The sequence below is a fragment of the Streptomyces yokosukanensis genome (assembly GCF_001514035.1).
GTDB lineage: Bacteria > Actinomycetota > Actinomycetes > Streptomycetales > Streptomycetaceae > Streptomyces > Streptomyces yokosukanensis.
Genome location: NZ_KQ948220.1, coordinates 55329 through 167363 on the forward strand (window position 1 = coordinate 55329; position 112035 = coordinate 167363).

The 112035-nt window shown below is 73.3% G+C and carries 109 protein-coding genes and 2 pseudogenes (2 of these 111 running past the window's edge); 55 read left to right on the forward strand and 56 right to left on the reverse strand.

Features of this window, described 5'->3' with window-relative positions; genetic code table 11:
* A protein-coding gene (locus AQI95_RS32245) for a glyceraldehyde-3-phosphate dehydrogenase (protein ID WP_067132031.1) crosses the window boundary here: on the reverse strand, positions 1 to 16 show its beginning. It extends 1430 nt beyond the left edge of the window; the window shows 16 of its 1446 coding nt (coding positions 1-16); it begins with the start codon at positions 14 to 16; its stop codon lies off the left edge, out of view.
* Positions 17 to 181: 165 nt separating this feature from the next.
* On the opposite strand from AQI95_RS32245, the gene AQI95_RS32250 reads away from it, so the two are divergent.
* The 3 genes from AQI95_RS32250 (at position 182) to AQI95_RS32260 (ending at position 3586) form a co-directional block, all read left to right on the forward strand.
* Positions 182 to 1408 (forward strand): hypothetical protein, encoded by a 1227-nt coding sequence (locus tag AQI95_RS32250; protein ID WP_067132033.1) that lies wholly within the window; start codon positions 182 to 184, stop codon positions 1406 to 1408.
* Positions 1409 to 1583: 175 nt separating this feature from the next.
* Positions 1584 to 2411 (forward strand): PP2C family protein-serine/threonine phosphatase, encoded by an 828-nt coding sequence (locus tag AQI95_RS32255; RefSeq protein WP_067132036.1) that lies wholly within the window; start codon positions 1584 to 1586, stop codon positions 2409 to 2411.
* 152 nt (positions 2412 to 2563) lie between these two features.
* On the forward strand, positions 2564 to 3586 hold the full coding sequence (locus AQI95_RS32260) for an MASE1 domain-containing protein (protein WP_067132039.1): 1023 nt from the start codon (positions 2564 to 2566) through the stop codon (positions 3584 to 3586).
* Positions 3587 to 3613: 27 nt separating this feature from the next.
* Here the strand turns inward: AQI95_RS32260 and AQI95_RS32265 are convergent, their stop codons facing one another.
* On the reverse strand, positions 3614 to 4189 hold the full coding sequence (locus tag AQI95_RS32265) for a TetR/AcrR family transcriptional regulator (RefSeq protein ID WP_067132042.1): 576 nt from the start codon (positions 4187 to 4189) through the stop codon (positions 3614 to 3616).
* Between the two features lie 157 nt (positions 4190 to 4346).
* Here AQI95_RS32265 and AQI95_RS32270 point away from each other — a divergent pair, with 157 nt between their 5' ends.
* Positions 4347 to 5246, forward strand: coding sequence for an MBL fold metallo-hydrolase (locus AQI95_RS32270; protein WP_067132045.1), 900 nt, complete (start codon positions 4347 to 4349; stop codon positions 5244 to 5246).
* 32 nt (positions 5247 to 5278) lie between these two features.
* On the opposite strand, the gene AQI95_RS32275 is transcribed toward AQI95_RS32270, so the two are convergent.
* Positions 5279 to 6796, reverse strand: a complete 1518-nt coding sequence (locus AQI95_RS32275; RefSeq protein ID WP_067132048.1) for an MFS transporter — start codon at positions 6794 to 6796, stop codon at positions 5279 to 5281.
* A 239-nt stretch (positions 6797 to 7035) separates the two neighbouring features.
* Here AQI95_RS32275 and AQI95_RS32280 point away from each other — a divergent pair, with 239 nt between their 5' ends.
* The 4 genes from AQI95_RS32280 to AQI95_RS32295 all read left to right on the forward strand — a co-directional run bounded on the left by AQI95_RS32280 (position 7036) and on the right by AQI95_RS32295 (position 10555).
* Positions 7036 to 7632: a DUF4232 domain-containing protein gene (locus tag AQI95_RS32280; protein ID WP_067132051.1), complete on the forward strand. Its 597-nt coding sequence runs from the start codon at positions 7036 to 7038 to the stop codon at positions 7630 to 7632.
* Positions 7633 to 7767: 135 nt separating this feature from the next.
* Positions 7768 to 8190, forward strand: coding sequence for a MarR family winged helix-turn-helix transcriptional regulator (locus AQI95_RS32285; protein WP_067132053.1), 423 nt, complete (start codon positions 7768 to 7770; stop codon positions 8188 to 8190).
* A gap of 152 nt (positions 8191 to 8342) precedes the next feature.
* Entirely contained in the window at positions 8343 to 10010 is a 1668-nt protein-coding gene (locus AQI95_RS32290; protein WP_244188921.1) for an MFS transporter, read from the forward strand.
* On the forward strand, positions 9986 to 10555 hold the full coding sequence (locus AQI95_RS32295) for a cysteine hydrolase family protein (RefSeq protein ID WP_067132056.1): 570 nt from the start codon (positions 9986 to 9988) through the stop codon (positions 10553 to 10555). Before AQI95_RS32290 ends, AQI95_RS32295 begins: the two co-directional genes overlap by 25 nt.
* A 118-nt stretch (positions 10556 to 10673) precedes the next feature.
* Here AQI95_RS32295 and AQI95_RS32300 read toward each other — a convergent pair whose 3' ends face one another.
* From AQI95_RS32300 to mgrA, 5 genes are all read right to left on the reverse strand, one after another.
* Positions 10674 to 11297 (reverse strand): DedA family protein, encoded by a 624-nt coding sequence (locus AQI95_RS32300; RefSeq protein ID WP_067132059.1) that lies wholly within the window; start codon positions 11295 to 11297, stop codon positions 10674 to 10676.
* Positions 11298 to 11351: 54 nt separating this feature from the next.
* Positions 11352 to 12605, reverse strand: coding sequence for a cation:proton antiporter (locus AQI95_RS32305; protein WP_067132433.1), 1254 nt, complete (start codon positions 12603 to 12605; stop codon positions 11352 to 11354).
* 5 nt (positions 12606 to 12610) lie between these two features.
* Positions 12611 to 13096: a cation:proton antiporter regulatory subunit gene (locus tag AQI95_RS32310; protein WP_067132063.1), complete on the reverse strand. Its 486-nt coding sequence runs from the start codon at positions 13094 to 13096 to the stop codon at positions 12611 to 12613.
* 114 nt (positions 13097 to 13210) lie between these two features.
* Positions 13211 to 13390 (reverse strand): hypothetical protein, encoded by a 180-nt coding sequence (locus AQI95_RS32315; protein WP_067132066.1) that lies wholly within the window; start codon positions 13388 to 13390, stop codon positions 13211 to 13213.
* 150 nt (positions 13391 to 13540) lie between these two features.
* Positions 13541 to 14584, reverse strand: a complete 1044-nt coding sequence (gene mgrA / locus AQI95_RS32320) for an L-glyceraldehyde 3-phosphate reductase (protein ID WP_067132069.1) — start codon at positions 14582 to 14584, stop codon at positions 13541 to 13543.
* A gap of 283 nt (positions 14585 to 14867) precedes the next feature.
* Between mgrA and AQI95_RS32325 the strand changes: the two genes are divergently transcribed.
* Together AQI95_RS32325 and pgm are read left to right on the forward strand one after the other, a co-directional pair.
* Entirely contained in the window at positions 14868 to 15716 is an 849-nt protein-coding gene (locus tag AQI95_RS32325) for a chitosanase (RefSeq protein ID WP_067132073.1), read from the forward strand.
* Between the two features lie 444 nt (positions 15717 to 16160).
* The gene (pgm, locus tag AQI95_RS32330; protein WP_067132076.1) at positions 16161 to 17801 is read left to right on the forward strand and encodes a phosphoglucomutase (alpha-D-glucose-1,6-bisphosphate-dependent); all 1641 of its coding nucleotides are present in this window, start codon (positions 16161 to 16163) and stop codon (positions 17799 to 17801) included.
* Positions 17802 to 17869: 68 nt separating this feature from the next.
* Here pgm and AQI95_RS32335 read toward each other — a convergent pair whose 3' ends face one another.
* Positions 17870 to 18787 (reverse strand): SGNH/GDSL hydrolase family protein, encoded by a 918-nt coding sequence (locus AQI95_RS32335; protein ID WP_067132079.1) that lies wholly within the window; start codon positions 18785 to 18787, stop codon positions 17870 to 17872.
* Positions 18788 to 19101: 314 nt separating this feature from the next.
* Between AQI95_RS32335 and AQI95_RS49240 the strand changes: the two genes are divergently transcribed.
* From AQI95_RS49240 to AQI95_RS32390, 12 genes are all read left to right on the forward strand, one after another.
* Entirely contained in the window at positions 19102 to 20571 is a 1470-nt protein-coding gene (locus AQI95_RS49240) for a hypothetical protein (protein ID WP_244188915.1), read from the forward strand.
* A gap of 421 nt (positions 20572 to 20992) precedes the next feature.
* Positions 20993 to 21520, forward strand: a complete 528-nt coding sequence (locus tag AQI95_RS32340) for a hypothetical protein (RefSeq protein ID WP_067132082.1) — start codon at positions 20993 to 20995, stop codon at positions 21518 to 21520.
* A gap of 399 nt (positions 21521 to 21919) precedes the next feature.
* Complete coding sequence (locus AQI95_RS32345; RefSeq protein WP_067132085.1) at positions 21920 to 24067, forward strand: hypothetical protein; 2148 nt, start codon at positions 21920 to 21922, stop codon at positions 24065 to 24067.
* A 119-nt stretch (positions 24068 to 24186) separates the two neighbouring features.
* Positions 24187 to 25683: a GT4 family glycosyltransferase PelF gene (pelF, locus tag AQI95_RS32350; protein WP_067132088.1), complete on the forward strand. Its 1497-nt coding sequence runs from the start codon at positions 24187 to 24189 to the stop codon at positions 25681 to 25683.
* Positions 25680 to 27050, forward strand: a complete 1371-nt coding sequence (locus AQI95_RS32355; RefSeq protein WP_067132091.1) for a hypothetical protein — start codon at positions 25680 to 25682, stop codon at positions 27048 to 27050. The genes pelF and AQI95_RS32355 overlap by 4 nt, the downstream gene beginning before the upstream one ends.
* 30 nt (positions 27051 to 27080) lie before the next feature.
* Positions 27081 to 28082 carry a GDP-mannose 4,6-dehydratase gene (locus tag AQI95_RS32360; protein WP_067132094.1) on the forward strand — a complete coding sequence of 334 codons (1002 nt, stop codon included), beginning with the start codon at positions 27081 to 27083 and terminating at the stop codon, positions 28080 to 28082.
* A 39-nt stretch (positions 28083 to 28121) separates the two neighbouring features.
* A complete protein-coding gene (locus AQI95_RS32365; protein WP_067132097.1) occupies positions 28122 to 28835 on the forward strand; it encodes a nucleotidyltransferase family protein in 714 nt (237 codons plus the stop codon).
* A gap of 7 nt (positions 28836 to 28842) precedes the next feature.
* Positions 28843 to 29742 carry an NAD-dependent epimerase/dehydratase family protein gene (locus AQI95_RS32370; RefSeq protein ID WP_067132100.1) on the forward strand — a complete coding sequence of 300 codons (900 nt, stop codon included), beginning with the start codon at positions 28843 to 28845 and terminating at the stop codon, positions 29740 to 29742.
* Positions 29739 to 30401 carry a spherulation-specific family 4 protein gene (locus tag AQI95_RS32375; protein ID WP_067132436.1) on the forward strand — a complete coding sequence of 221 codons (663 nt, stop codon included), beginning with the start codon at positions 29739 to 29741 and terminating at the stop codon, positions 30399 to 30401. Before AQI95_RS32370 ends, AQI95_RS32375 begins: the two co-directional genes overlap by 4 nt.
* Before the next feature lie 64 nt (positions 30402 to 30465).
* Positions 30466 to 31122, forward strand: a complete 657-nt coding sequence (locus AQI95_RS32380) for a maltokinase N-terminal cap-like domain-containing protein (protein ID WP_067132103.1) — start codon at positions 30466 to 30468, stop codon at positions 31120 to 31122.
* Between the two features lie 294 nt (positions 31123 to 31416).
* Positions 31417 to 33273 (forward strand): M1 family aminopeptidase, encoded by a 1857-nt coding sequence (locus AQI95_RS32385; protein WP_067132107.1) that lies wholly within the window; start codon positions 31417 to 31419, stop codon positions 33271 to 33273.
* Between the two features lie 156 nt (positions 33274 to 33429).
* Positions 33430 to 34266: a lysozyme gene (locus AQI95_RS32390; RefSeq protein ID WP_067132109.1), complete on the forward strand. Its 837-nt coding sequence runs from the start codon at positions 33430 to 33432 to the stop codon at positions 34264 to 34266.
* A 102-nt stretch (positions 34267 to 34368) separates the two neighbouring features.
* Here the strand turns inward: AQI95_RS32390 and AQI95_RS32395 are convergent, their stop codons facing one another.
* The 3 genes from AQI95_RS32395 to AQI95_RS32405 all read right to left on the reverse strand — a co-directional run bounded on the left by AQI95_RS32395 (position 34369) and on the right by AQI95_RS32405 (position 37975).
* Complete coding sequence (locus AQI95_RS32395) at positions 34369 to 34797, reverse strand: DUF6234 family protein (protein ID WP_067132439.1); 429 nt, start codon at positions 34795 to 34797, stop codon at positions 34369 to 34371.
* Between the two features lie 103 nt (positions 34798 to 34900).
* Positions 34901 to 36160 carry an MFS transporter gene (locus tag AQI95_RS32400; protein ID WP_067132112.1) on the reverse strand — a complete coding sequence of 420 codons (1260 nt, stop codon included), beginning with the start codon at positions 36158 to 36160 and terminating at the stop codon, positions 34901 to 34903.
* An 873-nt stretch (positions 36161 to 37033) separates the two neighbouring features.
* On the reverse strand, positions 37034 to 37975 hold the full coding sequence (locus AQI95_RS32405; RefSeq protein WP_067132115.1) for an alpha/beta hydrolase: 942 nt from the start codon (positions 37973 to 37975) through the stop codon (positions 37034 to 37036).
* Positions 37976 to 38078: 103 nt separating this feature from the next.
* Here AQI95_RS32405 and AQI95_RS32410 point away from each other — a divergent pair, with 103 nt between their 5' ends.
* Positions 38079 to 38369 (forward strand): hypothetical protein, encoded by a 291-nt coding sequence (locus AQI95_RS32410; protein WP_067132118.1) that lies wholly within the window; start codon positions 38079 to 38081, stop codon positions 38367 to 38369.
* A gap of 268 nt (positions 38370 to 38637) precedes the next feature.
* Positions 38638 to 39189, forward strand: coding sequence for a hypothetical protein (locus AQI95_RS32415; protein WP_067132121.1), 552 nt, complete (start codon positions 38638 to 38640; stop codon positions 39187 to 39189).
* A gap of 422 nt (positions 39190 to 39611) precedes the next feature.
* On the opposite strand, the gene AQI95_RS32420 is transcribed toward AQI95_RS32415, so the two are convergent.
* Positions 39612 to 40784 (reverse strand): AI-2E family transporter, encoded by a 1173-nt coding sequence (locus tag AQI95_RS32420; protein ID WP_208614325.1) that lies wholly within the window; start codon positions 40782 to 40784, stop codon positions 39612 to 39614.
* 228 nt (positions 40785 to 41012) lie between these two features.
* Here AQI95_RS32420 and AQI95_RS32425 point away from each other — a divergent pair, with 228 nt between their 5' ends.
* The 7 genes from AQI95_RS32425 (at position 41013) to hypE (ending at position 48932) form a co-directional block, all read left to right on the forward strand.
* Positions 41013 to 42722, forward strand: coding sequence for a hydrogenase maturation protein (locus tag AQI95_RS32425; protein ID WP_067132126.1), 1710 nt, complete (start codon positions 41013 to 41015; stop codon positions 42720 to 42722).
* Entirely contained in the window at positions 42719 to 43285 is a 567-nt protein-coding gene (locus AQI95_RS32430; protein ID WP_067132129.1) for a hydrogenase maturation protease, read from the forward strand. The genes AQI95_RS32425 and AQI95_RS32430 overlap by 4 nt, the downstream gene beginning before the upstream one ends.
* A 74-nt stretch (positions 43286 to 43359) precedes the next feature.
* Positions 43360 to 44082 carry a hydrogenase nickel incorporation protein HypB gene (gene hypB, locus AQI95_RS32435; protein ID WP_067132132.1) on the forward strand — a complete coding sequence of 241 codons (723 nt, stop codon included), beginning with the start codon at positions 43360 to 43362 and terminating at the stop codon, positions 44080 to 44082.
* On the forward strand, positions 44079 to 46430 hold the full coding sequence (gene hypF, locus AQI95_RS32440; protein WP_067132135.1) for a carbamoyltransferase HypF: 2352 nt from the start codon (positions 44079 to 44081) through the stop codon (positions 46428 to 46430). Before hypB ends, hypF begins: the two co-directional genes overlap by 4 nt.
* 3 nt (positions 46431 to 46433) lie before the next feature.
* Positions 46434 to 46724, forward strand: coding sequence for a HypC/HybG/HupF family hydrogenase formation chaperone (locus tag AQI95_RS32445; RefSeq protein ID WP_067132140.1), 291 nt, complete (start codon positions 46434 to 46436; stop codon positions 46722 to 46724).
* A complete protein-coding gene (gene hypD / locus AQI95_RS32450; protein ID WP_067132147.1) occupies positions 46721 to 47866 on the forward strand; it encodes a hydrogenase formation protein HypD in 1146 nt (381 codons plus the stop codon). The genes AQI95_RS32445 and hypD overlap by 4 nt, the downstream gene beginning before the upstream one ends.
* Positions 47859 to 48932, forward strand: coding sequence for a hydrogenase expression/formation protein HypE (gene hypE / locus AQI95_RS32455; protein ID WP_067132150.1), 1074 nt, complete (start codon positions 47859 to 47861; stop codon positions 48930 to 48932). Before hypD ends, hypE begins: the two co-directional genes overlap by 8 nt.
* 36 nt (positions 48933 to 48968) lie before the next feature.
* Here hypE and hypA read toward each other — a convergent pair whose 3' ends face one another.
* The 8 genes from hypA to AQI95_RS32490 all read right to left on the reverse strand — a co-directional run bounded on the left by hypA (position 48969) and on the right by AQI95_RS32490 (position 55337).
* Positions 48969 to 49310 (reverse strand): hydrogenase maturation nickel metallochaperone HypA, encoded by a 342-nt coding sequence (gene hypA, locus AQI95_RS32460; protein ID WP_067132152.1) that lies wholly within the window; start codon positions 49308 to 49310, stop codon positions 48969 to 48971.
* Between the two features lie 7 nt (positions 49311 to 49317).
* A complete protein-coding gene (locus AQI95_RS48105) occupies positions 49318 to 49467 on the reverse strand; it encodes a hypothetical protein (protein WP_167361976.1) in 150 nt (49 codons plus the stop codon).
* Between the two features lie 58 nt (positions 49468 to 49525).
* A complete protein-coding gene (locus AQI95_RS32465) occupies positions 49526 to 49732 on the reverse strand; it encodes a hypothetical protein (protein ID WP_067132155.1) in 207 nt (68 codons plus the stop codon).
* 20 nt (positions 49733 to 49752) lie between these two features.
* The gene (locus AQI95_RS32470; RefSeq protein ID WP_067132157.1) at positions 49753 to 50343 is read right to left on the reverse strand and encodes a DUF5947 family protein; all 591 of its coding nucleotides are present in this window, start codon (positions 50341 to 50343) and stop codon (positions 49753 to 49755) included.
* A complete protein-coding gene (locus AQI95_RS32475; protein WP_067132160.1) occupies positions 50340 to 50903 on the reverse strand; it encodes a NifU family protein in 564 nt (187 codons plus the stop codon). Before AQI95_RS32475 ends, AQI95_RS32470 begins: the two co-directional genes overlap by 4 nt.
* Positions 50896 to 52689 carry a nickel-dependent hydrogenase large subunit gene (locus AQI95_RS32480; protein ID WP_067132162.1) on the reverse strand — a complete coding sequence of 598 codons (1794 nt, stop codon included), beginning with the start codon at positions 52687 to 52689 and terminating at the stop codon, positions 50896 to 50898. The genes AQI95_RS32475 and AQI95_RS32480 overlap by 8 nt, the downstream gene beginning before the upstream one ends.
* A gap of 63 nt (positions 52690 to 52752) precedes the next feature.
* Entirely contained in the window at positions 52753 to 53820 is a 1068-nt protein-coding gene (locus AQI95_RS32485) for an NADH-quinone oxidoreductase subunit B family protein (protein WP_067132165.1), read from the reverse strand.
* A complete protein-coding gene (locus AQI95_RS32490) occupies positions 53817 to 55337 on the reverse strand; it encodes a hypothetical protein (protein ID WP_244188916.1) in 1521 nt (506 codons plus the stop codon). The genes AQI95_RS32485 and AQI95_RS32490 overlap by 4 nt, the downstream gene beginning before the upstream one ends.
* A gap of 241 nt (positions 55338 to 55578) precedes the next feature.
* On the opposite strand from AQI95_RS32490, the gene AQI95_RS32495 reads away from it, so the two are divergent.
* Positions 55579 to 55809 (forward strand): antitoxin, encoded by a 231-nt coding sequence (locus AQI95_RS32495; RefSeq protein WP_067132168.1) that lies wholly within the window; start codon positions 55579 to 55581, stop codon positions 55807 to 55809.
* Between the two features lie 93 nt (positions 55810 to 55902).
* Here the strand turns inward: AQI95_RS32495 and AQI95_RS32500 are convergent, their stop codons facing one another.
* Together AQI95_RS32500 and AQI95_RS32505 are read right to left on the reverse strand one after the other, a co-directional pair.
* Complete coding sequence (locus AQI95_RS32500) at positions 55903 to 57108, reverse strand: PP2C family protein-serine/threonine phosphatase (protein WP_079071594.1); 1206 nt, start codon at positions 57106 to 57108, stop codon at positions 55903 to 55905.
* Positions 57105 to 58205 (reverse strand): FUSC family protein, encoded by a 1101-nt coding sequence (locus AQI95_RS32505; RefSeq protein ID WP_067132172.1) that lies wholly within the window; start codon positions 58203 to 58205, stop codon positions 57105 to 57107. Before AQI95_RS32505 ends, AQI95_RS32500 begins: the two co-directional genes overlap by 4 nt.
* A 376-nt stretch (positions 58206 to 58581) precedes the next feature.
* Here AQI95_RS32505 and AQI95_RS32510 point away from each other — a divergent pair, with 376 nt between their 5' ends.
* Positions 58582 to 60387, forward strand: a complete 1806-nt coding sequence (locus AQI95_RS32510; RefSeq protein ID WP_067132175.1) for an alkaline phosphatase family protein — start codon at positions 58582 to 58584, stop codon at positions 60385 to 60387.
* A gap of 196 nt (positions 60388 to 60583) precedes the next feature.
* On the opposite strand, the gene AQI95_RS32515 is transcribed toward AQI95_RS32510, so the two are convergent.
* Entirely contained in the window at positions 60584 to 61276 is a 693-nt protein-coding gene (locus AQI95_RS32515; RefSeq protein WP_067132178.1) for a response regulator, read from the reverse strand.
* Complete coding sequence (locus AQI95_RS32520) at positions 61273 to 62496, reverse strand: sensor histidine kinase (RefSeq protein ID WP_067132181.1); 1224 nt, start codon at positions 62494 to 62496, stop codon at positions 61273 to 61275. The genes AQI95_RS32515 and AQI95_RS32520 overlap by 4 nt, the downstream gene beginning before the upstream one ends.
* 137 nt (positions 62497 to 62633) lie before the next feature.
* On the opposite strand from AQI95_RS32520, the gene AQI95_RS32525 reads away from it, so the two are divergent.
* Positions 62634 to 64181, forward strand: a complete 1548-nt coding sequence (locus AQI95_RS32525; RefSeq protein WP_079071596.1) for a nitrilase-related carbon-nitrogen hydrolase — start codon at positions 62634 to 62636, stop codon at positions 64179 to 64181.
* 16 nt (positions 64182 to 64197) lie between these two features.
* On the opposite strand, the gene AQI95_RS32530 is transcribed toward AQI95_RS32525, so the two are convergent.
* The gene (locus AQI95_RS32530; RefSeq protein ID WP_067132185.1) at positions 64198 to 65010 is read right to left on the reverse strand and encodes a serine hydrolase; all 813 of its coding nucleotides are present in this window, start codon (positions 65008 to 65010) and stop codon (positions 64198 to 64200) included.
* Between the two features lie 203 nt (positions 65011 to 65213).
* Between AQI95_RS32530 and AQI95_RS32535 the strand changes: the two genes are divergently transcribed.
* The gene (locus tag AQI95_RS32535) at positions 65214 to 66254 is read left to right on the forward strand and encodes a permease (RefSeq protein WP_208614322.1); all 1041 of its coding nucleotides are present in this window, start codon (positions 65214 to 65216) and stop codon (positions 66252 to 66254) included.
* Positions 66251 to 67063 carry a TIGR03943 family putative permease subunit gene (locus AQI95_RS32540; RefSeq protein WP_067132188.1) on the forward strand — a complete coding sequence of 271 codons (813 nt, stop codon included), beginning with the start codon at positions 66251 to 66253 and terminating at the stop codon, positions 67061 to 67063. The genes AQI95_RS32535 and AQI95_RS32540 overlap by 4 nt, the downstream gene beginning before the upstream one ends.
* Here the strand turns inward: AQI95_RS32540 and AQI95_RS32545 are convergent.
* Positions 67050 to 67532: a pyridoxamine 5'-phosphate oxidase family protein gene (locus tag AQI95_RS32545; protein ID WP_067132191.1), complete on the reverse strand. Its 483-nt coding sequence runs from the start codon at positions 67530 to 67532 to the stop codon at positions 67050 to 67052. The two genes, AQI95_RS32540 and AQI95_RS32545, sit on opposite strands and share 14 nt — an antisense overlap.
* Positions 67533 to 67976: 444 nt before the next feature.
* Between AQI95_RS32545 and AQI95_RS32550 the strand changes: the two genes are divergently transcribed.
* Both AQI95_RS32550 and AQI95_RS32555 read left to right on the forward strand, forming a co-directional pair.
* Entirely contained in the window at positions 67977 to 68579 is a 603-nt protein-coding gene (locus AQI95_RS32550) for an Rv1733c family protein (protein WP_067132194.1), read from the forward strand.
* Between the two features lie 307 nt (positions 68580 to 68886).
* A complete protein-coding gene (locus AQI95_RS32555; RefSeq protein ID WP_079071598.1) occupies positions 68887 to 70197 on the forward strand; it encodes an LPXTG cell wall anchor domain-containing protein in 1311 nt (436 codons plus the stop codon).
* A gap of 24 nt (positions 70198 to 70221) precedes the next feature.
* On the opposite strand, the gene AQI95_RS32560 is transcribed toward AQI95_RS32555, so the two are convergent.
* Positions 70222 to 71223, reverse strand: a complete 1002-nt coding sequence (locus AQI95_RS32560; RefSeq protein ID WP_067132199.1) for an LLM class flavin-dependent oxidoreductase — start codon at positions 71221 to 71223, stop codon at positions 70222 to 70224.
* Between the two features lie 85 nt (positions 71224 to 71308).
* Between AQI95_RS32560 and AQI95_RS32565 the strand changes: the two genes are divergently transcribed.
* Positions 71309 to 72097 carry a helix-turn-helix domain-containing protein gene (locus tag AQI95_RS32565; protein ID WP_067132202.1) on the forward strand — a complete coding sequence of 263 codons (789 nt, stop codon included), beginning with the start codon at positions 71309 to 71311 and terminating at the stop codon, positions 72095 to 72097.
* Here AQI95_RS32565 and AQI95_RS32570 read toward each other — a convergent pair.
* Positions 72057 to 73013, reverse strand: a complete 957-nt coding sequence (locus tag AQI95_RS32570) for a M56 family metallopeptidase (protein WP_067132205.1) — start codon at positions 73011 to 73013, stop codon at positions 72057 to 72059. The genes AQI95_RS32565 and AQI95_RS32570 overlap by 41 nt on opposite strands.
* 6 nt (positions 73014 to 73019) lie before the next feature.
* On the reverse strand, positions 73020 to 73403 hold the full coding sequence (locus AQI95_RS32575; RefSeq protein ID WP_067132208.1) for a BlaI/MecI/CopY family transcriptional regulator: 384 nt from the start codon (positions 73401 to 73403) through the stop codon (positions 73020 to 73022).
* 206 nt (positions 73404 to 73609) lie between these two features.
* Between AQI95_RS32575 and AQI95_RS32580 the strand changes: the two genes are divergently transcribed.
* Positions 73610 to 74185: a TerD family protein gene (locus AQI95_RS32580; RefSeq protein ID WP_067132211.1), complete on the forward strand. Its 576-nt coding sequence runs from the start codon at positions 73610 to 73612 to the stop codon at positions 74183 to 74185.
* Positions 74186 to 74227: 42 nt separating this feature from the next.
* The gene (locus AQI95_RS32585) at positions 74228 to 74812 is read left to right on the forward strand and encodes a TerD family protein (RefSeq protein ID WP_067132214.1); all 585 of its coding nucleotides are present in this window, start codon (positions 74228 to 74230) and stop codon (positions 74810 to 74812) included.
* Between the two features lie 22 nt (positions 74813 to 74834).
* On the opposite strand, the gene AQI95_RS32590 is transcribed toward AQI95_RS32585, so the two are convergent.
* Positions 74835 to 75101 (reverse strand): GlsB/YeaQ/YmgE family stress response membrane protein, encoded by a 267-nt coding sequence (locus AQI95_RS32590; protein WP_067132217.1) that lies wholly within the window; start codon positions 75099 to 75101, stop codon positions 74835 to 74837.
* Positions 75102 to 75344: 243 nt separating this feature from the next.
* On the opposite strand from AQI95_RS32590, the pseudogene AQI95_RS50200 reads away from it, so the two are divergent.
* The 4 genes and pseudogenes from AQI95_RS50200 to tatA all read left to right on the forward strand — a co-directional run.
* A pseudogene (locus tag AQI95_RS50200) lies at positions 75345 to 75902 on the forward strand (TerD family protein); the annotation flags it as partial.
* A 729-nt stretch (positions 75903 to 76631) separates the two neighbouring features.
* The gene (locus tag AQI95_RS32600; RefSeq protein ID WP_067132223.1) at positions 76632 to 76994 is read left to right on the forward strand and encodes an ArsR/SmtB family transcription factor; all 363 of its coding nucleotides are present in this window, start codon (positions 76632 to 76634) and stop codon (positions 76992 to 76994) included.
* A 246-nt stretch (positions 76995 to 77240) separates the two neighbouring features.
* The gene (locus tag AQI95_RS32605; RefSeq protein WP_244188917.1) at positions 77241 to 78947 is read left to right on the forward strand and encodes an LCP family protein; all 1707 of its coding nucleotides are present in this window, start codon (positions 77241 to 77243) and stop codon (positions 78945 to 78947) included.
* A 71-nt stretch (positions 78948 to 79018) separates the two neighbouring features.
* Positions 79019 to 79249 carry a Sec-independent protein translocase subunit TatA gene (gene tatA / locus AQI95_RS32610; protein WP_067132449.1) on the forward strand — a complete coding sequence of 77 codons (231 nt, stop codon included), beginning with the start codon at positions 79019 to 79021 and terminating at the stop codon, positions 79247 to 79249.
* Positions 79250 to 79286: 37 nt separating this feature from the next.
* Here the strand turns inward: tatA and AQI95_RS32615 are convergent, their stop codons facing one another.
* Complete coding sequence (locus tag AQI95_RS32615) at positions 79287 to 79520, reverse strand: hypothetical protein (RefSeq protein WP_244188918.1); 234 nt, start codon at positions 79518 to 79520, stop codon at positions 79287 to 79289.
* Between the two features lie 131 nt (positions 79521 to 79651).
* Positions 79652 to 80521, reverse strand: a complete 870-nt coding sequence (locus AQI95_RS32620; protein ID WP_067132230.1) for a class II glutamine amidotransferase — start codon at positions 80519 to 80521, stop codon at positions 79652 to 79654.
* Between the two features lie 248 nt (positions 80522 to 80769).
* Between AQI95_RS32620 and AQI95_RS45350 the strand changes: the two genes are divergently transcribed.
* From AQI95_RS45350 to AQI95_RS50415, 3 genes and pseudogenes are all read left to right on the forward strand, one after another.
* Positions 80770 to 80982, forward strand: coding sequence for a substrate-binding domain-containing protein (locus AQI95_RS45350; RefSeq protein ID WP_482255591.1), 213 nt, complete (start codon positions 80770 to 80772; stop codon positions 80980 to 80982).
* A gap of 2 nt (positions 80983 to 80984) precedes the next feature.
* A pseudogene (locus tag AQI95_RS32625) lies at positions 80985 to 81362 on the forward strand (iron chelate uptake ABC transporter family permease subunit); the annotation flags it as partial.
* A gap of 314 nt (positions 81363 to 81676) precedes the next feature.
* Positions 81677 to 82402, forward strand: a complete 726-nt coding sequence (locus AQI95_RS50415; RefSeq protein WP_425264934.1) for an L-tyrosine/L-tryptophan isonitrile synthase family protein — start codon at positions 81677 to 81679, stop codon at positions 82400 to 82402.
* Here AQI95_RS50415 and AQI95_RS32635 read toward each other — a convergent pair.
* Positions 82285 to 83286 carry an epimerase gene (locus tag AQI95_RS32635; protein ID WP_067132233.1) on the reverse strand — a complete coding sequence of 334 codons (1002 nt, stop codon included), beginning with the start codon at positions 83284 to 83286 and terminating at the stop codon, positions 82285 to 82287. The two genes, AQI95_RS50415 and AQI95_RS32635, sit on opposite strands and share 118 nt — an antisense overlap.
* A 218-nt stretch (positions 83287 to 83504) precedes the next feature.
* Here AQI95_RS32635 and AQI95_RS32640 point away from each other — a divergent pair, with 218 nt between their 5' ends.
* The gene (locus tag AQI95_RS32640; protein ID WP_425264935.1) at positions 83505 to 84185 is read left to right on the forward strand and encodes a class I SAM-dependent methyltransferase; all 681 of its coding nucleotides are present in this window, start codon (positions 83505 to 83507) and stop codon (positions 84183 to 84185) included.
* A gap of 24 nt (positions 84186 to 84209) precedes the next feature.
* Here the strand turns inward: AQI95_RS32640 and AQI95_RS32645 are convergent, their stop codons facing one another.
* Positions 84210 to 85376 (reverse strand): PucR family transcriptional regulator, encoded by a 1167-nt coding sequence (locus tag AQI95_RS32645; RefSeq protein WP_244188919.1) that lies wholly within the window; start codon positions 85374 to 85376, stop codon positions 84210 to 84212.
* 158 nt (positions 85377 to 85534) lie between these two features.
* Here AQI95_RS32645 and AQI95_RS32650 point away from each other — a divergent pair, with 158 nt between their 5' ends.
* Positions 85535 to 87028: a long-chain-fatty-acid--CoA ligase gene (locus AQI95_RS32650; RefSeq protein WP_067132240.1), complete on the forward strand. Its 1494-nt coding sequence runs from the start codon at positions 85535 to 85537 to the stop codon at positions 87026 to 87028.
* A gap of 68 nt (positions 87029 to 87096) precedes the next feature.
* On the opposite strand, the gene AQI95_RS50205 is transcribed toward AQI95_RS32650, so the two are convergent.
* From AQI95_RS50205 to AQI95_RS32665, 3 genes are all read right to left on the reverse strand, one after another.
* On the reverse strand, positions 87097 to 87495 hold the full coding sequence (locus AQI95_RS50205; RefSeq protein ID WP_341849487.1) for a hypothetical protein: 399 nt from the start codon (positions 87493 to 87495) through the stop codon (positions 87097 to 87099).
* Positions 87492 to 88589: a TolB family protein gene (locus AQI95_RS32660; RefSeq protein ID WP_067132246.1), complete on the reverse strand. Its 1098-nt coding sequence runs from the start codon at positions 88587 to 88589 to the stop codon at positions 87492 to 87494. The genes AQI95_RS50205 and AQI95_RS32660 overlap by 4 nt, the downstream gene beginning before the upstream one ends.
* Positions 88590 to 88720: 131 nt before the next feature.
* The gene (locus tag AQI95_RS32665; protein ID WP_067132249.1) at positions 88721 to 90067 is read right to left on the reverse strand and encodes a hypothetical protein; all 1347 of its coding nucleotides are present in this window, start codon (positions 90065 to 90067) and stop codon (positions 88721 to 88723) included.
* A gap of 113 nt (positions 90068 to 90180) precedes the next feature.
* Here AQI95_RS32665 and AQI95_RS32670 point away from each other — a divergent pair, with 113 nt between their 5' ends.
* Positions 90181 to 91413 carry a molybdopterin-dependent oxidoreductase gene (locus AQI95_RS32670; RefSeq protein WP_079071600.1) on the forward strand — a complete coding sequence of 411 codons (1233 nt, stop codon included), beginning with the start codon at positions 90181 to 90183 and terminating at the stop codon, positions 91411 to 91413.
* A 349-nt stretch (positions 91414 to 91762) separates the two neighbouring features.
* On the opposite strand, the gene AQI95_RS32675 is transcribed toward AQI95_RS32670, so the two are convergent.
* Genes AQI95_RS32675 through AQI95_RS32685 form a run of 3 tightly spaced genes read right to left on the reverse strand, consistent with a single transcriptional unit; the run spans position 91763 to position 93821 of the window.
* Positions 91763 to 92518 (reverse strand): class I SAM-dependent methyltransferase, encoded by a 756-nt coding sequence (locus tag AQI95_RS32675; RefSeq protein ID WP_067132255.1) that lies wholly within the window; start codon positions 92516 to 92518, stop codon positions 91763 to 91765.
* Positions 92518 to 93132, reverse strand: coding sequence for a TIGR04282 family arsenosugar biosynthesis glycosyltransferase (locus tag AQI95_RS32680; RefSeq protein WP_067132257.1), 615 nt, complete (start codon positions 93130 to 93132; stop codon positions 92518 to 92520). The genes AQI95_RS32675 and AQI95_RS32680 overlap by 1 nt, the downstream gene beginning before the upstream one ends.
* Positions 93129 to 93821: a glycosyltransferase family 2 protein gene (locus AQI95_RS32685; protein ID WP_067132260.1), complete on the reverse strand. Its 693-nt coding sequence runs from the start codon at positions 93819 to 93821 to the stop codon at positions 93129 to 93131. The genes AQI95_RS32680 and AQI95_RS32685 overlap by 4 nt, the downstream gene beginning before the upstream one ends.
* 111 nt (positions 93822 to 93932) lie before the next feature.
* Here AQI95_RS32685 and AQI95_RS32690 point away from each other — a divergent pair, with 111 nt between their 5' ends.
* Entirely contained in the window at positions 93933 to 94664 is a 732-nt protein-coding gene (locus tag AQI95_RS32690; RefSeq protein WP_067132263.1) for a response regulator transcription factor, read from the forward strand.
* Positions 94665 to 94666: 2 nt separating this feature from the next.
* Positions 94667 to 95779 carry a sensor histidine kinase gene (locus AQI95_RS32695; RefSeq protein WP_067132266.1) on the forward strand — a complete coding sequence of 371 codons (1113 nt, stop codon included), beginning with the start codon at positions 94667 to 94669 and terminating at the stop codon, positions 95777 to 95779.
* Positions 95780 to 95837: 58 nt separating this feature from the next.
* Here AQI95_RS32695 and AQI95_RS32700 read toward each other — a convergent pair whose 3' ends face one another.
* Positions 95838 to 96839, reverse strand: a complete 1002-nt coding sequence (locus tag AQI95_RS32700) for an NAD-dependent epimerase/dehydratase family protein (RefSeq protein ID WP_067132270.1) — start codon at positions 96837 to 96839, stop codon at positions 95838 to 95840.
* A gap of 338 nt (positions 96840 to 97177) precedes the next feature.
* Here AQI95_RS32700 and AQI95_RS32705 point away from each other — a divergent pair, with 338 nt between their 5' ends.
* The gene (locus tag AQI95_RS32705) at positions 97178 to 98050 is read left to right on the forward strand and encodes an SGNH/GDSL hydrolase family protein (protein ID WP_067132275.1); all 873 of its coding nucleotides are present in this window, start codon (positions 97178 to 97180) and stop codon (positions 98048 to 98050) included.
* 25 nt (positions 98051 to 98075) lie between these two features.
* Here the strand turns inward: AQI95_RS32705 and AQI95_RS32710 are convergent, their stop codons facing one another.
* A complete protein-coding gene (locus AQI95_RS32710; RefSeq protein ID WP_067132283.1) occupies positions 98076 to 98876 on the reverse strand; it encodes an SDR family NAD(P)-dependent oxidoreductase in 801 nt (266 codons plus the stop codon).
* An 87-nt stretch (positions 98877 to 98963) separates the two neighbouring features.
* Between AQI95_RS32710 and AQI95_RS32715 the strand changes: the two genes are divergently transcribed.
* Positions 98964 to 99815 carry a helix-turn-helix transcriptional regulator gene (locus tag AQI95_RS32715; RefSeq protein ID WP_067132286.1) on the forward strand — a complete coding sequence of 284 codons (852 nt, stop codon included), beginning with the start codon at positions 98964 to 98966 and terminating at the stop codon, positions 99813 to 99815.
* 19 nt (positions 99816 to 99834) lie between these two features.
* Here the strand turns inward: AQI95_RS32715 and AQI95_RS32720 are convergent, their stop codons facing one another.
* The 13 genes from AQI95_RS32720 to AQI95_RS32775 all read right to left on the reverse strand — a co-directional run.
* Positions 99835 to 100599 (reverse strand): zinc ribbon domain-containing protein, encoded by a 765-nt coding sequence (locus AQI95_RS32720; RefSeq protein WP_067132454.1) that lies wholly within the window; start codon positions 100597 to 100599, stop codon positions 99835 to 99837.
* 358 nt (positions 100600 to 100957) lie between these two features.
* Positions 100958 to 101224: a hypothetical protein gene (locus tag AQI95_RS47525; protein ID WP_067132290.1), complete on the reverse strand. Its 267-nt coding sequence runs from the start codon at positions 101222 to 101224 to the stop codon at positions 100958 to 100960.
* Positions 101225 to 101305: 81 nt separating this feature from the next.
* Positions 101306 to 101869 carry a phage tail protein gene (locus AQI95_RS32730; RefSeq protein WP_067132295.1) on the reverse strand — a complete coding sequence of 188 codons (564 nt, stop codon included), beginning with the start codon at positions 101867 to 101869 and terminating at the stop codon, positions 101306 to 101308.
* Positions 101866 to 103824 (reverse strand): putative baseplate assembly protein, encoded by a 1959-nt coding sequence (locus tag AQI95_RS32735; RefSeq protein ID WP_067132298.1) that lies wholly within the window; start codon positions 103822 to 103824, stop codon positions 101866 to 101868. Before AQI95_RS32735 ends, AQI95_RS32730 begins: the two co-directional genes overlap by 4 nt.
* Positions 103824 to 104246, reverse strand: a complete 423-nt coding sequence (locus tag AQI95_RS32740; RefSeq protein WP_067132301.1) for a GPW/gp25 family protein — start codon at positions 104244 to 104246, stop codon at positions 103824 to 103826. The genes AQI95_RS32735 and AQI95_RS32740 overlap by 1 nt, the downstream gene beginning before the upstream one ends.
* Positions 104246 to 104563, reverse strand: coding sequence for a PAAR domain-containing protein (locus tag AQI95_RS32745; RefSeq protein ID WP_067132304.1), 318 nt, complete (start codon positions 104561 to 104563; stop codon positions 104246 to 104248). Before AQI95_RS32745 ends, AQI95_RS32740 begins: the two co-directional genes overlap by 1 nt.
* 67 nt (positions 104564 to 104630) lie before the next feature.
* Positions 104631 to 106457: a VgrG-related protein gene (locus tag AQI95_RS32750; RefSeq protein WP_067132309.1), complete on the reverse strand. Its 1827-nt coding sequence runs from the start codon at positions 106455 to 106457 to the stop codon at positions 104631 to 104633.
* Entirely contained in the window at positions 106454 to 107176 is a 723-nt protein-coding gene (locus AQI95_RS32755) for a CIS tube protein (RefSeq protein WP_067132312.1), read from the reverse strand. Before AQI95_RS32755 ends, AQI95_RS32750 begins: the two co-directional genes overlap by 4 nt.
* 61 nt (positions 107177 to 107237) lie before the next feature.
* The gene (locus AQI95_RS32760) at positions 107238 to 107663 is read right to left on the reverse strand and encodes a phage tail protein (protein ID WP_067132315.1); all 426 of its coding nucleotides are present in this window, start codon (positions 107661 to 107663) and stop codon (positions 107238 to 107240) included.
* Between the two features lie 24 nt (positions 107664 to 107687).
* Positions 107688 to 111029 (reverse strand): hypothetical protein, encoded by a 3342-nt coding sequence (locus AQI95_RS32765; protein WP_067132318.1) that lies wholly within the window; start codon positions 111027 to 111029, stop codon positions 107688 to 107690.
* Between the two features lie 4 nt (positions 111030 to 111033).
* The gene (locus AQI95_RS48110; RefSeq protein ID WP_167361978.1) at positions 111034 to 111192 is read right to left on the reverse strand and encodes a DUF6760 family protein; all 159 of its coding nucleotides are present in this window, start codon (positions 111190 to 111192) and stop codon (positions 111034 to 111036) included.
* Positions 111189 to 111689 carry a zinc-ribbon domain-containing protein gene (locus tag AQI95_RS32770; protein WP_067132322.1) on the reverse strand — a complete coding sequence of 167 codons (501 nt, stop codon included), beginning with the start codon at positions 111687 to 111689 and terminating at the stop codon, positions 111189 to 111191. Before AQI95_RS32770 ends, AQI95_RS48110 begins: the two co-directional genes overlap by 4 nt.
* On the reverse strand, positions 111686 to 112035 hold the 3' portion of the coding sequence (locus AQI95_RS32775) for a phage tail protein (protein WP_067132325.1). 91 nt of this gene lie beyond the right edge of the window; 350 of the gene's 441 nt are visible here — the last part of the coding sequence; its start codon lies off the right edge, out of view — the gene reads right to left on this strand; its stop codon occupies positions 111686 to 111688. Before AQI95_RS32775 ends, AQI95_RS32770 begins: the two co-directional genes overlap by 4 nt.

Here is a 112035-nt window from a genome sequence, read left to right on the forward strand (position 1 = left end):
CGTCGTTGACAGTCACGGATCCATCTTTCGAGCTAGGCAGCGCTCATATGCTAACCAGGCCTCTCAAGTGCTTCTCCAGCAGGGGTGGAGTAAGGGATTTGCACCCATTCCTTGACTGATTCCTGAATCAGGGTGGAAGTGCGTAAGAAACCCGAGTCGCGGATTGCACGTCTTACCTGGCGTGCCCAAGGTCAACAGAGTGAGCACCTCCTCCGTACCGCGGCCCGAATCGGCCGCCCCGTCCCGTCCCCTCCGCCCCCCGACCCTGCCCTGGATCGCCCGGCGCGGGATCCCGGAGGGGGCGCTGGCGGCCCTCGCCCTGTTCGCGGCCGTGCGGCTCGCCGGGATCGTCATGGTGATCGTCACGAACGCCGTCCGGGGGCATCCGCTGATCAGGAGCTTCGCTCACTCCTGGGACTCCCGCTGGTACCTGCACATCGCCGCCCAGGGGTACGGCCACCGGATCTGGATCACCCCGCAGGGCGCCGTCCAGAGCGACTGGGCGTTCTTCCCCCTGTACCCCGGGCTCATCAGGGCCCTGACCACCGTGCTGCCGTTCAGCCCGGGCCAGGCCGCCCTGCTCATCGCCTGGATCGCCGCCGGCGTGGCGGCGTACGGCGTGTACGTCATCGGCCACCATCTCTACGGGCGCGGGGTCGCCACCGCGCTGGTCGCCCTGTGGGCCGCTCTGCCGCACGCGGTCGAACTGACGATCGCCTACACCGAGTCGCTGTTCGCCGCGCTCGCCGTGTGGGCCCTGTACTGCGTGCTCAAGGGCCGCTGGCTGTGGGCCGGGACCCTGGCCGTGCTCGCGGGACTGTCCCGGCCGAGCGGTTTCGCGGTGGCGGTGGCCGTCTCGCTCGCCGCCGCCCATGAGGCGCTGCGGCAACGCGGCCGGGTCCCGGCGAGCCTGTGGGCCGGTGCCGTGATCGCCCCGTTGGGCTGGCTCGGCTATGTGCTGTGGGTCGGCGGACAGACGGGCGACGTGCTCGGCGGCTACTTCAAGGTGCAGAGCGCCTGGGACTCCCGGTTCGACCTCGGTGTCGGCTCGGCGCGCTTCCTGAAGGGCCTGCTGCTGCACGGCGGAGGCGTCGTCTACCCGGCGGCCCTGGTGATAGTCGCGGCCGGTGTCCTGCTGTTCGCGCTGCTCTGCCTGGAACGCGCTCCGCTGGCCCTGGTGGTCTTCGCGGGCGTCCTGATCCTGCTCGTGGTCGGCGGCTCCGGCTCCTTCTCCTCCAAGCCGCGGTTCCTGCTGCCGGCCTTCCCGCTCCTCATCCCCATGGCCCGCGCCCTCACCCGGACCTGGCGGGTCCGCCCGGCGCACGTCGTGGTCGTCTACTGCGGCCTCACCGTCGTGTCCCTGCTCTTCGGTGCCTATGTGGCGGTGGTGGCCCGCTCGCCGCTGTGAGCCGGCGGTCAGGCCCGTGGCCGGCGGTACGAGAGGGGTGAGAGTTCGGAAAGGGAGATCTGACCTGGTTCGGGCGCCGATGCGGCGTGATCGGTAGGTATAGGTAAAATCTAGGCGTTTGCCGAAGATTCAGGCGGAAGGCCGCCGAAGGCCACCGCCGCGCCGGAAGTGATCGATGCCCCGCAAGCGCTCCATGGACGACGGCGACGAGCTGCTGGCCAGACTCGGTTCGCTCACCGCCCAGGCACGCGAGCGCGCGGAACTGCAGCGCACCCAGGTCGAACTGGCCATCGCACTGCAGCGCGGCATGCTGCCCCGGGACCTGCCCACCGCACCAGGCCTGCACATCGCCGTCCGCTACGCACCGGCCAACCTCGGTCTCAACGTGGGTGGCGACTGGTACGACGCGTTCGCCCTGCCCGACGGGCGGATCGGGCTGTCCATCGGCGACGTGCAGGGGCACAACATCGAGGCCGCCGCCTTCATGGGCCAGGTACGGGCCGGACTGCGTGCCCTCGCCTCCGTTACCGGCGAGCCGGGCGAACTGCTCACCCGCACCAACGACCTGCTGCTCTCGCTGGGCAGCGATCTCTTCGCCACCTGCACCTTCATGCGCCTCGACCCGGCCACCGGGGTGCTGGAGAGCGCACGGGCCGGCCACATCCCGTTCGTGTGGGCCACGGCGGACGGCAAGTCCGGCGTCGTCGACGACGAGGGCGGGCCGCCGCTCGGCATCGACAAGGACATGGAGTTCCCCGTGAGCCGGCACCGGCTCACCACGGGCGGAGTCTTCGTCATGGTCACCGACGGTGTGGTGGAGGGCCCCTCGCTGAACATCGAGGAGGGCCTCGACCAGGTGGTACGCCTCGCCGGCATCGCCGCCGTCGCCGGCCTGCAGCCCCATGCGCTGGCCGCCGCCGTGATCAAGGGCGCCGAGAGCGTCGGGCACGAGGACGACGCGGCCGTCCTCGTCGTCGGCCTGGACGGTCCCGTGCGGCTCTGACCACCCCGGCCGGGCGCCGGAAGAGCGGTCGGGGAGCAGGCCGTGGCCGCCCGGGGCGGGCGCCGCTCACGCCGCCGGGGATTCAGCCGTAGGGCTGGACGCCACCGGCCCTCGCCTCGCCGACCCGCAGCCGTCGGTGTGAGATTGCTGCTGTGGTGGGTACCGAGGATCTGCGCCGGCCGGGCGGCTACGCCGTCCAGGTGCTGGCCGTCGCGGCCTGCTACTACGGCGCCGGCCGCCTCGGGCTCCTGCGGGAACTCTCCGTCGAGGGCGCCGTCGTCACCCCCATCTGGCCGCCGACCGGCGTCGCCGTCGCCGCCCTGCTGATCCTCGGCCTGGGCTGCTGGCCCGGCATCACGATCGGCGCGCTGTTCGTGGTGATGTCCATCACCACCCCGCACTTCGACGTGCTCGGTACGATCGCCGCCCAGACCGCCGCACCGGTGGCCGCGGTGCTCATGCTGCGGCGGGCCGGGTTCCACACCGACCTCGGCCGGTTGCGGGACGGCGTCGCGCTGGTGTTCCTCGGCGCGCTGGCCGCCATGCTGATCAGCTCGACCGCCGGCGCGGGCCTCCTCGTCCTCACCGACAAGCTCGATCCGCAGAGCTTCTGCCCCGTCTGGCTGGCCTGGTGGGTGGGCGACGCCATGGGCGTCCTGCTCGTCACCCCGCTGCTGCTGTTGCTGCACGGTGCGCGCTGGCCGCCGCACCTCGCCCGCTGGAAGGAGGCGACAGCGCTGGCCGTCGTCGCCTGCTGTGTGGTGCCGGTGGCCGTCCACAGCTCGCTCAGCCTGCTCTACCTCGTCTACCCGCTCCTCATCTGGGCCGCCCTGCGCTTCCAGCTCCTGGGCAGCGTGCTGTGCGCGCTGCTGACGTCCGTGGTGGCCGCCGTCGCGGCGACGGACGGGTCCGGCGCCTTCGCGGGCCTGGGCCGGATCGAGGTCATGGCGAAGCTCCAGACGTTCAACGGCTCGATGGCCCTGACCGCGCTCCTGCTCTCCGCGCTGATCACCGAGCAGCGCAACACCCGTAGCTCGGTGGAGAAGGCCTGCCAGGAACTGGTCGAGGTGCTGGAGCACCTGAACGCGGGCGACGCCCCACCGCCCCGGCCGCAACCGGACACCGGCGACACCACCGGCATGGACGAGGGGCCCCGGCCCGCCGGGCCCCGCTGAGGGAAGAGTGCCCGTCTTCCGCCCCCGTCACCGGCCCGACGGAGCCCCCGTGTCCAGCAACTCCGTCACGAGCTGTCGCGCGTACGCGGCGTCCAGCCCGTCCGGGCGGAACAGGATCCGGTACATCAGGGGGGCGACGACGCGGTCCAGGACCGTCTCGATGCCGGGGGCGCGCTGTGTGCGGTCGGCCGCACGGGCGACGATGGCGTCGACCTGCTCGGCCGCGTAGGCCGAGCACTGGCCGGCGTTGCCGCCGTCCGGGCTGCCGAGCAGGGCGTCGCGGATGTACGCCCGGCCCGCGGGGGAGGCCATCTCCTCGAGGAACTGCTCGGCCCAGGCCGTCAGATCGGCCCGCAGGTCTCCGTGGTCGTGGGGCTCCGTCTCGGGGCGCAGGCGCTCCACGGCGACGTCGGACAGCAGCTCCTGCAAGTCGCCCCAGCGGCGGTAGATCGTCGACGGCGTGACCCCCGCGCGCTGGGCGACCAGGGGCACCGTCAGCGCGTCGCGTCCCACCTCCGCCGTGAGTTCGCGGACAGCCGTGTGCACCGATGCCTGGACCCGGGCGCTGCGCCCGCCGGGACGCACCATCTGCTTGCGAGTCATGCACCCCACCTTAAAGCCCAATCCTTGCGTTTGTCGGGTCGCCCGCCGCTGCCAGCGTCACGGACGCCTAAAGCTAACCGTTTGCGTTTGGTGCATGCATGGCCCTAGTCTAACTAAAGGCAAACCGATTGCCTTTAGTTGAAGGAGGAGCTTGATCATGCAGTCCTCGCCCGCCGCCCCCCTGCCGTCCTGGTCCGTGGGCGACGTCACGGTCCACCGCGTCGACGAGGTGCCGCTGCCGCCCGCGACCGGCGAGTGGCTCCTGCCCGACGCTCGCCCCGACGTGGTCACCGCCCAGGACTGGCTGCACCCGCACTTCGCCGACCCGGAGGGCACCCTGCACATCGACAGCCACAGCTTCGCGTTCGTCGTGGACGGGCTGCGCGTCCTCGTCGACACCGGCATCGGCAACGGCAAGCAGCGGGCCAACCCGGCCTGGCACGATCTGGACACCCCGTACCTGGAGCGCCTCACGGCCGCCGGGTTCCCCCCGGACTCCGTCGACCTGGTGATCCTCACTCATCTGCACGCCGACCACGTCGGCTGGAACACCCGCGAGGAGAACGGCGCCTGGGTCCCCACCTTTCCGCGCGCCCGCTACCTCACCTCACGCGCCGAGCGGGACTTCTGGGCCGGGTACGACATGGAGGAGGCGCGCCGGCAGATGTTCGACGACTCCGTGGTCCCGGTCGAGCGGGCGGGGCTGCTGGACCTCGTCGACGTCCCGGCCGAGGGTGCCGAGATCGCCCCCGGACTCCGTCTCGTGCCCACGCCCGGACACACCCCCGGCCATGTCGCCGTCGAGCTGACCAGCCGGGGTGAGCGGGCCCTGATCACCGGTGACTGCATCCACCATCCGGTCCAGCTCGCCCACCCCGCCATCGGCGCCTGCGTCGACATCGACCCGGGGCAGTCGGAGGCCTCGCGCCGCGCACTGCTCCGGTCGGTCGCGGGTACGGACACCCTGCTGCTCGGCACCCACTTCGCCCCGCCCACCGCCGGCCGCGTGGTCGCGCACGGGGACGCCTACCGGATCCTGCCCGTTCCGGCGGCCTGAGCGAGCTGCGGTGGGGCGACGATCCCGCCCCTTCAGGTCTGCCGGGCGTGCGTCGGGTCGTGAGCCACCTCGTCCGGGCGCCCGCGGCGCGATCCGTGCGTCCGCCGGTCGCGCCGCCAGTCGAGGGTCGCGAGCGCCAGCGCCGCCAGCATGCCGACGAGGGCGGTGCCCAGTGCGGTGACGAGAGCGCCCCGGTAGTCGTGGCTCCTGCCGAGCACCAGATAGAACAGGCCGGGCAGGGCGGCGGTCCCCACCGCGGCGCCGAGCCGCTGTCCGGTCTGCAGGGCGCCGCCCGCCGCGCCCGCCATGTGCACGGGTACGTCCCGCAGCGTCATGGTGATGTTGGGCGAGACCACGAAGCCGCTGCCGACGCCGCCGAGGAACAGGACGGGGGCCGCGACCCAGGTCGCGAGGCCGAGGGGGGCGAAACGCAGCAGCAGCGCGGTACCGCCCAGACCGAGGATCACGCCCGAGAGGCCGCACACGGTGAGCAGCCGGCCGAACCGGTCCACCAGCCGGCCCGCGACCACGGCCGCGCTCGCCGAGCCCAGGGCGAAGGGGGTCACGGCGAGACCGGAGCGCAGCGGGGAGAAACCCAGGCCGTGCTGGAAGAAGAGCGCGAAGACCAGCCACACGCCACTGAATCCGATGAAGTACAGCGTGCCCACGCCGGCACCGACGGCGTAGCCGCGCACAGTGGTGAACAGACGCGGGTCGAGCAGCGGCGGGGCGCCCCGGGCGAGAAGGCGGCGCTGCCACCGGACGAAGCCGGTGAGGACCATGGCGCCCGCCGGGAACAGCCACCACAGCCGGCCGAGTCCGCCGGAGTCCGCCTGGACCAGCGGGAACATCAGCGCGAGGACGCCCGCGCCGAGGAGGAGCACGCCGGGCACGTCCACCTGCCCCCGACCGGAACGCCGGGTGCTGGGCAGCAGCCGGCGGCCGAGCAGGACGGCGAGGATGCCGATGGGGACGTTGACGTAGAAGATCCACCGCCAGCCCTGGGCGCCGGAGGCGAGGGCGAGGATGGCGCCGCCGGTGAGGGGGCCGACGGCGGACGATATGCCGACGGTGGAGCCGAAGAGACCGAAGGCGCGGCCGCGTTCGGCGCCACGGAACATCTGCTGGATGAGCGCGGAGTTCTGCGGTGCCATGAAGCCGGCCGCCAGCCCCTGGGCGAGGCGGGCCACCACCAGCAGCGTGATGTCGGGCGCCGCCCCGCAGGCCGCGCTGCACACGACGAAGCAGCCGAGGGCGAGCAGGAAGATACGGCGCCGGTCCAGGGCGTCGCCGAGCCGGCCCGCGGTGACGAGGGCGAGGGCGAAGGCGAGCGCGTATCCGGACACCACCCACTGCACCTGCGCGGGAGAAGCGTGCAGATCCCGCTGGACGGTGGGCAGGGCGACCGCCACGATCGTCACGTCCAGCAGGCTCATGAAACCGGCCACCAGGGTCACCCACAGGGCCCGCCACCGGCGCGGATCCGGCTCGTACCCGGTCTCCTGAGCGCCCTTCGCGCCGCCTTCCGCCGCTGACGCCGCCGCTGTCACGTGGGCTCCTCTCACCAAGGGCGCACCCGGTCCGCCGCAGCCCGGGCGAACCACGTTCCCCCACCCGGGCGCCGACACAGACCAGCCTGCTCCCGCGACCCTCCCGGAGCAAAGGCAGGGTCACGTCCACCCACCCCGGAATCCGACCTCACCGCGAGGCGAACTTTTCCCGCACATCCGGCATCACACCTGAGGCAAGGCCCATTACCGATTCCTGGACGAACGGGAGAACGCACACCATGACTCACCAGCACCGGATCGACACGCCTCGGCCCGCCCTGCTTCCCCGCTCCGACCGGCGGCGCCGGCTCGTGCGCGCGACGCTCGCCGCGGCCGGCGTCGCCGCGCTGGGGATCGCCGGCGCGGGAGCGGCCCAGGCCGCCGGGGCGGGTGCCGCGACGGCGACGCCCACCTGCGCCGTCTCCGCGCTGAGCGCCTCCTTCGGCGAGGGGCTGGCCGGCGGCATGAACCATCAGGGTGTGGTGCTCAGGCTCAAGAACACCGGCGCTCACACCTGCCTGCTGCGGGGGTACCCGGGCCTCGGCCTGGAGAACGCCGCGCACCGCACGCTCCACTCGACCACCCACCGGGGCGACACCTGGTACGCGAAGAGCCCTGCCAAGTCCACCCTGACGCTCCGCACGGGGCAGAGCGTGGAGGCGGTCGTCTCGTGGACGCACGCCAACACCGGCACCTCCGACGCCGTCCACGCCGCCTATCTCGAGGTCACGCCGCCCGCGGCCACCGGCCACAAGACGCTCGCGTTCCCGCAGTGGGTCGACAACGGCGACCTCAGCGTCACCGCGCTCGCCTACCGGATCCACGTCAACCCCTGAGCCCTTCCCGACCATGACAGAAGAGGCCTGACGGCGGCACGCCGTCAGGCCTCTTCGCCGTCGAGACGCCCTCGCCGCCCGGATTGCTTATCCTTGGTTGAACAGTTCAGACTGATAAACCTATGGTGAGTAACCATGGACACCGTCGTACTCGCCGCCGAGCTGAAACTGGCCATGGGCCGGATCGTCCGCCGACTGCGCCAGGCGCACGCGGTCGGGGACATCACGCTGTCCGGCGTCTCGGTGCTGGCCCGGCTGGCCCGTACCGGCCCGGACTCGCCCGGCTCGCTCGCCGAGTCGGAACGCGTCCGGCCGCAGGCGATGGCCAGCACGCTCGCCGGACTCGAACAACGCGCCCTGGTCAGCCGCAGCCCCGACACGGCCGACGGCCGCCGGTCCATCGTCTCCCTCACCGACGAGGGCCGCAGCGTGCTGGAGCAGCGCCGCTCCGAGTCCGTGGGCCGCCTCGCCCACGCACTGGACGAGTTCACCCCGCAGGAACGGCAGGCCCTGCACGACGTCCTGCCCCTGCTCGACCGACTGGCGGAACGACTGTGACAGGCTCCGCACCCGCCCCGGGCGGCCCCGCCGACAGCGGCATACGCGCCCGGCTGCTCGCCCGCTCCGCCCGGCTGCGGGACACGCCCCCGGGCCCCGGCTACAAGTGGGTCGCGCTCTCCAACACCACGCTCGGCGTCCTGATCGCCACCATGGACGCCTCCATCGTGATCATCTCGCTGCCGGCGATCTTCCGCGGGATCGGCCTCGACCCGCTCGCGGCCGGAAACATCGGCTACCTGCTGTGGATGATCCTCGGCTATCTGCTGGTCTCGGCCGTCCTCGTGGTCGTCCTCGGCCGGCTCGGCGACATGTTCGGCCGCGTCCGGATCTACAACCTCGGCTTCCTGGTCTTCGCATGCGCCTCTGTCGCCCTGTCGCTCGACCCCTTCCGGGCGGGCGCGGGCGCGTTGTGGCTGATCCTGTGGCGCATCGTGCAGGCCTTCGGCGGCTCCATGCTCACCGCCAACTCGGCCGCCATCCTCACCGACGCCTTCCCGTCCCGGCAGCGCGGCATGGCTCTCGGCATCAACCAGATCACCGCGCTCGCCGGGCAGTTCCTCGGACTGCTCGCCGGCGGTCTGCTCGCCGCGGTCGACTGGCGCGCGGTGTTCTGGGTGAGCGTCCCGGTCAGCATCACCGGCACCGTCTGGTCGTATCTGAGCCTGCGCGAGACCTCGGCCGGCGCGCGCGGCCGTATCGACTGGCTCGGCAACCTCACCTTCGCCTCGGGCGCCGGCATTCTGCTGGCCGGTATCACCTACGGCATCCAGCCCTACGGCGGCCATGCCACCGGCTGGACCAACCCCTGGGTGCTCACGGGCCTGATCGGCGGGCTCTTCCTGCTGCTGGTGTTCTGCGTCGTCGAGGCACGGGTCGCCGAGCCGATGTTCCGGCTGTCGTTGTTCAAGGTGCGGGCGTTCGCCGCCGGCAACCTGGCCGCCCTGCTGACCGCGATCGCCCGCGGCGGACTCCAGTTCATGCTGATCATCTGGCTGCAGGGCATCTGGCTGCCGCTGCACGGCTACGCCTTCGAGGACACCCCGCTGTGGGCCGGCATCTTCATGCTGCCGCTCACCCTCGGCTTCCTCGTCGCCGGGCCGGTGTCCGGCTATCTGTCCGACCGGTTCGGTGCCCGCGTCTTCTCCACCGCCGGACTGCTCGTCGTCGCCGGGTCCTTCCTCGGCCTGCTGGCCGTGCCCGTGAACTTCGACTACGGCGTCTTCGCGGGGCTGCTGCTGCTCAACGGCCTGGGCCAGGGCATGTTCTCCGCGCCCAACACCTCCTCCATCATGGGCAGCGTGCCGTCGCGCTACCGGGGCGTGGCCTCCGGGATGCGCTCCACCTTCCAGAACTCGGGTACGGCCCTGTCCATCGGGGTGTTCTTCTCGCTGATGGTCTCCGGTCTCGCGAGCACTCTGCCGAACACGCTCAGCAGCGGACTCCAGGCGCACGGCGTGCCCGCCGGGACCGCGCACGAGGCGGCCTCGCTGCCGCCGGTCAGCACCTTGTTCGCCACGTTTCTCGGCAACAACCCGATCGGCCACCTGCTCGGCGGCAGCGGCACCCTGGACCACCTCGCCGCCGCCCAGCGCGCCACCCTGACCGGCCACACCTTCTTCCCGGAGCTGGTCTCCGGACCCTTCCACCACGGCCTCACCATCGTCTTCAGCGTGGCCGCCGGCATGGCCCTGGTCTCCGCGCTCGCCTCCGCCCTGCGGGGCGGACACGAACGCGCCGACGACGACACGTCCGGGCCCGGCGGGCCGGACCACGGCACGAAAGGACACCCGACATGGCGCACAGCGCGCTCCTCGTGATGGACGTCCAGCGCTCCATCGTGGACCGCTTCGACGACGACGGCGGCCTTCTGCCGCGCCTCGCCGAGGCGGTCGGGGCCGCCCGCTCGGTCGGGCTGCCGGTGATCCACGTGGTCGTCGGCTTCCGCCCCGGGCACCCCGAAGTCAGCCCGCGCAACCAGGTGTTCAACACGCTCGCCGGTTCCGGCCGGTTCACCGGGGGCGACCCCGGGGCGGAGATCCATCCGGACGTGGCTCCGCGCCCGGACGAGGTGGTGGTCACCAAGCGGCGCGTGAGCGCGTTCGCGGGCAGCGACCTCGACATGGTGCTGCGGGCGGGCGGGATCGACCATCTGGTGCTCAGCGGCATCGCCACCAGCGGGGTCGTCCTGTCCACCCTGCGCCAGGCCGCCGACCTCGACTACCGGCTGACCGTGCTGGCCGACGGCTGCCTGGACAGCGACCCGGAGGTGCACGACGTCCTCACCGGCAAGGTCTTCCCGCGCCAGGCGGCCGTACTGTCCGTCGCCGAGTGGGCCAAGGACCTCGCCGCGTACCGTTCCTGACCGGACCGGGCGAGGAGGTGGTCGAGGTCGTCACGGGGACCGTCCGGACACCGGGCCGTCTCACGGCCACCGGCCACCGGCCCTTCGGCCCGAGTCCGTGGACGGCGAGGGTGATCGGTCAGTGCGCGCGGCGCCGCCGTACGAGGTGCCGTACGACGAAGGCGGCGACCAGCACGCCGGCGGCGACGAGGACGTACAGCTGATAGCGCGAGACCTCGTCGTAGACGGTCGTGATGTGGGTGCCGACCAGGTAGGCCAGAGTCGTCCAGAGACCGACCCACAGGGCCGCGCCGAGCGCGTTGAAGGCGAGGAAGCGGCGCCAGTGCATGCCCGTGGTGCCGGCGATGACGCCGTTGGCCTGGCGCAGGCCCTCGATGAACCGGGCCACGGTCACGACCTTGCCACCGTGCCGGCCGAAGAACTCCTCGGCGGCCGTGAACCGCTTCGGCGTCAGGAAGACGTACCGTCCCCACCGGTGCACGAGGACCCGACCGCCGACCCGGCCGACCAGATAGCCGATGTTGTCCCCGACGACGGCCGCGGCGAACGCGATGAGCGCCACGGCCCAGACGTTCAGCCGCCCCGCGCCCGCGTACACCCCCGCGGCCAGCAGGATCGTCTCGCCGGGCGCGGGCACTCCGAAGTCCTCCACCAGGACCACGGCCCCCACCGCCCAGTAGCCGTAGTGGCCGAGCAGGGGCGCCAGATGCGCCAGCGGACCCGGAAGCGGAGGGGCGGCCATGCCTCCACGGTACGACGCCGCGATCAGCGGGCCGTTGCCCGGCGGCCGCGCGCCTCAGGGCCGCCCGACGGTGTCCGGGTCGCGCAGCACGGCGCCCGAGTCCTCGGCCGCCGGGGCCTCGCCCGCCGCCTCCACTGCCGTACGGCGGGCCGTCCGGCCGGTCAGCCGCAGGGCGAGCGGCTCGGTGCAACGGGCCGTCAGCGGGCCGAGGACGACGAGGATCAGCACGTAGGCCGTGGCCAGCGGACCGAGGTCGGAGTCGATTCCGGCGGTGACGGCGAGTCCGGCGATGACGATGGAGAACTCGCCGCGCGCGACCAGGGTGCCGCCGGCCCGCCAGCGGCCCCTGGCCGAGATGCCCGCGCGCCGGGCCGCCCAGTAGCCGGTCGCGATCTTGGTGAGGGTGGTCACGACGGCGAGGGCCAGCGCGGGCAGCAGCACGGGCGGGATGCTCGCCGGGTCGGTGTGCAGGCCGAAGAAGACGAAGAACACCGCCGCGAACAGATCCCGCAGCGGTGCGAGGAGATGGTGCGCGCCCTCGGCGACCTCCCCGGACAGGGCGATCCCGACGAGGAACGCGCCGACGGCCGCCGAGACCTGCAGTTGCTGTGCGACTCCGGCGACGAGCAGCGTCAGCCCGAGCACCACCAGCAGCAGCTTCTCGGGGTCGTCGGTGGAGACGAAGCGGGAGATGTGCCGGCCGTAGCGCACCGCCAGCAGCAGCACCAGGCCCGCCACCCCGAGCGCGACGGCCAGGGTGACACTGCCGGCGGCGAAGCCGGTGCCGGCCAGCAGCGCGGTGACGACCGGCAGATAGACCGCCATGGACAGGTCCTCCAGCACCAGGATGCTGAGGATCACCGGGGTCTCCCGGTTGCCGAGGCGGCCGAGGTCGCCGAGCACCTTGGCGATGACCCCGGACGAGGAGATCCAGGTGATGCCGGCGAGTACGACGGCGGCGATCGGGCCCCAGCCCAGCAGCAGCGCCATGGCGGCGCCCGGCAGCGCGTTCAGGGCGGCGTCGAGGATGCCTGCCGGGTACTGGGTCTTGAGGTTGGAGACGAGATCGCCGGCCGTGTACTCCAGGCCCAGCATGAGCAGCAGCAGGACGACGCCGATCTCGGCGCCGATCGCCACGAACTCCTCGCTGGCGCCGAGCGGCAGCAGTCCGCCCTCGCCGAAGGCCAGACCGGCCAGCAGATAGAGCGGGATCGGGGAGAACCGCAGGCGCGCGGCGAGCCGGCCGAGCAGTCCGAGGCCCAGGATGATGGCGCCGAACTCGATCAGGAAGACGGCGGAGGAGTGCATCGCGATCACGCCCGGCCGAGTATCGCGGCGGCCGCGTCGACGCCCTCGCGGGTGCCGATCACGATCAGTGCGTCCCCGCCGGCCAGCCGGAAGCCGGGGCCGGGGGAGGGGATCGCCTCGGCGCGCCGCAGGACGGCCACGATCGACACGCCGGTCTCGGTGCGCATCCGGGTGTCACCGAGCAGTCGGCCGTTCCAGTACGACGACCCGGACAGCGCGATCCGCTCGGCGACCAGGCCCAGTTCCGTCGTCGACAGCAGGCCGGGGCTGTGGTGCGTCGGCTTCAGCGTGTCCGCCAGGGCTTCGGCCTCCTGGCCCGACAGCCGGACCGACAGCGCGCAGGCGTCGGGGTCCTCGCCCTGATAGGCGTTCAGCGTTCTCGACCCGTCCCGGTGGGCGACCACCGACAGCCTGCGCTGTTCGCGGGTCGTCAGGTCGTACCGGACGCCGATGCCCGGCAACGGCGTCCTGCTCGTGCGTACGGCGCCCATGGCTGCCCCCCTGCCCGACTTGAACGTTTCTTGGTGAAACGATTACTCGGAGCTTAACCCGGCGGTGTGCGGTCGCCGGAAGGGCCCCGGTCGGGCAGAGGGTGCGCCGGGCCGTCAGTCCGAGGGGATCGCGTCCCGGTCGTCGGCCGGGGCCGCCTGGCATGCGTGGCACAGCTCGTGGTCCCCGTCGCGGGTGACGACGGTGCCCCAGCCGAGGCACACCTCGCAGTCGCGGGCGAGGCCCAGGTCGGGGCGGGGAGGCAGGAGAGGGGTGCGGTGGGCTCCGTGCGCCATGTGGTGCCGGCTCCTTGGAGATCGCGGGGGGTCAGGGGGGTTGTCTTGGGTGATGACAACGCTGTCTGGTGCCTTAATTATGTCCGACATGCCCCATCTGTCTGTGACGAACGTCACTCTGGGCCCACTTCTCCGCGGTGGCCCGGCGAATCAGCCGAGCCGGCCCAGTCGGGCCTCCTGCCACAGGTCCACGCCGCCCTCGGTCGCGTACGTGTCGATCTCGGCCAGCTCGTCCGGCGTGAAGTCCAGGTTCTCCAGCGCGGCGACGTTCTGCTCCAGCTGCTCGGTGCGGGAGGCGCCGATGACGAGCGACGTCACCCGCTCGTCGCGCAGCGCCCAGGCCAGCGCCAGCTGTGCCAGCGTCTGCCCGCGCCGCGCCGCGATGTCGTCGAGGGCGCGCAGCCGCCGCAGCATGTCGTCGGTCAGCCAGGACGCGTCGAAGGACGTACCCTGCGCCGCCCGCGAGTCTCCCGGCACGCCGTCCAGGTAGCGGCCGGTCAGCAGGCCCTGGGCGAGCGCCGTGAAGCCGATGACCCCGAAGCCTTCCTCCTCGGCCGCCCGCAGCAGGCCGTCCGTCTCGATCCAGCGGTTGAGCATGCTGTACGACGGCTGGTGGATCAGCAGCGGGGTGCCCAGGTCCCGGAGGATCGCCGCCGCCTGCCGGGTGCGCTCGGCGTCGTAGGAGGAGATGCCGACATAGAGGGCCTTGCCCTGGCGTACGGCCGTGTCGAGCGCGCCCATCGTCTCCTCGAGCGGCGTGCTGGCGTCCAGCCGGTGGGAGTAGAAGATGTCCACGTAGTCCACGCCCATCCGGCGCAGCGACTGGTCCAGCGAGGCCAGCACGTACTTGCGGGAGCCGCCGCCCTGCCCGTAGGGGCCGGGCCACATGTCCCAGCCGGCCTTGGTGGAGATCACCAGCTCGTCCCGGTAGGGCGCGAGGTCCCGCTTCAGCAGCCGGCCGAAGTTCTGCTCGGCCGCCCCGTACGGCGGGCCGTAGTTGTTGGCCAGGTCGTGGTGGGTGATCCCGAGGTCGAAGGCGCGCAGGGCGATCTCGCGCTGGGTCTCGAAGGCGCGGTCGTCGCCGAAGTTGTGCCAGTAGCCGAGGGACAGGACGGGCAGGTCCAGTCCCGAGCGGCCGGTGCGCCGGTAGCGCATGGTGCCGTCGTAGCGTGCGGGGTCCGCGACGTGGGTCATCGGGTCTTCTCCGGGTGGTGCCGTAGGGGTGCCCCTCCGTGTACGGACGGGTTCGTCCACCCTGCGTGCGCGCGCCGCACAAGTCCAACCGCCGTACCGGATGGGATTGAGCGCTTCCGTTTCTGAATCGAGCGCCGCCGTTCTGTGCCACCGGATGCGGTTGTCCGATCCTACGAACTTCGCGCGGGCCGGGTTCCGGGCGGCCTCAGGCTTTGATAGGAAACTTTCCTACCAGTGCCGGTCCGGACCAACTCCCCACCCCCCGCCTCGACTTGGAGTCCCTGTGGTGCACGAAGACCGCGAAACAGCCCCCCGCACCGTCTCCCGCCGCACGCTCGTCGCCGTGCTCGGCGCCGCCGTCGCCTCCGGTGCCCTGCTCGGCACCGAGCGCGCGATGGCGGCACCCACCGCACGGGCGGCGTCGACGGGTCTCGACGACCCGGCGAAGAAGGAGATCGCCATGAAGCTCGTGTCGAGCGCGGAGAACTCCTCGCTCGACTGGAAGGCCCAGTACAAGTACATCGAGGACATCGGCGACGGCCGCGGCTACACCGCCGGCATCATAGGCTTCTGTTCCGGCACCGGCGACATGCTCGACCTCATCCAGCTCTACGCCGACCGCGAGCCCGGCAACGTCCTCGCCAAGTACCTGCCCGCCCTGCGCAAGGTCAACGGCACCGATTCGCACGCCGGTCTCGACCCCAACTTCCCCAAGGACTGGCGCACGGCCGCCAAGGACACCGTGTTCCAGCAGTGCCAGAACGACGAACGCGACCGCGTCTACTTCAACCCCGCGGTCGCCCAGGGCAAGACGGACGGCCTGCGCACCCTCGGCCAGTTCTGCTACTACGACGCCATCGTGATGCACGGCGACGGCGACGACCCCACCAGCTTCGGCAACATCCGCAAGCGCGCCCTGCGCAGCGCCAAGCCCCCGGCGCAGGGCGGCAACGAGACGACGTACCTCAACGCCTTCCTCGACGCCCGGGTGTGGGCCATGAAGCAGGAGGAGGCGCACAGCGACACCACGCGCGTCGACACCGAGCAGCGGGTGTTCCTGCGCAAGGGCAACCTGGACCTGAACACCCCGCTGGACTGGAAGGTGTACGGGGACAGCTACCACATCGGCTGATCCCGGGGTCGGCCGGCAAGCCGCGTCAGGCCGTCAGGCCGTTGGACCATCGGACCTTGAAGCCGTCAGGCCGTCGGGCCCTCGGGCACGGTTCCCGGGGCACCGGGGCACCGGGGCACCGGGGCGCGGCCCGGCGGCCTGACGCGTGGTGATGCGCCGGATGACGCAGACCGCCAGGGCGGCGGCCAGGACGCAGCTCGCCTCCGTCACCGCGAGCACCGGCAGCGAGGTGCCGCCGCCCAGACGCAACGAGCGAGGAACCAGGGCGCTCTGACGGTGGATCCGGTCACGGTGGACCCCTGTCGGGCAGGGCGCCCCGCACGGCGGCACGGTGCGAAGATCGGAAGCACCGGATCACCAGGTGGCGCGCACTCGCGTGTCAGGACCCTGACGAGGAAAGATGGGCGGTGAGCGATCGATCCGACGATGCGGAGGAACGGACCCATGCCGCACGAGCGAGCCGGCCGGCCGGCCGGTCCCGAGGACCTTGTCGACGTGGCCCGGCTGGTCACGGCGTACTACGCACTGCACCCGGACCCGGCCGATCCGGCACAGCGGGTGGCCTTCGGCACCTCCGGGCACCGGGGCTCGTCCCTGGCGAGCGCCTTCAACGAGGACCACATCGCCGCCACCAGCCAGGCCATCTGCGAGTACCGCTCGGCCCAGGGCACCGACGGCCCCCTCTTCCTCGGCGCCGACACCCACGCCCTGTCCGAGCCCGCGAAGGTCACCGCACTGGAAGTGCTGGCAGCCAACGGCGTGACCGTGCTCCTGGACGGCGCCGACGGCTACACGCCCACCCCCGCCGTCTCGCACGCGATCCTCAGCCACAACCGCGGCCGCACCCGAGGCCTCGCCGACGGCATCGTCGTCACCCCCTCCCACAACCCGCCCGCCGACGGCGGCTTCAAGTACAACCCGCCGAGCGGCGGACCGGCGGCCTCCGACGCCACCTCCTGGATCCAGGACCGGGCCAACGAGATCATCACGGGCGGCCTGAAGGACGTACGCAGAATGCCCTGGACCCGGGCGCTCGCCGCGGAGACGACCGGGCGGTACGACTTCCTCGGCACCTACGTCGGTGATCTGCCGGGCGTGCTCGACCTGGACGCCGTCCGCGCGGCCGGCGTGCGGATCGGTGCCGACCCGCTCGGCGGAGCCTCCGTCGCCTACTGGGGGCGCATCGCCGAACAGCACGGCCTCGACCTCACCGTGGTCAACCCGCACACCGACCCCACCTGGCGGTTCATGACGCTGGACTGGGACGGCCAGATCCGCATGGACTGCTCCTCGCCGTACGCGATGGCCTCCCTCATCGAGCAGCGCGACCGCTTCCGCATCGCCACCGGCAACGACGCCGACGCCGACCGGCACGGCATCGTCACCCCGGACGCCGGCCTGATGAACCCCAACCACTACCTCGCGGTCGCCATCTCCCACCTCTACCGGCACCGCGACCAGTGGCCCGCCGGCGCGGGCATCGGCAAGACGCTGGTCTCCTCGTCGATGATCGACCGCGTCGCGGCCGACCTCGGCCGCCGACTGGTCGAGGTCCCGGTCGGGTTCAAGTGGTTCGTGGACGGACTGGTCGGCGGCACCCTCGGATTCGGCGGCGAGGAGTCGGCCGGCGCGTCCTTCCTGCGCCGCGACGGCTCGGTGTGGACCACCGACAAGGACGGCATCATCCTGGCCCTCCTCGCCTCCGAGATCACGGCGGTCACCGACCGGACGCCGTCGGAGCACTACGCCGACCTGACCGCCCGCTTCGGTGCGCCCGCCTACGCCCGCATCGACGCCCCCGCGACCCGCGAACAGAAGGCACTGCTCGGCAAGTTGTCCCCGGCGCAGGTCACGGCCGACACGCTCGCCGGCGAGGCCGTCACGGCCGTCCTCACCGAGGCGCCCGGCAACGGCGCCGCCGTCGGCGGCATCAAGGTCACCACCGAGAACGCCTGGTTCGCCGCCCGTCCTTCGGGCACCGAGGACGTCTACAAGGTCTACGCCGAGTCCTTCCTCGGCGCCGACCATCTCGCCCGGGTGCAGCAGGAGGCCCAGGCCGTGGTCCTGGCCGCGCTCGGCGACTGAGGCGGCGCCCCGCGACGGAGGCGGCGTGCGGCGGCCTCGGGCATCGCGTGCCGCAGGCCGCCGCAGGCTCAGCCGTGCGGGTGCCGCCTGTCCAGCCGGTCCAGGACCGCCTGTGCCATGGCCTGCTCCCCCTTGGCGTTGGGGTGCGCCGGGGCCGCGGGCGCGGCCGGCTGCAGGGGCTCGATCCAGCGGTCCGCGGGTGCCTTGCACATGTCGTGGCCGACCGTGGGCCCGTAGGTGTCGACGTAGTCCGCCCGGTTGAGGCCGGCCACCACACGCAGCATCAGATTGAGCCGCTTCTCGGTGTCGCGCAGATAGGCGAAGTCCTTCTGCGCGAAGGGGACCTGCGGGAAGCAGCCGCTGCCGTCGTCGGGCAGCAGGTCCGGGTAGCCGACGACGACCACGCGCGCGTGCGGCGCCCGGGTGTGTACGGCCCGCAGCACCCGTTCGACCTTCGGCGCGGTCCGTACGATCGCGAGGACGAGCTGGTCGTAGCCGGACGCCTGGTACGAGCGCTCGCAGGGGTTGCCCGTCGGGTCCTGGGCGGCGAGACGGGCGCAGGTGCCGATGATCGGGCCGAACCCGACGTCGTTGCCGCCGATCTGGACGCTCACCAGATCCGTGTCCCGCCCCAGGGCGTCGAGTTGGGGCTTGTTGGTGCCCTGCGCCTGCCACATCTCGGCGGTCGTCGCCCCGGAGCAGCTGGCGTCGGTGAAGGCGGCGACCTGCCGCCGAGTGGCCACCAGCGTCGGGTAATTGTGGTCGGAGCGTGCGCAGTTGGCGTCCACCTGGGTCGGGATGCCGGGGCCCGAGGTGTAGGAGTCGCCGAGGGCCACATAGCGGATGCCGCGGCCGTGTCCGGCGGGATGCGCGGCGGCCGGTGTCGTGGAGGCCGCGACCAGGGCGCAACCCCCCAGCGCCGCGCCCACGGCGGCGGCTCGCCGCCGGCCTCTCGCACCGCCCGCCGAACGTGTCTCGTTCGCCATGAGTCCTCCCCCTGGGGCCACCACATCGCGCGATGACGGCACCGGAGAGTGCCACGCGCGTTCGACTGGGTCTGTATACCGCCCGGTAGGTCTCTCGGACCAGAAGCGGGACGCAACGACTTCGGAGGAGGGTGCGAGCGGCCCCGCGCGGCGCGGATTATCAGGCCAACCGGTGTTCCGCGCTACCCCATCCGGTGGCTTATGGCCGCCGCAGCGTTATTCGAGTCGCCGATTTCCTGATCATTCCACTATCGAGCCCTTGGGACTGACCAGCCGTCATAGAGCTCTGACCCAAGTCGAGGAGAGTGGAGAGAATGACGACATCGCCGCGTCGGCGATCCGTTCTGGCGTCGGCCGCCACCGTGGCCGCGCTCGCCGCAGCCACGCTGGCGAGCGCGGGAGCGGCCTACGCGCAGGACCGCACCACCCCGCAGCCGTATCCCAACCAACCCGCGCACCCGCGTCATGCGGTGAGGCCCGCTGTTCCGGTGCGGCCCGCGTACCCGATTCACCCTGAGAAGCCCGCCATTCCGGTGAAGCCGGTCTTTCCGGTTCACCCGGTGAAGCCTGAATTGCCTCAGCGGCCGGTGAAGCCCGAGTACCCGATTCATCCCGTGAGACCGGCGCACCCGGCGCACCCGGTGAAGCCTGTCTATCCGGAGCGTCCGGTGAGACCTGAGCTTCCGCAGCGTCCGGTGAAGCCGGAGTTGCCTCAGCGCCCGGTGAAGCCTGTGTATCCGGTCAAGCCTGAGCTGCCGCGGCGTCCCGTGAAGCCGGAACTTCCGCAGCATCCGGTGAGGCCTGTGTATCCGGTGAAGCCGGAGCTTCCGCAGCGTCCGGTGAAGCCGGAGTTGCCTCAGCGTCCGGTGAGGCCTGTGTATCCGGTGAAGCCGGAGCTTCCTCAGCGTCCGGTGAAGCCGGAGTTGCCGCAGCGGCCTGTGAAGCCTGCGTATCCGGAGCTTCCGGTGAAGCCTCAGCTTCCGCAGCGTCCGGTGAAGCCCGAGTTGCCTCAGCGTCCGGTGAGGCCTGCGTATCCGGTGAAGCCTGAACTCCCGCAGCGTCCGGTGAAGCCTCAGCTTCCGGTGAAGCCTCAGCTTCCGGTGAAGCCTCAGCTTCCGGTGAAGCCTCAGCTTCCGGTGAAGCCTGAGTTGCCGCAGCGGCCTGTGAAGCCTGCGTATCCGGAGCTTCCGGTGAAGCCTCAGCTTCCGCAGCGTCCGGTGAAGCCCGAGTTGCCTCAGCGTCCGGTGAAGCCCGAACTCCCGCAGCGTCCGGCAAAGCCTGCGTACCCAGCGAAGCCGGAGCTGCCCCAGCGCCCGGTGAAGCCTGAGTTGCCTCAGCGTCCGGTCAAGCCGGAGCTTCCGCAGCGTCCGGTGAAGCCTGAGATGCCGCAGCGGCCTATGAAGCCCGAGCTTCCGCAGCGGCCGGCGAAGCCTGAGCTTCCGCAGCGGCCGATGAAGCCGGCTTACCCTCAGCGGCCGGTGAAGCCTGAGCTGCCGCAACGGCCTGTGAAGCCCGAGCTGCCTCAGCGTCCGGCGAAGCCCGAGCTTCCGCAGCGGCCGATGAAGCCGGCTTACCCTCAGCGTCCGGTGAAGCCGGAGTTGCCGCAACGGCCTGTGAAGCCCGAGCTGCCTCAGCACCCGGCGAGGCCCGAGCTTCCCCAGCACCCGGTGAAGCCTGAAATTCCTCAGCACCCGGCGAAGCCCGAGATTCCGCAGCACCCCGGGAAGCCGGGGTATCCACAGCACCCCGGGCCGGGGCCGGGGCGTGGGTTGCGAGGTGAGTGAAGGGCGGTGACCGCGACCGGCTGAGGGAATCCGAAACACCGTGAGAGACGGCTGGGCCGCCCCGTCGAGGGGCGGCCCAGTGCGCTTTCCGGGGTGGGAGGGAACGCCGCCGTCAACGCAACACCCGGCCGGAAAGCGGCGATTGGCCGAGAACAGGCTCAGTTCACAACCGGTGGGCCGCGTTCCGTAGGAGGTCAGGCGTCTCGTCCCCGCCAATACCCGGACCGCCGTACCACCCGTCCGGCGCGCCCGGCCCCTCCCTCCCGCCACCTGCCCGCAGGGTGCGCAGACACGGCTCACAAGCCTTCGTCACACGCTCCTCACGGAATCTTCACGCGGCGAACGCTTTCGGCCGATCGGTGTGCGCGGTCGCTGCGGCAGGGCAGACGCCGCGTCGGTCGCGTGCCTAGCCTCCCGGGCCATGCGATCACCTCTGCTGAGACGCCTCGGTCTCACCGCCGTCCTCGCCTTCGTTCTCGCCGTCTTCGGGTTCGCCCCGGGCGCCAGCGCCGCCGATCCCGCGCCGGCCTCCCTGGCCTTCGCCACCGACAGTGCGACCACCACCCCCGGTGGCACCGTGAAACTGTCGATGACGATCACCAACAACAAGACCTACGACATCTGGTTCGTCTACCAGACCATCGACCCGACCTGGCTGACCACGCAGCGCCCGGACCTGAAGTACAGCTTCGCCGGCTGCAGTCTGGCCACCGCCGCCGGTGACACGCCCTGCTCCGGCACCGGCCCGAGCAACCTCGGCGGCAACTACGGCGCCACCGTCCCGCCCGGTCAGAGCCGTACCGTCACGCTGACCCTGCGGATCGCCGCCGACTCCGGCTGCAACGGCAACATCGGGTTCTACTCGTACTACTACGCCGAGTTCAGTGACAGCACCAACATCAGCGGCGGGCCCGTCTACACGCCCGAGACGCGCGTGCTCTGCGCCTGACGGACGCCCCGGTTCCGCGGCCCGGGGGACATGATTCGGCCTCCCCGCCCGATGTCTCGCGCGACCCGGACCCTCCATATCTCGCCCGGCGGACCATCGCGGTCCGCCGGTGCGTCGTACGAGGGCCGTACCGGCGGAACGGAGTCGTCCGATCGGCGGGGCCCCTCGGGGCGAGGACGTGAAAGGGGTCTCCCGGGTTGCCTGTGAGGGCGGTTGGGGACCTGTGATTTTCCGTCACGTTTCGCAACGCCACCACAAAAGCTACACAGAGCCATCACCATGTGACGCGACGGATGCGTCGACGACCGGCTTCTGAGGGGGATGCCCGGCGTCACGCAAGGGGGTGCGTCCGCTCCATGGAGCCGTGCTCACCCCTGCCCGGGGAGGGGACTTCACCGCATGAAGCGGACCATCCGCACCACCGCGCTGACCGTCGGCGCGCTGACCGCCGCGCTCGGCCTCCAGGCCGGCCCGGCCCGCGCCGACGCCACCGCACCGCGCATCGACCTCAGAGTGCTCGTGGTGAGCGACGGCGGCCCGGCCACCGACGCCATCGCCGCCGAACTGGACGCCGCCGGAACGCCGTACACCGAGGTCGACCTCACCAGCTCCACGCGGCCGACCATCGACGCCGCCTTCCTCGCCGACACCGTCGGCGGGCGGCCACGCGCCAAGTTCCAAGCCGTCGTCCTGCCGAACGACAACCCGTTCGCGGCCGGCAGCGCCGAGACGACCGCGCTCGCCGCGTACGAGCAGAGCTACGCGATTCCCCAGGTCGACGCCTACACCTACGCCCGCCCGCAGGCCGGTCTGCAGGTCCCCACGTCCGGTGGCTACTCGGGCAGCATCGACGGCGTGCAGGCCCAGGTGACCGCCGCCGGCAGGGCCGGGCCGTTCGGCTACCTCGACGGCGCCGTCCCGTTCGAGGACAACTCGCCTTCGGTGGGCGAGAGTTACGCCTATCTGTCGACGCCCGCGCCCGGCGCCGACTTCACGCCGTACGTCCAGGCCCCCATACCCGGCAGCACCCGGCAGGGCTCGCTGGTCGGCGAGTACCGGCACGACGGGCGGCGCGAACTGGTCGTCACCTTCGTCTACAACCGGTACCAGCAGCAGTTCCGGCTGCTGGCCCGCGGCATCGTGGAGTGGATGACCGGCGGCGTCCGCCTCGGCGCCTCCCGCAACTACTTCGCCGTGCACGTGGACGACGTCTTCGCCGCCGACGACCGCTGGGACTCCCAGCTCAACTGCACACCCGGTGACGTGGACTGCACCAATGGCGCGGGGGTGCCGAGCCCGATCCGGATGACCCCGGCCGACGTCGACCACGCCACCGCCTGGCAGGACAGCCACCACTTCACCTTCGATCTCGTCTACAACGGCGCGGGCAGCGTCGACCAGCGGGAGGACAACGGCGGCGTCGACCAGCTCGCCGACAGGCTCATCGCCGACCGCGACCGGTTCCGCTGGGTCAACCACACCTACACGCACGCCTTCCTCGGCTGCGCGCAGAACACCACCGTGGTGCCGTGGACCTGCGAGACCAACGCCGACGGAAGCACCGAGTGGGTCTCCCGGAACACCATCGACGACGAGATCGCCACCAACCGCGCCTGGGGGCAGCTCAACGGACTCCCGCTGGACAACAGCGAGTTGGTGACCGGCGAGCACTCCGGACTGCGCATCCTGCCCCAGCAGCCCGAGGACAACCCCAACCTGGCCCCCGCACTGAACGACAACGGGGTCGGATGGCTCGCCTCGGACAACTCCCGCGACCCCGCACAGCGCCAGGTCGGACCCGCCGCCACCGTCGCCCGCTATCCGATGAACGTCTTCTACAACGCGGGCAGGGCCTCCGAAGAGGTCGACGAGTACAACTGGCTCTACACCAGCCGCGCCCAGGGCGGCAGCGGCGTCTGCGAGGACAGCCCCGCGACCACCACCTGCCTTCCCGCTCCGCTGGACACCGGGACCGGGTACCACGACTACATCGTGCCGCTGGAGACCCGGATCGCCCTCGGGCATGTGCTCTCGGGCGACCCCAAGCCGCACTTCATCCACCAGTCCAACCTCGCCGAGGACCGCATCGCCTACCCGGTGCTGGACGGCGTGCTCGACGGCTACGACGCCCTGTTCGCCGACAACACCCCGCTGGTGAACCTGCGGATGAAGGACATCGGCACCGAACTGCGGCGCCGTGCCGCCTGGGCCGCAGCCCTGCACGCCGGCCGGGTCTCCGCCTACCGCATCGGCGACACCGTGACCGTCCAGGCGCCGCGCGGCACCGACGTCACCGCGACCCTGCCCACCGGCACCACCCTGGGCGGCACCGCCTTCGGCACGGCCTACGCGGGCGAGACGTCCGGCTGGACGCCCTCCGCCGGCGACACGCTCACCTTCGCCCTGCCGCCCTCCGCCGCTGCATCGCGCTCCGCCGCCGCCCCGGCCGCCGGCGCGGACACCACCCGGGCGGCCACCGCCCCGGCCCCGCCCACCGAGGTCCCGGCCGGTGTGACCGAACAGGTCCCCTTCGCCCCGGACAACTGAACGGCGCACCGCACCAGGGGTCCGTCCGCACCCGCCGCCGGACGGACCCCGGGTCCCGGCGCCCATCGCCGGCCGGAGCCCGCACGACCACCCCACACCTCGGCCGTGGAGCCGCATCGATGCACGTTCACCACGGTGTGCGCCGCCCCGGCGCGGCGCACGTCACCCTGCTCACCGAAGGCACCTACCCGCACAGCCACGGCGGCGTCAGCGTCTGGTGCGACCAGCTCGTCCAGGGCATGCCCGACCTCGACTTCGAGGTCGTCGCCGTCACCGGCACCGGACGCGAACCCGTCGTCTGGGACCTGCCCGCCCACGTCCACCAGGTGCTCTCCGTACCCATGTGGGGAGACCCGCCGGCAGGCTCCGCACCCCGGGGCCGCGCCCTGCGCCGGCTCGCCGCCGCCTACGAACGCTTCCTGACCGCTCTGCTCGACCCGCACGCCGAGGACCAGTTCGCACCCGGGCTGTACACGATGGCCGGGGCGGCCGGGGACGGCACGCTGAGCCCGTTCCTGCGCGGCGACCGCGCCATCGCCATCCTCGCCGCGGTCTGGAACCGTCCCGGTCTCGCCGTCCGCGAGGCCCGGCCCACCCTGCACGACGCGGTCACCGCCACCGCCCTGCTGGAGCACGCCCTGCGCCCGCTCGCCGCACCGCCGCCCCGGCACGGCGTGGCCCACGCGGTCAGCGGCGGCGTCGCCGTGCTGCCCGGACTCGCCGGTCTGGCCCGCCACGACGTACCGCTGCTGCTCACCGAGCACGGCGTCTATCTGCGCGAGCGCTACCTCGGCTATCGCACCGCCCCCTACCGCTGGCCGGTGAAGGCCGTCGTCCTCGGCTTCTTCCGGCTGCTCGCCGAGGAGAGCTACCGCCGCGCCGCGCTGATCACCCCGGGCAACCGCTACAACCGGCTGTGGGAGGAGCGGGGCGGGGCCGATCCGGCGGCCATCCGCACCGTCTACAACGGCGTGGATCCCGCCGCCTTCCCACCGGCCGGACCCGAGCCGGCTGCCCCGACGCTCAGCTGGGCCGGCCGGGTGGACCCCATCAAGGACCTGGAGACCCTGATCCGCGCCTTCGCCCTGGTCCGGGCGGAGATACCCGAGGCCCGGCTGCGGCTCTTCGGCGGCACACCGCGCGGCGGAGAGGCGTACCGGGAGCGCTGCGAGGCGCTGGCGGCCGAGCTGGGGCACGGGGACGCCGTCACGTTCGAGGGCCGGGTGGACGACATCAAGGACGCCTACGCGGCCGGGAACGTCGTGATGCTCTCTAGCATCAGCGAAGGCTTCCCGTTCACCCTCATCGAGGCCATGTCCTGCGGCCGGGCCACCGTCTCCACCGACGTCGGCGGCGTCCGCGAGGCCGTCGGCGGCACCGGACTCGTGGTCCCGCCGCGCGACCCCGGCAGGATGGCGGCGGCGGCGCTGGAACTGCTGGCCGACCCCGAGCGCCGCGGCACGATGGGCCAGGCGGCCCGGCTGCGTGTGATCGACCAGTTCACACTGCGCCAGACCGTCGACACCTTCCGCTCCATCTACCTCGAACTCCCCACGCCGGGAACGCGGTTGACACCACGGCCGCAGCCGGCCGGTGCCGGGAGCCTGGCCGGATGAGCGGACCCATGGCCCTCGAACCGGGCGGCACCGAACGGGACACGCTCGCCCTTCGCCTCGCCGTCCCGCCCGCCCCCGCCCGTGACGACCACACACCCGCGCCAGAGGCCGTCAGCCGGCTCGCCGCCGAACTCGCCGACCGCGTCGGCCCCGCCGTCCACCCCTACGAGGTGGCCGCCCTCCTGGAGGCCGAAGGCCTGACCGCGGAGCAGATCAAGGAGCAGTACGGCCATCCGGACCTCTTCTCCCTCGCCACCGCCCTCTACGCGCAGGTCCCCCGGACCTTCCCGGAACCGCCGGCCACGGCCGACCCGTGGCGCCCCGACCCGGTGCGCTCCCTGCTGCGCGGGGTGCTCTTCGCCCTGCCGGGACTGGCCTACCTGCTCACCGCACCCCTGTGGCACCCCGGCGGGCACGCCGCCGGGCTGATCGTCGCCGGACTGCTCTCCTGGGCATGGGGCCAGGCACTCGGCCACCGTGCGCACGTACGGCTGGCGACCGGTCGCCGCGAGGCGGCCCGCACCCTCCTGACCGGCGCCCCCCTGGGCGCGGCCCTCGCCACGGCCGCCGCCGTGCCCTTGGCCGGCGGCGCCGCAGTGCTCGCGGCGGCGGCCGCCCAGTCGCTGTACCTCGCGGCGGCGGGCGTCCTGCTCGTCCTGGCCCGGGAACGGCTGCTGCTCGCCGCGCTCACCCCGCTGCTCGCGGGCGCCGCCGCCCTGCCCTGGCGTGATCCCGGCACCCCGCTGCGGCTCGGGCTGCCGCTGCTCGCGCTGCTGGCCACGCTCGCCGTCACCGCCCACGCCCTGCGCGGCGCCCTCGCCGTCCCCGCCGCGGCCGGCGGCGGGCGGCCGCCGCTGCCGTCCTCCCTGCCGTACGGCCTGTTCGGGCTGGCCGCGGGCCTGCTCGTGCTACTGGAGGGCAGACGCGAGCCGTACGCGGTGATCGTGCTGACGATCAGCATGGGCCCCGCCGAATGGCTGCTGTACCGCTACCGGAGCCTGTCCGTCGCCGCGCTGCGCGCCACCGCCACACCCGCCGGATTCCGGCTGCGCTCGGCCGCCGTCCTCGGCCTGTGCCTGCTCGGCTACCTTCTCCCGCTGCTGCCCGCCGCCCGGCTCACCGGCGCCGCACCGGACACGCTGCTCCCGCTCGCGGCCACGCTGTGGACCGCGCTGCTGCTCCAGGCGTTCGGCGAAGCCTGGCCACCGGCCGCGATCTGCCTGACCGCGGCGGGCCTCGCCGGCGCGCTCACCCTGCTGCATCTGCCACCGGGCCCGGCCGCACTGCCGCTGTCCTGCGGTGCCGCGGCCCTGGCTCTCGTCATCTGCGCGCTGCGGCTGCTCGGCCGACCCGCCCGGCACGCCTGACCCGACCGATCCACCGGAAGGACTGACCAGTTGACCTCCGCACCGCTCGCCGCCGTCACCGGAGCCGAGGGATTCATCGGCTCCCACCTCACCGAGGCCCTCGTGGCCTCGGGGCACCGGGTCAGGGCCATGGCCCAGTACAACTCCTTCTCCTCCTACGGCTGGCTGGAGACCCTCGCCCCGGACGTCCTGGACCACGTGGAGATCGTGCTGGGCGACGTCCGAGACCCCGGCTCGGTCCGCGCCCTGCTCGAAGGCGCCGACGTGGCCTACCACCTGGCGGCCCTCATCGCGATCCCGTACTCCTACCGGGCCCCGCACAGCTACGTGGAGACCAACGTCACCGGCACCCTCAACGTGCTCGAAGCCGTACGGGCGCTTCGCACGCCCCGCCTCGTGCACACCTCCACCAGCGAGACCTACGGCACCGCGCGGACCGTGCCGATCACCGAGGACCATCCCGTCAACACCCAGTCCCCGTACGCCGCTTCGAAGGCCGGCGGGGACCGGCTGGCCGACAGCTACCACGCGAGCTTCGCCACCCCGGTCGTCACGCTCAGGCCGTTCAACACCTTCGGACCGCGCCAGTCCATGCGCGCGGTCATCCCCACCGTCATCGGCCAGATCGCGGCGGGGGAGCGCACCCTCACTCTCGGCGACCTGCGCCCCACCCGCGACTTCACCTTCGTCAAGGACACCGCGCAGGCGTTCCTCGCGGTCGGCACCGCGCCCGCCGAACAGGTCCTCGGACGCACCTTCAACGCCGGTACGGGCGGCGAGATCTCGGTCGGCGACCTGGTCGCGCTGATCGGCAAGGTCATGGACACCGCCCTCGACGTCCGCGCGGACCCGGCCCGCGTGCGGCCCGCGAACTCCGAGGTGATGCGGCTCGTCGCCGACGCCTCGCGGCTGGCCGCGGCCACCGGCTGGCAGCCCGCCCACAGCCTGGAGCAGGGCCTCGCGCACACCGTGGAGTTCTTCCGCGACCCGGCCAACCTGGCCCGCTACAAGACCGGCATCTACAACATCTGACCCGTCCGGCACGTCAGATCCTCTTCGAAGGAGAAGCCCATGCACGCAGTGATCCTGGCGGGAGGCAAGGGCGTCCGGCTCAGGCCCTACACCACCGCCCTGCCCAAGCCGCTCGTCCCCATCGGCGACCAGCACGCCATCCTGGAGATCGTGCTGCGCCAGCTGTCGGCCGCCGGCTTCACCCGCTGCACCCTCGCGATAGGCCACCTCGGCGAGATCATCCGCGCCTACGTCGGCGACGGCTCCCAGTGGGGCATGGCGGTCGACTACGCCACCGAGGACAGCCCACTGGGCACCCTGGGCCCGCTGCTGGGCCTCAGAGACCGGTTGCCCGACACCTTCCTCGTGATGAACGGCGACGTCCTCACCGACCTCGACTTCGCCGACGTACTGCGCCGGCACCGGCGGACCGCGGCGCCGCTGACCATCGCCACCTACGCCCGCAAGGTCCACATCGACTTCGGCGTCCTCACCACCGACGCCAGCCGGGTCGTCGCCTTCACCGAGAAGCCCAGCATGGACTACCACGTCTCCATGGGCGTCTACGGCCTCAGCCGCGCCACCCTCGACGGCTACACGGCGGGCCTGCCGCTGGGCTTCGACGAACTCGTCCTCGACCTGCTGCGCGGCCAGAACCCGCCGCACGCCTACGAGTTCGAGGGCTACTGGCTGGACATCGGCCGCCCCGACGACTACGACCGGGCCAACGCCGAGTTCACCAGCCGCAAGTCCCTGCTGCTCAAGGGAGCCTGAGGACCGCATGCGCATTCTCGTCCTGGGCGCCACCGGATATCTGGGCCGTCACGTGGCCGCCCGGCTGGGCGCCCTGCCGGGCGCGCGGATCCTCGCCGCGGGCCGTTCGCCCACCGCCGAGTTCGGCGTCGACCTCGCCGCGGACCCGGTCGAACGGCTCGCGAAGACCCTGGCGGCGGCCGCACCCGACGCCGTGGTCAACTGCGCGGGCGCGACCGGCGGGGCACCGGTGACGCTGGCCGAGGCCAACGCCCGTGGCCCCGCCGCACTGTGCGCCGCGCTGCGCGAGGCGGCGCCCACCGCGCGCCTGGTGCACCTGGGCTCGGCCGCCGAGTACGGTCCGGGAGTGCCCGGCACCCCGGTCACCGAGTCGGCGCCCGCCCGCCCGGTCACCCTGTACGGCGCGACCAAGCTCGCGGGCACCCTCGCGATCACCACCTCCGCGCTGGACGGGGTGGTGCTGCGCGTCGGCAATCCGGTGGGTCCGGGCGCCCCCATGGCGAGCCTGCCCGGCCGGATGGCCGCGCTGCTCCGCTCGGCCGGGCGCGATCCGGGGGCGGTCCTGCGGCTCGGGGACCTCTCCGCGCACCGCGACCTCGTCGACGTACGCGATGTCGCCGAGGCGGTGGCCCTCGCCGTCGCAGCCCCCGGACAGCTGCCGCCCGTTCTCAACATCGGGGCAGGAAGGGCCGTCGCCGTACGGGAGTTGGTGAACTCACTCGCCCGACTGGCCGGGTTTCGCGGACGGTTGGAGGAGAGTGCCTGCGGCTCGGCGCGCTCCGCCCAGGTGTCGTGGCAGTGCTCGGACATCTCCGTCGCGGCCCGGTCCCTCGGGTGGCGGCCGGCCCGCACCCTCGACGACGCGCTCACCGCGCTGTGGTCGGCCGCCGGGGAGCGCGTGCCGTGAGCCTGCTGATTCCGCTGTACGTGCACCCGGCCGAGGACCCCGGCGCCTGGCACCGGCTGATCACGGCGGCCGACCGCACCTTCGCGGTCGTCCTCAACCCGGCGAGCGGACCCGGCACCGCCCCGGACCCCGCCTTCACCGCGGCCGCCCGGGCGCTGCACACCGCCGGGGCCCGGCTGCTCGGCTACGTCGACACCGACTACGGCGTCCGGGACCAGGCCGACATCACCGAGGACGTGCGCCGTCACCAGGCCTGGTACCGGACCGACGGATGCTTCCTGGACCGCGTGACCGCGACCGCGCACGGCCTGCCGGCCTGCCGCCGCCTGGTCCGCGAGACACGGCGGACGGGCGCGGCCACGGTCGTGCTCAACCCGGGCGTCCACCCGGCGCCGGGATACGCCCGCCTCGCCGACCTGACCGTCACCTTCGAGGGGCACTGGTCCACATACGTCTCGGCGTTCACCCGGCCGCCCTGGACGGCACGGCAGCCACCCGACCGGTTCTGCCATCTCGTCTACGGCGTCCCCGAGGCCCTCGTCCCGCTCGCCGTACGCACCGCGCACGAGCGCGGCGCGGCGGTGTGCGGCCCGGTGACGGGTGAACCGCCCAACCCCTGGTCCGAGTTGACCCCGGCGCTGGCCGGGTCGAGCGGATGACCGGCGCGATCCGTGTGCGAAGCTGCGGGGGTCAGCGTCCGTACGACGGAGGAGAAGCGCCGGCATGGCCGTCATCCACCACACCACCCTCAAGCCCACGAAGCTGGAGCTGCTCGCCGGCTGGCTGCCCACCCGCCCCTGGTACCGAGGTGGCCCGGACGCGCCCGTGCTGACCAAGTCCGGCGGCTTCCGGCTGGAGGACCCGGCCGGTGAGGTCGGCATCGAGTTCATGGTGGCCACGGACACCTCCACCCCCGAACCGAGCGCCTATCTCGTTCCGTTGACCTACCGCGGCGCTCCGGCGCAGGGAGCGGAGCACGCGCTGGTCGGCACGATGGAGCACGGCGTGCTGGGCAGGCGCTGGGTCTACGACGGCTGCCACGACCCGGTGCTGGTCGCCGAGCTGCTGGCCCTGATCGGGGGGAGGGTCCAGGCGCACGCCCAGAGCATCGACGGCGCGCTCGACCCCGAGGTGGTCCTGTCCTGCACCGGCGGCCCCTTCACCCCGGTCGGCTTCACCCCCGAGCCGGCCGACGACCCGCAGGGCACTCGAGTCCCCACGCCGCACGGCACCGTCCTCCACTTCCACCGGGTCCTCACCCCTGTCCCCGAGAACCCGCCGCCGTGCCCCGAGGGAGCGAGCGGCCATGTGGCACGCGCCTGGCAGGACCCGCGGGGCAACCCGTTGACGGCGGTCCTCGTGACGCTGCGCACCGCCTGACCGGGTACGTTCCCGCGACCGGCCGGGCGCGGCCGACGGCCGCCCACGAACGGGGAGCCCAGGGGCGGACGGTGCGGCAGCCGGAGCCGGGCAACAGCATGCCGTCTGGCATGGTCCGGTCAAATCTGGCACCCTCTCGACAGTCCGGCAGGTCGCGCCCGCCCCCGCGAGGACGCGGCGCACCGTCCGGTTGCAGCGATCGCGCAAGCCCCACCCCGGCCGCCCCGGCTCACCCCAGTCGGCCCACGGCCATCGAGCAGGCCGGGAATCCCGGCCGCCGCAAAGGAGAAGCGTGTGAGATCGACCCCCCACAAGGCCCTCGGCGCCGGTGCCCTCACCGTCGCCGCGGTGGCCGCCCTCGTGCTCCCCGGCACGCCCGCCGCGGCCCGCCCGGCCACGGCACCCGCCGCCTGCACCCCGGTGCAGGTCGTCGGCAACGGCGGCTTCGAGAACGGGACATCGTCCTGGTCGACGTCCTCCTCCACCGTCGTCACCAGCCGCCAGGGCCAGACCGCCCACGGCGGCAGCTCCTACGCCTGGCTCGACGGAGTCGGCAGCACCCACTCCGACACCCTGAGCCAGAGCGTCACCATCCCGGCCGGGTGCGACGCGGCCACCCTCACCTTCTGGCTGCACATCGACACCGCCGAGACGACCTCGTCCACCGCCTACGACAAGCTCACGGCGAAGATCGGCGGCACGACGCTGGCCACCTACTCGAACCTCGACAAGAACACCGGGTACGTACGGAAGTCCATCGACGTCTCGGCGTACGCGGGTCGGACCGTCAGCCTCTCCTTCGCCGGGACCGAGGACTCCAGCCTGCAGACGAGCTTCGTGCTCGACGACATCGCGCTCGACACCTCCGGCGGCACCGCGCCACCGCCGGGCGACTCCACCCGCACCCCGGACGCGCCCTCGTACACCGTGAACCTCAGCAGCGACACCAGCGGCACCGAGTGGACCGGGCACGAGAGCGTGACCTTCACCAACGCCTCCGCCACCGCGCTGAACGAGGTCTACCTCAGGCTGTGGGACAACTACCACGGCACCTGCGACGCCATGCCGATCCGGGTCACGGGCGTCACCGGCGGCACGGCCGAGGCGCCCACCGTGGCCTGCACCGCCCTGAAGGTCGACCTGCCGGCCCCGCTCGCCCAGGGCCAGAGCGCCACCATCGGCTTCGACCTCGGCATCACCGTGCCCAGCGGCGCCGACCGCTTCGGCCACGACGGCGCCTACAGCTTCATCGGCAACGCCCTGCCCGTCCTCGCGGTCCACGACGGTGCCGGCTGGCACCTCGACCCCTACACCAACAACGGCGAGGCGTTCTACTCCCTGGCCGCCGACTTCAAGGTGACCCTCGACCACCCCAGCAGCCTGCTGGTCCCGGCCACCGGCACCTCCACCGACACCCCCGGCTCCAGCGGCCGCACGGTGACGACGGCGACGGCGTCCAAGGTCCGTGACTTCGCCTGGGCCGCCGGCCCCTTCACCAAGATCTCCGGCACCTCCTCCGCCGGAGTCGCGGTGAACGTCTACTCCGTCTCGGGGATCAGCTCCTCCAGCGCCCAGTCCATGCTGAGCACCGCCAAGACCGCGGTGGACGCCCACGCGTCCCGCTTCGGCGCCTATCCCTACGGCGAGCTGGACGCCGTGATCGACGACAACTACTGGTTCGGCGGCATGGAGTACCCGGGCTTCGTCCTGGACGTGGTCAGCACCTCCGCCCTCACCCATGAGATCGGCCACCAGTGGTGGTACGGCATCGTCGGCGACGACGAGTACAACAGCCCCTGGCTGGACGAGGCGTTCACCGACTACGCCACCGACCTGGCCCTCGGCAAGACCGGCGCCAACTGCTGGAGCAGCGTCTCCTGGGCCTCCAGCGGCGAGAAGATCACCAACTCCATGGCCTACTGGGACGCGCACTCCTCCCGCTACTCCACCGTCGTCTACGACTACGGCAAGTGCGCCCTGCACGACCTGCGCCGCGTCCTCGGTGACACCGCCATGGCCAAGGTGATGAAGGACTACGCGACCGCGCACTGGTACGGCGTGTCGACCACGGCCGAGTTCAAGGCCGCCGCCCAGGCCGCCACGAGCACCGACCTCACCTCCTTCTGGACGCAGCACCGCATCGACGGCTGACCCGGGCGGGCCGGCCGGGGAAGGCGCCCGTGGGCGCTGACCCGGCCGGCCCGTACGCCGTCCGGGGCCACCCATACGGACCAAGAACGGCCTGACACGGCCTCGTTGGGCGCAGCCTGGGATGCGGTAGCGCACGACGACGTGTCAGATGGTCTTGTGCGAAGATCACCAACCCTCCAGCGCGGCCGCGCACGCCTGGCTGTCACGGGCGTCCTGACCGGCCTCCTCATCACCCTGTCCAGCCCTGTGGCCCAGCCCGCCTCGCCCCCGCCCGTACCGCGGCGCGGCAGCGCCTACATGGGCATGGGCGTCCTCGCTCACGACGGTCGAGCCGTCGGTGCGGACACGGCCCCGCCCACCCGTGCGAACCAGCTCGAAGGCGTCGACGTCGCCAGCCACCAGGGCAACGTCGGCTGGTCGACGCTGTGGGGCGACGCCATCAAGTGGGCGTACACGAAGGCCACCGAGGGCACGTCCTACACGAACCCCTACTTCACCCAGCAGTACGACGGCTCGTACAAGGTGGGCATGGTCCGCGGCGCGTACCACTTCGCGACCCCGGACGCGTCCAGCGGCTCGGCCCAGGCCGACTACTTCCTGGCGCACGGCGGCGGCTGGACGAAGGACGGCAAGACCCTGCCCGGCGTGCTCGACATCGAGTGGAATCCGTACGGCGACAGCTGCTACGGCAAGTCCAAGAGCGGGATGGTCGACTGGGTCCGGGACTTCCTGAACCGGTACAAGGACCGCACCGGCCGCGACGCGGTCATCTACACGGCGACCAGCTGGTGGACCGACTGCACCGGCAACTACTCCGGTTTCGGCAAGACCAATCCGCTGTGGATCGCCCGCTTCGCGGCGACCGTCGGGACCCTGCCGGCGGGCTGGTCGCTGTACACGATGTGGCAGTACACCTCGTCCGGCAAGGCGGTCGGGGACCACGACCGGTTCAACGGCGTCCAGGACCGGCTGCAGGCCCTGGCCACCGGCTGACCCGCCGCAGGGCACGCCCCGCGGCAGGGAGACGGTCCGGACCGGGACGGCGGCGGTGGCCGACGCCGCGCTGAGACGACGGTCGAGCCTTCCCGGCTCGCCTCAGCCGCAGCGCGGCCGGGCCGGCACGGCGTGGCAGGAGTGCCCGTCGCGACCGGCCGAGCCGTCCTCGTGAGCCTGCGCCAGGGCGCCGGCCGAGATCACGAGGGTGACCAGGACGGCCGTCACGACCTGGCTGACGACGGTCACGACCGCACGGGCGCGGGCCGCGACCAGCGCCGCCGCGAAGGCGAAGGCGGCGACTCCCGCCGCGGCGGTGAGATAGCCCCACAGCGAGTCGGTCTGGGCGGGCTCGGCCGTGTCGAGGCTGACCCCGGACAGGAACCAGAGCCCGAAGTCGACGACCAGCACGGCCAGTTCCAGGAACGCCAGGCCGCATCCGGCTCCGATGTCCGCACCGGTGTCGGCGCGGTCGCGCCGCCGCGGGCCGCCGGTGGCGTCGAACGCGGGTGGCGCGACGGGGAGGTTCATGCCCGTCACCTTGCCGGGCCGGCGGCACGGGAACATGAGTACGGGTACTCAACTCCCTCCCGGCCGGCCCGGCACGCTCCTGCGCAGGAGTGACGGCGCGGGCTCAGCGCACGCCACGGATGGGCAGGATCGCCAGCGCGCCGAGCAGCGACAGCGCACCGCCGAACAGGAACAGCGGCGTGTAGCCGCCGAGCGCGGTGACCACGGCCGAGGCGACGAACGGCGCCACGATCTGCGGGCCCGCGTTGGCGATGTTCAGCACACCCAGATCGCGTGCGGCGTCCTCCGCGCGGGGGAGCACGAGGGTGACGACGGCGGTGTCCACGGCCATGAAGCAGCCGAACGCCAGCCCGTTGAGCGCGCTGAAGACGAGCATGCCCGGCCAGGTCGGCGCGACCACGGGCACCACCATGACCACACCCGCGAGCGCCGCCGAGACACCGACGAACACCTTGCGCCGGTTCCACCGGTCCGACAACAGCCCGCCGACCAGCGTGGAGAGGGCCATCGCCGTCATCGACACCGGCGTGAGGACGGCCATGGCATCCGCCGCCCGCAGCCCTTTCGGCAGCGAGACGTGGTCGTCGAGGATGTAGAGCTGGTAGCCGACCACCGAGAAGTAGCCCAGCACCATCAGGGCGCGGCCGATGAACGCCCAGCGGAAGTCGCGGCTGTTCAGCGCGGACAGGGACGCCGCGACGCGCCGGCGCCAGGGCAGGGCCGGGGCCGGTGCGGCGCCGGCCTCCGTGCGCGGAACGTCCCGGCACAGCGCCGTCAGCAGGACCGCCGCCGCCGCTGCCACCAGCCCCAACGTCAGGTACCCCGCGGAGAGGCGGTCGGTGCATCTGGAGGCGATGAGGACGCCCAGCGTGCCGCCCACCGGCAGGGCGAGACCCACCAGTGCGGAGGCCGTGCCACGGCGGGCCGGCGGGATCCGGTCGGGCACGAGGGCGGTGACGGCCGCCTGGTAGACGTTCATGGTCGCCTGGACCAGGCACCAGGCGATGCCCACCAGCAGCGCCGTACGCACGCTGCCCAGGACGGCGAGACCGGCCAGTGAGGCCAGCGCGCCACCGAGCACCCAGGGGTTGCGGCGCCCCGAACGATCGGACAGCGCGCCGGCGACCGGATTGCAGGCGGTCGCGAACACCGAGCTGACGCCGCCGATCAGACCCAGCACGGCCACCTTGTGGTGCGGGTCGATCGCGGCGATCTGAGTGGGCAGCAGGACGGATCCGACCCCCATGTACACCGCGTACATCGACGCGTTCGCGACGAGCAGCAGTGTCATCAGCCCCCGCTGCCGGGACTCGGGCGCGGCCGGCGCGGTGGCGGACCGGAGATCTTCGGTCGGCAGGGGCATGGCGACTCCTGGGAGGAAGAGATGAGGGGAGGGGGGAGAACGGAGCCGAGTGGGGGAGGGGCCGGTTCCGTGGACTGCGCTACTTACACGAGTAACCAGCGGTGGGGTCCTTGTGTAGCACCCGGTTGCCCGGTTGAACAGAGGTCTGCGTCAGGGGGGACGGTTCGTTGCTGACTCGTGTCACCTGTCGCTCGGCCCGCCGAGGCGAAGGGCGGTCGGTCCGCCCGTCCCCCGGATGGCGGCGATCCCGGGAACCGGGGTGTTGCGACGGCCACGGGAACCTGGGAGTCGCGGGAGGGCGAGCGATGCGGAAGCGGCCGCCACGAGCGCCGAAGCCGCGGGGGCGGCGCGGGCGTGCCGCGGTGGCCGGCGTCCGGGCCCTGAAGACGTACGCGCCGCAGCCGGCCGGGAGAATGCGCGCGGTGGCCCTTCGGCGACCGGCGCGTGGGTGCGCTCTCGGCCGAATGTCTGGTCCCGCAGCGGCGGCGGCGCACGGGCGAGGGTGAGCCCGCCGGAGACGGGCTGTACGCGCGTCCGGCGTCCAGGCGGGGAGGCGGGGAGGCGCGGCGAGTCGGCGAGGTGGCGAGCGGCTGGGTGGAACGCGGACGGACGGCGTCTTCGCCCACGACGACGCGTACGCGGCGCCGCCGGCGCACATGTTCTGGGGTGCGGGCGCCGAGGTCTCGGGCGGCGTCGCCGTCGCCGGGTGCGGCGGCCGGGTGACGGCGGCGTGCGGCGCGCCGAGCCCACGGCGGTCAGGCGGGCGCGGTCGGTGCTGCGGCCGTGGCCCGCGCCGGCGCAAGTCGCGCGAGGGCGGTCGGCGCGACAGTCGCGCTCTGCGTCGGCCGGCCGCCGTCTTTCGACGTGCCTCGCTCAGGCCGTCAGGTGGCCGTGCAGGAACTCCACGCTGTGCGCCACTATGTCGGGCACCTCGGCGGAGCCGAGGAAGATGTGGTCGGCCCCCTCGACGGACCGCAGCGTGACGTCACCGCCCGCGTCCTTCAACGCCCCGGCCAGCGCTTCGCTCTGGCTGTGGGGGACGAGCCGGTCCTCGCGGCCGTGGATCAGCAGGAACGGAGGGGCCCCACTGCCCGCCGCGTAGGTCACGGGACTGGCCGCGCGTGCCCGCTCCCGGCGTTCGCTCTCCGGTCCGCCGAGCAGGGCGTCGAAGGGGTTCGGGTACGGGGACTCGCCCGGCACGGACGGCAGGGGCTGACCGAGGACCGCCTCGATGTCGGACACGCCGTACCAGTCGACGACGGCCCGTACCGAGCTGTCTCCCTCCCGTACGCCCTCCACCCCTTCGAGGCCGGCGCCGTGCGCGTCGGCGCGGACCAGGCCGGCCAGTGCCGCGAGGTGGCCGCCGGCCGACTCGCCCCAGGCGCCGATCCGTTCGGGGTCGATGCCGAGGTCCTCGGCGTGGTGCCGGACGTAGCGGACGGCGGCCTTCACGTCGTGCAGCTGGGCGGGGAACGGCGCCTCCAGGCTGTGCCGGTAGTCCACGCTGACCAGGGCCAGGCCCGCGCCGAGGACGGCTCCGTGCAGCAGTTCCACCGGCACGGTGGGCGGCGGATAGCGCCGGTCGCCCTCCAGCCAGCCGCCGCCGTGGATCCATACGACGGCCGGCACGGGTCCGTCCGCGGGCGGAACGTGGACGTCCAGCAGGCGCGGCCGGTAGCCGGGCGACGTGGCATAGGTCAGCCCGTGGAAGCGCCGCACGCCGTCGGTGCCGGTCTCGGCGGGGGTGGGGGCACGGAACGGGGGCGGCGGCCAGCCCGTGTCGGACCGGGCGGGTTCGGGAGAGGGGGAGGTCATGGCAGGGCCTTCCGTCGTCGGCCGAGGCGGTGGACCGACGGCGCGGAGCCGTCGGTGCAGCGAGATGTTACACGTGTAACTATCGACTGACGAGAGCAATCGCGTGGATGCGCAGGCACTCGGTGTCTGGGCCCTGGCGCTCGGTGTGGGCGTTCTCGGTTCGCTCGCCGAGGACGACCTCGACCGCACCCGCCCGGCCCTGCTGTCCCTGCCCGGCGCGGCCCTCGCCCTGACGGTCGTCCTGGCCGCCCGCGCCCCCCACGTCCACTGGTCCTCCGGCCCCGGCCTGGGCCTGATCGCCATGGTGGCCGGCCTGCTGGCGGCCGGCGCGAGCGGACGGCTCCTGCTCCGGTCGAGCACAGGACCGGGCGAGGCGATGCGGGGCACCGGCTGAACGGCGGCGTACGCCGCGGGTGGCCCCGGCCTGGAGTGATCCGAGCGGTGGCTCCCGTGCCACCGCCGGCCGGGCAGCCGCCGGGCTCGTCGCGCGCCGCCGGCGGTGCTCGCGCCTCCACCGGCCCTGGGGCAGCCCTCCGCGTCCGTCGTGGGCATGGGGCAGTCCCCGGCCGCGTGCCGGCCCGCCGGCGGCGGGCCCCGGTTGGGCCGCGGGCGTGCTGGAGAGGAACTGGTCGAGAGGTCGTCATGAGGCGGGGAGGCGAGCGATGGGCTGGGGCACACGGCGCGCGGATGCGGACGAGGAGTCCCTGGACAGGGCCGAACGGGCCGCGGTGGCACGTGGGTTGGGGCAGCGCTCCCATGCGCAGTGGATGGGCAGCCGGCTCACCGGCCTGGGCTGCGTGTCGCTGATGCCGGCGCTGTTCTGCGGGATCGTCGGTGCGGGCCTGCTGGGCGGCTCGTACGGCGTCGGCGTGAAGGGCTTCGCCGTCTGTCTGCTCGTCCTGGTCGTCGCCCTCCCGGTCGCCGGCTTCCGGATCGAGAGCCGGCTCACCCACCGCGACCGACGGCTCTATGTGTACGAGCGAGGCATCGTCGTGACCGAGGGTCCGGCCCGGACCCATGTCCTGACCTGGCCGGAGGTCAGGCTCACCGAGAAGACCGAGTCCACGACGCACGGGCAGCACAGCCATGGGTCGACGGTCCACTGGCTGTACCTGAAGCGCCCGGACGGCACTCCGCTGACCCGGATCAGCACCAGCAACCCCGCCGGACTCGCGGTAGCCCGAGCGGTGGCCGAGGCGCGCGGCGGAACATGACGGCCGGGGAGTGCCGGGCCGGCGCGTGCCGGCGCTCGACGCGCAGGAGCGTACGACGACGGCGGCGCCGCCTCCTTGGGACGAGGAGACGACGCCGCCCTTCTTCACACGCCCCGTGGCGTCAGACCAGCCACCCGATGAAGTGGACGAGTCCGGCGAGGATGTCGGTGAGGACGTTCATGGTCGTACTGCTCCTTGCGGTGTGTCTTTGAGTGGGACCTGTGCGTCGACCACGGTCTGCAGCCCGTCGCTCGCACACCGTAAGTATGGTCCCGTCACTCCCGTCCCGTCGCTCTTCCGGGCGACGATCACCTGTTCCAGGGAACAACTGATCCCCTGTTCGGATATCCGTCAATTCCCGTATGGGGCAGGGGAATTGAGGTGGACGCGGGGACCTGTCGGTCCGTCGGACCGTCAACCCGTCATGGCGGCACCGCGCGCAGGGTCCGTAGCACCGCCCAGACGACCGAGACCAGCGGCACGGCGACCACGGCGCCGATCACCCCCGCGATGATGCTGCCCGCGATCACCGAGATCGCGACGACGAGCGGATGCAGCCGCACCGCCCAGCTCATCACCAGCGGATGCAGCACATGGCCCTCCAGCTGGCCGATCACGACGATCAACGCCAGCACGGCCAGCGCCGTGATCGGTCCGCGTCCGGCCAGTGCCACGACCGTGGCGACGCCGAGCGCGACCGGCGAGCCCACCAGCGGCACGAACGCGGCGAAGAACTCCAGCAGCGTCAGCGGCAGCGCGAGCGGCACCCGCAGCAGGAGCAGGGCGACACCGACGAGCACGGCATTGGTGGCGGCCACGATGATGATGCCGCGCGTGTACCCGGCGAAGGCTCGCCAGGCCGCCCGCCCCGCGCGGTCCCACGCCGTACGGGCGCCGCTCGGCAACAGGTTGTCGCGGATCCAGGCCCACAGGCGCTCGCCGGAGTGGATGAAGAACACCGAGGAGAACAGCGCGAGCGCGGCCCCGGTGGCCACCTCCACGACCCGGCCCAGCCCGCTGACGGCGCGGCTGAGCAGGCTGGACCGGTGCGTGGAGAGGTAGTGCGTCACCTGGTTCTCCAGCTCGGACAGCCGGCCCGGACTCAGCCGGAACGGTGGTCGCCGCAGCCACTCCTCGATGCGGTGCACCCCGCCGCGGAACTCGCCCGCCAGCCGGGTCGACTCGCCGGCCACCGCGTTGCCCATCAGGGCGAGCAGAGCGGACAGGAGCAGCAGACTGCCGACGAGTGCCACGGCGACGGACAGCGGTCGCGGCAGGACGCGGCTGAGCAGGTCGGTCAGCGGGCGCAGTACGGAGGTGACGACGAGCGCGAGGAAGAGCGCCACGGCGATGAGCTGGAAGCTGCCGAGGACGCTGAAGGCGCCGTATACGACGATCCCGACGAGGATGAGCCGCCAGGAGTAGGCGGCTCCCGCGCGCAGCCAGGGCACCGTCGGTTCGACCACGGACGCCGGCACCGGCTTGGGGCGCGGGGCGGCCGTGCGCCGTACCGCGTACGCCGCCCGGCCGCCCGGCACCCGACCCCGGCGGCGTCCGCCGCCCGGCCCGGCCGCCCGCCGGCCCGCATCGCCCACCACCGCGTACAGCTCCTCTCCGTCACCCCTGATGACGGTCGGTCACATGGAAGAACCGTAAGCGCATGCCGCACCCGGGGCGCGCGGAGCGCGTCCGCCCCCGGCTTCCCACGGACGGCGACGTTTCGTCGGTGCGCGATCCGGACGGAGGACACGGCCGCACGGCGGCGGCCGAAACCGCGCGGCGGTGCTTCACGCCACCCCGGTCAGGGACGACCATGCCATGTCATGAACATTTTGCTCGTCGCCAGTGCGTTCAACAGCCTCACCCAGCGCGTGTACGCCGAACTGTCCGACCTCGGGCACCGCGTGGACGTCGTACTCGCCTCGCAGGGCGACGACCAGGTCCGGGCCGCCGCGCACGAGCTGCGTCCGGAACTGGTCGTCGCGCCGATGCTCAGGACGGCCCTGCCCGAGGACGTGTGGCGCGAACACACCTGCCTGATCGTGCATCCGGGGCCGCCCGGCGACCGTGGCCCGTCCTCTCTGGACTGGGCCGTCGCCGAGCGGGCCGCGCAGTGGGGCGTGACGGTCCTGCAGGCGGAGGCGGCGATGGACGCGGGCGCGGTCTGGGCGGCGGAGCCGTTCCCCGTGACGCCCGTCGGCAAGAGCGACCTGTACCGGGGCGAGGTCTCCGACGCCGCCGTCACCGCCGTGCGCACCGCCGTACGCCGCTACGCCGAAGGCGCCTACAAGCCCCGGCCGCAGACCGACGCGTCGATCAGCGTGGTCTGGCGCGACGTCTTCCGGCAGGAGCGCCGGCGCATCGACTGGGAGCGGGACGACACCGAAACGGTCCTGCGCAAGCTCCGCGGCGCCGACTCGCAGCCGGGCGTCCGCGACGAACTCCTCGGCCGGGAGGTGTTCCTGCACGGCGGCCACCCCGAGGACCTGCTGCGCGGCCGTCCCGGCGACCTCCTCGCCCGGCGGGCGGGCGGCGTGTGCCGGGCCACCCGCGACGGCGCCGTCTGGATCCCGGAACTGCGCCCCCGCAAGAACTCCGGCGACCCCGCCCCCTTCCGCCGCCCGGCCGCCTCGGTGCTCGCCGCCTGGGAACCCGGTCTGCGACTCCCGGAGTCCGATGCCCCGTTGGAGCTGCCGCCCGAGCGCCGCACCTGGACCGACATCCGCTACCGGCAGCGCGGTGACGTCGGCTTCCTCGCCTTCTCCTTCCCCGGCGGAGCCATGAGCACCGATCAGTGCCGCCGACTGCTCGCCGCGTACCGGTTCGCGCTCTCCCGCCCCACCCGCGTCCTCGTGCTCGGCGGAGCCCGCGGCTTCTTCTCCAACGGCATCCACCTGAACGTCGTCGAGGCGGCCCCCGACCCGGCCGAGGAGTCCTGGACCAACCTCCTCGCCATGGACGACCTGGTCGAGGCGGTCCTGCGCACCACCGACCGGCTGGTCGTGGCCGCGCTCGCCGGCAACGCGGCGGCCGGCGGCGTCATGCTGGCCCTCGCCGCCGACGAGGTGTGGTGCCGCACCGGAGCCGTCCTCAACCCGCACTACCGGCGCATGGGCCTGTACGGCTCGGAGTTCTGGACGTACAGCCTGCCCCGCCGCGTCGGACCCGAGCACGCTCGGCGGCTGACCACCGAGGCCCTGCCCGTCAGCGCCGCGTCCGCCGAACGGACGGGCCTGGTGGACCGGCTCGTCGCAGCCGCTCCCGGCGACTTCGCCCCCGAGGTCGAGCGCCTCGCGGCCGGACTCGCCGCCGCCCCCGGCCTCGACCTGCGGATCGCCGACAAGGCCGCGGCCCGCGCCGCCGACGAACGCGAACGCCCCCTCGCCGCCCACCGCGAGGCCGAACTGGCCCGCATGCACGCCATCTTCTTCGACCCCGGGGCCCCCTACCACGCCCTGCGCTCGGCGTTCGTGCGCAAGACACCGTCCGGCTCGCCCCGGCCCCTGAGCGCACCGGCGGGAGACGCCCGATGACGCCGCGCCTGCTCGTGGCGGGCATCGGCAACATCTTCCTCGCCGACGACGCCTTCGGCCCCGAAGTGATCCGCGCCCTCGACGAGCGCCCGCTGCCGCCCGAGGTGCGCGTGCGCGACTACGGCATCCGGGGCATGGACCTCGCCTACGACCTGCTCGACGGGTACGCCACCGCCGTCCTGGTCGACACCGCCCGCCGCGGCCACCACCCCGGCACCCTCTGCCTGATCGAGGCCGAACCGCCGGACGGCACCGTCGTGCCCGAGGCCCACGGCATGGACCCGGCCAAGGTGCTGGCGCTGGCCACCCACCTCGGCGACGAGCCCCTGCCCCGCGTCCTCGTCCTCGCCTGCGAGCCCGAGGTGCTGCCGGCCGCCGACGAGGACCTCCTGCCGGGACTCACCGCGCCGGTGCGGGAAGCCGTCGGCCGGGCCGTGGACGCCCTGCACACACTCGTCCCGGCGCTGCTCGCCGACCCCGCCGCGCCCGCACCCCCGTTGGGCCACCCGATGGAATCCGGGCCCCGGCACCCGGCTGCGCTGCCCCGCACGGCGGGCGGCTGAGCGGAAGATCGGTGAGGCCCGGCCCGCACGGACGCGACCCGGGCCTCAACCGCCGCATCCGAGGAGCAGCGCCCATGTGCCGGTCCGACGTCAAGCAGGCCGTTCTGGCCAAGAACGACGACCTGGCCGCGGAGCTGCGCGGCGACCTCGCCCGGCAGGGCGTGACCGTCGTCAACCTGCTGTCCAGCCCCGGCAGCGGCAAGACCGAGCTCCTCGGCCGGGTCCTGGCCCGCGCGATGGAGCAGGGCGTCGCGGTGGCCGCGCTGACCGCCGACCTGGCCACCGAGAACGACGCCGTACGGCTGGCCCGCTCCGGCGCCCCCGTCCAGCAGGTGCTCACCGACGGGCTGTGCCATCTGGAGGCCCGTCAGGTCCGCACCCGGCTGACCGGCTGGCTGCCGGCCGACACCTCGGTGCTCTTCGTGGAGAACGTCGGCAATCTCGTCTGCCCGGCCGCCTACGACCTCGGCGAGACCCTGCGGATCGTGCTCATGGCGGTCACCGAGGGCGAGGACAAACCGCTGAAGTACCCGACCGCGTTCGGCTCCGCCCACCTGGTCGTGATCACCAAGACGGACCTCGCCGAACCGGCCGGCTTCGACGAGACCGCCTTCCGGACGAACGTGCACCGGGTCAATCCGGACGTGGAGATCGTACGGTCCTGCGCCCGCACCGGCACCGGTGTCGACACCCTCCTGGACCGCGCCCTCGCCGCCGGCGCCGGCCCCCTGCACCGGCCGCCGCTCGCGCCGCGTCCGCACGGCCATCACCACTCCGCTGCCGCTCCCGCCGTATGACCGCCCCCGCCACCGGCCCCGTGCGCCGTCGGCTCACCGTGCGCGGAACCGTGCAGGGCGTGGGCTTCCGGCCGTACGTGCACCGTCTCGCCGCCGGGCTGGGCCTGGCCGGGTTCGTCGGCAACACCGGCGACGGCGTGATCGTCGAGGTCGAGGGACCGGCGGACGAGGTCGACCGCTTCTGCGCCACCGTGGCCGAGGAGCCGCCGCCGCTGGCCACCGTGAGCGGCATCGCCGGCGAGGACCTGCCCACCACCGGCGACACCGGGCCCTTCGCGATCCGCTCCACCCAGCGGGCCGGCGGCCGCACCCAGTTGCCGCCCGACACCGCGACCTGCGCCGACTGCCTGCGCGAACTGGCCGATCCGGCCGACCGCCGGCACCGGCACCCGTTCATCACCTGCACCCACTGCGGCCCCCGCTTCACCATCGCCACCGGGATGCCGTACGACCGCGCCGTCACCACCATGGCCGGCTTCCCGATGTGTCCGTCCTGCGCGCGCGAGTACGGCGAGCCCGCCGACCGGCGCTTCCACGCCCAGCCCGTCGCCTGCGCCGACTGCGGGCCCCGGCTCACCCTCACCGCGGCCCTGGGCGGCCTTCGCCCGGCGCGGGACGCGAACGCCCTCGCCACGGGCCGGGCGCTGCTGGCCGCCGGCCGGATCGTCGCCGTCAAGGGCGTCGGCGGCTACCACCTGGCCTGCGACGCCACCGACGAGCGGGCCGTGGCCACGCTGCGCGGCCGCAAGGAACGCGGCGGCAAGGCCTTCGCGGTGATGTGCGCGGATCTGGCCACCGCGGAGCGGCTCGCCGTCCTCTCCGCCGCCGAACGGAGCGCGCTGACCGGCCCCCGGCGCCCCGTCGTCCTGCTTCGCCGGCGCACCCCGGCGGACGGCCTGCGCCTGGCCGACCAGGTCTGCCCGGGCAGCCCGTACGTGGGGGTGATGCTGCCCTACACCCCCGTCCACACCCTGCTGTTCGGGCTGCCCGGCGATCCGCCCGGCCCCCGGGTGCTGGTGATGACGAGCGGCAACCGCTCCGGCGAGCCCATCGTCACCGACGACGCCGAGGCGCTGACCCGGCTGGCCGGACTGGCCGACGCCTGGCTCGCCCACGACCGGCCCATCGCCTCGCCGTGCGACGACTCCCTCCTGCGGGTCCGTCCGGACGGCACCGAACAGGTCCTCAGGCGCTCGCGCGGCTATGTGCCGCGTCCGCTGCGCCTTCCGGTTCCGGTCCGCGCCACCCTCGCGGTCGGCGGCGACCTGAAGAACGCGCTGTGCCTGGGCGAGGGCGACCACGCCTGGCTCGGGCCGCACATCGGCGACATGGGAGACCTGGCGACCCTTGAGGCCGCGGAACGGGCCGAGCGGCACCTGATCCGCCTGACCGGAGTCGTCCCGGCCCGCGTCGCCGCCGACCGGCACCCCGGCTACCACTCGACGCGCCGGGCCCGCCACCGCTCCCGCCGACTCGGCTGCCCGGCACCGACGTCGGTCCAGCACCACCATGCCCACATCGCCTCCGCGATGGCCGAGCACGGCCTCGACGGCACCACCCCGGTGATCGGCGTCGCCTTCGACGGCACCGGATTCGGCGACGACGCCACCGTGTGGGGCGGCGAGATCCTGCTCGCCGACTACACCGGCTACCGGCGCTTCTCCCACCTCGCCCCCGCCCCGCTGCCCGGCGCGGACGCCGGAGTGGCCAACCCCTGCCGGCTGGCGCTGGCCCGCCTGTGGGCGGCCGGGCTGCCGTGGGAGCCGGATCTGCCGAGCTTCCTCGCGTGCACGCAGACGGAACGCGCCGTGCTGCACCGCCAGTTGACCCAGGACGTGGCCTGCGTCCCGACCTCCAGCATGGGACGCCTCTTCGACGCCGTGTCGTCCCTGGCCGGGGTCTGCCACCGCGCCGGGTACGAGGCACAGGCCGCGATGGAACTGGAGGCGGCGGCGCTGGAGGCCAGGGACGCGGACGCCGTGGCGTACCCCTTCGACCTGACCGGCGCGGGCCCTTTGCGCTGCGACCCCGCGGCGATGCTGAGCGCCCTGCTCGCGGACCGGCGGCGCGGCACCCCCGCACCGGTCCTGGCGGCCCGCTTCCACCGGGGCGTCGCGCGGGCCGTCGCCGAGATCTGCCGGCGCGCCCGCGCGGAGACCGGTCTGACCGTCGTCGCCCTCTCCGGAGGTGTCTTCGCCAACGCCCTGCTGGAGGAGGAGACCACGACGCTGCTCACCGGCTCGGGGTTCGCGGTCCTCCGCCACCGTGAAGTCCCCCCGAACGACGGTGGACTGGCGCTCGGCCAGCTCATGGTCGCGGGAACAGCGAACCATCACGAGACGGAGTGACCCATGTGTCTGGCGATGCCCGGCAAGGTCGTGTCCATCGACCATCGCGCCGACCCCAGGACCGGGCTGATCGACTTCGGCGGAGTGCGCAAACAGGCGTGCCTGGAGTATCTGCCCGACGTCCGGGTGGGGGAGTACGTCATCGTCCACGTCGGCTTCGCCCTGCAGCGGCTGGACGAGGAGTCGGCCCGCGCGTCCCTGGAGCTGTTCCAGCAACTTGGGCTGCTGGAGGAGGAGTTCGGAGACGCCTGGGAGCAGGCGGCCCGGCAGGAGAGCGGGAGTGAGACCCGGTGAAGTACATCGACGAGTTCAACGACCCGGACCTGGCGCGCCGGCTGCTGGACGAGATCCGCGCCACGGTCACCCGCCCCTGGGCGCTGATGGAGGTGTGCGGCGGCCAGACCCACTCCATCATCCGCCACGGCATCGACCAACTCCTCCCGGAGGAGGTCGAGTTGATCCACGGACCCGGCTGCCCCGTGTGCGTCACACCGCTCGACGTCATCGACCAGGCCCTGGAGATCGCCGCCCGCCCCGGGGTGATGTTCTGCTCCTTCGGCGACATGCTGCGGGTGCCCGGCACCGACCGGGACCTGTTCCGGGTCAAGGGCGAGGGCGGTGACGTACGCGTGGTGTACTCACCGCTGGACGCGCTCGACCTCGCCCGCAAGCACCCCGACCGGCAGGTCGTGTTCTTCGCCATCGGCTTCGAGACGACCGCCCCCGCCAACGCCATGGCCGTCCACCAGGCCCGCCGTCTGGGCCTGGACAACTTCAGCCTGCTGGTCTCCCACGTCCGGGTCCCACCCGCGATCGCGGCCATCATGACCGCCCCCGAGTGCCGGGTGCAGGGCTTCCTCGCCGCCGGGCACGTGTGCAGCGTGATGGGCACGGCCGAGTACCCGGAGCTGGCCGAGCGGCACCGCGTGCCCGTCGTCGTGACCGGCTTCGAGCCGCTGGACATCCTCGAGGGCATCCGCCGCGCCGTCCACCAGTTGGAGCGCGGCGAGCACCGGGTGGAGAACGCCTACCCGCGCGCCGTGCGCGAGCAGGGCAACCCGGCGGCCCTGCGCATGCTGCGGGAGGTCTTCGAGGTCACCGACCGCAACTGGCGCGGCATCGGCCCCATCCCCGACAGCGGCTGGCGGCTGTCCGAGGCCTACCGGGCCTACGACGCCGAGATCCGCTTCGACGTCACCGGCATCCGCACCGAGGAGCCCGCCGTGTGCCGCGCCGGCGAGGTGCTGCAGGGGCTGATCAAGCCGACCGAGTGCGAAGCCTTCGGCACGGCCTGCACCCCGCGCACCCCGCTCGGCGCCACCATGGTCTCCAACGAGGGCGCCTGCGCGGCCTACCACCTGTACCGCCGGATGACCGACGGTCCCGCACAACAGGGATCGCGCATCCCACGGGAGGAGCTGAACACCGTTGGCTGACCTCGCAACCGAAGCGGCCGTGGACCCCGCGAACTGGACCTGCCCCGCCCCCCTGCGCGACCAGCCGGTCGTCGTCATGGGCCACGGCGGGGGCGGCGCCCTGTCCGCGGAACTGATCGAGCAGATCTTCGCCCCCGCCTACGGCAACCCCACCCTGGCCGCCCTCGCCGACTCGGCCGTCCTCGACCTGGGCGGCGCCCGGCTGGCCTTCTCCACCGACTCCTACGTCGTACGCCCGCTGTTCTTCCCCGGCGGCAGCCTCGGCGACCTCGCCGTCAACGGCACCGTGAACGACCTGGCGATGAGCGGCGCCCGGCCCGCCTACCTGTCCACCGCCTTCGTCCTGGAAGAGGGCGTGGGACTGGACGTCGTCGGCCGGGTCGCCCAGGCCATGGGCGCGGCGGCGAAGGCCGCGGGCGTCACCATCGCCACCGGCGACACCAAGGTCGTGGAGTCCGGGCACGGAGACGGCGTCTACGTCACCACCGCCGGTGTCGGCCTCGTACCGGACGGTGTCGACATCCGCCCGCAGCGCGCCCGGCCGGGCGACGCCGTCATCGTCAGCGGACCCATCGGACTGCACGGCGTGGCCATCATGAGCGTCCGCGAGGGCCTGGAGTTCGGTGTCGAGATCGCCTCCGACACCGCGCCCCTGGCGGACCTCGTGGCGGCCATGCTGGCGGTCACGAAGGACATCCACGTGCTGCGGGATCCGACCCGGGGCGGGCTCGGGGCGTCCCTGAACGAGATCGCCCGCGCCTCCGGCACCGGAGTCCGGCTGCGCGAGCGGGCCGTCCCGGTCCCGGACGAGGTCGCGAACGCCTGCGGCTTCCTCGGCCTGGACCCGCTGTACGTCGCAAACGAGGGCCGGCTCGTCGCCTTCGTGCCCGCGCCGCACGCCGAGGCCGTCCTCGCGGCGATGCGCGCCCACCCGCACGGCGGCGGCGCCGTGCTCGTCGGGGAGTGCGTCGAGGACCACCCGGGCATGGTGGTCATGGCCACCGGCCTCGGTGGCACCCGGGTGGTGGACCTTCCGCTCGGGGAGCAACTGCCCCGCATCTGCTGAGTGGCCACCCGGCCCCGCCCTCAGGTCGGGGCCGGGTCACCCCTCGACGGCCGAGATCTCCAGCTCCCGGCCGTAGCGCAGGTCCTGCGAGGCCCGGTCGCAGGACGGGCACCAGAAGAACGGCGGCATGCCGACGTCGAACTCCGCGGCGCACCCGCCGCACCAGGCCCGCGCGGTCACCTGCTCCACGACCAGCCGGGCCCCGGCCAGCGCCGTGCCCTCGCGCGCCACCTCGAAGGCGAAGTGCAGCGCGTCCGGCACGACACCGGCCAGCTCGCCGACCCGGACGGTCACCGTGGTGACACGGTCCGTCCCGTCGGCGCGGGCGATCTCCTCGGCCTGTTCCACGATCGCGGTCGCGATCGACAACTCGTGCACTGGCGGCTCACGGGTAGCGGCGGTCGGCGCGCAGCCCACCGGTCATCCGGTAGATGCGCAACTCCCGCACGATGCCGGGGAGTTCCTTGACGAACAGGGCCGCGCACAGGGTGCCGACGAGCACGGCCTGCGCCACCAGCAGCTGCCGTCCCGACATCCCCGCCCGCTCTGTCCTGCTTCTCCTGCCCATCTTCATGGCGTCACTTCCTGCTCTGTCATCCCGGTGAGATGTTCGGCATGCCCTGCACCAGGGCGTCGTGGCGTGTGGAGTGGATACCGGTGGAACGGCGCGCGTCGGAGGTGCCGTCCGTGTGGTGTCCGGGCTGATGCTGGTAGGGGCCCTGGTTGCCCTGATGCAGTCCCCGCACGTGGGACGGCGTGTCGGGCTTCGCCTGGGGGCGGCCCACGCGGATGCTGCCCATGTCGGTTCTCCTTCCGGGTCTCACGACCGCTCGGTCAGCTCCTTGAAGAACTGTTCTACGGCCGACCAGACGTATCCGCCACCGGACAGCCCCCGCCACTCGCGGCGGACCAGGGCGATCATCCGGTAGCAGTCGTCGACCGGCACGATCCAGTGCTCGTCGAGGCCGCGCACGGTGTTCACCAGCAGCGCCTCCACGTCGGGTGCCATGGACGCCAGCTGCTCGACCGTGCCGGCCAGCTGTCGCCAGGCCGCCGCGTCCACCTCCCAGCGCATGGCGCCCGCGGGGCTCGGGCCCTGGGCGCTGACCGAGCCGTCCCGGTGCGGCACGAAGAACACCAGCCCCACCGGCACGCCCAGCACCGCGGTGTCCACCGGCGGCAGCCGCAGCCGGCGCCGCGGCACCAGCCGGTACCGGCCCGCCTCCTCGGAGGCGAACAGCACCGAGCACGCCCGGCACACACACCGCAGCTCGGCGGCATCGGTGTCGTAGAGGTGCGGGTGCCCGTCCGCGAGGACGGCGGCGCACAGGTCGCAGCGCTCGGTCCCTGCCGTCGCCGCGCGGTCCGCCGCGGAGCGGATGACCCGGGCCAGTGCCCCGTCCACGGTCACCGCGTCCCTCGGGGCTGTGCGGCGGCCCGGTGGGTGAGTGTGGTCAGCGGTACGAACGCCGGTGCCGCACGGCGCTCTGCCGCCTGTGCCACCTGCTCCACCGCCGTCAGCTCGGGCGCCACGGCCAGCACCGCCGCCCGGACGGCCGTCATCGTGTCCGCGCTCCCGCCGCCGCACCCGGCCCCGCATCCGCCGCCCGTGCTCAGCCGCACCCGGGCCACCCGGCCCTCCACACCGGCCCACTCCAGGTCACCGCCGCGCTCGCGCACCGCCGGCCGCAGCCGTTCCACCGCACGGGCGGCCCGGCGCTCGGGCGGCTCGGGATGGATCGCGTGCAGCACCAGCAGATGGGCGAGCAGCTCGTCCCCGGCGAGCCGCTCCCGCAGGGGTGAGTCCGCGCCGTCCAGGATCCGGGCCAGCGCCTCGCCGTAGACCTCGGTCAGCAGGGACACCGCCTCCAGCGCCGGGCCGGGCGCGGACTCCAGCTCCGCCAGCACCTGGTCGAGCCGGGCGAGCCGTGCCTCCACCGCCGGGTCGGACAGCCGGACGGCGTCAGCCATGGTTCGCCCCGTAGGTGGGCGAGTGCACCGTGGACAGCGTCCTGCCCTTGCCGACGTACATGTGCACACCGCAGGGCAGACACGGGTCGAAGCTGCGCACCGTACGCATGATGTCGACGCCCTTGAAGTCGTCCGGGCCGTTCTCCTCGAAGATCGGCTGGCCCTGCACGGCGTCCTCGTACGGGCCCGGGGTGCCGTAGATGTCGCGCGGGCTGGCGTTCCACGGGGTGGGCGGGTACGGATGGTAGTTGGCGATCTTCTTGTCCCTGATCACCAGATGGTGGGAGAGGACACCGCGCACCGCCTCGTGGAAGCCGCAGCCGATCGACTCGTCCGGCACCTCGAAGTTCTCGAACACCTTGGTGTCGCCGCTGCGCATCATCCCCATGGCCTCCTCCAGGAACTGCAGGGCCATGGCGGCGGCGTAGGCGATGAAGTACGGCCGGGCGCGGTCCCGTTCGAGGGTGTTGCTCCACTTCGGGATCTTCCACTCCAGGGTCGTCTCCGGGAGCTTCTCGCCCTTGGGCAGGGTGATGCGGACGGTGCCGCCGGTCGCCTTGACGTACGGCGTGTCGACCAGGCCGCTCAGCGCGGTCGACCACAGCCGGGCCAGCGGGCCGCCACCGGTGTCCAGGGCGAGGTGCTCGCCGGTGTCCGGGTGGTACCAGCGCGGGCTCATCACCCAGCTGTAGTTGCCGTCGAAGTCCCGCTTCTGCGGCACCGGTACCGTGGTCTGGTTCCACGGGTGGCGCATGTCGACGAGGTTGCCGAGCGGGTCGTGGGTGACGAACGGCTCCTCGTTGACCCAGTCCTCGTAGAACGAGCTGCCCAGCATGATGCGCAGCCCGAGGTTGATGTCGATCAGGTTGTTGGTGACCAGCTTGCCGTCCACGACGACGCCCGGGGTGACGTACATCGCCTTGCCCCACTCGTTCATCGAGGCGTAGCGGTAGTCGACCACGTCCGGGTTCTGGAAGGCGCCCCAGCAGCCCAGCAGGATGCGGCGCTTGCCGACCTCCTCGTAGCCCGGCAGCGCCTCGTAGAAGAAGTCGAAGACGTCGTCGTTCATCGCCACCGCCTTCTTGATGAAGTCGATGACGCGCATCAGGCGGCTGAGGTAGTCGGTGAAGGTGTTCGGCTGCGGCATCGTGCCGACGCCGCCCGGGTACAGCGTGGAGGGGTGCACATGGCGCCCCTCCATCAGGCAGAACATCTCCCGGGTGATCCGGCTGACCTTCAGCGCCTCCTTGTAGACCTCGCCCTCGAAGGGGTTGAAGGCCTGCATGATCTCGGCGATGGTGCGGTAGCCGTGCACGTCCCCGCGCGGCGCGTCCGTGCGCTCGGCACGGGCCAGGAGACCGGGGTTGGTGGCCTTGACCATCGCCTCGCAGAAGTCCACGAAGACCAGGTTGTCCTGGAAGAGCGTGTGGTCGAAGATGTACTCGGCCGCCTCGCCGAGGTTGGTGATGTGCTCGGCCAGCTTCGGCGGCTTGACGCCGTACGCCATCTGCTGGGCGTAGTTGGAGCAGGTGGTGTGGTTGTCGCCGCAGATGCCGCAGATGCGCGAGGTGATGAACCCGGCGTCACGCGGGTCCTTGCCCTTCATGAACACCGAATAGCCACGGAACAGCGACGAGGTGCTGTGGCATTCGACGACTTCCCGGTTGGCGAAGTCGATCTTCGTGTAGATGCCCAGGTTGCCGATGATCCGGGTGATCGGATCCCATGACATGTCGACGAGCTGGGCGGGCTTGCGTTTGCTGGACCGGGAGTCGGTGGTCGTCATCTGCGGTACTGCCCCTCGCTGTTCGGGTCGGGCGAATCGGAGACGGGGTGGGCAAGGACGGCGTCAGGCGCGCCAGTGCGGGTCGTAACCGCTCGTGAGCTTCTGCTTGTTGTGGCGCCACTTGGGCTCGTGGTTGACCATGTCGTTGGTCAGGCCGCGCAGCCGGCGGATGACCGCCCCGTAGGGCCGGATCACCATCGACGACAGCGTGCCGCCCGGCGGTTCGTCCATGAACGGCATGAAGGCGTCGGGGAAGCTGGGCATCGTGCAGCCGATGCAGATGCCGCCGACGTTCGGGCAGCCGCCGATGCCGGCCATCCAGCCGCGCTTGGGCACGTTGCAGTTGACGACCGGACCCCAACATCCCACCTTCACCTGGCACTTGGGGGAGTTGTAGTCCTTGGAGAAGTCGGCCTGCTCGTAGTACGCGGCCCGGTCGCAGCCCTCGTGGACGGTCTTGCCGAACAGCCACTGCGGACGCAGCATGTGGTCCAGCGGCGGCGGGGGAGCGGCACCGGCCGCGTGCTGCAGCACCCAGACCAGGGTCTCCATGAAGTTCTCCGGCTGGATGGGGCAGCCGGGCACGTTGACCACCGGCAGCCCCGAGCGTGCCTTGAACTCCCAGCCCAGGTAGTCCGCGAGGCCCATGCAGCCGGTCGGGTTGCCGGCCATCGCGTGGATGCCGCCGAACGTCGCACAGGTCCCGGCGGCCACCACCGCCCACGCCTTGGGCGCGAGCTGGTCGATCCACGTGTTGAGGGTCTGCGGCTGGCCGGTCTCGGGGTCGTTGCCGAACGACGTCCAGTAGCCGTCGCCCTCGATGATGTTCTGGTTCGGGATCGACCCCTCGATCACGAGGATGAACGGTTCCAGCTCGCCGCGGGCCGCCGCCCGGTACGGGGCCAGGAAGTCCTCGCCGCCCAGACTCGGCGAGAGCACCTTGTTGACGAGGTTCACCTTCGGCAGGCCGGGGATGAGGCCGAGGACCACGTCCTCGATGGACGGTTGCCCGGCCGCGGTCAGCGACACGGTGTCGCCGTCGCAGCTCATGCCCTCCGAGATCCAGAGGATGGTGATCTCGTCGAAGCCGTTCGATGCCTTGGCCTCGGTGGTACCGCTCTGTGTGGTCATGTCTGCGGCCTCCGTCGCAGTCGGTCGTGGGCCTGGCCGGCGGGAGCCGGGGGGCCCTGGGGCGCGAGGGGCTCGACCTCGTCGGGCCGGAAGTAGTGGAAACGGCCGTACCAGCCGTGCAGTTCGGCGGCCGGATCGTCGTCGACCGTGACGGCGAGCCGCACGCTGCCGTCGACGTCGTGGAAGACCGCGGCGACCCGCGCGGTCCGCCCGTCGAGGAACATGTCCTGGGCGTCGGCGCCGCGCAGCGGCGGACGCAGCCGCACCGGGCTTCCGGCACCGACGCACACCCCGTCCACGAGCACGGTGTCGGTCGTCGGGGACAGTCCGTCGTCGCCGCCCTCCTGCCACCAGGCGGGCCGCTGGGCGGCCGGGGCCCCGGGCGCGGGCACCGGGGTCAGGGAGCGGATCGCGCCGTGCAACCGCTCGAACACCTCCCGGGGCATCGAGTCCACCCGGTCGACGATCCGCGCGGCCCGCGGATCGGTGGCGCGGGCCTCCGCCTTCTCCTCGTCCGTCAGCAGCATCGTGCGCAGGGTGAGGATCTCGTCGATCTCCGCCGCGTCGTGCAGATCGCCCGGACTCTCCGGCGCCACCTGCGGCCGGTCCGGGAGGATGATCGGGGCGGAGAGCACGACCGGGCCCGTCGGGCGGTCCTCGGGAGCGCCGCCGAGAACGGGAAACGTGAACGCGTTGCGGCACTGCCGCGCCTGCTCCGCCAGCTCCTTCGGCGGGTCGATCAGGGACACGAACTCCACGCCGTCCCCGCCGACGAGGGTGTGCGTGGCGATGAGCGCCTGCCGCAGTGCCGTGTCGCGGGGGGCGCGCGGGTCCGCCGCTTCGCCGGTGTTCTCGGTGCGCACCCGCAGCCGGTACAGCTGGGGCGCGAGCGGTTCGGCCTCGACCGTGGTGACGGCCCGTACCTCCAGGCGCCGCCGCACCGTCCGGCCCGCGCCGCCCGCCAGCGGCTCGGACTCGGCACCTGCGGCCGCACCCACCGCGGCGGTACGACCGGCGCGCACCAGCTCCGCCAGCGGCAGCACCAGCTCGCTCTCGCGCGGCACCGCCTCCTCGAACGTCAGATGCGTGGCGCCGTCGGCCGTCCGCAACGACTCGACCGGGCGGTACCGGCCCTCGGGGTCGGCCGCCTCGACCTGCTTGTCCTGCACCTGCAGATACCGGACGCGCACGCGTACGACCGCGTCGGCGCGCGCGGCCCGCACCAGGCACTCGGTCCGCTGGTACCAGGAGTCCGCGGAGCCGGAGAGCCCCGGCGCGAGGGGTCCGTCGCGCTCCACCCAGTCGCGGGGCAGGAGCACACCGAACTGCCAGCGGACCCGGTTCTTCGTCGAGGACCGGCGGTACGGGTAGAGCAGGTACCCCTCGTAGAGCACCGCGTCCGCCACGGCACCGACCTGCTCGAAGTCGCCGCGGGACGCACCGCCGTACGCCAGGCCGCCGTCACCGTCCAGCACGGCGGCCTGCGCCGCGCCGCCCGCGCCGGCTCCATCCGACATACCGCCTCCTCGTCACCGGGCCATTGGCACACTCCTTCCACCACCGTCACACCCGTCACGGCACCTCGCTCCTCCGGCGCACCTCGATTGGGCCGGCCAGGGGACACCGAGCCGGTTTCGCGCGCTCCCGGCGCCACCCCCCAGTGCTTCGGAGCACCTCCCGAAGCCGCCCTCCCCGCCCCCGCACGCGTGGGATCGTGGGGCGGGTCCGCGCAAGGCAGGCGAGGGAGAGGAACCGGACATGTTCGACGCCCTGAAGAACCTGAAGGACAAGGACACCCTTCAGAACCTGAAGGACAAGGCAGAGGACATCGCCGAAGCGCACGGGGACAAGATCGCCGAGGGTCTGGAGAAGGCCGGCGACGTCATCGACGACCGGACCGGGGGCAAGCACAGCGACACGATCGACACGGCCGTGGACAAGGCACGGGACCTCGTCGAGAAGCTGGGCGAGAACGGCGCGAAGCACTGACCGCCGCGCCCGGGTCCGTCCAGGCCGCCTGACGCAGCGCCCTGGCCCCGGCGGTGCTCCGGGGAGCGGGAGAGAGCCCGGACCCGGATCCGCTCAGGGCAGGCGCTCCAGGGCGACGAGAGCCGCGTCGTCGTCGAGGTCGCCGCGCACATGGCGCACGAGGTCGCGGCGGAGCGCGGCCACCATCGCCTCCAGGGGCCGCCCGGCGTGCGCGCTCACCTGCGCGGCCAGGTCGTGGAAGCGGCCCCGGCGGTCGCGGGCCTCGATGAACCCGTCGGTGTACAGCACGAGCCGGTCGCCCGGCACGAACGGCACGGTCTGGGCGGCGGGGCGCGCCGCCAGGAGATCGCCCAGGCCGAGCGGTGCACCGGGCTGGTCGGGCTCGTACGACCGCACCTCGCCCGCGTGGACGACGTACGGCTCCGGGTGACCGCAGTGCACGATGCGGACCACGGGCTCACCGGGTGGGAACTCCATCAGCAATGCCGTGGCGAACCGTTCCGTGAACAGGGCGCCGGCGCCCCGGTCGCCCGGGTCCTCGGCATCCGGATCGCCGTCGAGCGCGGCGATGTGCCGGCGCGCCCGCTCGTCGAGCTGCTCCGCCACCTTGGTCAACGACTGCTCCCGGTGCGCCAGATCGCGGAACGCGCCGAGCAGGGTCGCCGAGGCGCCGACGGCCTGAAGCCCCTTGCCCCGTACGTCGCCGATCACGATCCGGGTGCCGTACGGCGTGCGCAGCGCCTCGTAGAAGTCGCCGCCGATCCGTGCCTCCGACTCGGCCGGCAGATACACACCGCTGAGGGCGAGCGGGCCGATCCGCCCGGGGAGGGGGTGCATCAGGGCGCACTGCGCGGTCTCGGCGACGGAGCGGATGCGGTGCAGCTGCCGTTCCCGGCGCTGCCGCAGGGAGCAGGCGGCCAGGGAGGTGAGGCCCACCACGAAGACGCTGACCAGGGCGACGTTCGAGTCCGGGTGTCCCCAGCTGCCCGCCTCCCACTGGAGCAGTGCCGTGACCACGAGCACGCCGAGGGCGAGCACCGCCGTCGCCCGCCACGGCAGCAGCGCGGCGGCCAGCACCGGGACGGCGGCCATGACCGGTGAGACGTGCAGCCAGTCCGGGGTGAGCAGGTCGGTGCCGGCGACGACCAGCACGAGCAGCGCGGGGGCCGCGGCCAAGAGCGCGCGGGGGGCGGTGCGGCGGTCCCGGAGCGCCGCGAGCCGCCGCGTCCGCTTCCGGCGCGCGGGTGCGGCGGTGTGCCCGGCGGTGGGGTCCTGGAGATCGGTGGTGTGAGAGGTCATCGTCTTGGTGAGGGCCGTAGCGGGTCGAGGATCCGGTGGGAGGGGGCGGGCGGTGCGGGCGCGGGCGCCGACAGACAGGTCAGGGCCGATTCCAAGGGGCGCAGGAGGCGCTGGTCCGGGGCGGCCCTCTCCGGGGGATCGCTGCGGGGGGCGCCGAGCCGGGCGAGGGCCTGCCGTGCGGCGGGCAGCGCCGGGTGCGGGCGGCCGCCGCGGCAGGAATAGGCGCACAGGGCGGTCGTCCGCAGCAGGCGGGCGTACGGCTGGGCGAACGCGGAGGCCGGGCGGGAGGTCTCGGCCGCGTCCGGGTGGGTGTCGAGGAGCCGGCCCGTCGTGCTCACCTGCCCGGCCACGTCGCTCAGCGTGCGCAGCACCCGGTGGTCCAGGTGCGAGCGGCGGCGCCGGGCGGTCGGCCGGGGATTCCAGCGCACGCTCTCGTGCGCCTCGTCCATGGCGGCCCGGGCGCGGGTCAGCGCCGTGCCGAGGTCGTCCTCCCAGGCCGGGCCGAGGACCTTCCGCGGCTGTTCGTGCCGTACGACCGCGTCGGCCAGGCCGTCGAGGTGCCGGGCGATCAGCAGCCGCAGCTCCTCCAGCGCCCGCTCGGCGGACCGTACCCGCACGGTGGGAAACAGCAGCATGGTGCACGCCAGCCCGAAGGCGATGCCCACCACGATCTCCGCGAGGTGGGTGGCCAGCTCACCGGGGTGGCGGCCACGGACCAGGGCGAAGGTGATCAGCGCGGTCGTCGGGACGTGCAGGCCGTAGTGACCGAGGAATCCGCGCCGGGCGAGCAGCGCCGCCGCGAAGACCACGACGCCCAGTCCCACCATGCCCGGCTCGGCGTACAGCGCGCCGGGTACGGCGACGAGAACCCCGAGCAGGCATCCGGCGGCGTACCGGGTGGCGGCGGAGACCGTGGCCACCACCGTGGTCTCGACGATGAGGACGGCCGCGATGGCGCCCGCGTAGGGGTCGGTGACGTGCAGCAGCAGCGCGCAGGTCTGCCAGGTCAGCGCGGCCGCCACCGTGGCTCGCGCGGCCTCGGCGCCGCCGGCCCGTCTGATCCGCGCCAGGAGAGCGGTCCATCGTGCGCTGCGCATGTCTCGTTCGTCCCCTCTCACGGCTGATCTCTTCGGTCGAGCAAGACCGCCCAGGATAAACGGACAAATAGGCCAAATGGCAAATAAGGAATTTGTATGAATGGTGGTCGTGTGCGCGCTGCGTAACCTCTTCAATTCTCAACAAGCAGGCCGGTGTTCCGTCCCTGCCTGCCCGAAGCGCTCGCCGGAACGCCGGCCGAGGAGCCCCGACCGTCGCGTTCAGGCCCGTGCGCCCTGAACTTGTCTGGTCAAGTTTGGTCGCGGTTCTTCCGCTCGACAGCGGCGGCCACTACTCATGTCCCGTTCGTTGCGCACAGTCAGGCCGTGAGGTCCTCGCTCCTCACGGCATCCTCACCAACGGGACGAGGTACCACGTATGCGACTGCGCTGGAGATCCCTCGGCGGGCTTCTCGCCCTCCACGGCGCCCTGCTCGTCGCCGCGCCCGGCTCCGCCCAGGCGGCCGGGAACAGCGGCAACCTGATCGTCAACGGCGATGCGGAGAGCGGCGGTTACTGCACCGGCGACTGGGCCGCCGCCACCACGGTCCCCGGCTGGACCACCGAGGCCGGCGGTCCGAACGTCATGTGCCACTCCGTCGCCTCCTTCGGGCTGCCCGGCGACGGCAGGACGCCCGGCAAGGCCTTCTTCGCGCCCGGCAACTTCGGCGACGGCGCGATGACCCAGACCGTGGACGTCTCCTCCGCGGCCACGGCCATCGACGGCGGCGGCGTGCACTACAACCTCTCCGGCTGGCTCGGCGGCTGGACCACCTACAGCGGCAATGTCGCCGTCAGCCTCCACTTCCACGACGGCGGCGGACGCCCCCTCGGCGCCACCGCCAAGCTGCCCACCGTGTCCGCGAGCGACCGGGGCCAGGCCACCAAGTTCCTCTCGCGCAGCGCCACCGGCGCGGTCCCGGCCGGCACCCGGTCCATCCAGGTCGAGGTGCAGTTCCTGTCCACGAGCAGCGAGACCGGCTACCTCGACAACCTCTCCCTCGGCCTGGACACCCCGGTCACCGCGCCCGCCCCGCTCGCCCCGCCGGTCTCCAAGGTCCCGGGCTACGACCACGTGTTCACCGTCATGATGGAGAACACCGACTACTCCCAGGTCATGAACGACCCGGCGGACACGCCGTACATGCACAGCCTCATGGGCCAGGGCGCCACGCTCACCGACTTCCACGGCGTCTACCACCCGAGCGACGAGAACTACCTCGCCGTCGCGGGCGGTGACACCTACGCCAAGGGCGCCACGTACTTCCCGAACATCAACTCACCCGAGCGCAACCTCGGCGACACCCTGGAGGACGCCGGCAAGAGCTGGAAGGCCTACGAGCAGGGCATGGGCACCCCCTGCAACACCAAGAACAACAACGACAGCTACTACGAGCCCGACGACGCGCCCTTCATCAACTACACCGACATCAGCGGCAACGCCTCCCGCTGCGCGGCCCACCTGTTCGACACCACCCAGCTGACCACCGACCTGAAGTCCGCGGCCACCACCCCGAACTTCTCCTGGATCGCCGCCGACGACTACTACGACGGCGAGGCCTCCGGCAACGGCAACGCCACCAGCCTGAAGACACAGGACGGCTGGCTGAAGCAGACTCTCGCCCCGGTCCTCGCCTCCCCGGCCTGGACCCAGCAGCGCTCGCTGCTCATCCTGACCTGGGACGAGAGCGACGGCGAGGCGTACAACCACATCGCCACCACGGTCGTCGGCTCCCAGGGCACGGTCCCGGCCGGCACCAGCAGCCCGCTCCACTACGACCACTACGGCATCGGCCGCACCATCGAATCGGCCCTCGGCCTGCCCGGCCTCACGGCCAACGACACCTACGCCACGCCGCTCAACGCCGCGTTCGCGCCGTCCACGTCGACGAAGCCGACGCTCACCGGCGACCTGAACGCGGTGGCGAACGGCGGCAACGTCACCTTCCGCTACTCGGTGCCGACGCCGTCCCAGGCGAACGCCAAGAACTGGATCGGCATCTACCCGGCGGGTGTCACGCCCGGCCAGCAGTCCTCGCTCGCCTGGTCCTACGCCCCGAACGCCAGCGGCGCCCTCACCTTCCCCACCGGCAAGCTGGGCGGCGCGGGGACGTACGACGTGTACTACCTCGCCGACGACGGCTACTCGGTCCTGGCCGGACCGTTCTCCGTGACCGTCGGCTGACCGTACGCGACGGACACCGGGCCCACGCGCTGCCGCCCGGCGGAGCGGCCCACGGGGCCCCACCCCGTGACCGGCTGGTTCCGCCGCCGTCCCCATGCGGACAGCTGCGTGGGCCCGTTGTCCGTGCGCGAAGTCCTCGCCCGGCGGTCCGGCCCGGTCGCTCGATGCCCCCGGCCGCCCGTCGCATCGGGACGGTTCAGGGCCTTCCCGGTCCGGGGCCCGCGAGACCGGCCCGGTGGGCGAACAGGGCGGCCTGCACGCGGTTTTCGAGGCCGAGCCGGGTCAGGACGCGATTGACCCGGCTCTTCACGGTCGCCTCGCTGAGCCCGAGTTCCGAGGCGATCCGCGCGTTGGACAGACCCCGCGCGACCAGTACGAGGACCTGGATCTCGCGCTCGGTGAGCAGGCCGAGGTCCGGCGCCGGGGCGGGCGCGGGGGCGAGGAGGGCCGGCGGCAGCGCGGTGACCGTGTCGATCAGCCGTCGGGTGACGCTCGGGGCGAGCACGGACTCGCCGTCGGCCGCGGCGCGGAGAGCCTCGGCGAGCTGGTCGGGCCGGCTGTTCTTCAGCAGGAAACCGACGGCCCCGGCACGCAGCGCCGCGTGCACGTACTCGTCGAGGTCGAAGGTGGTCAGCACCAGGACCCGCGGCACCGGTCCCGGGCCGGGCCAGTCCTGGACGATCCGCCGGGTCGCCTCGACCCCGGTCGTGCCCGGCATCCGTACGTCCATGAGCACCACGTCCGGCCGCAGCGCCACGGCCCGGGCGACGGCCTGCTCGCCGTCGGCCGCCTCCCCGACGACCGACAGGCCTTCCCTGCGCTCGATGACGAGACGCAGAGCGGTCCGCACGATCTCCTGGTCGTCCACGACGAGCACACCTACGGTCATCGGTCCCCCTGCGCCGATCCGGGATCCCGCGCGGTCAGGACGGCGCGCAGGTGCCAGCCGCCGTCCGGGCGCGGCCCGGCGTGCAGCTCGCCGTCGAAGGCCGCGACCCGTTCCCGCATGCCGACGAGTCCGCGACCGGCACCGGGGACCGGCCGGTGGCCCGGCGCCGGCGCGTCGTTCTCCACCTCGATCGTCAGGCGCGTCTCGTCCCCGCGTACGGCGACCCGCACGCCGACCGCACCGGCGTGCTTGACCGCGTTGGTCAGCGCCTCCTGGACGACCCGGTAGGCGGAGACCTGCATCCCGACCGGCAGTGCGGCGCGGGCGGGCGTCTCGAAGGAGCAGACGACGCGGCATCCCGCCGAGGACGCGACGGCGACGAGCCGGTCGAGATGGTCCAGGGACGGCTCGGGCGCGAGGTCGCGTTCGCCGAAGGACAGCAGTCCGAGCAGCCGCCGCATCTCGGCGAGTGCCGTGTCGGCGGTCCGCGCGATGAGACCGACACCGTGCGCGGCCTCGCCCGGGTCGGGCGGACGGCAGGTCAGCACGTCCTCGGCGGCGCGTGCCTGCAGGGCGATCGCGCTGACGTGGTGGGCGACGACATCGTGCAGGTCGCGGGCGATCCGGGCCCGCTCGGTCAGCACGGCCTGCCGGGCGTTCAGCTCCTGCTCGGCCGCGAGCCGCCGATTGAGTTCGCGCAGGCGCAGCGCGTCGGCGTCGATCCTGCGCCGTCCGCACCCCAGCAGCCAGGCCAGCGCGAAGAAGAACGCGAACGTCGTGACGCTGATCGGCTCCAGCGAGCCGAGCCGGGGCGGCTGCCAGTGTCCGGTCAGGGCATCCGTCACGGCGGCGGTGGCGAGGACGAGCAGGGTGAGCGGCCCGCTCGACGGCGTCGGCGCGTGCCGGGCCACGGCGTAGACGCCGAGCATCAGCAGGAACGGCCCGGGGACCTTCCCCGGGATCGGGCCGAGCGCCTGGAAGAGGACGTACAGCGCGGTCATCGCGACGAGGACGGCGCGTGGAAACGTCCGCCGCCACAGCAGCGGCACGGTCTGCGCGCCCCACAGCGCCACGCCCCAGCCCACCGGCCGCGGTGTCCGGTCCAGCTCCGTCACGACGTCGAGCAGGGTGAGGCCGCCGACCCACAGCGCGTCCGTCAGACGCGGTCGGTCGGCGAGCCGGCGGACGGCTCGGGGCAGGGCGTTCACCTGGGCGGTCATCTCGGTCCGTCAGGCTAGACGACACGGCGGGCGGGACGGATCCTCCGCCGGGCGCGCATCGAAAGATGCGTCGTCGCGCCGAGGATCGGCACCGGGCCCGACGCGCCGCCGGGGCGGGCCGCCCTAGCGTCCCGGCCATGACGAACACCACCGCACCGGCACCGCCGCACCCGACGCCACCCCCGCCCTTCCCGCCGACCCGCGCCCGCCGGCGTGCCTGGCCCCTGCTGCTGCTCGGCACCGGGGTGATGCTCTTCGCCGTCGGCGGCCGGTGGGACGTCGCGGTCGCCGCCTGGATCTTCCCCGTACTGCTCCTGCGCTTCACCCGGCTCAGCTGTGCCTGGTCCGGAGCGCCGTGCATCTGGCTCGCGCACCTCGGGGCCGCCGTGTTCTGGGTGCAGGAGTCGGCGATCGGCCTCAACGCGGTGGTGCTCGCCGGCGCCCTCGCCCTGGCCGGCCTGCAGACGCTGCCCTTCCTGGCCGACAGGCTGCTGGCGCAGCGGCTGCCACCGGCTGCGGCGGACCTCGTCTTCCCCGTGGCGGTCGCCGCCGCCGAGTTCCTGATCACGCTGCTGTCCCCGTTCGGCACGGCCTACGGCTCCCTGGCCGTCACCCAGCACGCGGACCTGCCCCTCCTCCAGGTCGTCTCGGTCACCGGCCCCTGGGGCATCGGCTTCCTCGTCGGCTACGCCGCGAGCACGGTCAACCGTCTCTGGGAGCGTACGGACCGCCCCGCCCGGCGCGGCGCCCTGGTCTGCATGGCCGTGCTGCTGAGCGTCCTGCTCGCCGGCGGCGCCCGGCAGGCCTTCTTCCCGCCCCAGGGCACGACCGTACGGATCGCGGGCGTCAGCCCGTCCCGTACCGTGACCGAGCGGCTGCGGACCACGCTCGCCCGTTTCGCCGACGGACGGGGCGGTGTCGCGGCGGCGCCCGCCACGGCGGTGCGGCCCGCGATGACCGCGGTCGAGAACGACCTGCTGGCCGCGACCCGCCGCGAGGCCGCCGCCGGTGCGAAGATCGTGATCTGGCCGGAGGAGGCCGTGCGGACCCAGGAGTCGCAGGAGTCCGCCGCCCTCGCCGCCGCCCGGGCCGAGGCCCGCCGCTCGGGCGTCTACCTGGAGATCGGGATCCGCGTCTACAGCACCGCCGCGCCCGCCTACGGCCGGGACGAGGCGCTCCTCGTCGACCCCCGCGGCACCGTGCTGTGGACCTACCAGAAGGCCCACCCCATCCCCGGTTCGGAGCGGTACACGCCCGGTGACGGCCAGGTGCCGGTCGTCCGCACCCCGTACGGCCGGCTGGCCGACGTCATCTGCTACGACGCCGACTTCCCGGCCCTGATGCGCACGCGGGCCGACATCATGCTGGTGCCCGCGCACGACTGGAAGGAGTACGGCGGCGCGCACACCGACAAGGCGGTCCTGGCCGCAGTGGAGGGCGGCTACTCGCTGATCCGGCAGGACGCGGAGGGCGTCTCGGCCGCGTACGACGCCGAGGGTCATGTCCTCGCCAGGGCCGACTACTTCACGACCGGCCGGCAGACCATGGTCGCCCAGGTGCCCGTGCGGGGCGGCACCACGGTCTACGACCGCGTCGGCGACACCTTCGCCTGGCTCTGCCTGGCCGCGCTCGCGGCGCTCACCGCGACCGCCCTGGTCCGTCCCCGGCGCCCGCTGGGCCGGTGACGACAGGGCGGGTGGCTCAGGCGACGGCCTGGCGTGCCGTCCGCTCCACCAGGGCGACCCCGTCGCTCATCGAGGCGCTGCCGTTCGACAGCACCGCGACGAGGTACCGGTGTCCCTTCACGGTGACCTGGCCGACGCTGTTGATGTCCCAGAGACCTGAGGTGGTGCGCTGCAGCCAGCCGTTCTTCAGCGCGTTCGGGGCGCCGGCGACGCCGGCGGCCGAGACTCCCCAGGTCTGCTCGGGGACGACCTGGCCCATGAGGGTGCGGACATAGGCCCGGGACTGTGCGTTCAGCGCGGTGGCGCCGGACGGCGACGACGTCGTCGCAGCGTCGTCGAACACGGCCCTGAGCAGCCGAACCTGGTCGCTCGCGGTCGTCCGGGTCAGCCCCCACATCAGGCCGGGCCCGCCCGCGGTCGAGGTCAGCCCGAGTCGCTTGTTCGCCGCCTCCAGGCCGGAGGCCTGGCCGATCTGCCGCCAGAGGGCGTTGGCGGCCTTGTTGTCGCTGCGCTTGATCATCGGCTCGGCGTGGCCGCGCTCCTCGTCGGTGAGCTGCCGTCCCGCGTCCTGGGCCTGCAGCAGCAGCGCGGCGAGGATGTCGACCTTGACGATGCTGGCGGTGTCGTACGCGCCGTCCGCTCCGTGCACCGCGGGGGTGCGGCCGGCACCGTCCAGGTCGAGGACGGCGGCCGTGGCGTGGGGATCCGCGACCGGGGTGGCGGCTGCGGCCGATGCCGGGAGCAGCGCGCCGGCGGCGAGGGCCGCGACCGAGGCCAGCAGGACGCCGGTCCGGGTGCGTGCGGCGGTGGGGGAGGGGCGAGAGGACATGGCCCCGAACGTAGACAAAACGTGCGCCGGGCGAAGTGGCAGCCGTCACCTTCGCGGGTGTTCGTGGCGAATTGTGAGAAGAGCCACCGACGCCACCCATGGGGCGCATTGCGCGGCACGGGTTGGCCGTGCGGCGGCGTGTACGCGCGGCCGGAACAGGTGGCTCGCCTATCGTCGGCCAGACACCGACATCCGGAGCGATCATGGAAAGAACGGATGAAATGGTCGGCGTGGCCGGGAGCGCGGCGGTCGCGCCCGTCGGTTCACCGCCCGTGCGCCGCCTCCGGTCGTGGCCTCTCGGCGCCGGCCTCGCGCTCACGGCCGGTGTCGCGGCCGTCCTCCTGCTCGGCGGCACGCGGTGGCTGAACCAGCCGGCCGTACAGGCCTGGCGCACCGTCTGCCTGGCCATCACCGTCCAGGCGCTCCCGTTCCTCCTGCTCGGCACTTCCCTGTCCGGCGCCATCAACGCCTTCGTGCCGGCCGACCTGTTCGCGAGGGTCCTGCCGAAGCGGGCCGCTCTCGCCGTGCCGGTCGCCGGTGTCGCCGGAGCGGTACTGCCGGGCTGCGAGTGCGCCTCCGTCCCGGTCGCGGGCAGCCTGATCCGCCGGGGCGTCACCCCGGCCGCCGCCTTCGCCTTCCTGCTCTCCGCGCCCGCGATCAACCCCGTCGTGCTGACCGCGACCGCCGTCGCCTTCCCGGGCAACCCCGCGATGGTCGCCGCCCGGCTGGTCGCCTCCCTCGCCACGGCGGCCGTGATGGGCTGGCTCTGGCTCTGGCTCGGCAAGGAGAAGTGGCTGCGGCCCATCCTGCGGCAGCGGCACACCGGCCACCGGCACGGCCACAGCCGCTGGAACGAGTTCCGGCTCGGCTTCCAGCACGACTTCCTGCACGCCGGCGGATTCCTCGTCCTCGGCGCCATGGCCGCCGCCACCTTCAACGTCGCCGTGCCGCGCTCCGTCCTCGACACCTTCTCCGGCTCGCCGTGGCTCTCGGTGCTCTTCCTGGCCGGCCTCGCCGTGCTGCTCGCGGTCTGCTCGGAGGCCGACGCCTTCGTCGCCGCCTCGCTCACCGGGTTCTCCCCGACCGCGCGGCTCGCGTTCATGGTGGTCGGCCCGATGGTCGACCTGAAGCTGATCGCCCTTCAGGCGGGCACCTTCGGACGGGCCTTCGCCTGGAGGTTCTCCGCGGCCACCACCGTCGTGGCGGTCGCCGCGAGCGTCCTGATCGGAGGCGCCCTGCTGTGAGACGCCCCGTCCAGACCCTGCTGCTGACCCTGACCGGCATCGGCCTGCTGCACTCGGCGCTGTTCACCGACACGTACCTGCGCTACGTCAAGACCGGTCTGCGACCGGTTCTGATCGCCTCCGGCGTCGTCCTGCTCCTGCTCGGCCTCGCCGCCGCGGCCGTCCGCGACGGACAGCCGCACGACCACCACCAGCACGGCGACGAACCCACGGACGCTGAAGCACACGCACACGCACACGCACACGCAGACACAGCCGCAGCCGCGGACGACCACGGGCACAGCCACGGCCACTCCGGAGCCCCGCGCATCGCCTGGCTGCTGTTCCTCCCGGCGATCAGCCTGCTGTTCTACGCGCCGCCCGCCCTGGGCGCGTACACGGCGGCCCGCTCGGGCACCAAGCCGGTGACGGCGCACAGGACCGGGTTCGCCCCGCTGCCCGCGACCTCACCGCTGCCCCTGACGCTCACCGAGTTCACCCAGCGCGTCCAGCAGGACCGCACCCGGGCCGTCGACGGCCGGACCGTGCGGCTCACCGGCTTCGTCACCCCGGCCGAGGACCACGACGGCTGGTACCTGACCCGCATCATCTTCACGTGCTGCGCGGCGGACTCACAGACCGTCAAGATCCGGGTGTACGGCACCGACGCGCCGCCCGCGAACACCTGGCTCGCGGTGACGGGCACCTGGCACCCCCGGGGCGTCCTCGGCACCAGGACCGCGCAGGCGGCCCTCGACGTCCAGAACGCCCGCCCCATCGCCCAGCCGGTGAACGCCTACACCGACGACCTGCCGCTCACGCCGTCCTAGCCGTCCCAGCCGTCCCAGCCGTCGTGCCGAAGCCGGCCTCGTCCGTGAGGAGCACGCCCGTGACCAGGCGGGGGAGGATGCGCACGGCGTGGTCCAGGTCGTCCTGCGGCGCCCAGGGCGCGAGCAGCGTCCGGACCCGGGCCAGGTCGGCGGGGTCCGTGACGAGCCGGGCGCAGCCCGTGACGACCACGCTCCAGCCGAGATGGGTGTCCGGATCGATCGCGTCGGCCTCGTAGGCGACCACCACGCCCTCACCGCCGCCCTGCTGCGCGTGCGCGGTCAGCGCCGCGCCCTCGTGGGTGCGGATGACGATGTCGCCGTGGTCCAGGACGTGGTTGACGGGGCGGACGGTGGGCAGCGCCTGCCGGGTGAAGACGATCCTCCCCAGCGACACGGTGCCCAGCAGCCGCAGTGCCTCGACGGGGTCCAGGTCGATGCGCCGGTGCGCCGGCTCGTCGTTACGGATCATGGCTGGCTTCTTCGCGGGTGCGTGACGGTCTCCTCGCCGGCTCCGGCCGCCCTGCGCGCGCGGTGCGGTGCCGGGGGCAGGAGCGGCACCGCGGGGGACCGGTGCCGCTCCTGCCCCCCACTGTCGCGGATCCCCGGCTCCGCGCCCAGTGCCCTTCGGCTCTGTGCCCCGTGCCCTTCGGCCCTCGCCCGCAGGGCCGGACGGCCCGGTCCCGCCGCTCGGCGGGGCCGTACAGCGCCGTCCGGGGCGAGGTACTCGGACGCCGCTCGGGCGCTCGCACCGCCGCCTTCCCGATTGAGGTGCACGATGGAGTGGTGACACTCGACGGACGGGTTCGGGCGGCCGCCCCGAAGCCGCTCGCCGCCCGTCCGGCGCGTTCCCGCCCGGCGCGGCGGACGTGGAGTGTGCGGCCGAGCCGCCGGTGCGCGAGAGGAGGCGGTGACGATGACCCGGACACCTCCCACGACGGTCACCCGCGTACGACTGTGGCGCTGGCGACGTAATCCGCTCAGGCGGCACAGCGACGTCGTCGAGGCCTGGATCGTCCTCGCGACCTGGGTGCTCGCCGTCCTCGGCGGCGCCGTCGGCGGACTGCTGGCGGCCCACAGCGCCGACGCGGCCTTCTCCGCCCGACAGGCCCGGGTGCACCCCGTCTCCGCCGCGCTCACCGGCGGCGTGGCGAACGACCCGACCTCCGGCGGCGGTTACGACGACGGCCGCGTCTGGGCCACCGTGCGCTGGACGGACGCGCACGGCGCCGTGCACACCGACCGGGCCAAGGTCGAGCCGGGCGCCACCGCGGGATCCCGGGTGACGGTGTGGACCAACCCCGCCGGACATGTGGTCTCCCCGCCCGTCACCGGTGCCGCGGCCGACCTGCAGGCGGCCCTCACCGGCACCCTCGTCGGCCCCTCTGTGGGCGCCGCGGTCTGGAGCGCGGGCTGGCTGGTCCGCAACCGGCTGATCCGGCGCCGCATGGCCGAGTGGGACGAGGAGTGGAAGCAGATCGGGCCCCGGTGGGGGAATCTCAGCGGCGGTCGCGGCTGAGGAGGGACGGATGCCCGGGGCGGACACGGCCCGGGGCGGCGGACACGCCAGGGCGGGAAGGGCCACCCGCTTCTCGCGGATCCGGATTGCGCGGTGCGCGGCACTCCGACCGCTTCCCCGCGTCTGTTCTCGGTCCTTCCCGCCACTACCAGGACACCACGGAAACCGCCGTCCCACCAGGCCCGGCAGATCGCCGTCGTCGGATGTCGGTGTTCCGTACAACCTCCGGGGCGCTCCGGGTGTCCAGTACATGATCAGCCGGCCGATGTGCCGGACATGTTCTGTGGCTTCCGAGGAGAGACCCATCGTGCGCTCAGCCCTCCGTCCCGCGGCGACCTGCGTGGCCGCCGCCGCGATCGGCATCGGCTTCCCCGTGCTCGCCGCACCCGTGGCGCAGGCCGATGACGCCGCCCCGGACCTGGTGGTCTCGACGCTGCCCACCGCCGCTCCCAAGCCGGGCGACGTGTACGACCACTCCGTCACGATCACCAACAAGGGCACGGCGCCCGCGGACGGAGTGACCTTCCGGATCCGGCTGACCCGTGGGCTCGACTTCCCGTCCCACGTCGACGGGTGCACCTACTCGACCGGCGACGACCAGGTCCGCCAGGCGCTGTGCCGGCTGGACACGGTCGTCGCGCCGGGCGCCTCCGTCAGTACGCCCGTACGGTTCACGGCACGGCCCAAGGCCCTGATGGAGGCCGTCGAGTACGGCACGGGCCCCACCGGTGCGGCACCGGGGGAGGGCTTCGACGAGAGCTACCGGCGGCTGGCCCTGACCGCGGACAGCACCGCCGACCTCGTGGCGCAGGGAGACCTGGCCGAGGGAGCCCCCGGCAGCCGGGTGACCCTCACCGCGACGCTGCGCAACGACGGCCCCGGCTGGATCCAGAACCAGGACAGCGACGACCAGCCGGCCCTGATGGTGCGGATCCCGAAGGGCACGACGGCCGTCGAAGTGCCCGAGGAGTGCGAGCCGTTCGGGACCGACGGCCCGACCGGCCCCTCGGAGCCGGGCCACACCGCCTATGTGTGCGCGCCCGGCGACCACACCATCGAGGTCGACCAGTCCCTCGACTACACCTTCGTCCTCAAGATCGGTAAGACGGCGCAGGACACCCAGGGCGAGGTGACGGCCAGTTCGGTCTACGGCATCCACCCGGCGTTCGACCCGAACGCGGCCAACGACACGGCGTTCCTGAACGTGAACGTGACCCGCGACGGCGATCCGGGCACGAGCACCTCCGGCGGCACCTCGAACGGCGGGGACTCCGGCAACGGCGGCACGAGCACGGGCACGAGCACGGGCACGAGTACGGGCACGGGCACGGCAGGCCAGGGGAACGACCCGCACGGCCAGTCGACCGGCGGTTCCGGCACGACGGGCACCTCGGGTACGTCCGGTACGTCGGGCGCCTCCGGCGGCGCGAGTGCCTCGGGTACCTCGGGCGGTGCGGGCTCGGCGTCGGACGGCGCGTCCGCGACCGGCGGCACCGGTGACAGCCTCGCCGCCACGGGCAGCGACGGCATGCCGCTGCTGGCCGCCGGGGCGGTGGCCGCGACGGCGGTCGGCGGGCTGGTGCTGGTGGCCGTACGCCGCCGCCGGGCCGGGGAGTGACCCGGGCGCTCGGCCGTGACCCGCTCAGAGCACCGGACGCGCGCCTTCCCGGGAGCGTGCGGCGGCCTGAGCGGGGACCGACGCGGACGCCTTCAGCGCGGGGATGACGCCGGCGACCCGTTCCAGCTGTGCGCGCTGCGTGGTGAGGTCCAGGGCGCCGAGGCGCACGACGAAGTGGCGGGCGCCGGCCTCGACGTACCGCGCGAGGCCGGTGCGCACCTGGTCGGCGGAGCCGGTGACGACCGCCTGGATCCGTTCCAGCTCGGCCAGCGGCATCCCGTAGACGGCCCGTGCGTAGGCGTCCAGGTCGCGCCGGCCGCGGTCGGCGTCCTCGTCGATCCGCACCGAGACGAAGAACGCGGGCGCGATGTCCTGAGCCCGGCGTCCGGCCCCGAGCGCCGCCGCGCGCACGGTGCGCAGGCCTGCGGCGTAGTCGGCCGGGTCGGGCGGGTACGGCAGCCAGCCGTCGTACGACCGGCCGGTCCGCTCCAGTGCGGCCGGGGTCGCGCCGCCCAGCCAGACCGGCGGACCGCCGAGGCGGTGGGGCCGGATCGCCGGCGGGATGCCGTCGAACCGGAGGATCTCGCCGTGGAAGGAGTCCGCACCGCTCCACAGGGCCCGCCACAGCGCGACGGTCTCGTCCAGCCGGGCGAACCGGCGTTCCCACGGCACCTCGGACAGGTCGTAGAGGGGCTGTCCGAAGCGGCCGGGGAAGCCCGCGCCGACGGCCACGGTGAGCCGCCCGCCGGACAGCAGGTCGACGGAGGCAAGGGTCTGCGCGGCCTGCACCGGCCGGCGCAGGAACGGCAGCAGCGCCGCCGTCCCCAGCCGCACGGTCTCGGTCGCCGGGGCCAGCGCGGCCAGCATGGTCAGCGCCTCGACGCGCGGGCTGATCAGCGAGTCGTTGACGAAGAGGGAGGAGAAGCCCGAGCGTTCGGCCTGTCGGCCGAAGGCGACCAGCTCACGCGGGTCGTCGCCCGGGCCCCACTGCGCGGTGCCGGTGGGAAGGAGTACGCCGATGTCCATGCCGACGATGCTCCGGCCCCGGCCGTGGCGCGGCAATTCCCCGCAGGGAATGGCCGCGTACCGCGCCGGCGGCTAGAACAGGCCCGTGGACTTCCCCCGCGCCCTGCGCGCCCGCCGGACCGGCCGCCGTCTCAGCCAGCTCGAACTGGCCCTGCGGGCGGGCACCACCCAGCGCCATCTGAGCTTCATGGAGTCCGGCCGATCCGTCCCCGGCCGCACCATGGTCGTACGTCTGGCCGAGTCGCTGGAACTGCCGCTGCGCGAACGCAACGAGCTGCTGCTGGCCGCCGGGTTCGCGCCCGTGTATCCCGAGAGTTCCCTCGACGATCCCGAGCTGGCTCCGGTGCGCACCGCGCTCGATCACATCCTGCGCGGACATCTGCCGTATCCGGCGCTGATCGCGGACCGGGGCGGTGATCTGGTCGCCGCGAACGAGGCGTTCGACGTGATCACCGAGGGCGCGGCGCCGGAGCTGGTCGGCACCGGCAAGAACGTCTACCGGCTGGCCCTGCACCCGCGGGGGCTGGCTCCCCGGATCGGCAATCTCGCCGAGTGGGCCGGGCACGTCCTGGCCCGCCTCGGCCACCTGCCCGAGCTGAGGGACGAACTGACCGGCTACGTACCGGAGTCGGAGCCGTCCGGCGACCATCTCGGCTTCGCCGTCCCGCTGCGTCTGCGCTCGTCGTCCGGCGAGCTGCGGCTGATGACGACCGTGACCACCTTCGCCACCGCGGTCGACGTGACCCTCGCCGAGCTGAAGCTGGAGGCGTTCCTGCCGGCCGACCGGGCGACCCAGGAGGCCCTCGCCGGCCGGTTCCCCGGCACCGGCCGGCTCACAGGGGGGTCGCCGCGCCCAGCAGGAGCAGCAGAGTGACGGCGGAGTTGGCCGAGAACATCGCGGACAGGACGGCACCGGTGGCCGCGGTCCACAGCGCCAGGCCCACCGTCGTGAAGACGGACGGCCAGGCGCGTGTGCTCGGCGCCGGCGCGAGGAGCGCCGCGACCCGCCGGGGGAGCGGTCCGGGCGCGGCCAGCGCGGGGAGCGTCGGAGCGGGCGTGGCACGCGAGACGAGCGCGGCGGTGCCGATCGCGCGGGCCACGGCCTTGCGACTGCCGACGGCCCGCGCCGCCTCCTCGTCCGCCCAGCGCTCCGCCGTGTAGGCGACCGCCGTCCGCAGGGGACGCAGGAACGGGTTGGCGCAGGCGGCGAGTTGGACGAGCAGCAGATGCCGGTGGTGCCGGGCGGTGAGATGGGCGCGCTCGTGCGCGAACAGCGCGCGGCGCTCGCGGGACGCGAGGCAGTCGAGCATCGCGGTGGACACCACGATCCGGTCGCGGGCGCCACCCGGCAGGGCGTGGCGGGGGCCACCCGGCAGGGCGTAGGCGTACGGCGCGGCGTCCGGCAACACCGCCACCTGGGTGGACGGCAGCCCGCGCAGCGCCGCGTGGGCGCGTCGCCGTACCCGGTGGTGCCGCAGCAGGGCGCGGCCACCGGCCGCCACGACCGCGAGCAGCGCGGGGATCGCGGCCTTTCCGGCGACCTCGTGCCGGGGCACGCTCTCGCGCACCTCGGGGTCCGACCAGCCGTCCGGCAGCGGATTGCCGGGCAGTTGGGCCGTGCCGACGACCATCAGCAGGACCAGGCACACCGTGCTGCACAGCGCCATCACCGTGGCGACGCCGGTCAGCAGCACGGTGGCGGTGCGCGGATGCAGACGCTGTTCGGCCAGGCGCGCGATCGGCCAGGCCGTGAGGGGCAGGACCAGGGGGAGGAAGACGAAGATTCCCATGCGTGCTCAGTCCTCGTCGGCGGCCTGGTCCAGCAGTTCGCGCAGGAGTCGCTCGTCGCCCTCCGGCAGCGCGGTGATGAAACTCGCCAGCACCGCCCGGCGGTCCTGCTCGCCGTCCAGGACCTTGCGCATCTTCAGCGCGGCGAGACCCGCCTCGTCCGCGGCGGGCAGCCACACGAACGACCGGCCCTCACGCCTTCGGGTGACGGCGTTCTTCGCCAGCAGGCGCGCGAGGACCGTCATCACGGTCGTGTAGGCGAGGTCGGACGCCAGGTGCTGCTGAACCCAGCCCGCGGTCACCGGCGCCCCCGCCTCGTGCAGCGCCGCGAGGACCCGTGTCTCCAGTGCCCCGTGCGCCCTGCGCGGGCGCCGTGCGTCGGGCTCCGTCACCGCTGTCTCCCTTCTGCCGGTCCCCGCCCCGCCTCCTCGTGCCGGAGGAACGTCACATCGTACAGAGCGCTCGCCCATGACCGGTTTCCGCTGCTCGCGGCGGTGTCCGCCGTGCCGCACGGCCCGTAACTTCTACAGTGTTGTAGATTCGAATTCGGGGTCCGGGACACGGACCCGAACCGATCATGTGCGTGAAGGGACGAACCATGGGTGTTTCCCTGTCCAAGGGCGGAAACGTGTCGCTGAGCAAGGAGGCGCCGGGACTGAGCGCGGTGGTCGTGGGGCTGGGCTGGGACGTGCGGACCACCACGGGCGCCGACTTCGACCTCGACGCCTCCGCCCTGCTGCTGAACGACTCGGGCAAGGTCGTCTCCGACCGTCACTTCGTCTTCTACAACAACCTCACCAGCCCGGACGGTTCGGTCGAGCACACCGGCGACAACCTCACCGGCGAGGGTGAGGGGGACGACGAGTCCCTCAAGGTCGACCTCGCCGCCGTACCCGCCGAGGTCGACCGGATCGTCTTCCCGGTGTCCATCCACGACGCCGACGCGCGCGGCCAGAGCTTCGGCCAGGTGCGCAACGCGTTCATCCGCGTCGTCAACCAGTCCGGCGGCGCCGAACTCGCCCGCTACGACCTGTCGGAGGACGCCTCCACCGAGACGGCGATGGTCTTCGGTGAGCTGTACCGCAGCGGTGCCGAGTGGAAGTTCCGTGCCGTCGGCCAGGGCTACGCCTCCGGACTCGCGGGCATCGCGGGCGACTTCGGCGTCAGCGTCTGACGCGGTACGGCACCAAGAGGGCGAGAGAGAGCGAGGCGACCGGTGTCGGTCAACCTGAGCAAGGGCCAGCAGATCAGTCTGAGCAAGTCCGACGGCGCGGCGCTGACCGCCGTCCGCATGGGGCTCGGCTGGCGGGCCGCGCAGCGCAAGGGGTTCCTGGCCAAGCTGGCCGGCGCCCGTGAGATCGACCTGGACGCCTCCGCCCTGCTGTTCGCCGGCGGGCAGCCTGTGGACGTCGTCTTCTTCCAGCACCTGGTCAGCGATGACGGCTCGGTGCGCCACCTCGGCGACAACCTCACCGGTGGTGCGGGCGCCGGGGACGACGACGAGGTCATCCTGGTGGACCTCGCGCGCGTCCCCGGCCACGTCGACCAGATCGTCTTCACGGTCAACTCCTTCACCGGCCAGACCTTCGCCGAGGTGCAGGACGCCTTCTGCCGTCTGGTGGACGAGCGCAGCGGCCGGGAACTCGCCCGCTACACCCTCAGCGGGGGCGGCGCGTACACGGCGCAGATCATGGCGAAGCTCCAGCGGAGCGGCTCGGGCTGGCAGTTGACCGCCCTGGGCGAACCGGCCGCGGGGCGGACGTTCCAGGACCTGCTGCCCGCCGTCGCCGCCCACCTGTGAGCGCCCGGCCCCGGGAGCGGGGTCAGTCGCGGGAGTTGCCGAACAGGATGCGGTAGCCGATGAGCAGCACCAGGGAACCGCCGATCGCCGCGCCCCAGGTGTAGAGGTCGAAGAAGTGGTTCTCCACCGGGCGGTCGAGGAAGCGGGCGGAGAGCCAGCCTCCGACGAAGGCGCCGGCGACGCCGATCAGGGTGGTGCCGATCAGGCCGCCCGGGTCGCGGCCGGGCAGCAGCACCTTGGCGATGGCTCCGGCGAGCAGGCCGAGGATGATCCAGCCGATGATGCCCACGGTGTTGTCCTCCAGTCGGGTCGGGATCCGCGCCGGGTGCGCCGGACGCCGACACTGTGGTTTGCGTGTGTGCGCAACCCTAGAGGGCGTTGAGGTGTTCCGGGCAAGGGGTCCGACCCCCGGTGACGACCCGTAGAGGTTCTGCTACATGATTAAGACATTGCGCAAGTGTGGAACTTAAGGTGGCCCAGGAGCGTCGATCATGATGAACGCGCTGAGGGCGAGCCGCTGCGGAGGACGTGGATGAGTGTGTCCCTGACCAAGGGCGGCAATGTGTCGCTGAGCAAGCAGGCCCCGGGCCTGACTGCGGTGACGGTGGGGCTGGGCTGGCAGACGAACACCGGGTACGAACCGGACGCCAGTGCGCTGCTGTGCGACCGGTCGGGCAAGGTGCTCTCCGACGAGCACTTCGTGTTCTTCAACAACCTGAGCAGCCCCGACGGTTCGGTCCGCCACGCGGGCGGCGGCGGTCCGGTCGACGGAGACGACCAGCGGATCCTGATCGATCTGACCAGGGTCCCTGACCAGGTCGAGAAGATCGTCTTCCTGGTGTCCCTCTACGACGGTGCGAGCCGCGGCCAGGCCTTCGGCCAGGTGCTCCGGGCGCACATCCGCGTCCTCGACCAGGACGGCGGCGCCGAACTGGCCCGCTACGGCCTCGCGTCGGGCAGCCTGTCCACGGAGACGGCGCTGGTCTTCGGCGAGCTGTACCGCAATGGCGCGGAGTGGAAGTTCCGTGCGGTGGGCCAGGGTTATGCCTCGGGGCTCGCCGGCATCGCCACGGACTACGGGGTCTCCGTGCTCCGGGAGGCACCCGAGGCGCCGAACCCGCCCCCGAGCCCCGCTCCGACCGCCACCGAGCGGACGAGCGCCGGCGGGACCGTGCCGCCCGTCCCGTTGAAGCCGCCGGTCGTCGCCCCGCCGGCCCCGGCGTTCCCCGCATCCCCGCAACCCACCACCGGGAGTACGACCGTGACCTGCTTCTTCGACCCCAACCACGGCCCGGGTGCCACGACCGTGACGTGGTCCCCGCAGTGGGGCGTACCCCGCCCCGTCCAGGTCTGCGGCGCCTGCGCGCAGCGCGTGCAGACCACGGCGCCGCCGTTCTACACCCCGCCCCAGCAGGGCTACCCGCAGCCCGTCCCGCAGGGCTACCCCCAGCAGGGCTATCCCCAGCAGGGGTACCCGCAGCAGGAGTACGGACAGCCGTACGCGGACCACGACCACCACCAGCAGCAGGGCGGCGGCCGGCGCTTCGGCACGGGTGCGCTCATCGGCGCCGGCGCGGCCGGCCTCATCGGCGGTGCGCTGCTGAACGAGGCGTTCGACGACGACGAGCCGGACGTCGTGGTCAACAACTATTACGAGGACTGAGCCCGCTCCCGAAACTCCCGTGCCCTGCCCGGAGTTGCGGCGCGGACCGCCCCGCACTCCGCCCGGCCGCCGGAGCCGGCCGCCTACACTGGGTGCGCGCACATGTGTCTGCTGTGACGAGTGACGAGTGACGAGGGCGGGGGGCGGGAGAAGAGGGTGACGGAGAACGCCGCGGGTTTCGAGGACCCGCCTGCCGAGGTGCTGGCGGAGGCCGCCGCGGCGTTCGGTCTGCTCGCCGCCCCTGCCCGGCTGCACCTGATGTGGGCTCTGTCGCAGGGGGAGAGCGATGTGACGCATCTCGCCGACCGGGTGGGCGGTGCGCTGCCCGCCGTGAGCCAGCACCTCGCGAAGCTGAAGCTGGCCGGCCTCGTCCGCTCCCGCCGCGAGGGCCGGCGGCAGGTGTACTACATCGACGACCCCGACGTCGTGACCCTGGTCCGTGTCATGGTGGGCCAGCTGACCGCGCGCTCCCGGCACGCCTCCACCCTGCTCCCCGGCCTGCGTCGCAGGGGTGGCTGAGTGCGGCGCGCGGGCCGCACTCGGTGCCGACCGGGCCGTGAGCATTCTTATATCCGTTCTTATATACGGCGCGTAGACTCCCGCTCCATTACGACCCGGGCCGCACGGCGGTTCCATGAGATGCCTCACCTGTGGATCGTGTGTGCATCTGTGCTGTTCGGGCAGCAGGTTTGTTAGATTGCGCAACTGCGCAAGCAAAGGCGAAGCGCCCGGCTCTGCGGGCCCGACCGTTCATGGGAGTGGGAGATGAGCGACCCGTGGGACGGGCCTTCCGGGCAGGCCACGCGCAACCGAGGCGCGCGGGTACCCGGACAGCGAGCGGCCGAGCCCGACGGAGCGCGTCCGACCGGCGGCCGGGCGGCGGCCCGGGCGGCGGCCCGCGGGCACGGCGGCAAGCGGGGACACCGGTCCCGTACGGCGGGCCGCGGCCGGAAGGTGCTGAAGAACCTCGCGATAGGCCTGTCGGTCATCATCGTGGTCACGGCCGGCGCGGGCTGGTGGTTCTACGAGCACCTCAACGGCAACATCCACAGCGTCTCGCTCGACGGCAAGGGCGGCACCGAGAAGGCCGACGCCTTCGGTCGCACCCCGATCAACATCCTGGTCATGGGCTCGGACGGCCGCACCAGCGAGGCCGACTGCAAGCTCGGCGGCGGCTGTTCGAAGACCGGCGTGCAGACCGGCAGCAACGCGGACGTGGAGATGGTTCTGCACATATCCGCCGACCGCTCCAACGCGACGGTGATGAGCATCCCCCGCGACACCATGACCAAGGTCCCGGCCTGCCAGGACAGTGAATCGAACCAGTCCACGTCCGGCTACTACGGCCAGATCAACAGCGCGCTGCAGTACGGTCCCGCCTGCCAGGTGGCCACCGTCCACCAGCTCACCGGCATCCCGATCGACCACTTCGTCAAGCTCGACTTCTCCGGCGTCGTGAAGATGTCCGACGCGATCGGCGGTGTCTCCGTCTGTGTCAGCGACGACGTGTACGACACGTACTCGCACCTGAAGCTGTCCAAGGGCTCGCACACCCTCAAGGGAGACGCGGCACTGGAGTTCGTCCGTTCCCGGCACGGGTTCGGCGACGGCAGCGACCTCGGTCGTACGACGACCCAGCACATCTTCCTCAGCTCGATGATCCGCAAGTTCAAGAGCGCGGGCACGCTCACCGACCCCACCGCGGTCTACGGCCTGGCCGACGCCGCCACGAAGGCGCTGACCGTGGACGACGGCCTGGGCACCGTGAAGAAGCTGATCTCGCTGGCGTCGGACGTGAACAAGGTGCCGACGAAGCGGATGACGTTCACCACGATGCAGACGGCCGCCGACCCGGGCAACAAGGACCGGGTGGTCGTGGGTCCGGGCGCCAAGACCCTGTTCGCCACGATCGCCCACGACCAGTCGCTGACCACCGGCTCCGGCAAGAAGTCCGCGGCGGCCTCGGCGACGGCGAAGCCCACGGCCCCGGCCGTGCCGGCATCGCGGATCGCCGTCACGGTCGAGAACGGCACCGCGGTCACCGGCCGTGCCTCGGACATCGCCGCCACGCTGACCGATCAGGGCTTCAGCTCCGCGACGACCACGGCCAACGCGCCGAGCCCCTCGGCGACCACCACCCTCACCTATGGCACCGGCGAGAAGGACGAGGCGCAGACGGTCGCCAAGACGCTCGGTCTGGCGTCCTCGCATCTGAAGCAGGGCACCGGTGCGGCACTGACCCTGGTGATCGGCAGCGACTGGCCGAGCGGCACCAGCTTCCCGGGCGGCAGCTCCTCGCCGGCGCCCGCCGACACCCAGGCCGCGGTCGGCGGCGCGCACGCCTCCACGGCCGATCAGTCCAAGACCTGCGCCAAGGTCAGTCCCTACAAGACGGTCACCATCGACGGCGTCTCCATGACACCGTCCCAGGCGTACGCGGCGGCGCGTGGCACGCCCGACTCCGACGCCTGACCGAGGGCGGCCGACCCGATGCGCCGCCTGTACAGTTGCGCAATACCGCAAATGAGAGAGGGGTGGGCGCGATGCTCCGCAACGGACTGGAACCCTGGCACCTGCTGGTAGTGGCGATCGTCGTCATCGTGCTGTTCGGCTCGAAGAAGCTGCCCGAGGCCGCCCGTGGACTGGGCAAGTCCATGCGCATCCTCAAGAGCGAGGCCAAGGCCATGAAGGACGACGCCGCGGCCCCGCCGGCCGCCGCGCCCACGGTCGAGAGCCGCCCGGCCGAGACGGTCCAGGGCGCACCTCTCGGCTGAACCGTGGCCGCCGCGCCGGTGCGGGTGTCCGTGTCGGTCAGGGGCTGGCGATGTCGAAGCCGTACCGCAGGGGCTCGGTGGTGACGCTGTAGTCCCGGCGGTACAGGTACACCGCCTCGGCGCGCACGCCGCCGGGCGGTGCGGCCTCGATCGGGCAGGGGTACGTCACCTGGATCACGCGCGGTCGGCCGGGGACCTTCATTCGCAGCCCGTCCGCCGGCCCGCCACCGAGCACGGCGGTCTCCCAACCCGTCACTTCGCTAGTCTCCACGCCTGAAATTTTAAGGCTTGCGCAAGTGATGAGACCGTGAGGCCGGTCATAGGTGCGGACGGCGGGAGCGCCGACGCTGTCGGGCGTACCTCTTCGCGGACGACGAGTGGACCGTCGCTCGGATCGCCCGGCTACGACGGCCGTTGGGAGGCTGCCGCGGCGGGGCGGAGGTCGGACAGCGTGAGCGGATGGGCCGGGGGGTCGGGGAGGGCGACGCGGGAGGTCACCTCCAACTCGGGCCCCACATGGAGCAGCTCGCCGGGCTCCATGAGCTGCCAGTGCGGGCTCTCGTCCATGGGCTCGCTGGCCACGACGACGGACGGGGCGTCGCCCAGATGCGCCGAGCGCACGCGCAGACGACCGTTGCGGCCGGTGTGGTCCAGATGCCGTGCCCCCTGGTGGCCGCCGGCCGGGCGCCGCAGGGCATACAGCTCGTGGGTGTCGGGATAGCGCAGGGCCCACAGTTCCCGGGGGGTGATGAGGATGATGTTCAGGGCGTACAGGGGCAGGTGCGCGGCGACCCAGCGAGCAGCCGTCACGATGCCCGCGGACACGTCCCCGCCGTGCGCCGCGGTCTCCCGCGTGACCAGGGCGAAGAAGCGCTCGGAGTCGGTGTCGCCGCGCACCGCCGAGCGGTCCTCGCCCAGGTGCCGGTCGAGTTCGTCGAGCCCCTCGATCACACCGTTGTGGGCGAACAGCCGACCGTCCTCCTCGAAGGGGTGCGTGTTGCGCACATCCAGCCCGCCGGTGGAGGCGTACCGGATGTGTGCGAGGAAGGTGGCGGACTCGACCTCGCGCGCCTCCTGGGCGAACGCGCGGTCCTCATAGGCGGCGATCGGTGCCTTGTGCACCTCCGCGGTGCCGTCCGCGTCGAAGTACCCGAGCCCGGTACCGTCCGGTTCGCGGTGGCTCTGCGCGGTCAGGCTGTCGGGGGCGTCCAGCAGCCAGAACGTGGCGCGCGTGCGGAGCGGGGAGCTGATCAGTCCGAACAGCCGGCACACGGCAGCCTCCTCGTCACCCGTCTTCCGCCGGGCCCCGTCCCGGGCTCCCGGACGACCATCGTCCCGCGCGGCGGCCGTTCCCGCACCCGGCGCAACCCATCGTTCTGGGCCCCGTGCCCAGTCCCGTCCGGGCGTCCGCCGAGTGACCGGAGCCCCACGCGGCACCCGGAACTCGCGTGCTCCTCGCCCCGACTCCTGAATCGTCGCGGCGTCCAACGGGTCGCCGCCCCGACTGGATCCAGCTGGCCGTGCGCGACCGGGGCGGCGCGGCGGCGAACGAGAAGGCCTTCGACGAGGCCGCGCAGTGGCTCGAGGGCAACCCGGCCACCAATGGCCTCAAGGCCGTCAAGGCGGGTCACCTCCTGCGGATCGGCTCCGAGCGGACCACCATCGCCGGGGTCGAGAACGCCGACACCGTACGGGAGATCGCCCGCACCCTCTACCCCGGCAAGGTCGCCTGACCGTGCGTTCCTCGCCGTCGCAGCGCAGGGGCGCGGCCGCCTGCGACGATGCGCGCACCCTGCCCGCCGAGCCGTTGCTGCTGGTCCTGGGTGCCGTGCTGCTCGCGGCCCTGACGGCGGCCGTGGCCTGCGGATCGACGTCCGTCCCGCCCGCCGAGGTGTGGCACGTGGTGGGGCGCCGCCTCTCCGGCGCGGCGCCGCGCCCCGGCACCGACGACCTGATCGTCTGGCAGCTCCGCGTGCCCCGCGCCCTGCTGGCCGCGCTCGTCGGCACGGGGCTCGGCCTCGTGGGCACGGCGGTGCAGGCGCTGGTGCGCAACCCGCTCGCCGATCCCTACCTGCTGGGCATTTCCAACGGCGCCTCGCTCGGCGCCATCGCCCTTACCCACATCCTCATGCCCCTGAGACCCGTATGCCCCTGACGCCCGCGACGGACACGCACTCCACGAGCGTCAGCACCGCCATCCTGAACCTGATCCTGCCGCACCACCGCACCACCGACCCGGCCCCCGCGCCCCTGGCCGCGTTCCCGCACCAGCTGCGCCGCATCGCCGACTTCGTACGCCGCGACGCCCCGTCGTCTTCACCCTCCCCGGCTTCCCGTGCAAGTCCCCCAACCCGGCCAAGGTGCTCGGGCGCCTCCCCGACCAGGGGGAACTTCTCTCTCACCTTCCTGCACCGGCTCTGCACGGACATGGAGCGGATCCACCCGCCCGGCGCCCGCATCGTCATCTGCTCCGACGGGCATGTCTTCGGCGACGTCGTCCACGTCCCCGACGCCCACATTGACGCGTACGCCGACGAACTGCGCGGCCTCATCAGCGGCCTGGGCCTCACCCGGCTGTCCGTCTTCGACCTGCGCGACGTGCTCGGCGACCTGCCCTACGACAGGAAACGCGCCCACATCCACCGGCACCACGCGCCCGGCGTCGACGCCCTGCGAGCCGAGGTGCACGCGGACGACCAGGTACGCGCCCTGTACCGGGGGATCACCCGCTTCCTCGTCGAGGACACCGCCGACTTCCCCGGCACCCGCTCCGCACTCCAACGCGCGTGCCGGCAGCGGGCGTACGGTGTCCTGCAGCGCAGCCGCGCCTGGGGCGCCCTGATCGCCGAGCACCATCCGGCCGCGGTGCGGCTGTCCATCCACCCCCCAGCCGGTCGGCACCGCGAAGTTCGGCATCCGCCTCCTGGACGCGCCGGACGGTCGACGGCAGACCGAGCCACTTCCATCAGGGGTGAACCGGTCTGCCGTCGAAGTCCGGCACCCGTGGCGTCGCCGAACGCGCGAGGCGCGGGGGATCAGGTCCGCCGCCCGGACGCCGCTCCCTCGACCGGCCCCACCCGACCGCGGTGGCCCGCGCGCGACGACCGGATCCGTCGTACGAGATCCGCAGCGGCCGGCTGCCAGGCGTCGTAGGTGAAGGCGAACCCGGCCTCGCGGAGTAGGCCGGGGATCACCCGGCGGCTCTTGAGCAGCAGTTCCGTGTCCGTGCGCAGGGCGAACGCGCCCGCTTCGGCCATCCAGCGTGTCGCCGGCAGACCCACGGGGACGCCCCAGGCCGCGCGCAGCATCCGCATGAAGTCCCGCTGCGGGAGCGGGCCGGGGGAGGCGAGGTTCACCGGCCCCGCGATGTCGTCCCGGCCGATCAGGAACTCCACCGCGCGCACGAAGTCCTCGTCGTGGATCCAGGAGACGAACTGCGCGCCGCCCGCGACCGGCCCGCCCAGCCCCCACCGGGCCAGACCCAGCAGGACGTCGAGGACCCCGCCCCGGTCGGGGCTCATCACCATCGCCGAGCGCAGCGCCACCTTCCGGGTCGCCGGTGTCGGCGCCTCGGCCTGAGCCCGCTCCCAGTTCCTCGCGATGTCGACGCTGTAGGCCCAGTAGTCCGGAACTCCGGCCTCCGAGCCGCCGATCAGTCCCGTCGCCTCGTCGTTCGCGGCGTCGAAGCGGTGGGCGTAGACCGTCGCCGTACTCATCTGCAGCCATACGCGCGGCGGCCGCGCGGCAGCGGCGATCGCCTCCCCGACCACCCGCGCCGAGTCCACCCGTGAATCCATCATGGCGCGCAGGTTCCCGGCGGTGTAGCGGCAGGAGACGCTGCGTCCGGCCAGGTTGATCACGACATCGCTGCCGTCGACGACCTCGGCCCAGCGGCCGAGCGTGGCCCCGTCCCAGCCGACCTGCCGTGCGTGCGCCGGATGCCGGGTCAGCACGGTGACCTCATGGCCGGCGGCCGTCAGCGCACGATCGAGAACGGTGCCGACCTGACCCGTTCCCCCGGGCAGAACTACCTTCATCGAGCCCCCTCGGTTTGATGCGTACAGCGTAGCCACAGATTTGAACGCGTTCAAAACAAGGGTGGACGCGGAAACCGTCGACGGGCGCCGGACGCGGTTGCCGCCGGAGGGAAACCCGGTGGACAACTCCCGTGCCGTGAACCAGCGTTGATGCCGTGCAGCAGACGAACCTCTGGGACGCCGCCGTCGCCCGGCGCTACGACACACCCGGCAGCGGCATGTTCGCGCCCGAGGTGCTGACCCCCACCGTCGAGCGCCTCGCCGAGCTGGCGGAGGGCGGAGCGGCACTGGAGTTCGCCATCGGCACCGGCCGGGTCGCCGTCCCGCTCGCCGAGCGAGGCGTCCCCGTCACCGGAATCGAGCTGTCCGGCCTGATGGTGGAGCAACTGCGGACCAAGGCCGACGAGGCCACCGTCCCCGTGGTCATGGGCGACATGGCGACCACCCTCGCCCCGGGGGCGTACCGCCTCGTCTACCTCGTCTACAACACGATCTCCAACCTGCTCACCCAGGCCGAGCAGGTGGAGTGCTTCCGCAACGCCGCCCGCCACCTCGCACCCGGCGGCCGGTTCGTGATCGAGCTGTGGGTGCCCGAGCTGCGCACCCTGCCCCCGGGCGCCTCGGCCACGGTGTGGCACACCGACGCCGAGTACATCGGCCTGGACACCTACGACGTCCTCACTCAGCGTGTCGTGTCGCACCACTTCCACTTCGACGGGGGCGAGGAGGCCCGGCTGCACCGCAGCCCCCACCGCTACATCTGGCCCGCCGAACTCGACCTCATGGCCCAACTGGCCGGATTCGAGCGGGAGTCCCGGCACGCCGACTGGCAGGGCACCGAGTTCACCGCCGAATCCCGTTCCCATGTCTCGGTCTACCGGCTCCCGTCGGAGCCGTAGCCGAGGGACGGCGCGCCCGAGCGCTCAGGACGGCAGCACCCGCAGGGCGTACAACGCCGCGCCCAGATCGGCGACGGCGAGCGGATCGGCGAGCGCGCGCCCCGTCACCTCCTCGATACGACGCAGCCGGTAGCGCACGGTGTTGGGATGGACGAAGAGCCGTTCCGCGGCCTCGGCGGCCACCCCGCCCGAGGTGAACCAGTGCCCCAGGGTCTGCAGCAGCCGGGCCCGCTCCGCCGCGGGCAGCGCGAGGAGCGGCCCCAGGGACACCTCCACCAGCCGGCTCGCCTCGGCCGGAGCCGCCGCCACCAGCATCGCCAGCGGACTGTCGTCGAACCGGGTGACCCCCGGCCCGTCGCCCGGCAGTCCGGCCAGGGCCAGCCGGGCGAATCGCAGCGCCTGCGGGGTGTCGCGCAGCGAGTCGAACCGCGGGCTGACCCCGACCCGGGCACGCCGCCGGCGCAGCGCCCGCAGGCTCACCTTCTCCGCGTCCCGGTGCTGCAGCGAGACCAGCCCGATCTGCTGGTCCGGCAGCAGTCGCCACACCGACGCCACCCCGAAGCGGCGCAGCGCGGCCTCGATGCCGGGCAGCGGCTCCTGGCCGGGATCCGGCACCGACGCGGCCACGACCGCGTACGGCCCGCGCTCCGGCAGACCGAGCTGCCGGGCCGCCTCCCACGGCGTCGTACGGTCCGCGAGCGCGCCCGTGAACAGGGCCTCGGCCAGGGCCGAGCGACGGGCCTCGCGCTGCAGCGCCAACTCCGCGCTGGCCTCGCGATAGGCGGCCGCCACGGCCTCCGCGTACCGGCCGAACAGAGCCCAGATCTCCGAGGAACCGCCCACCAGCTCGGCGTCCGTCACCTCCGGATGCCTGCGCGCCTCCTCCACCATCTCCGACCACAGCAGCTCGAAGCCGACGCGATAGGCGTGCAGCGTGTCCGCGAGCGGGACGCCCTGCTCGGCGCGGAGGCGCCCGGTCTGCTGAGCGGCTCCCACATCGGGCTCGGCGCCATAGGCGAAACGCCCCAACAGCAGATCGGCGTTGTCCTCGCAGGACTCCCTGAGCGACGCGAAGGGGATGAGCGACTCGTCCGCGTACGACTCGACCTCCGCACGGATGCGTTCGGTCATCCGCTCACCCAGCTCCGGAAGGCGCAGCCGCAAGGCCGCGCCCACATTCTGCAGACCCATACACGCAGCGTACGACGGCCTGTTTGGTCCTGGGAACAATGTGAGCGGACGCGGACTGTGGGCGCGGCCATGGACGCCCGCGCACCCGCGGGCGACCATGCCGGGAGCGCTCGCGGTGGGACCCGCGAGTGCCGTGAGCAGGGGTGCGAGGAGGCATCATGGCCAATCTGGCGGACTTTCTGGTGGACACGGCGCGACGCCGGCCCGACAGCCCGGCGCTGCGCCTGGGCACGGCGACCACCACGTACACCGAGCTGGACCGGCTGAGTGCCCAGGCCGCCGCACTGCTGCGCACCGAGGGCCTGCGCGCCGGCGACCGGGTCGCGCTGATGCTCCCGAACGTGCCCGAGTTCGTCGTCCTGTACTACGCCGTCCTGCGCGCCGGCGGCATCGTGGTGCCGATGAACCCGCTGCTGAAGCAGCGCGAGACCGAGTACCACCTGCGGGACTCCGGCGCGGTGCTGCTCTTCGAGTGGCATCGGGCGCCCGGCGAGGGCGCCGCGGGCGCGACCGCCGCCGGGGTACGGCACCTGGCGGTCGAGCCGGCCGCCTTCGCCGCCGAACTGGCCCGCCTGGAGCCGCAGTACGAGGTGCACGCCGCCGCCGGGGACGACATCGCCGTCCTGCTCTACACCTCCGGCACCACCGGCCGCCCCAAGGGCGCCGCGCTCACCCACGCCGGGCTCCGCCACAACACCGAGGTCAACGTCAGCGAGGTGCAGCGGCTGACCGCCGAGGACGTGATCGTGGGCTGCCTGCCGCTGTTCCACATCTTCGGGCAGACCTGCACGATGAACGTCGCCGTGCACAGCGGGGCGTCCCTCACCCTCGTCCCCCGCTTCGAACCGCAGACGGTCCTCGACGCCATCGCCCGGGACCGGGCCACCGTCTTCGAAGGCGTCCCCACGATGTACGCGGCGCTGCTGCAGCACTCGGGCGCCGCCGCGGCCGACGTGTCCAGCCTGCGGATGTGCATCTCGGGCGGCGCCTCCCTGCCGGTGGAGGTCCTGCACGGCTTCGAGCGGCGCTTCGGCTGCATGGTGCTGGAGGGCTTCGGCATGTCCGAGACCAGTCCGGTCGTCTCCTTCAACCACCCCGGCCGCCCGCGCAAGCCCGGCTCGGTCGGCACCCCCATCCGCGACGTCGAGGTCCGGCTGCTCGACGAGTCCGGCCGCGACGTCGCACCGGGCGAGGTCGGTGAACTGGCCGTGCGCGGGCCGAACCTGATGAAGGAGTACTGGCACCGCCCCGAGGAGACGGCCGCCACCGTCCGCGACGGCTGGCTGCGCACCGGCGACATGGCGCGCAGGGACGAGGACGGCTATCTGTACATCGTCGACCGCAAGAAGGACCTCATCATCCGCGGCGGCTACAACGTCTACCCGCGCGAGATCGAGGAAGTGCTGCACGAGCATCCGGCCGTCGCCCTCGCCGCGGTCGTCGGACTGCCCGACGAGCGGCTCGGCGAGGAGGTGGCCGCCGCCGTGGTCCTGCGCCCCGGAGCCGACGCGGGCACCGAGGAGTTGCAGCAGTTCGTCCGGGACCGGGTCGCCGCCTACAAGTACCCGCGCCGGCTCTGGCTGACGGACGCCCTGCCGATGGGCCCGAGCGGCAAGATCCTGAAGCGGGAGATCACCGCGCCGATGCCGTGACCGCCGCGGGAGACCGGGTCGGCCCCGGCCGGGCTCCCGGGTCGGCTCCCCGGCCGGGAGGCGCCGTCCTACCCGCCGTCCGTGCCGGGACGGCAGCACGATCCGCGCCGCAGGTGATCGGCCACCTCCAGCCAGGTCGTCCCGCTCGGCGGCATGACCCGCGTCACCCGCGGATCGTCGGCCAGCCGGGGGTCGGCGGCGAGCAGGATCTGCGCGGTGAACGGCGTGACGATCAACGCGAAGGACCCGTCGGCGTACTGCTGCGCCAGATCCTGGCCGATGCGTCCGAGCGGAGTGGTGGCATGCCCGAACTCCAGGCGCTGGGTGGCCTGCAGATGGGTGGTCAGGCTCTGGCCCGCCGCCCGGCCGGGCGCGCACAGATGGCTGCCGCTCGGCACCCCGAGCGCGCGGGCGGCCTCGGCGGCCTCGGCCATGCCCTCGCCCGGGGCACGCACGTACGTCTTCACGAAGTCGACGTCCAGGGCGGCGGCGCGCCGGAGCGTACGCCGGACACTGTCGCGGGTGCGATGGGCGCGGCCCATGCTGTACGCGGCGCGCGCCGTCGACGAGTTCGGCGCAGGCGAGCTGCCGGGGGCCGCGCAGCTCCCCGGAGCCGGCCGCCTCCCAGAGGCGGACCGCGTCGTACAGCGGACCGCCCGAGACAGGCCGAGGTGGTTGATGCCGTACGCGAGCGCGGTGAGGCTCTGCCGGGCGCCGTAGGTGGGCGTGCAGGGGTGGGTGTGGCTGTCGAGGAGACCGAGCGGACGCGGATCCGGACGTCGCCGACGTACAGCACGGCGGAGCCCGGGGCGCCCGTACCGGTCAGATGCACATACGCGATGCGCCCCGAGGGCGACACGGACGGGCCCGTCAGCCGGCCCCCGGCGACCGTGCGCAGCACCTCTGCCGGGCCTCCCGAGAGCGGCACCCGGACCAGCGACCGGCCGCCGTCGTTGCCGCCGCCCGGTGTGTGGGCGGCGCGCACGCACACCAGCGACCGCCCGTCCGCCGACCAGGCCGGATCGAAGTCCTCGTGGTCCCCGCCGGTGACCCGGCGCGGCCGGCCGCCGGCCCGATCCAGCACCCACAGCCCGTAGCAGGCACCGGCGACGGCGTCGCCGCCGCGTTCGGAGGAGAAGGCCAGGCGGGTGCCGTCCGGTGACCAGGCGACCCCGCGGTCGTCCCAGGGCCCGTCGGTCAGCCGCCGCGGTCCACTGCCGTCCGGCCGCAGCGTCCACAGGTGGAAACCGCCCCCGCGACAGCCGCACACGGCCAGTGACGTCCCGTCCGGGGACAGGGCGGGACGGGTCGCCTCCAGCTCCCAGCCCGTCACCTGTACGGCCCGCCCTCCGGCCCGGGGCACCCGCCACAGCACCTCCTGCACCTCGGCGATCAGCGCGCCGCCGCCCCGGCAGCCCGTCACCGAACCCCCGGTCGTCCGGGTGTAGGTCAGGACCCGCCCCGTGCGGGCTGCACGCACACCGGACCCGTCCGGCACGGCCGCGTCCGTCGTTGCCTGTGCGCGGGCGCGGGCGCCGGCGACCAGCCCCGCCGCCGCCATTCCGAGAACCTGCCGCCGTCCATCCCCTGTGCCTCCTAGCCGCTTCCGCCCCTCGCACGCCCAGGGCAACGTCCGGACCGACGGGGGGTCACGCGGGGTCACGCGGGGTCACTCTTGGGCGGCTGCCCGGCTCACCAGCCCGTCAGCAGCAGATGGTTGAGGAGCAGGGCCAGCGTCGCCTGGGCGGCGAGCCAGGCGCGGGGGCGGGGCAGCAGGGCGCACGCCGGGAGGAGCCACAGCGCGAAGGGCAGCCAGATGCGTTCCGTCTCGGCCTTGCTCATGCCGGACAGGTCGGCGACCAGCAGGGCGAGCAGCGCGGCGCAGACGAGGAGTGCGAGGCGGGTCTGCGGGGGAGCGGAGCCGGCCCGTCGAGGGCTGCCGCCGTGCAGCAGCGCCGCGAACGTCCGCCGCAGGCCCGCCGCCGTGGCCGGCCCGGTGATGATCGCGGCGCAGGCGAGGTTGGCCCAGACCCAGTAGCCGTAGGGGCGGGTGCCGCCGACGCCCTGGTAGTAGCGCGTGACGAGCAGGTGGTAGGCCTCCCACCAGTTGAACCCGGCGAGCGTGAACACCACCGGGAACACGGCGAGTCCGGCGAGCAGCGGCGGCAGCAGGGCGAGTCGGCCACCGCGCTCGGCCCGGCCGAGCACCACCGCCGCCGCCCCGATCACGACGAAGAGCGTCAGGCCGTAGGAGAGGTAGCAGGTCAGACCGAACAGCAGGCCCGAGGCGGCCGAGCACCACAGGGAGCGGCGCGTCACGGCGAGGGCGAGCAGGGCCACGGACCAGGCCGCCACGGCGGCGAAGTAGCCGTCGGCGGAGACGCCCTGCCACACCGCGGCCGGGGCCAGCACCAGGAACGGCGCGGCCCGGCGGGCGAGGGCCTCGTCGGCCACGGCGCGGAGCGCGATCAGCACGGCCACGCATCCGGTGGCGCCGACGACGATGCACCACATCCCGGCCCAGCCGCCGCCCCGCAGCCCGATCCGGTCCAGCAGGACGAACGTGAGCGTGGCGGCCGGGGGATGGCCGGCGATGTGGGCGGGCCAGGGATCGGGGGTGCCGCTGACGATGTGGTGCGTGAAGTCACGCAGGGTGGCCGGGATGTCGTGGAAGCGGCCGATGACACTGAGGTACTCGTTGCGGGTGGTCAGCCGGACCGCGATGCCCTGGTGCCAGCCGTCGATCAGGGCGAGGGAGAGGATCCAGGCCAGGGCGCTCGCCCAGGCCACCGCCGGCAGCGCCCGCCACGGCAGCCGGGCCGCGACGGCGGGGCCGTACGCCACGACGGCCGCCGCCACCGCCAGGGCCGCCGGAGTGCCGGGCCCGACATGCGGGTCCCAGTCGGCGAACACCGGTGGCCAGTGCACGAACAGGGTGTGGTGGGCGTCCTGGATGTGCCGGCCGACGAAGACGGCCACCGTCACGAGGAGGGCGGCGGCACCGGCGGCGTACAGGTCGCGGCGGAGAGATCGGGTCACACCGGAACGCTAGGCCCGGAGATCGGCTGGGGGCCGCCGTCCGGGCAGGATGTCAGCGTTTCGTCACCGGTCGCAGCCCGTTTCCCGGGGGCGCCCCGGCCTACGGTCGGGACATGCGCGATCATCCCCGTCTTCCCACTTCCCCAGGTTTCTGGCGCAGCCCGCTGCGCGGCCCCTGGTTCACCTCGGTGCTCGGCCTCGTCCTGCTCGTCGGCATCACCGTGCTGTTCGTGACCGGACTGGTGTCGTACGCCGCCTACAACCCGGGCCTGGCCCCGGTGAACGACCAGACACCGGACAAGGGAATCCTGGGCTTCTACCTGTTCGCCTGGCCCACCGACCCGGTGTGGCTGTACCGGCTCACCCAGGGCGTCCATGTGACGCTCGGCATCACTCTGATCCCCGTCCTGCTGGCCAAGCTGTGGTCGGTGGTGCCGAGGCTGTTCACCCTGCCGCCGGCCCGCTCGGTGACCCACGCACTGGAGCGGGTCTCGCTGTTGCTGCTGGTCGGCGGCGGGCTGTTCGAGTTCACCACCGGGGTGCTCAACGTCCAGCTGGACTATGTCTTCCCCGGCTCGTTCTACCCGCTGCACTTCTACGGCGCCTGGGTGTTCTTCGCCGCCTTCCTCGCCCATGCCGCGCTGAAGACACCGACCGCGCTGCGCGCCGTACGGGGACGACTGCGTGAGCCGAGCGATCTGGTCTCCCCGCGCCCCGCCCCGCCCACCGTCTCGCGGCGCGGAGCGCTGTGGCTGGTCGGCGGCGGGTCCCTGCTGCTGTTCCTGACCACGGTGGGGCAGAGCCTCGGCGGACCCTTCCGGCGTACGGCCCTGCTCGCGCCGCACGGCGCGGCCGATCCCGGCGGCGGCCCGAACGGCTTCCAGATCAACAAGACCGCCGCCTACGCCGGCATCACCCCGGCCGACACCCACGAGGACGCCTGGCGGCTCGTCGTCACCGGCCGCACCGGAACCGTCCGGCTCAGCCGCGCCCAGCTGCTCCGGATGCCGCAGTACAGCGCGTCGTTGCCCATCGCCTGCGTGGAGGGCTGGTCGACCGCCGACCAGTGGTGGCGCGGCGTGCGGCTGCGCGACCTCGCGGCGCTCGTCGGGTACGACGGCGATCCGCCGGACGTCTTCGTGGAGTCCCTGCAACGGCACGGCGCCTTCCGCCGCGCGGCCCTGCGCGCCAACCAGGCGGCCGACGAGCGCTCCCTGCTCGCCCTCGCCGTCAACGGCGAGGAACTGTCCCCCGACCACGGCCACCCGGCGCGGATCATCGTGCCCGCGGCCCCCGGTGTGCTCAACACCAAGTGGGTGGCCCGACTGACCTTCGGAGACCTGTGATGCCGCACCGCCTGCCGCTCGGCGTCCCCCGCCGGCCGCTGCGCCGCGTCCCCTTGGGCAGCCCGCTCCAACTGCTGCTGCTCGCCTGCTCGTTCGCGCTCGCCGCATACGCCGGGATCCGGCTGCTCGCCGGTGACTGGTTCGGGGTGGCGCTGTGGATCGTGGGCGCCGCGCTGCTGCACGACCTCGTCCTGCTGCCGCTGTACACGGTGGCCGACCAGGCGGTCCAACGCGGTCTCGGAGCGGCCGGACGGCGCGGCTGGACGCTGTACGTGCGCGTCCCGGCGATGCTGTCCGGCCTGCTCCTGCTCGTCTGGTTCCCGCTGATCAGCGGCCTGGTGGACCAGCCCTACCGGTCGGCGACCGGACTCTCCCCGGACGGCTTCCTCACCCGCTGGCTGCTGATCAGCGCCGTGCTCTTCGGCGGCTCGGCGCTGCTGCTGGTCCTGGGGAGGCTGCGCAGGGCGGCGAAGCAGCGGCCGCCCGCGCCCCACTGAGCGACGGGCCGCCAGCCGGCCCTGCGCGCGTACCGCAGCAGGGCCGGGGTGCCGACGCGCGCCCAGGGGAAGGGGGCACCGGTGGCCATGGGGGTGCCGACGGTGTCGACGACCTGGACCCGGGCCCGCTCGTCCACCTGCCCCGGCACCGTCTCGGCGATCAGCAGACCACCCGGGCGCAGCAGCGCCGCCACCCGCTCCAGCAGGGCGGACGGCTCCCCGCCGATGCCGATGTTGCCGTCCATGAGCAGCACGGTGTCCCAGCGGCCCTCGCCCGGCAGCGGCTCGAACACCGAGCGCCGCAGCGCCTGTCCGCCGAGCCCGACCGTATGGTCCACGGCGGCCTCGCTGACGTCGACGCCGAGCACGGTACGGCCACGGGCGGCGAGTTCCGCCACCAGCCGGCCGGGACCGCAGCCGACGTCCAGGACGGCGCCCTCGCAGCGGTCCAGCACCATCCGGTCCACGGTGTCCGCGCGGGCGCACCAGCGCTCCACCTCCAGCGGCAGCAGCCAGCCGTCGGCGCGGCGCAGGAACAGCGGGCCGCGGCCGGTGCGCAGCGCGGCCGCGTAGGGGTCGGCGGTCGCCCAGGCGACGGAGCCGGCCATCACCGGGTGACCGGCGTACAGCGGGCCAGCCGGGCGGCGAACCGCCCGTGCGGGGCCAGCGCGGCGACGGCGTGGGCGTCGGCGGCGGTGTCGACGTCCCGCAGCCGGGGCAGCTCGCGCACCCGCAGCCCGGCGTCCAGCAGGCGCGCCCGCTGCACCGCCCCGGTCTCGGGCCTCGACATGGGCACGCCTCGCAGCAGCGCGGGATCGGGCTCGGCCAGGCCCAGGGCCCAGAAGCCGCCGTCCTCGGCCGGCCCGAAATACGCGTCGCAGCCCGCGAAGTCCACGGCGAGCAGCTCCGGAGTGACCTGCGGGGTGTCCATGCCGATGAGCAGGGCAGGACCCGAGCAGTGCGCGAAGGCGTCCGCCAGCCGCTCGTCCAGGCCGCCCGCGCACTGCGGCAGCACCTCGAAGCCGGGCGGCAGCCACGGTCCGGGCGACCCGTCCAGGACGAGCACCCGCCGGGTCGCGGGAGCCGCGGCCACCGCGTGCAGGGTGTCGGTGAGCGAGGCCTGGGCGAGGCGGGCCGCCTGCAGCGGGGTGAACGGCGGGGTGAGCCGGGTCTTCACCCGCCCCGGGAGCGGTTCCTTGGCGATGACGAGAAGCGTGGTCACCGTACGAGCCCCCGCTCGGCCGGGGTCTCGGCCAGCACGCGGCTCATGTCCCGCACCGCTTGCCAGGTGCCGCGCCAGGTGCCCGTCACCTTGGATGCGCCGGTGCGCGGCCGGTAGGGCACGTCGTGCTCGGCGATGCGCCAGCCGGCGTCGGCCGCGCGGACGACCATCTGCAGCGGATAGCCGCTGCGCCGGTCGGAGAGGTCCAGCGCGAGCAGCTGCTCGCGGCGGGCGGCGCGCAGCGGGCCCAGGTCGTGCAGGCGCAGCCCGGTTCGGCGGCGCAGCATCCGGGCCAGCGCCAGATTGCCGGCGCGGGCGTGCGCCGGCCAGGCGCCCCGGCCCTCGGGGCGGCGCCGGCCGAGCACCAGGTCGGCCGCGCCGTCCCGGATCTCCCGCACGAAGGGAACGAGCAGCGCGGGATCGAGGGAGGCGTCGCAGTCGCAGAAGCACACGATGTCGCTCGTGGCCGCGGTCAGCCCCGCGTGGCAGGCGGCACCGAAGCCGCGCCGAGGCTCGTGCACCACCGTCGCGCCGAGCGCGCGGGCGATGTCGGGCGAGCCGTCGGTGGAACCGTTGTCGACGACGAGGGCGCGCCAGCCGGCCGGAATCCGGCCGAGCACCCAGGGCAGGGCCTCGGCCTCGTCCAGGCAGGGCAGCACCACGTCGACGTCCGTGGAAGTGGTCGTCACGCTCTCACCCTACGAACGCCAAACGGGCATATCGGATTCTTGGTCCTTACGAAACGCGGACGCCCGGCCCACGGTGCACCGACGCCTCGCACACGGTGCGAGGCTGGAGGCATGCAATCGCTGTACGAGCCCAACGAGACCGAAGCCGCAGGCGGGGCGGCCCGCATCCTGGTCGTGGACGACGACCCGACCGTCGCCGAGGTCGTCACCGGATACCTGCACCGCGCCGGCTATGTGGTCGACCGCGCCGACGACGGCCCCACCGCCCTCACCCGCGCCGCCGCACACCGGCCCGACCTCGTGGTGCTCGACCTGATGCTGCCCGGCATGGACGGCCTGGAGGTGTGCCGGCGGTTGAGGGCCCGCGGGCCCGTGCCGGTCATCATGCTGACCGCCCGCGGCGACGAGGACGACCGCATCCTGGGTCTGGAGGTCGGCGCCGACGACTACGTCACCAAGCCCTTCAGCCCCCGCGAACTGGTCCTGCGCGTGGAGTCGGTACTGCGCCGCAGCCGCCCCGTCACCACGGGGCACCGGCTGGCCGCCGCCGGGCTCCGCGTCGACCCCGACGCCCGCAGGGCGACCAAGAACGGCGGCGAACTCGCGCTCACCCTCAGGGAGTTCGACCTGCTCGCCTTCTTCCTGCGGCACCCGGGCCGGGCCTACAGCCGTGAGGATCTGATGCGCGAGGTGTGGGGCTGGGACTTCGGCGATCTGTCGACCGTCACCGTCCATGTCCGCCGGCTGCGCGGCAAGGTCGAGGACGACCCGGCCCGGCCCCGTCTGATCCAGACGGTCTGGGGCGTCGGCTACCGCTTCGAGCCCACCGGGGCGGTGTCCTGACCATGCGCGACACCCTCCTCATCGCCCTCTACGCCTTCGCCGGCGCCGCCGCCGCGGGCGTGGCGGGAGCGGGCGTGCTGCGCCTGGTCCGGCGGCGCTCGCTCACCGCCTCCGTCGCCGTGGTCGCGGCGGTCGGCGTCGTCGCGATGCTGGCCGGCACGCTCGCCGTGGCCTGGGCGATGTTCCTCTCCTCGCACGACCTGACCGTGGTCACCACCGTCGTCGCGATGGCGGCCGTGGTCTCCCTGGCCTCCGCACTGCTGCTCGGCCGCTGGGTGGTCGCCCGCAGCCGGGCGCTCACCGACGCCGCCCGCTCCTTCGGCGACGCCGGCGCCTTCGCCGCCCCGCACGGCCCTGCCACCGCCGAACTGGACGCCCTCAGCCGCGAGTTGGCCACGACCAGCGCCCGGCTCGCCGAATCCCGTGAACGGGAGCGGGCGTTGGAGAAGTCCCGGCGTGAACTGGTCGCCTGGATCTCGCACGACCTGCGCACTCCGCTGGCCGGACTGCGGGCGATGTCGGAGGCGCTGGAGGACGGCGTGGCGACGGACCCCGACCGCTACCTCAAACAGATCCGCACCGAGGTCGAACGCCTCAACGACATGGTCGGCGACCTCTTCGAACTCTCCCGCATACACGCGGGCACCCTTCCGCTGAGCCCCTCCCGGATCTCCCTGTACGACCTGATCGGCGACGCGCTGGCGGGCGCCGACCCGCTCGCCCGGGAACACGGCGTACGGCTGGTGGGCGACGGCGTCGAACGCGTACCGGTGGAGGTGGACGCCAAGGAGATGACCCGCGTCCTCGGCAACCTCCTGGTCAACGCCATCCGCCGGACCCCGCCCGACGGCACGGTCGCGATCGCCGCCGAACGCACCGACGACGGGGTGGTCCTCTCGGTCACCGACGGCTGCGGCGGCATCCCCGAGGAGGATCTGCCGCGTGTCTTCGACACCGGCTGGCGCGGCACCGACGCCCGCACACCCCCGGCGGGCGCGGGCCTCGGCCTGGCGATCGTCCGCGGCATCGTGGAGGCCCACCAGGGGCGGGCGAGCGTCCGCAACATCCCCGGCGGCTGCCGTTTCGAGGTGACTCTGCCTCATCCGGCGCCGTGAGCCACGGGAGTCGTTCCCGATTCCGAGGTGAGCGTGCCGGCCGCGCGAGGGCCCCGGTTCAGCCCTCGCGGGGTTCGGCCCGCGCGAATTCCCGCATCCCCTCCGCGAACCCGACCTGCGGCTTCCACCCCAGCTCCGAGCGCAGCCGGGAGGAGTCCGCGGTGATGTGCCGTACGTCGCCCAGCCGGTACTCCCCGGTGACCACGGGCTCCGGTCCGCCGCACGCCGTCGCCAGCGCCCGCGCCAGCTCGCCGACGGTACGAGGCTCACCGCTGCCGGTGTTGTACGCGGCGAGCGCGCCCGCGGCCGCATCCGCCTCGAGCGCCGCCACGTTGGCCTCCGCCACGTCCCGCACATGGACGAAGTCCCGCCGCTGCCGCCCGTCCTCGAACACCCGGGGAGCCTGCCCGCGGGCGAGCGCCGAGCGGAAGAAGGACGCGACCCCGGCGTACGGGGTGTCCCGCGGCATCCGGGGCCCGTACACGTTGTGGTAGCGCAGGGACACCGCCGATCCGCCCGTGCTGCGGGCCCAGGCGGCGGCCAGATGCTCCTGGGCCAGCTTGGTCGCCGCGTACACGTTGCGCGGATCGGCCGGAGCGTCCTCGTCGACGAGCCCGGGGCTCAGCTCTACCCCGCAGCGCGGGCACACCGGCTCGAACCGTCCCGCGTCGAGGTCCGCGACGCTGCGGGGACCTGGACGTACGACCCCGTGCCGCGGGCACGCGTAACGCCCCTCGCCGTACACGACCATCGACCCCGCGAGCACGAGCCGCCGAACGCCCGCCTGCGCCATGGCCGCGACCAGCACGGCCGTGCCCAGGTCGTTGCGCGAGACGTACTCGGCGGCGTCGGCGACGCCGTTGCCGAGGCCGACCATCGCCGCCTGATGGCAGACCGCGTCCACCCCGGCCAACGCCCGCGCGATCGCCGCCGGATTGCGCACGTCCGCGCCCAGATCCTCGCGGACGTCGTACACGAGCGGTTCGTGCCCGCTCGCGCGCAGCGCCTCGACGACATGGGACCCGATGAACCCGGCACCGCCGGTGACCAGTACACGCATACGGCCACGCTAGACGCGGACGGCGCCGCACACGGATGACACGACCGTCGCGTCACTACTCCGTAAGACGTCGATCGTGGGTGTTTCAAGAATTTCTGTCAACAACGTTGACTCCGTGGTGCCGCACCCGCACATTACCTATCAGTAGAACCCAGCGGTAATCCCGCGAACAGGCACTTCACGGCCGTCGTCCCGCGTGCGCCCATGCGTCCACGCCCCGGCGGCCGGCACTTCCCCACGCTCTGAGCCGCCGCATTCTCGTGCACCGAGCACACGGGCGGGCACCGTCATGCCCGCCCGCTCGGCGACCCCATCCCGAGAAGAGGGAGCACACGCACATGCCCATGTCTGCCCTGCGCCGTGCCATCGCCGCGACCTCCGCACTCGCCGGCGCACTGGCCCTCGGCCTCACCGCCGCCCCCGCCCAGGCCGCCACCCCCCTGAACTACGCAGCCCTCGGCGACAGTTACAGCGCCGCCTCGGGCGTCCTGCCCGTCGACGCGAGCAACCTGATCTGCCTGCGCTCGACGGCCGACTACCCCCACGTCATCGCCGCCCGCACCGGCGCCCGGCTGACCGACGTCACCTGCGGAGCCGCCCAGACCAAGGACTTCACCTCGTCCCAGTACCCCGGTCTCGCCCCGCAGGCGGACGCCGTCACCACGGACACCGACCTGGTGACGCTGACCATCGGCGGCAACGACAACGGCACCTTCGTCAACGCCATGCTCGCCTGCGGCACCGCCGGCGTCCTCAGCGCAGGCAAGGGCAGCCCCTGCAAGGACACGTACGGCAGCTCCTTCGACGACGCGATCGACGCGAACACCTACCCCGCGCTGAAGAGCGCACTGCACGCCGTACGGGCCAAGGCGCCCGGCGCCCGTGTGGCGGTGCTCGGCTACCCGTGGATCACACCGGCCGAGGCCGAGCCGTCCTGCTTCGCCCAACTGCCGGTCGCCACCGGTGACATACCGTACCTGCACGCCCTGCAGGCCCACCTCAACGCCGTCGTGCAGCGTGCCGCCGAGGAGAGCGGGGCCACCTACGTGGACTTCTCGCAGGCGTCCGCGGGGCACGACGCGTGCCGGCCCATCGGCACCCGGTGGATCGAGCCGCTCCTGTTCGGGACGAACATCGTGCCCGTCCACCCCAACGCGCTCGGCGAACAGCGCATGGCCGAGCGCACCATGAGCGCCCTCGGCCTCGGCTGACTCCCGGGACGGGCGGGGCCGCGGGTCAGGCCCGCGCCCCGCCGTCCACCCGCAGCACCGTGCCGGTGACGAAGGAGGAACGGTCGCTCAGCAGCCACGCGGCGGCTTCGGCGATCTCCTCCGGGACGGCCGCCCGACGCAGCGGGGTGCCGGCCGTCAGCCGTTCCTGGAGACCGGGGGACTGCTCCTCCCACGTCCGGATCATCTCCGTGAGCGTGTTGCCCGGGGCGATCGCGTTGACCCGGATCCCCTCGGGGCCGTACGTCACGGCCGCCGACTCCGTCAGGCTGTTCACCGCCCGCTTCATCGCGGCGTACGCGGGCAGTTCGGGATTGCCCCGCAGACTCCCGACGGACGAGTTGTTGACGACGGCACCCGCCCCGGCGGTCGCCCTGATGGCGGCGACCTCGGCGGCCATGGCCAGCCAGACGCCTTTGAGGTTCACCGCGTAGACACGGTCGAAGTCGGCCTCCGGCAGCTCGTCCATGGGTCCGGGCCGCTGGATCGTCCCACCGTTGTTGAACGCGACGTCGAGCCGGCCGTACAGCTCGACCGCACGGTCGACGGCGGCCCGCACGCTCCGCGCCTCGGCCAGATCGCACACCACGTGGTCCGCGGTGCCGCCCGCCGCCCGGATCTCGTCGGTCACCGCCTTCAACTGCGCCTGCGTACGGGCCGCGAGCAGCACCCGGGCCCCCTCCCGGGCGAAGAGCCGCGCCGCGGCGGCGCCGATCCCGCGCCCGGCACCCGTGACGAGGGCGACCTTGCCCGCCAGCAGACCGGAGTCGGCCGCCCGGGGCGTCTCGATGTGTCGTGTGTTCTCCATGGCGCCGAGCCTGCGCCCGTGAGCAGGGCGTATCCAGGCACCGGCAGTACCTGGACCGGCCCTGCGGCACCCGTGCACTCTGGAGGGGTGGACAGAGCGGAACTGGCGGCCTTCCTGCGCAGCAGACGAGAGCGGATCGAACCGGCGGACGTGGGCCTGCCCGCGGGGCCGCGCCGACGCACACCGGGGCTGCGCCGCGAGGAGGTGGCGCAGCTGGCGTTCATCTCGACCGAGTACTACACCCGCCTGGAGCAGGCCCGGGGCCCGCGCCCGTCGCGCGAGGTGCTCACCGCGCTGGCCCGCGCCCTACGGCTGACGGACGCCGAGCGCGACCACCTCCACCTCCTGGCCGGCGCCCCGCCGGGCCCGCCGCCCGGACCCTCGCGCGAGGTGCGCCGGAGCATCCTCGACCTGGTGCACCGGCTGCCGCAGTCCGCCGCCTTCGTCACCTCGGCCACGCTGGAGGTGCTCGCCTGGAACGAGCTGGCGGCCGCCCTCATGGAGGACTTCTCCGCCCTGCCCCGGCGCGAACGCAACCTGGCCCGCCTGGCCTTCCTCGGCCCGTGCCCGCAGGGGCGGCGGCTGTACGGCGTGTCCGACGTCGAGGCGTTCGCCCGCCACGCAGCCCGGCGGCTGCGCACCGCCGTCGCCCGCTACCCGGACGATCCGGAGGTGGGCGCGCTGATCCGCGAACTCCTCGACGGCAGCGCGGAGTTCGCCCGGCTGTGGGCCTCCCACGACGTGGACACGGCACCCACCCTGCGCAAGACCTTCCAGCACCCGCTGGTCGGACCGGTCACCGTCAACTGCGACGCCCTCGACCTCACCGACCGCGACCAGCAGGTCGTCATCTACACCGCCGTCCCCGGCTCGCCCTCCGAGGAGGCGCTGCGGCTGCTGTCGGTCATCGGCACGCAGCGCATGGACGCTCCCCGCTGACCCCGCCCCGCCCGGTGGGTCAGCTCCGCTGGAAGAACTCCACCTCGGCGAGCGCGACGACACGCTGCCCGGTGAGTCCCGTGACCGAGCCCAGCACCAGCCGTACCTTCACGACGTCGCTGATCCCGGTCGCGATGGTCTGGTCTCCCGCCTTGTCGCTGAGGTCGATCTCCTTGCGGTGCACCGAGCCGTCGGCCGAGGTGACCTCCATGTCCATCCGCAGCGCCCGCGCCTGACGGTCGTACTCCTGGGGCTCCTTCGACGCGCCGTTCGTGACGATGACGTCGACCATCCGGAACGGCTTGCCGAAGGTGTACGTGATCGAGGCGCCCGCGCCGGGTGCGCCCCAGTAGCGGTTGCTGAGCCCGTCCGTGGTGTCCTTCGCGGGATGCCCGGGCACCGCGCCACTGGCGTGGACGGAGACCGGGGTGATCGCCTTGGTGCCACCGAGTTTGTCCCGGGTGTCCTCGAACAGGGCGCGCCCGGCGGGCAGCAGGAAGAACCCGCCCACGCACAGCGCCAGGATCACCACGAGCCACACCAGTACCCGGATCCACCCCCCGGACCCCGCCCGCACCCGGCGCCGGAACGGCCAGATCGTCCGCCACCAGGGCAGCGCGGCACGGTCCGTCGCCGGGGTCAGCGGGCTGGCGCAGCGGCGGCAGAACCGGCGGTCCGGCGGATTGGGCGTGCCGCACGCCGGGCACGGCACCCCGGACGTCTCCTCCGGCGCGGCCACCTGCCGCACGACCGGACGCGGCGCGACCGGCTTCGCGGGCTGCACGGGCGCGGGCTGCGCCGGGTCGGGCTGCGGGGCACGCGGCTGGGTCGGGGCGGGCTGCGCCGCACGCGGCTGTGCCGGGGCCGGCTGCGCGGCACGGGGCTGCGCGGGCGCGGGCGGCGTGGACCGTGACTGTGCCGGAGCCGAGGACGAGGCGGGCGGTTGCGCGGGGGCCGGTGGCGGGCCGGGCGGTTGCGCGGAGGTGTGCGGCGGTGCCGCCGGAGAGGGCTCGCGACGGGAGCGGTCCGGGGGCGCCGTGGCCGCGGAGGAGCGGTCCACGGCGCCCCCGTCGCCGCGGGTGCCGCTCCGGTCGCTGCTGCGGTCGCGGCTCCGGGCATCACTGCCGGTGCCGGCGGGAGCCTCACCGCCCACTGCGGATGTGGATGCCGCTGCGGATGTCGGCGCCGATGCCGGTGCCGGTGCCGGTGCCGTTGTTGCGGCAGGCGCAGGCGCAGGCGTCGCGTCGGCTTCCGCCTCCGCCTCCGGTCCGTCGTCCGCCGTCGGTCCGCCTGACGGCTCGGGCCTCGGCTCGGGCGCCGGCTCGGGCGTCGGCTCCGGGGCGGCGGGCGGCGCGGTCGACGGTGTGGCCGACGACGCGGACGTACCGCGCGAGCCCTCCTCGGACCATCCCAGATAGGAACCGCAGTTGCTGCAGAAGTCCTCAGCGGGATCGTTGGACGCCCCGCACACGGGACAGGCGCGCATGACGTCACTTCCCTTCGTCGGCGGGCGGACCGGGCAGGATCTCCACCCGGCACGAGACATGCACCGGGCACAGGGACCGGACGACCTCACGGACCCGGCCCGCGTCCACCTCCGGATCGCGGCCCGGCCACACCCGGACGACCATCTCGGCGGACGGCTCCGGCGGCAGCTCGGTGCCCGCGGTACGGGACCACACCGCACCGCCGTCACCGACGACATCGGCGTTCACCCCGAGGGTGAGCCGCAGCCGCTCGACCAGGCCGCGCCGGGTGCCGCGCCACCGGTGCAGCTCCACCGCCCGCACCACCGCCTCGCGGCGCAGCTCCGCGGGCCACTCGGCGTCGTCGTCGGCGCCCACCCACGACGCCAGCCAGGCGACGAAGTCCAGCGGCGCCACACGCGGGTCGAGATACGCGGGCAGATTGTCGAGGGTCGCGAACACCGGCGCGAGGACGGTGTCCAGGCCGGCCGTGAACCGCTGGGCGAAGTCGTCGTCGGCGTAGAGCGCGGGCAGCAGCCCGCCGATCGGATGCCGACTCGGCAGGCCGGGTACGGCGGCGCGGCTCATGCCTGCCCTCCCGGCTCCAGGGGCTGTACGACGACCTGGTGCTGGTACGAGAACACCAGCGCGCCGCCGCCCACATCGATGCGGTCCACCGGCGCTCCGCGCCGCCCGGTGATCGGGTCGGCCGCGAACAGCCTGATCTCCTCCACCAGCGCGTTGCCGGTGGCGCGCTGCAGCAGGCCGAATATCTCGCCGTACTGCAGCGCCCGCCCGAAGGGCCACCCGGTGCCGTCCGGACCGCCGTTCAGCGGGTTGAGGTACCGGAACAGCGCGGCGAGGGCCGCCTCGCGGACCCGGTCGGTGTCCTCGGGCGCGGCCGCGAGCCGGGCGACGACCGTGACGCCCTGGTACACCGGGGGTTCCACCACCAGCCGGGTGCCGAGCAGCCGTCGCTCCTCCAGGCTCTCGGTGATCGCGGCGAGCACCTGGTCCGAGGGGATCAGCTGCTCGAAGCGGAGCCGGTCCCCGTCGTCCGCCACGGCGTCCGGTACCACCAGCACGCGTACCGCGCCCGCTCCGTCCGCCGCCGGCAGGCAGCGCACCCGGCGCACCGAGGGGGCCGCCTGCCGGCTGATGATCTCGTAGTCCTCCGCGGTCACCGCGCGCTCCTGCATGCGCAGCGCGTCCGGCGCCCGCAGCTTGGCGTTGGCGATGGTCTCGCCCTCCACGCCGCCGCGCGCGGCCTCCCGGTTGGTGACCCGCGCGATGTACGGCACGGAACTGCGCAGCACCGAGATCGCGCCCCGCGCCACATTGCCGGCCGGGCCCCCGCCCGTGCGGTAGCGCGCCACCCGGATCTGGGCGCCCTTCTCGGGCACCGCGCCGCACAGCCGGAGCATGCCGTCCGGCTCGCGCAGCGCCGGCGGGAAGACGAAGTCGCCGGCGGTCGCGTCCACCCGCACATGCCGGTCCTCGGGACCGGAGCGGCCGAAGTGCTCCACGACGCTCCAGCGCTGCCAGCCGTCGGCCGAGGACACCTCCACCACCGGCGGTTCCCCGTCCAGCAGCACCGGCGGTCGGCCGAGCCGGAACGTCTGGCCCGGTACCCCCTCCGAGGTGCCGAGCGCGACGTCCGTGACGGTCTCGGCGTGCTCGACGGCGATGGTGCCGCCGACCGTGAACACGGACGCCTCGCGCACCGTCGGGGACTCCGAGTAGAACGGCTGGCCGGGCTCCGCCTCGGTGACCCGGCAGCGCAGCCAGCCCGCGCGCGTCCCGCCGATCACCGAGGCCGTGTGCCCGGCGGGGACGTACACGATCACCTCGCCGGGCCGGTTCAGACCGCCGGTGGAGTCCGAGCCGGTCTCGCACTCCTGCCAGCGCGCGCCGTCCCACGCCTCCCACACCAGCGGCGGCTGGCGCGGGTCCACGCCGACGCCCTCCACCCGGCTGTCCAGCTGTACGGCGACGATGCACCGGGGCACGGCCGTGGGCAACCCGAAGAGCAGGGCGTCGCCGGGCTCGGGCGCCGCCTGGAAGCAGCGTACGTCGCGGCCCTCGGCCAGCTCACGTGTCCGGTCGGTCTGGTCACCGGACCGGGGAGCGGTCACCAGTCGGCCCAACTCGCTGGGCACGATGCGCAGTTCGTCCGTGGTCGCGAACACCACGGGCTCCTCCGCCTCGCTGTCCGCCGTCGTCACCTCGGTACCGGCGGGCAGCGTCACCGCGTCGGGCTGTGGCGCGGACAGCCAGAAGTCGACCTCGGCGCCGGCCGCCGCCGGCGGGAACAGCTGGATGCCCAACAGGTCGAGGAAGGCGGTGTAGTTCTTGTCGGGCACCCGGTTCAGCCGGTACAGCAGCTGGTCGACGATGTACGCGAAGGTCTCGATCAGCGTGACACCGGGGTCGGAGACGTTGTGGTCGGTCCACTCCGGTGCACGCTGCTGCACATAGCGCTTCGCCTCGTCGACGAGTTGCTGGAACCGCCGGTCGTCCAGGTTGGGGGAGGGCAGGGCCATCAGTCCACGACCGCTTCCTCGGCCCCCTCCTCGGAGGGGATCGTGTAGAAGGGAAACACCAGATTGCGCCGGTCGTTGGTGGAACGCACCGTGTAGCGCACGTCGATGTAGAGGGTTCCGTCGTCCACCGCGTCGAAGGCCACGACCACGTCGTCCACGGTGATCCGCGGCTCCCAGCGCTCCAGCGCCTCGCGCACCTGCTGGGCGATCCGCCCCGCGGTGGCACTGTTGCCGGGTGCGAAGACGTAGTCGTGGATGCCGCAGCCGAACTCCGGGCGCATCGGACGCTCTCCGGGCGCGGTGCCGAGCACCAGCCGGATCGCCTCCTCGATCTCCCGTTCCCGCTCCACCATGGCGATCCCGCCGGTCGGCCCGACCCGCAGCGGGAACGCCCAGCCGCGCCCGATGAACCGCTCGCTCATCACACGCCCCCGATCAGGACGTTCGGGGCACCCATCACGATCATCGCGCCACACGTGGTCTGGTCGCGCGCCCGCGCGGCCGGCAACCCGCCGATGAGCACCTCGCCCGAGACGAGCCCGGCCGGGTTGGGCATGATCACGTTGGCGGGGCCCAGGGCGGCGTGCGGGGGTACCACACAGGTGTGCAGGCTGCCCACGACGGCGGCGGGACGGCCGCCGATCAGCACACGCGCCACCGTCGCTGCGGCGCCGGGCGGCGGGGTGGCGATCACACCGCCGTGGTTGGTGGGGTCGCCGGTACGGGCTGCGGCGGGCATGCTACGGGCTCCTCGAAGCGGATCACGGCCCTCAAGGGGCCTGGATGGGAAGGACAATGACCGAACGTCAGTTGATGCGCACGAGATCCGCCTTCAGTACGCCGAGCAGGCCGCCGTCGAGCGTGAGGTCCGTCTGGCCGTTGACGCTCACCGACCGGCCGCCGACCTTGACCGAGTTGGTGGCGTCGATGTCCACGGTGGCGCCCTTCACGGTGACCTTGCCGGTCTTCGCGTCGAGCGTGATGCCCCGGTTGTCCAGTCGTACGAAGGACAGCGCCCGTCGGCCCCCGGCCGCGTAGACCGTCAGCTCGATCCGGTTGTTGCGGTCGTCCAGCAGCACTTCCAGCCGCTCGTCCGCGGTGCGCAACCGCACCCCGGACGGTCCGGGGGCCCGGGCGTCGAGAAGTTCCACCCGATGACCGGAACGCGACACCACCGAACGGCGGTTGACCTTGCCGCTGGTCTTGTCGATCAGTGGGACGTCGTGCTTCGAGGGCCGGTCGACGCCGTTGTACAGACCGCCGATGACGTACGGGCTGTCCAGCAGGCCCTGTTCGAAGCCGACCAGGACCTCGTCGTTGACCTCGGGGCTCACCACGCCGCCGCCGCCCTTGCCGCCCCACTGCACCGTACGCACCCAGTCGGTCACATAGGTGTCGTCCAGCCACGGGAACTTGAGCCGGACGCCGCCGCTCTGCGCGCCGCCCGGTTCGCGCACGTCCGTCACCACGCCGATCGCGAGGCCCGGTATGCGCGGTCCGCGCCCGGGTGCGTTGGCGCCGGTCACGAGCCCCGCCAGGGACCGGTCCGGGCTGGCGCTCACCCACACCGTGGTCCGGTAGCCGCCGTGCGGCTCCAGGGTGTGCTGCACCGCCGTGGCCGTGTAGCGGCCGGAGAACGCGGGCCCCACGTTGCCGAGCGCGACCGGCTTGCCCGCGCGCAGCCGCGGATTGCCCTCGGCCACCGCCTCCAACTCGCCGAAAGCTGAGCTGACCTGGGCGGCCATCGCCTTCGCCACCGCCGTCGTCTCGGCCTGCGTACGGTACGGCGTGTCCGTCACCGTCACCTTGGCCGACTTCCCGAACCGGGCGGCGGATGCCGGCGCCAGACCCGGCCGCACGGTGTCGCTGGTCACCGACGGCTGCCGGGCCACCAGCGGCGTCTTGGTGGTGACGTTCCAGCCGCGCACCTCGACCTGCGACGCCCCGTCCGCACCCGACAGCGCGGCCCGCAGCGCCAGCAGGTTCCGCCCGTACTCCAGCACCATCGGGTTCTGCGTGGCCGGAGTCGACGGGGCGGGCGCACCGGAGGCCTGCTCGGGCCTGGTGAACTGCAGCACGCCCTTGTCGTCGACGCGTACCTGCGCTCCGCTCTCGCCCGCCAGGAACTGCAGGAAGTCCCAGTCGGAGACATTGGCCTGCGACAGCTGCTTGTACGTGACCGGAGCGGCCTCCACCTTCCCGACCGGCAACCCCGCACCGGCGGCCACCTTGCGGACGATGGCCGCCGTCGTCATGTTCCGGAACGCCACCACCTTCCGGCCGCGCTGCAGCCGGTGGGCGACGGAGTAGGCGCGCACGACGGTGAACGAACCGGTGGAGTCCCGGTCGATCTCCACCGCCGTGACCTCGCCGTTGAACAGCCGCTCGCGCGCCTGCCCGGCTACCGTCACCACCGACACCTTGAGCGGTGTGCCGAGGGTGACACCGGTCGACTTCAGGAACTCGTGATCGGGATCGCGGTACGTCAGCACGGCGGTGTCCGGCAGACCCACGTTCTCGTCCACCACACAGCTCACCAGCTGTGCCGCCCAGATCGGCGGCAGCTCGCCGGGCGCCTCCACGACGGGGTCCGCCGCGAAGGACCGCCCGCCCCGGGCCTCGGGTGTGGTCACCGCTCCTCCTCACCGCCCGCGTCCCCGAGCGCCGGCACCATCAGTTCGGTGCCGGGCGCCAGGGCCATCGGGTCGTCGATCCCGTTCGCCTCCGCGATGGCCCGCCAGGCCGTCGCGTCGCCGTACTCACGCCAGGCCAGCATCGCCAGACTGTCCCCGGCCACCACCGTGTGCGTGCTGCGCGCGGTGCGTGCCCCGGAGGTGGGGTTCTGCCCCGGCGGGTCGACGCTCGCCTCCTCGACCGACAGCGCACAGGTCGCCCGCAGCGGCTTGCCGTCCACGTCGAACAGCGTGTACGTCACCGACAGGCTCGACAGCACCCCGTCGAACGACGTCGTGCGGGCGGTGCCCCACTCGAACCGCACCCAGGGGCTGGCCGGCTTCTTGCGCGCGAGGCTCGCCGGGCTCGGTACGCACGCCTTCATCAGCGTCTCGACCGCCTGCTCCACCGAGTTGTCATGGGTGGAGGTCGCATCGAGGAAGACCTCCAGGCTCAGCTGCCGCGGCCCGCTGCCCACGAATTCCGGCAGCGCCGACTGCCCGGCCATCCGCGACGGGGTGCGCCGCCACTCGGTGGTCTTGCTCAGCTGGAGGCTGTTGGGGTTGAACTGGAGGTTCAGTCGCGCGATCGTCCCTCCGGGCTTCGCGCCGACCGTGGCCGGGGGTTCTTTCAGGGTCAACTGGGCCCTGGCCCGGCTGGTGCGGACCGCAGGGGACATACCGGGGGGCTCCTTCCTCACGCACAGGGACGGCTGACGGGTGGCGGTACGGGACGGACTGTCAGGAGGGGCGCAGGCCCTCGTGGGCGATCTCCAGTGTCTCCACCGCCGCCTGCGAGGAGGACGGGTCGAACGACGGCCCCTGCCAGCGCACCGGCACGATGCCGAGCACCTGCCAGCTGATGATCCGGCTCAGATTCGGCTTCAGCGCCACGATCTCGCCGTCCTTGGGCTCCACGCGCCGCAGCGTCTGGTCCAGCCAGCGTGCGATCTTCGCCGTGTCGGCGGTGACCGGCCGGGTGAGCGTGATGTTCGACCAGGTGACGCGGCCGGGCAGCTGCCAGGTGAAGCCGTTGTTCCCGCCCTCGGCGTAGCTCTCCATCTCCACCTCCGCGCCCATGCCGGAGCAGGTGTGGAACGCGCCGAGGTCGTTGCCGCCGATCGAGAGCCGGAAGAACACGCTCGTCGCGAAGATGTTGTCCGTCATCCGTTGGTCATCCGTTCCCAGTCCTCAGCGGCGTCCGTCGTAGGGACGGCCCGCACGTTCGCGCCCACGCCTCAGGTCGGCCCGGAGCAGCCGGGCCAGCGGGTCCACCAGCCGCCGTGCCAGCTCGTCCAGATCGACCACGGGCTCCTGCCGCGCCCCCGCCGACCCGGTCCCTGTGGCGCCGGCCGATCCGGGCGCCGGCGGCGCGGATGCCGACCGTTGGCGACCCCGTGGGGGTACGGCCGTCACCGGCACCCCGGCGGGTACGGCGCCACCGCCGCCCCGTGTCACCTCGCGCTGCACCGCCGGCCCCGTGGAGCCGCCGGTCCGCCCCGCTGCCGACGTCGATGACGCCGGTGCCGTGCGGGTGGCACGGACCACCGGTACGGGCGGGCTGACGGAACCCGGGTCGTTCGGCCGGTCCTGGAGCGCCGGTGCCTGCGGATCGGAGACCGGCAGCGTGAGCGGGCGGACCGCCATGTCGCCGCCGGCAGCGGTCCGTTGGACAGGCGCATGCGGCCGGACCACGGGTACCGCCCGCCGGACGGGCGGACCCGGCCGCGCGGCGGGCCCGGCGGCCTGCCGCTGCGGCGAACCGGCCGTACCGGACGGCGAGTCGACCGACCCCGCCCCCGGCCCCGACGGCGCGGGACCGGCAGCGGTCCGCTGCACGTGCGGTACCCCGGGACGCGGCCCGGGCGACGGCGTGGCCGTGCCCGCGACGGGGTCCGCGTCGCGGCGCCAGGACGCGGCCACGACGGGACGCCCGGCCCCGCCGGTTGCCGCGGGCGGCGTGAAGCCTTCCGGCGCACGGGTGTTGACGGTGAGCGGACGCGCGGCGAGCAGCGCCAGGGTGCGGGGCGCGGTCCGCTGCCCCGGCGCCGTGAGCGGCAGGCGCTGGACCGCAGCGGGCGTCCGCGCCCCGGCGGCGTCGGGCCCCGGACGGGACGGCGGGACCGACCGGGCGACGACCAGCGGCCCCGGTGCGCCCGCGCCGCGCGATGGCGTCGCACCGCGGGACGGCCCTCCGGCGCCGGTCGCAGTCGTGCCCGGCGCCGCCGTACGGGCCCGGCCCGACGCCTCGACGGGCGCCGGCCCCTCGCCCCGTGGCGACGCCGACCGAGTCTGCGACGTGGCCGCGCGTTGCACGGAGTCGGTCTCGGAGGAGGCGACCCGGGTGACGACCACCGGCCCGGGTCCGCCCGTGCCGGTGGTCGTCACCGCGCCGGACGAGGCCGCCGGATGCTCCGGCGTGACGGCCCGTTGCACCGGACCGGGTCCGGCCGCGGCGGAAGGCTCCGACCGCGGGCCGACCGGAGCGACGAGCGGCGTGGCGGGAGCGACGAGCGGGGTGGAAGGACCGTCGGCGGTGTTCGGCGCCGCAGCCGAAATCCCTTGCGGGGCAGCCGAGTCGGACGTCGTGACCTCGGCGCCCGTCGCGCCCAGCAGGGGCGCGGAAGGCGTCCGGGTGTCAGAGGCGCTCGCAGGCGCGTCCACGGCGGGCCGGTCCGGGCGCACCGGGGCGCGCTGGACGTCGGGGAGGGCCGCGCCGCCACCCCGGGCCGGGCGGTCCGCCGCGCCGCCGGGGCCGGCCGGACGGGACGCGTCCGAGGCCTGCGGCATCGACGGCGACGGTGCCCCCGGGCCGCCACCGGCGCGGGCGGCGCCGTGCGGGCGCGGCAGGTCCGCGGTCGGCGGCAGCGCGGACAGCGGCGCCCCGAGCCCACCACGGACTCGGGCGCCGGACGGCTGGGACCGGGTGCCGCGGCCGGGCTGCTCGGGAGCGGCCGGGGCGGGGCCGTTCGCTCCGGCCGTCTGGTTCCGGGGCGTCGCGGTGTCCGCCCCGGACGGCCCTGGCGTCGCACCGGCCGCAGGGGCGCCTGCCAGGCGCTGCACGATCGGGAGCGACGGTCCGGCCGTCGGGTGTGCGTCGGCGGCCGGACCGGCCGTCTCGGGTCCGGTGCCCGTGAGTGGCCTGGCAGTGGCGGGCAGTTCCGGCACGGGTGCACCCAGCGGCGCCCGGCTGCCCGGGCGCACCGGGTCGGCGGCGCGCTGCACGGCAGGCGCGGGGTTCGTCGCCGCCCGTCCGGAAGGCGCGGCCTTCGCCGTGTCCTGTACGGGCGGCGTGGCGTTCGGCGCCTGCGCCGCGGTGCCGGTCGGCGCCGCGTCAGGGCCCGCGGCGGGGCGAGGGGCGGTAGGGGCGGCGGGCGCGGGCCGAAGGGCCGCGATCCGGCGCGCGGGGGTCGAGGGCCGTCGGGCGACGGTCAGTGCGGGGCCCAGTGCCCGAGGGTGCACGGACCGGGTGCCGGCGGTCCCCGACGCGCCCGCCCGGGCGGTGGATCCGGCATGCGCCGGGGGAGCGGAGGCGTCGTGCGCCGCCGTGCCGCCGGCGTCCTGACGGCGCGGCGCGGTGCGCCCGGCGTTCGCAGTCGAACCGGCGCCGGACGGAGTGCGGGGTGCGGTGGCCTCGCCCGTGGAGTGGGGCACCACCGCGATGCGTCGTACGACCGGGAGGTCCGGCCCGGGGGTTGCCGGGGTACCGGGAGCGGCGGCGGACCGCTGAACGGATGTCTCCGGTGCGGTGACGGTCCCGAGCGGGTCGGCGGCGACCATGGCACGGCTGGGCGCCGGCTCGGTAGACCGCTGGAGGGAAGGGGCGGCGGCCGAGCCGGACTGCCCGCCCTGGGCGGAGGACGGCGAAGCCGTCGCGCCGTGGCCTTCGTCGCTCGCGGTGCCGCGCTGTGCCGGACCGGGGTCCGTGTGCGGCGTTCCGGTGGCGCCGGGCGTGTCGCCGCCCGTCCGCTGCCGGGCCCCGGAGTCGTCCCGCTTCCCGGTGTCGCGGGGCCCCGCCCCCGGTCGTGTCCTGCGGGACACCTGAGGGGCGTTCGGCGTGGCGGGCCGTCGTGTGCCGGCCGTGTCAGGACGGGTCTCGACGGGTCCCTCGGTGTGCGGGCCGGCCTCCTCGGCCTGCGGGCGCGGGGCACGCAGGAGCAGGGGGCCGCCGTCGGTGCGGGTGGTGCGCGGGGTGGCGGGGCCGGTGACACCGCGGACCAGGCCGACCGGGGCGGAGGGCAGCAGCGCATGGCCGAGGCCCGCGTCGAACGACGGGTTCTGCCAGGACGCGAGACCCGAGCGGAAGGCGAGACCGTCACTGACCCCGAGCGTGCTGCGGGCCACCGTCAGCGTCGGCGGCTGCGTACGGCGCCACCCGCCGTCCCAGTCGCGTGGCACGGACGGACCGGCCGACGCGGGCGCGGGTGTGCTCATGGCACCCGGCGCGGCCGGCTGCGCGGAGCCGGGACCGGCCGGGGTGCCGCCGGCACCCGGTGCCGTGGCCCGGCGGCGCAGTCTGTCCCGCCATGCCATGAGCTCAACCACCTTCGTTCACGCGGGTGTTGATACGGGCGATCTCGGCCACCCACTGCCGACGCTCGGCGTGGGTGAGGCCGAGGACCTCCTCGCGCTGCCAGTGGAAGTGATAGGCGATGTACGCGATCTCCTCCCGCAGCCGGGGGAGTGCGTACGTCACGATTCCCCCAGGCGCCCACCCGAGAGGTCGACCTCGAAGCCGCCCTCGCAGTGCGGGCAGGTCACCGCCGCGCGGGTGTGACCCTCGCTGTTGACACGGCGGTAGAAGTCCTGGAGGAACGCGACATCGGTGGCGTACATCCGCTCCACGATCCCCGCGTGCACATCGGTGATGGTGCCGAGCCGGGTGATCACCTGGCTCAGCAGCACCACGCTCAGATACGCCGGGTTCTCCTTGACCCGCAGATCGATCTGCGGGCGCAGTTCGTCCCGGGCGGTGGCCAGACGCATCGCGCCGTGCCGGTGGAGCGTGCCCGCCTCGTCTACGTACCCGCGCGGCAGTTCGAACTCGAACTCCGTGCGCAGCCCGTGGTCCCGAGGCGGAGCGGGGCGGGCCGGCGGAGCCTGGGGCTCGGGCTGCTCGGCCGCTTGGCCGGCCGGCGCCGTCGCCTCCAGGAACTCCTCCAGATTGCCCGCCGTGACGGTACGGCGCCTCATTCGACGACGATCTCCTCGAACACGATCGTGACGGTCTCGGTTGCCGCGGAGGACTCGCCGGCCTTGAGGGAGGGGCCCTCCCACTTGGAGGCCCAGCCGTTCATCAGCTGGATACGGCGGACCGTCTCGCCCTTGGTGTCCTTGATCTCGATCGTCAGGTTCTGCCGGGCGGTGTCGACGGCGCCGTTGTTGAGCGTCTCCTTGATCCACTTGGTGAACTCGCTGCTCTTGTCGAGTCCCCGCGTGATCGTGATCTCACCGGCCTGCCGCGCTCCGGGCTGCTTCCGGATGATCTGCTTGCCCGTCGACGTGACCTGCTTTACCTCGACGACCTCCTCCTCGACGG

Bases quoted from the DNA above. Each gene is read 5' to 3' on its own strand.
- AQI95_RS32255 (WP_067132036.1), top strand. From the start codon at position 1,584: ATGCCCCGCAAGCGCTCCATGGACGACGGCGACGAGCTGCTGGCCAGA.
- AQI95_RS32265 (WP_067132042.1), bottom strand. From the start codon at position 4,189: ATGACTCGCAAGCAGATGGTGCGTCCCGGCGGGCGCAGCGCCCGGGTC.
- AQI95_RS32270 (WP_067132045.1), top strand. From the start codon at position 4,347: ATGCAGTCCTCGCCCGCCGCCCCCCTGCCGTCCTGGTCCGTGGGCGAC.
- AQI95_RS32280 (WP_067132051.1), top strand. From the start codon at position 7,036: ATGACTCACCAGCACCGGATCGACACGCCTCGGCCCGCCCTGCTTCCC.
- AQI95_RS32285 (WP_067132053.1), top strand. From the start codon at position 7,768: ATGGACACCGTCGTACTCGCCGCCGAGCTGAAACTGGCCATGGGCCGG.
- AQI95_RS32290 (WP_244188921.1), top strand. From the start codon at position 8,343: ATGGACGCCTCCATCGTGATCATCTCGCTGCCGGCGATCTTCCGCGGG.
- AQI95_RS32295 (WP_067132056.1), top strand. From the start codon at position 9,986: ATGGCGCACAGCGCGCTCCTCGTGATGGACGTCCAGCGCTCCATCGTG.
- AQI95_RS32300 (WP_067132059.1), bottom strand. From the start codon at position 11,297: ATGGCCGCCCCTCCGCTTCCGGGTCCGCTGGCGCATCTGGCGCCCCTG.
- AQI95_RS32305 (WP_067132433.1), bottom strand. From the start codon at position 12,605: ATGCACTCCTCCGCCGTCTTCCTGATCGAGTTCGGCGCCATCATCCTG.
- AQI95_RS32310 (WP_067132063.1), bottom strand. From the start codon at position 13,096: ATGGGCGCCGTACGCACGAGCAGGACGCCGTTGCCGGGCATCGGCGTC.
- AQI95_RS32315 (WP_067132066.1), bottom strand. From the start codon at position 13,390: ATGGCGCACGGAGCCCACCGCACCCCTCTCCTGCCTCCCCGCCCCGAC.
- mgrA (WP_067132069.1), bottom strand. From the start codon at position 14,584: ATGACCCACGTCGCGGACCCCGCACGCTACGACGGCACCATGCGCTAC.
- pgm (WP_067132076.1), top strand. From the start codon at position 16,161: ATGCCGCACGAGCGAGCCGGCCGGCCGGCCGGTCCCGAGGACCTTGTC.
- AQI95_RS32335 (WP_067132079.1), bottom strand. From the start codon at position 18,787: ATGGCGAACGAGACACGTTCGGCGGGCGGTGCGAGAGGCCGGCGGCGA.
- AQI95_RS49240 (WP_244188915.1), top strand. From the start codon at position 19,102: ATGACGACATCGCCGCGTCGGCGATCCGTTCTGGCGTCGGCCGCCACC.
- AQI95_RS32340 (WP_067132082.1), top strand. From the start codon at position 20,993: ATGCGATCACCTCTGCTGAGACGCCTCGGTCTCACCGCCGTCCTCGCC.
- AQI95_RS32345 (WP_067132085.1), top strand. From the start codon at position 21,920: ATGAAGCGGACCATCCGCACCACCGCGCTGACCGTCGGCGCGCTGACC.
- pelF (WP_067132088.1), top strand. From the start codon at position 24,187: ATGCACGTTCACCACGGTGTGCGCCGCCCCGGCGCGGCGCACGTCACC.
- AQI95_RS32355 (WP_067132091.1), top strand. From the start codon at position 25,680: ATGAGCGGACCCATGGCCCTCGAACCGGGCGGCACCGAACGGGACACG.
- AQI95_RS32365 (WP_067132097.1), top strand. From the start codon at position 28,122: ATGCACGCAGTGATCCTGGCGGGAGGCAAGGGCGTCCGGCTCAGGCCC.
- AQI95_RS32370 (WP_067132100.1), top strand. From the start codon at position 28,843: ATGCGCATTCTCGTCCTGGGCGCCACCGGATATCTGGGCCGTCACGTG.
- AQI95_RS32380 (WP_067132103.1), top strand. From the start codon at position 30,466: ATGGCCGTCATCCACCACACCACCCTCAAGCCCACGAAGCTGGAGCTG.
- AQI95_RS32395 (WP_067132439.1), bottom strand. From the start codon at position 34,797: ATGAACCTCCCCGTCGCGCCACCCGCGTTCGACGCCACCGGCGGCCCG.
- AQI95_RS32400 (WP_067132112.1), bottom strand. From the start codon at position 36,160: ATGCCCCTGCCGACCGAAGATCTCCGGTCCGCCACCGCGCCGGCCGCG.
- AQI95_RS32405 (WP_067132115.1), bottom strand. From the start codon at position 37,975: ATGACCTCCCCCTCTCCCGAACCCGCCCGGTCCGACACGGGCTGGCCG.
- AQI95_RS32415 (WP_067132121.1), top strand. From the start codon at position 38,638: ATGGGCTGGGGCACACGGCGCGCGGATGCGGACGAGGAGTCCCTGGAC.
- AQI95_RS32425 (WP_067132126.1), top strand. From the start codon at position 41,013: ATGAACATTTTGCTCGTCGCCAGTGCGTTCAACAGCCTCACCCAGCGC.
- AQI95_RS32430 (WP_067132129.1), top strand. From the start codon at position 42,719: ATGACGCCGCGCCTGCTCGTGGCGGGCATCGGCAACATCTTCCTCGCC.
- hypB (WP_067132132.1), top strand. From the start codon at position 43,360: ATGTGCCGGTCCGACGTCAAGCAGGCCGTTCTGGCCAAGAACGACGAC.
- hypF (WP_067132135.1), top strand. From the start codon at position 44,079: ATGACCGCCCCCGCCACCGGCCCCGTGCGCCGTCGGCTCACCGTGCGC.
- AQI95_RS32445 (WP_067132140.1), top strand. From the start codon at position 46,434: ATGTGTCTGGCGATGCCCGGCAAGGTCGTGTCCATCGACCATCGCGCC.
- AQI95_RS48105 (WP_167361976.1), bottom strand. From the start codon at position 49,467: ATGTCGGGACGGCAGCTGCTGGTGGCGCAGGCCGTGCTCGTCGGCACC.
- AQI95_RS32465 (WP_067132155.1), bottom strand. From the start codon at position 49,732: ATGGGCAGCATCCGCGTGGGCCGCCCCCAGGCGAAGCCCGACACGCCG.
- AQI95_RS32475 (WP_067132160.1), bottom strand. From the start codon at position 50,903: ATGGCTGACGCCGTCCGGCTGTCCGACCCGGCGGTGGAGGCACGGCTC.
- AQI95_RS32480 (WP_067132162.1), bottom strand. From the start codon at position 52,689: ATGACGACCACCGACTCCCGGTCCAGCAAACGCAAGCCCGCCCAGCTC.
- AQI95_RS32485 (WP_067132165.1), bottom strand. From the start codon at position 53,820: ATGACCACACAGAGCGGTACCACCGAGGCCAAGGCATCGAACGGCTTC.
- AQI95_RS32490 (WP_244188916.1), bottom strand. From the start codon at position 55,337: ATGTCGGATGGAGCCGGCGCGGGCGGCGCGGCGCAGGCCGCCGTGCTG.
- AQI95_RS32495 (WP_067132168.1), top strand. From the start codon at position 55,579: ATGTTCGACGCCCTGAAGAACCTGAAGGACAAGGACACCCTTCAGAAC.
- AQI95_RS32500 (WP_079071594.1), bottom strand. From the start codon at position 57,108: ATGACCTCTCACACCACCGATCTCCAGGACCCCACCGCCGGGCACACC.
- AQI95_RS32505 (WP_067132172.1), bottom strand. From the start codon at position 58,205: ATGCGCAGCGCACGATGGACCGCTCTCCTGGCGCGGATCAGACGGGCC.
- AQI95_RS32510 (WP_067132175.1), top strand. From the start codon at position 58,582: ATGCGACTGCGCTGGAGATCCCTCGGCGGGCTTCTCGCCCTCCACGGC.
- AQI95_RS32515 (WP_067132178.1), bottom strand. From the start codon at position 61,276: ATGACCGTAGGTGTGCTCGTCGTGGACGACCAGGAGATCGTGCGGACC.
- AQI95_RS32520 (WP_067132181.1), bottom strand. From the start codon at position 62,496: ATGACCGCCCAGGTGAACGCCCTGCCCCGAGCCGTCCGCCGGCTCGCC.
- AQI95_RS32525 (WP_079071596.1), top strand. From the start codon at position 62,634: ATGACGAACACCACCGCACCGGCACCGCCGCACCCGACGCCACCCCCG.
- AQI95_RS32530 (WP_067132185.1), bottom strand. From the start codon at position 65,010: ATGTCCTCTCGCCCCTCCCCCACCGCCGCACGCACCCGGACCGGCGTC.
- AQI95_RS32535 (WP_208614322.1), top strand. From the start codon at position 65,214: ATGGAAAGAACGGATGAAATGGTCGGCGTGGCCGGGAGCGCGGCGGTC.
- AQI95_RS32545 (WP_067132191.1), bottom strand. From the start codon at position 67,532: ATGATCCGTAACGACGAGCCGGCGCACCGGCGCATCGACCTGGACCCC.
- AQI95_RS32550 (WP_067132194.1), top strand. From the start codon at position 67,977: ATGACCCGGACACCTCCCACGACGGTCACCCGCGTACGACTGTGGCGC.
- AQI95_RS32560 (WP_067132199.1), bottom strand. From the start codon at position 71,223: ATGGACATCGGCGTACTCCTTCCCACCGGCACCGCGCAGTGGGGCCCG.
- AQI95_RS32570 (WP_067132205.1), bottom strand. From the start codon at position 73,013: ATGGGAATCTTCGTCTTCCTCCCCCTGGTCCTGCCCCTCACGGCCTGG.
- AQI95_RS32580 (WP_067132211.1), top strand. From the start codon at position 73,610: ATGGGTGTTTCCCTGTCCAAGGGCGGAAACGTGTCGCTGAGCAAGGAG.
- AQI95_RS32605 (WP_244188917.1), top strand. From the start codon at position 77,241: ATGAGCGACCCGTGGGACGGGCCTTCCGGGCAGGCCACGCGCAACCGA.
- tatA (WP_067132449.1), top strand. From the start codon at position 79,019: ATGCTCCGCAACGGACTGGAACCCTGGCACCTGCTGGTAGTGGCGATC.
- AQI95_RS50415 (WP_425264934.1), top strand. From the start codon at position 81,677: ATGGAGCGGATCCACCCGCCCGGCGCCCGCATCGTCATCTGCTCCGAC.
- AQI95_RS32635 (WP_067132233.1), bottom strand. From the start codon at position 83,286: ATGAAGGTAGTTCTGCCCGGGGGAACGGGTCAGGTCGGCACCGTTCTC.
- AQI95_RS32640 (WP_425264935.1), top strand. From the start codon at position 83,505: ATGTTCGCGCCCGAGGTGCTGACCCCCACCGTCGAGCGCCTCGCCGAG.
- AQI95_RS32645 (WP_244188919.1), bottom strand. From the start codon at position 85,376: ATGGGTCTGCAGAATGTGGGCGCGGCCTTGCGGCTGCGCCTTCCGGAG.
- AQI95_RS32650 (WP_067132240.1), top strand. From the start codon at position 85,535: ATGGCCAATCTGGCGGACTTTCTGGTGGACACGGCGCGACGCCGGCCC.
- AQI95_RS32660 (WP_067132246.1), bottom strand. From the start codon at position 88,589: ATGGCGGCGGCGGGGCTGGTCGCCGGCGCCCGCGCCCGCGCACAGGCA.
- AQI95_RS32670 (WP_079071600.1), top strand. From the start codon at position 90,181: ATGCGCGATCATCCCCGTCTTCCCACTTCCCCAGGTTTCTGGCGCAGC.
- AQI95_RS32675 (WP_067132255.1), bottom strand. From the start codon at position 92,518: ATGGCCGGCTCCGTCGCCTGGGCGACCGCCGACCCCTACGCGGCCGCG.
- AQI95_RS32690 (WP_067132263.1), top strand. From the start codon at position 93,933: ATGCAATCGCTGTACGAGCCCAACGAGACCGAAGCCGCAGGCGGGGCG.
- AQI95_RS32695 (WP_067132266.1), top strand. From the start codon at position 94,667: ATGCGCGACACCCTCCTCATCGCCCTCTACGCCTTCGCCGGCGCCGCC.
- AQI95_RS32700 (WP_067132270.1), bottom strand. From the start codon at position 96,839: ATGCGTGTACTGGTCACCGGCGGTGCCGGGTTCATCGGGTCCCATGTC.
- AQI95_RS32705 (WP_067132275.1), top strand. From the start codon at position 97,178: ATGCCCATGTCTGCCCTGCGCCGTGCCATCGCCGCGACCTCCGCACTC.
- AQI95_RS32710 (WP_067132283.1), bottom strand. From the start codon at position 98,876: ATGGAGAACACACGACACATCGAGACGCCCCGGGCGGCCGACTCCGGT.
- AQI95_RS47525 (WP_067132290.1), bottom strand. From the start codon at position 101,224: ATGGTCCGAGGAGGGCTCGCGCGGTACGTCCGCGTCGTCGGCCACACC.
- AQI95_RS32730 (WP_067132295.1), bottom strand. From the start codon at position 101,869: ATGAGCCGCGCCGCCGTACCCGGCCTGCCGAGTCGGCATCCGATCGGC.
- AQI95_RS32735 (WP_067132298.1), bottom strand. From the start codon at position 103,824: ATGGCCCTGCCCTCCCCCAACCTGGACGACCGGCGGTTCCAGCAACTC.
- AQI95_RS32740 (WP_067132301.1), bottom strand. From the start codon at position 104,246: ATGAGCGAGCGGTTCATCGGGCGCGGCTGGGCGTTCCCGCTGCGGGTC.
- AQI95_RS32745 (WP_067132304.1), bottom strand. From the start codon at position 104,563: ATGCCCGCCGCAGCCCGTACCGGCGACCCCACCAACCACGGCGGTGTG.
- AQI95_RS32755 (WP_067132312.1), bottom strand. From the start codon at position 107,176: ATGTCCCCTGCGGTCCGCACCAGCCGGGCCAGGGCCCAGTTGACCCTG.
- AQI95_RS32760 (WP_067132315.1), bottom strand. From the start codon at position 107,663: ATGACGGACAACATCTTCGCGACGAGCGTGTTCTTCCGGCTCTCGATC.
- AQI95_RS32765 (WP_067132318.1), bottom strand. From the start codon at position 111,029: ATGGCATGGCGGGACAGACTGCGCCGCCGGGCCACGGCACCGGGTGCC.
- AQI95_RS32770 (WP_067132322.1), bottom strand. From the start codon at position 111,689: ATGAGGCGCCGTACCGTCACGGCGGGCAATCTGGAGGAGTTCCTGGAG.